The organism is Streptomyces sp. NK15101, from assembly GCF_020400725.1.
Classification (GTDB): Bacteria; Actinomycetota; Actinomycetes; order Streptomycetales; family Streptomycetaceae; genus Streptomyces.
Window position 1 is genome coordinate 1 of the sequence record NZ_JAINVG010000018.1, and the last position, 105,081, is coordinate 105,081.

The window sequence follows — 105,081 nt, forward strand, 5'->3', positions numbered from 1 at the left end:
ACACCGCCCGTGGCGACACCGACGGTCCCGGACTCCTCCGGGGCCGACGCGGGCCCCCCGCGTCACCCCGTGCCGGACCGGCCGACGGCCCCGCCGGTCGTCGTGCCCCCGGACGGACAGCGGCGCACGCTCGGCGCGACGGCTCGATCAGAGCAGGAAGACGGGGCGCCCGCAGGAGGGCGGGGCCTCACCCGGCGCTCCGCGGTCCTGGGTACGGCACTCGCCGTACTCGCCACGGGATCCCTCCTGACCTGGTCCCTCACCCGTGACGACGACGCGCGGAGCGGCGGCGGGGCGGGGGGCAGCGGGTCGGCGGCGTCCTCCGTCACGGTGAGGATCGGGGTGGACGCGCCCCTCAGCGGCGGACTCTCCTCGATGGGCGCCGGTATCAGGAACTCCGCCGAACTGGCGGTCAGGACCGCCAACGAAACCGGACACGTCCCCGGTGTGACCTTCGAGATCACGGCCGTGGACGACGAAGCCGACCCCGCCAAGGGCGCGGCCAACGCCGCCCGGTTCGTGTCCGACGACGAACTGGTGGGGGTGGTCGGCCCGCTCAACTCCGCCGTCGCCCGCACGCTGGTGCCGACGCTGTCACGCGCGGGCATCGTCAACGTGTCACCGGGCAACACCGACCCGGCCCTGACGCTGGGCCCCGACTGGGCGTCGGGCACCCGCGTCCGCCCGTACTCCACCTATTTCCGGACGATCGGCACGGATGTCGACCAGGGGCCTTTCGCCGCCCGGTACCTGCACGGGGCCGGGAAGACCAAGCTCTACGTCGTCGACGACGCGAGCAGCCACGGCACCGCCCTCACCTCCGGCCTCACGGCAGAGTGGAAGAAGCTCGGGGGGACCGTCGTCGGGACCGAACAGGTGGATCCCGCGGAACGTTCCTTCGCGGGCCTCGCCGTCAGGGTGCGGTCCTCGGGCGCCGAAGCCGTCTACTTCGGCGGCTACTACGACACCGCGGCACCGTTGTCCCAGCAGCTCAAGCAGGCGGGAGTGACCATCCCCCTGATGGGTGGCGACGGCATCTTCGACCAGCAGTACCTCACAGGGAACCCTCAGGCCGACGGCGACCTCGCGACCCAGATCGGCGCACCCGCAACGGAGTCGACGGCGGGACGCGACTTCCTGACCCGGTACGGCGCAGCGGGCTACTCCCAGCCGCCCGGCTGGTACGGCCCCTACGCCTACGACGCGACCTGGGCCCTCATCGAAGCGGTGAAGGCCGTGGTGAAGGCGGAGGGCGGCACACCGGCCGACGGCATCCGGGCGGAACTGCCGCGAGCCGTCGAGCAGCTGGCCTTCGACGGCGTCACCGGCCGCGTCGCCTTCGACGGCGGCGACCCCGTCAACCGCCGACTGACGGTGTACCGGGTGGACGGCGGGAGCTGGCAGGCCAGGACGACCGGACCTTCCGCCCCCTGACGGGGCGCCCCCGGCTACTGCCACCGAACCGCCGCAGGCGGCCGAGGAACGTCCTGGTGCCCCGACTGCCGCTCATGACGCCCAGCACGGCGGGGCTGTCGGCCTCCTCGCGTCCCGCTGGACGTCGCGGTGATCCCCGCGGGCCGGGGCGAAAGGCCACCTCGGGTCCCCTGGGGGCGCCTGTACGGATGGTCGAGCACTGTGTTCACAAGGGCTGAGCAGTGGCACGGCCTCACCACCCCCGCGACGACGTCACCCTCCGCCTCTCCGCTCTCCTCGTCCCAGGGGGTGTTCCTCCCGGTCTCACGAAGGCCTGTTCGCCACGGACCGAGTTGTCGGTAAAGGCGAGCAGAACCGCTCGCAACCGCGCCCCAGTCGGCCGACAGGTGGTCAGGGCGCCAGCCGGGTGAGCGCGGCAAGCACCGGCGCGACGCCGTCCTCCACGGCCAGGCGGTCCGCCATTGCGCGGGCCCGCGCACGGTGGAGGCCGTCCTCCGTCGCCCTGCGCAGGGCCTCGCCGAGGGCGTCGGAGGTGAGGCGGCGCAGCGGCAGCACCCCTGGGGCGGTGCCCAGCGCGGTCAGCCGGGAGGCCCAGAACGCCGCGTCGAACTGGACCGGTACCGGAACGGTGGGCACCCCGGCCCGCAGGACGGCGCCGGTCGTGCCCGCTCCCGCGTGATGGACGACGGCGGCCGTCCGGGGGAACAGCAGGGCGTGCGGCACCTCGTCGACGGTCAGGATGTCGTCGCCCCCGGCATCCAGTCCCGCCCAACCCCGCTGGACGATCCCGCGCACTCCCGCCGCGCGCAGCGCGGTGACGATCTCGCGGCTCACCCGCTCGGGATCGGGGACGGTGGCACTGCCCAGACCGACGAAGACCGGCCGGGGCCCGGCAGCGAGGAAGTCCTCCACTTCCTGGGACAACCGCCCGGTCTCGTGCGGCCACCAGTACCCGGCCACCTCCAACTCGGCGGGCCAGTCCCGGGGCCGGGGGACGACGAGTTCGCTGTAGCCGTGCAGCACCGGTCGCGGCCGCCGCCGGGACCGGCCCGTCGTCACGAGCCCGTGCCGTCGCAGTGACCGTACGGCGTCGGAGAACAGCAGCTCCACCATCGTCATGACGGCCCGTCCGCTCAGCCGGTTCCCCACCGTGCCCAGGGGCCGCGCCCCCAGGACGGGTGCGGGAAACTCCCCGGTCGGGTGCAGCGGCTGGAGATGCAGCCCCAGGGCGGGCACCGACAGGCTGTCGGCGATGGCGTACCCGAGCGGTCCCAGCGCCCCGCCGACCAGCAGGACCTCGCCCTCCCGCGCCGTCTCCACCAGGGCCGCCGTCATCTCGTCGACCGCTCCCCGGGCCATGGACGCCAGCCGTACGAGCTTTCCCGCACCGGTCCGCGCGTCATGCAGCCGCCGGCCCCGCGCGGAATGCAGTTCGGCACGGGGGTCCACCGGCAGCGGACGGAACCGCACCCCCGAACCCGCCACCAGCGGCTCGAACACCCCGTGGGCGGCCAGCGTCACCTCGTGCCCGGCCCGCACGAGACCGGCGCCCAGACCCGTGTACGGTGCGACGTCCCCCCGCGATCCCGCCGTCATCATCACGATGCGCACGCCGCCAGTGTGCCCCACCCGGACGTGACACCGCAGCAGACCCGCCCGTGTCGCAGCGCGGGTCAGCGGAGAAAAGCCGGGTCAGCGCGGGTTGCGCCGGGTCGAGTGGGGTCATGGGGAGTTCCGGGGCGGGCAGCGGAGCGCGGGGACAGCCCTTCATCGCGCCGAAGCGGTCGCCGGTCACCAGTCCTCGCGCGCCTGGCGGATCTCCTCGTCCGTGCGGCCCACGAAGTTCCATCACGACTCACGTGCGCACCGCGTTCAGCGCGCCGACCTCACAGCCGCAAGGGGGAACTCACGCCCTCCGAGGCGCCACCGAGCTTCGGCGGGAAGAAGCTTCCGCAGCCGAAAGGGACACGACTCCTGCGGGCATCGGCTTCGGAGACGGGCCGCGGAACGAAGACCCGCTCGTCCCCCTCCGCGTTTTCACGTTCGTACAAGTGAGCCGGCCTCCGGGTCCGACATGACTGTGCCCCTCGCGAACGGGCGAGCCTGGAGATGGCGTCACCCGGCCCCGGGGATGCCGTCTGAGAAGCCGACGAGAGGCCCTACCACCGCTGGTCCAGCGCCACACGCAGGACAGCTCGCGGGCGGCAAGCCCGCATGACGTGGATGCGCGAGAACGGGCCCCGACGTCCAGGCAGCGACGGTCGCAGGAAGCGGCCCACAGGCAGAGGCCCCGGGGCGGAGCCCGTTGCCGACGTGGAGCCGGCGGAGAGGTCGGCGATGCCGTCGGGGGCCGTTCGGCCCCAGCGGGCCTCCCGTCCCGGGGGCCAGACTGGTGGCGTCGGATCCGGGAGGCCTTCATGGATGCCCAGCCGGGTGTCGCCGCGACAGCCGAGCCCTTCTTGTCGTTCACCACTGTTCGACGCCGTCGTGTGGGCGCGTGGAGTGCCGGACCGCGTGCGTCGTCGACCCGTGGTCCCACCCCCTTCGACGCGCTGTCCGGCCTGTTCGAAACCGCCGCAGGCGGTGATCAGAGGGACCTGGAGATCCGGCCCTGGGGGGAGCCCCCGGGTCATCGGCATCGTGCTGCTCGGGGCGCTGCGGGCGATCGGAGCGGCTGCGGAAGCAGGAGAACGAAGCACATGAGGAGATGAGGCGTGATGCGTGCCGTGATCGTGTACGAGAGCCTGTTCGGCAACACGCGCGAGATCGCCGACGCGATCGGAGAAGGTCTGAAGGAAGCGCACCCGGACGCCGAGGTCGAGTGCGTGGCGGTGGTCGACGCACTGCCGGAGCGCATCGGCCCCACCGACCTGCTGGTCGTCGGCGGACCGACCCATATGCGGGGCATGACCACCGGGATGAGCCGGAAGATGGGGCTGAAGGCCGAGCAGCAAGAGGCCGAGAAGGAGGAGCGTCCCTTCACCCCCGAGGAGGGCGCCGAGGGTCCTGGGGTCCGCAACTGGTTCCACGACACGCTTCCGAAGGCCCACACCGGCACCCATGCCGCCGCGGCCTTCGACACCAGGGCGGACATGCGCCTGGCCGGCGCCGCCGCCGGCGGCATCGCCCGTCGACTGCGCGGCCATGGCTACGAGCTCGTCGCGGAACCGGAGGGATTCATCATCGAGGACACCGAGGGCCCGCTGCGCGAGGGCGAACTGGATCGCGCGAGGGCGTGGGGGGCGGCTCTCCAGGTCGCCTGACCGATCCGCGCAGGGACACCGCCGGCAAGGACGGGCGCTCGTCGAGCAGACCTCCCTCCCGTAGCAGAGACCGCCGTGCGAAGGCGGTGCGGCCTCGTTCCCGTGGAGGTTTCGGCCAAGCGCCCGGAGTCGAGGATCGGCTGGACGTGAGCTTCGAGCCCCACAGGCGACAGCAGCCGGGGAGGCGAAGCTCAGTCCGCGCACATCCTGGTCGGCGCGCCTGCCCGCTCCGCCGGGACGAGACGGGGCGGACACGCCTCGCGTGGGCCGAACAGGATTCCGAGGGGGGCCATCCGGCCCTCCTCTCCCCCATGGAGCGCGGCCAGACTGGGAGTGGAGACCGTAGATCTTCGCCCCTCTGGGAGAACGTGATGACCGCCTCGCACTACACCGTCAGCGACGTCATGACCCACACCGCCATCGCCATAGGGCATGACGCGTCCTACAAGGAGATCGTCGCGCTGATGGACCAGTGGAAGGTGAGCGCCCTGCCCGTCCTGGAGGGCGATGGACGGGTGATCGGGATCGTCTCGGAGGCCGATCTGCTTCCGAAGGAGGAGTTCCGCACCGACGAGCCCCGCCCGGACGAGTTCGCCGCTGCGTCCAAGGCCGGAGCCGTACGGGCCGGGGAACTCATGTCCAGCCCGGCCGTGACCGTCCATCCTGACGCGACGCTCGCCGAAGCGGCGCGGATCATGGCCACGCGGAGGGTGAAGCGCCTGCCCGTGGTCAACGGCGTCGGCATGCTGGAGGGTGTGGTCAGCCGGAGCGATCTGCTGAAGGTGTTCCTCCGTACGGACGCAGAGATCGAGGAGGACATCCGCCGCTCCGTGCTCGGCGAGCCGGGCGCCCCCGTGGGGCTCGATGTGACGGTCGCGGACGGTGTGGCCACGATCCGTGGGGCGCTCTCCGACAGATCGCTGGTGCCGCTGGTCGTCCGCGCCGTGCGGGCCGTGGAGGGCGTCGTCGACGTCCGGATGGATCTCGGCACCCGTGAAACCGCCTCATGACGGACAATCCTTGTGGGGGCGGCTGGACAACCACCGATCACAGGGGTCGCCATGAACGATCTGCCGGCATCCGACACGACGATCACACGGGTGTTCCTCGTGGACGACCACGAGGTCGTCCGCCGGGGCCTTCATGACCTGATCGACGACGAGCCGGACATGGAGGTGGTCGGGGAGGCGTCGACGGCCGAGCAGGCGCTGGCCAGGGGGCCCGCGCTGCGGCCGGACGTGGCCGTCCTCGACGTCCGGCTGCCCGACGGCGACGGCATCTCCGTGTGCCGGGAGCTGCGCTCCCGGATGCCCGAGCTCGCCTGTCTGATGCTGACCTCGTTCGACGACGAGGACGCCCTGCTCGACGCGATCATGGCCGGGGCGGCCGGATACGTCCTCAAACAGATCAAGGGGGCCGATCTGGTGTCGGCGGTACGGACCGTGGCCACCGGACAGTCCATGCTCGATCCGGCCACCACCGCCCGGCTGATGCACTCGCTTCGGGACCCCGAAGCGGCCCGGCCGCCGGAGGACGAGCGGCTCGCGGTGCTCTCCGAGCGGGAGCGGTCCGTACTCGAACTGATCGGCGAGGGGCTCACCAACCGGCAGATCGCCAAACGGTTGTACCTGTCCGAGAAGACCGTCAAGAACCACATCTCCCGGCTGCTCGGCAAGCTCGGCGTGGAACGCCGCGTCCAGGCCGCCGTCATCGCCGCGCAGGTCCACGAGCACGACGCCGAGGAGAAGTAGCTTCCTCACCCCTGGTCGGACGCCAGGGGGATCCGCCACTCGAGCACCGTGCCGCTACCGGGATCGGTCCGCGCGCGGACCGACAGGGTGCCACCCAGCCGCTCGGCCCGTTCGGACATGTTCCGCAGTCCGCTGCGCCTGCCGCCCTGCGGCATGCCCACGCCGTCGTCGCTCACCGTCACCGCCAGGACGCCGTCGTCGGCGACGACCGCCACCTCGGCCCGGCGGGCCCGCGCGTGTCGGGCCACGTTGGTGAGCGCCTCGCCGAGGACCACGACGACCTGTTCGGCCGCCTCGGGGGGAACGTCCGTGTCGAGGAGGCCCTCCATGCGCAGGGCGGGGGCGAATCCGAGCGTCGTCGCGGCCTCGTCCACCACCTTGACCACCCGGTTCCTCAGCTTCGGTGCGGTGCCCGGGGTGTCGTGTTCCCGGAGCCCGAAGATGGTCGACCTGATGATCTTGATGGTGGCGTCCAGGTCGTCGATCGCACGTCCCAGCCGCTCCACGGCCTCCGGGTGCTCGACGAACCGGCGGGCGCTCTGCAGGGTCATGCCGGTGGCGAAGAGGCGCTGGATCGCCAGGTCGTGCAGGTCGCGGGCGATCCGGTCACGGTCCTCCAGAAGGCTCACTTGCTCGGCGTCACGGCGCCGGTCCGCCAGTTCGAGGGCGAGTGCGGCCTGTCCCGCGAATCCGGGCAGGGCCATGATCTCCGATCCCGCGAACGGAGACCGCCCGCGCCGCCGTGCGAGGATGAGCACCCCGCTCAGCCGCTCCTTGGTGCCGACCGTGACGGCCACCGCCGGCCCGAACCCCCGCCACCGTTCGGGCTGCACCGTGATGCGCGGGTCGTTCTCGACGTCGGCCACCGTGACCAGGCCCTCTTGTGCGAGGGCGGCCTCGGCCAGGGTTCCTTCGCTGGTCGGCAGGACGACGCCGCGATGCGCTTCGGCCCCCTCACCGCGGGCGAGCGAGCCCCGCAGTTCACCGCCGATGCCCACCAGGTAGAAGACCCCCATGTCGGCGCCTGCGATGTCGACCGCCTGCTCCAGCATCCCGCCGAGGACCTCGGTCTCCTCCGCACCGGACAGGAGGGCGCTGGTGAGCTCGGAGCTCGCCGCCAGCCACCGCTGCCTGAGCCGGCCCTCCTCGTACAGGCGGGCGTTCTCGATGGCGATGCCGGCCGCGACGGCCAGCGTCGTCACGACGGCCTCGTCCTCGGCGTCGAAGTCGGCCCCTTCCCGTTTCTCGGTGAGGTAGAGGTTGCCGAACACCTCTTCGCGAACCCGGATGGGCACGCCGAGGAACGAGTGCATCGGCGGGTGGTGGAGCGGGAAGCCGTACGAGGCCGGATGCTCGGACAGCTCGGGCAGTCGCAGCGGTTCGGGGTTGCGGATCAACTCACCGAGCAGTCCGTGCCCGGAGGGCAGGTTGCCGATCCGCGCCCTCAGGTCGTCTCCGATGCCGACGGTGAGGAACTCCGAGAGCTTCTTGTCGTCCCCGATGACGCCCAGGGCTCCGTACTCGGCGTCCACGAGGGTGACGGCCGCCTCCACGATGCCTCTCAGCACCTGGGGCAGGTCGAGTTCCCTGCCGACGGACATGACGGCTTCGAGGAGCCCGTTGAGCCGGTCCCTGGTGCCCCTCACCTCGTCGATGCGCGCCTGGAGCTCGTCGAGCAGTTCGTCGAGTCGCAGCCGTGGCAGCCTGCCGTCCGTCGGCACCGACCCCTCGTCCTCCATCACCACCTCCGGCCACGTCGAGCGCACGGTCCTCGCCCGACGGGCACACGTTCACGGTAGTTCCCGTGTTCCCGATGCTCCAGCCGGACGCGTTCCACGGAAGGCGGTACGGACGAGGCGCGCGGCGAGGAATCCCGCGGGCACACAGGCGACGGCGATGCCGATGCCCGCCCAGCCGAGCGGTTCCGTCTCCAGGACCGAGCTCAGGAAGGGCACGTACAGCGCTGCCGCGGCCAGCAGGGTGGAGGCGAGGACGGACAGGGGGAGGAACGGGTTCTTCCTGGTCAGCAGCCGGGCCCTCAGTCCCAGGACGACGCCGAGCTGCGCAGCGAGAAGGGCGAGGAAGAGGACGCTCTGCCACGCCAGGTCCAGCGTCCGGGCGGCGAGCCCCGCGCCGAGGGAGGCCGCCGTGACGACGGCGGCGAGGACGAGCAGACGCTGCCAGGCGCCTCCGCCGAGGATGTGCTGGTCCGGCGGACGCGGCGGTCGTCGCATCGCGCCCGGGGAGGCCGGCTCCGCGCCCATGGCGACGCCGGTGAGGCCGTGCGTGAGGAGGTTGATCCACAGGATCTGCCCTGCTCGAAGGGGCAGTGGCAGCCCGAGCAGCGGGCCGGTCAGCATGACGAGGATCTCGGCCGCGCCGCCGGCCATCCCGTAGACGAGGAAGCGGCGGATGTTGTCGTAGACGCGCCGTCCCTCGTCGACGGCCGCCACGACCGTCGAGAGCTCGTCGTCGGTGAGGACGAGGTCGGCGGCCTGGCGCGCGACCTCCGTGCCGCGCGCGCCCATGGCGACGCCGATGTCGGCCCGGTGCAGGGCGGGGCCGTCGTTGACCCCGTCGCCGGTCATCGCGGTCACCTCTCCCCTGGCGCGCCACGCCTCGACGATGTCCAGCTTCTGCTGGGGGTCCGTACGGGCGAAGACCCGCACCGAGGTGAGGTCGGCGACCCGTCCCGCGGCCACGTCCGCCCCCGTGGCGACGTGGCCTTCCGTCTCACCGCCGTCGCCCAGGAGTGCGACGTGGGACGCGACCGCCCGAGCCGTCGCCGGATGGTCCCCGGTGATGAGGACGGGGGTGATGCCGGCCGCGCGGCAGGAGGCGAGGGTCGCGGCGGCATCCGGCTTGGGCGGGTCGTCGAGCGCGACGAGTCCGAGGAGCGCGAGTCCCGACTCCGCCTCGGTGACCGGGCTCGGGACGTCGTTCCGCACGCCCGATGCCACGGCGAGCACGCGGTACCCCCGGGCGGCCAGGTGCGCGGCCTCCTGGCGGGCCGCCGCGAGCGCCTCCGGAGGGTCGAGCAGGACGGCCGGGTCGAGTACGGCCTCGGGGGCGCCCTTCAGACAGACCAGCACCCTTCCCTCCCCGGTCGCGTGCAGCGTGGTCATGCGTCTGCGGAGGCTGTCGAAGGGCGCTTCTCCGAGCCTGGGACGGGTCGTCGCCAGCTCTGCGGAATCCGGGCAGCCCGCCTTGGCCGCGGCCGTGAGCAGAGCGGCCTCCATGGGGTCGCCCAGGGCCGTCCAGCGGCCGTCGGGGGCCCCGTCGTCCGCCGGGCGCAGCGTGGCGTCGTTGCACAGGGCGGTCGCGGTCAGGAGCTCCGTCAGGGATTCGAGCTCGTCCGCCTCCGCCGGCCGTCCGTCGACCAGGACCTCGCCCACGGGTTCGTACCCCACGCCCGAGAGCTCGGCGCTCGCCCGCGGTGTCCAGACGTGCTGGACGACCATGCGGCCCTCGGTCAGGGTGCCGGTCTTGTCGGTGGCGAGGACGGACACGGAGCCGAGCGTCTCCACCGCGGGAAGCCGCCGCACCAGTGCGTGCCGGGCGACCATGCGCCGGGCCCCGAGCGCGAGTGCCAGGGTGACGACGGCGGGGAGGGACTCGGGGACCGCCGCCACGGCAAGGCTGATGGCGGTGACCGCCATCGTGCCGAGCGGGAGCCCCCGCACCAGGCCGAGGGCGAAGACCAGGACGCACAGGGCGAGCGTCACGGCCGCGAGGACGCGCCCGAGGGAGGCGAGGCGGCGCTGCAACGGGGTCGGCTCGCGACGTTCGTCGAGAAGGGCCGCGATGCGGCCGAGGGCGCTGTCGGCACCGGTCGCCGTGACCACGGCCACGCCCCGGCCGCGCACGACGACCGTGCCCGCGCTCAGCGTCGCACCGGCGTCCTTGTCGACGGGCACGGACTCCCCGGTGAGCATGGACTCGTCCACCAGCACGGCGGACGCCTCGGCGAGTTCGGCGTCGGCGGCGACGATGTCGCCCTCACCGACCAGGAGGACGTCGTCCGGGACGACCGCCGCCGCCGGGAGGTCACGGACGGCACCGTCGCGCCGCACGCGCGCGTGCGGCGCGGTGAGGGCGGAGAGGGCGGCGACGGCGTTGTCGGCCCGGATCTCCTGTGCCACGCCGACGGTCGTGTTCACGAGGACGACCAGCCCGATGACGATCGCGTCGGGGTGGTCGCCGATCGCGAGGGTCAGCACGACGGCCCCGAGGAGCACCATGATCAGCGGGTCGGTCAGTTGGGCCAGGACCCGCGTGTGGAGCCGTACGGGCTTTCTCGCGGTCACCTCGTTGGGACCCGTGTCGGCGAACCGCCGGGCGGCCTCCTCCTGGGTGAGTCCCACCGTCTCCCGCACCGGCGCGGAGGCCCGGTCCGGTGCCGACGCCGTCATGACCCGCTCACCCGGCGGGGACGGTGATCACCGGGCAGTGGGCCCGGTGCAGCAGCCCGTGGACGACGGAGCCGACGCGCATGCCGGTGTATCCGCCCCGGCCTCGACGGCCGACGACGACGGCGAGGGCGTGCTCGGCCGCGTCCGCGAGCGCCTCGACGGGGGAACCGGTGGGGACCTCGTGGGTGAGCCGGACGTCGGGGTACTTCTCCGCCCAGCCCGCGGTGGTCTCCGAGAGCAGACGGCGCTCGGCGTGGAACAGCGTGTCGGCGCTGTGCGGGGAGAAGACGGGGGGCTGCCGGACGGCGATGGCGCGCAGTGCGCAGCGCCGGAGGTCGGCTTCCTCGAAGGCCCAGGCCAGGGCTGCTCGTGAGGACTCGCTGCCGTCGACGCCGACCACGAGGTAGGGCGTCTCCTGCGTGACGTGTTCCGCGTCGCCCACGACGACCACCGGGCAGTGCGCCTTCGCGGTGACCGGGACGACCAGGGAACCGGCGCTCAGGAACTCCGCCGTACGACTGAGGTGCCGGGAGCCCAGCACGATCATGTCGGCCTCGTGCGACAGACCGGCCAGGGCTCCCGCCGGGAACCCGTCGAGCAGGGAGGAGGTGGCCTTGACGGCCGGCTGCCGGGCGTGCGCCCAGGCGAGCGCGGTACGCAGGGCTTCCGTGCCGGCCTGTCGCTCTGCCTGGTGACGGGGGGCGTCGTCGACGTGCTGGGTGTCGTGCCGCGGTGGTACCGCGACCACCAGGCGCAGTCCCCGTCCTCTCAGGTGAGCCTCGTCCGCGGCCCAGGCGAGGGCCATGTGCCGGTTCTCGACCGGGTCGATGCCGACGACGATGCCGCTGCGGTCCGTGGTGCCGGTCATGACGTGCTCCTGTGTCCGGGTCCTTGCCGAGGGATGAGCTGCACGGGGCAGTGGGCGTGCCGCAGCAGGGTCAGCGTGATCCGGCCGGGCGCCGGTCCGAGGTGGCCGGGCGATCGCCGACCGCCGAGTACCAGCAGGTCGGCGTGGTGCGACGCGGCCCGTGGGCCGGGGGTCAGCCCCGCGTTCCAGAGGTGCGGGAGCCGGAGAGGCGCCTTTCGCAACAGGGCTTCGCGGGCCGCCGCACGGGCGCGGCCCACGTCGGCCTCGTCCCGGACCGCCGCAAGAACCGCGCCGGCCCCGACGGGCTCCGCGGCCCCTCGCCCCACGACGACGGGTGTCGGGGCGGCGGCCGCGGCCTCGAGACCGACCGAACCGACCGAACCGAGCGACAGCGGGGAGAACCCGCCGAGACCCCGGTGTCCGACGACGATCGTGCCGGTCATGGCGGCGGCCCGCCGCGGACTGCCGGGAGCCGGGTCGTCGGCGAGTTCCCGGACGACCGCCGGCTCGGGATGTCGCGCTGTGATCGCCTCGGCGGTCCGGTCGAGCGACTCACGTCCTGCCTGCCGGCTCCCGACGACCCCCGCCTCGGACGGGAACGGGACCGGTGCGTCCCTGTCCGCCGCATGAACGGGGCAAAGGGTGCTGCCCCGCAGAGCCGCCTCCTCCACCGCCCGCACCACCGCCGTGTGCGCGGACGGTGATCCGTCGACGCCGACGACGACCCTGCCCAGGCCGGAACGGGCCGTGGTTCCGTCCATGGCTCCTCCTCCCGGGGTCCGAGGGAGCTCCTTCCACCCTGGCAGCCGGCCCCGGGCGGCCGGAGGGCCGCTGGGGGCAATCGCGGGACCAAAGGTCCCACCCCCGGCCGGGCAGGGTGCGGCCCCGGCATGAGGAGCCCGTTCGGTCCTGAAGGTGGACCATTCGGCCCTCGTGGGCGCCCTCGCGCGCGTCGGAGGGTGGGGACGCAGGGATCACCGTCCCCACCCTCGAACAGGAGGCGCGGCGATGAAGCACATGAAGGTCGGCGGCCTGATGACCGACGACGTGGTCTCCGCCGTACCTGCGACGTCGTTCAGGGAGGTGGCGAAGCTGCTCGCCGAGCACGAGATCAGCGGGGTCCCCGTCGTGGACGACGACGAGCACGTCGTCGGAGTCGTCTCCGAGAGCGATCTCCTGGCCCACCACGAGTTGGTCGCGCGGGACCTGATGACCACGCCGGCCGTCACGGTGCACGCGGAGGAGACGGTGGCGGACGCGGCACGGCTGATGGTCCGCCGCGGAGTCGAGCGCCTTCCCGTCGTCGACGAGGAGGAACGGCTGGTCGGCATCGTGACCCGCCGCGATCTGCTCGGTGTCTACCTCCGCCCGGACGCGGAGATACGGCGCCGCATCCATGAGGACGTCCTCTCGGACGTCATGGACCTGCCCGGGTACGCGGTGGACGTACACGTCCTCGACGGCGTGGTGACGCTGGGGGGCCGCGTCCGGCAGCGGAGCCAGGCGCGGATGCTCGTCGGACTCGCCGAACGCGTGGACGGCGTCGTCGCCGTCGTGGACCGGCTGTCCTTCACCGAGGACGACACACGTCCCGCATCCCCCGCCCGGACTCCCCATGACATCTCCTGGTGACCCACCGCAGACAGGACGAACCGTGTCCACCACCGCTCTGACCCGACCGCTCGTGACGTCGCTGGTCGAAGACGCCGTCACCGCACCGTCGATGCACAACGCACAGCCCTGGAAGTTCGTCCACAGGACGGGCGCCGGAGTCATCGAACTGCACGGGGATCCGCTGCGCGCCATGCCGCGCGAGGACCCGGACCACCGTGCCCTCCACCTCGGCTGCGGCGCCGCCCTGTTCGGCCTGCGCGTCGCCGCCGCGCACCGGGGCCTGCGTCCCGTGGTCCGGCTGCTGCCCGACCCGGAAGACCCCTGGCATCTCGCCGACGCGCGCCTCGGCGACGCCGACGGCCCCGGCGACGCCGACGACGAACTGGCCGCGCTCCACGACGCCTTGTCGCGCCGGCACACCAGCCGCTTCCCCTTCACCGAGGAGCCGGTCCCCTCCGAGATCCTCGACGGACTCCGCGCCGCGGCCCTCCTGGAAGGCTGCCGGCTCGTCGTACCGGGAGCCTGGCACACCGACACCGTCATGAGCCTCGTCCACGCCTCCGAACTGTTCGAGGCCGCGGACCAGGCCGTACGCACGGAGATCGCCGCCTGGACCCGCACCGGCGCGGCCGGAGAAGGCCCCGCCACCGAGGGCATCCCCTCCTACGCCCTCGGCCCCAGACAGTACGACGTCACCTCCCCCGTCAGGGACTTCGACGCCCCCCGCCAGGTGCCCGGACGCCCCTCGGCACGCTTCGAGAAGACACCGCAGATCGCTCTGCTCGGCACCATCGACGACACCTCAGAGGACTGGCTGAGAGCCGGCCAGGCCATGCACCGGGTCCTGCTGCAGGCCACCCTCGACGGCCTCGCCACCTCCGTCATGTCCCAGCCGCTGGAATGGCCCGAACTCCGCGCCCACGCACGCGACCCGGAATCTTCCACCGGCTACGTCCACATGGTCTTCCGCTTGGGCTACGGCCCCGGGGGCCGGGCCACACCGCGCCGTCCGGTCTCCGAGGTGCTCGCCTTCGAGTGAACGGCCACCCACGAAGGACGGACCGCACCTCTGCGGAACCGCTCCGGCCGTAGGCCGGAACGGGGTGCAGGCGCATGAGCCGGTCGGCCCCCGAAACGGACCCGCTCGGACCCTCCGGACGGGCCGGTCCGGATGCCAGGGTGAAGGCCGGTCCACTCCGAAGGAGGGCTGACCATGCCCGAGGCAGCCCCGAGCGCCACTCCCGCCGTTCCGCGGCCCGCACTGCTCAGTTTCCTGGGCGGCGTGGGAACGGTCACCGGGAGCAAGTTCCTGGTCGAGAGCGACCATGCGCGGATCCTCCTCGACTGCGGCCTCTTCCAGGGTTTCGCGACCTTGCGGCGCCGCAACTGGGAACGGTTCGCCCGCGACGCCGCGGACGTCGACGCCGTGGTCGTCACCCATGCCCACCTGGACCACTGCGGCTATCTGCCCCGCCTGGTCCGGCAGGGCTTCCGGGGACCGATCCTCACCAGCGCCCACACGGCCCGGCTCGCTGAGATCGTGTTGCGCGACAGCGCCCGGCTCCAGATGGAGGCCGCCCGGCACGCCGACGAACACGGCTGGTCCAAGCACCGGCCGGCCAAGCCGCTGTACGACGACTCCGACGTGGAGAAGACGCTGGCGTTCCTCGACCCGGTCCCGGTCGGCGAGGACGTGGAGATCATGGCAGGCACCCGGCTGACGTTGCACCACGGCGGGCACATCCTGGGGTCGGCCTGGGCCCACCTGACGCTGGAGGACGGCCACGCCCTGGCCGTGTCCGGGGATCTGGGGCGGCCCGGACACCCGCTGCTGCTGCCGCCCGAGCCGTTCTCCGGCGCCGACGTGCTGCTGATGGAGTCCACGTACGGCGACCGCCGCCACGACCAGGAGTCCGCACGGTCGGAGTTCGCCGCCGTGATCACCCGGACCCTCGCCCGGAGCGGCACCGTCGTCATCCCCGCCTTCGCCATCGACCGCACCGAGGTCGTCCTGCACGAACTGACCCGGCTGCGGGACACGGGCCTCCTGCCGCGATCGGTCCCCGTGTACGTGGACAGCCCCATGGCCCTGGCCGCCCTGGACGTCTACCGGGACGCGGTACGCGAGCGCTCCCCCGAGCTGCGGCCGGAGATCCTCGCCGAAGGAGTCGCCGCGCTGAGCCCCGAGCCGTTCCTCGCCGCGCGCACGGTCCAGGAGTCCATCGAGATCAACGAGGTCGGCGGCCCCGCCGTCATCGTCTCCTCGGCGGGCATGGCCACCGGCGGCCGTGTCCTGCACCACCTGCGCCGGCTGCTCCCGGACCCGCGCAACGCGGTCGTCGTGGTCGGCTTCGCCGCGGCCGGCACCCGGGCGCGGGACCTGGTGGACGGTGCCCGCGTGCTGAAGATGTTCGGCGAGTACGTGCCCGTACGTGCCGAGGTCGCCGACGTGCCCCACTTCTCGGCGCACGCCGACGCCGACCAGATCCTCGGCTGGCTGCGCGGGGCCCCTCCGCCGCACACCACCTACCTCGTCCACGGCGAACCGGCCGCGTCCGAGGCGTTGCGCGACCGCATCGACCGCGCATTGGGCTGGACGGCCGTGGTTCCCCGCTCCGGGGAGGCCGTCCTGGTCCGCTGACCGGGGTCCTTCGGCCCCTTGGGTGTGACCTGCGCGGCCCTCCCGGACGACACCCGCCCCGGGCGAGTCTGTGGGAAAGGGCTGGAGGACATCATGACCACCACGAGGACGCTGCTGAACGAACTCGCTCCCGAGGCGCGTGACCGGCTGCTGGAGCACGCTCGCCCGGTGCGCTTCCCCGCCGGAACGCGTGTCTTCCGCGAGCGGCAGCACGCCGACCGCTTCTGGATCATCGAGACCGGCCGGGTCGAGCTCGACATGCACGTCCCCGGGCGCCGCAACGCCGTCGTGGACACCCTCGCGTCCGGCGCGCTCCTCGGCTGTTCCTGGATCATGCCCCCGCACCTCTGGCACCTCGGCGCCACGGCGACGACCGAGGTCCACGCCCTCGAGTTCGACGCCCGGGCCGTCAGGGAGCTGTGCGCGAAGGACGCGGCCGTCGGCGAGGCGGTCTTCGCGTGCGTCGCCGCGGTGATGGCGCGTCGGCTCCTGTCCGCCCGCGACCGCCTGCTGGACGACCTCATGCCGCGTCTCGGCGCGGAACCCCTGGCCTACGCCCGATGAGGAGACAGAGTCATGGCCACCCAGCCGTTCACCGTCGCCGACGTGATGACCAAGAAGGTCGTCGCCGTCCGGCCCGGCGCGGAGTTCAAGGAGATCGTCGACGCCATGGAGCGGTGGAAGGTGACCGCCGTCCCCGTCGTCGAGGGCGAGGGCCGCGTCGTCGGCGTGGTCTCCGAGGCCGATCTGCTCCTCAAGGAGGAGTTCCACGACCACCGCCTGGGTCTCGTCGAACAGATGCGGCGTCTCGATGCCACGGCCAAGGCGGGTTCTCGCCGGGCGGGGGACCTGATGACCTCCCCCGCCGTCACCGTCGCGCCCGAGGCGTCCCTGCCCCAGGCCGCGCGCCTCATGACCGCCCACCGCGTGAAGCGGCTGCCCGTCGTCGACGCGAGCGGTGTCATCCAGGGGATCGTCAGCCGGTCCGACCTCCTCAAGGTCTTCCTCCGCCCGGACGAGGAACTGGCCGCCGAGGTGCGCCGCGACGTCGTCGAGCACCTCTTCCCGCTCTCTCATCGTCGGATCGAGGTCCGCGTCGACGCCGGAGTCGTGACGCTGTCCGGCGAGGTCCGCGACAGCGCGCTCATCCCGCTCGCAGCCCGCCTTGCCCGTGCCGTCGAGGGCGTGGTGGACGTGCGGTGCGCCCTCACGGCCGAGGGTGACAGGCGATGAGGCACCGCAGCGTCGCGGATCTGATGACACCCACGGCGGTCAGCGTCGTTCCGGGCACGACGTTCAAGGAGATCGCACGGCTCCTGGACGAGTTCGACATCACCGCGGTGTGCGTGGTGGACGAGTCGAACCGGCCTCTGGGCGTGGTGTCGGAGGCGGACCTGGTACGCCGCCGTGCCGCCGGGGCCGGACTCGACACGGCAGGCGCGCTCATGTCGAGCCCTGCCGTCGTCGCCCGGCCCGAGTGGAGCGTGGTGCGGGCCGCCCGTGTGATGGACCGGGCCGGGGTCAAGCGGCTGCCCGTGGTCGACGCCGAAGGGCAGCTCGTGGGCGTCCTCAGCCGCAGCGACCTCGTACAGCTGTTCCTGCGCAGGGACCGGGCGATCCAGGAGGAGATCGTCGAGGACGTGGTCACCCACACCCTGGGGCTGAGCCCGTCCGCCCTGTCGGTCGAGGTGGTGGACGGCCGGGTCACGCTCAGCGGCACGGTACGGCGCCGGAGCCTCGTGCCGGTGCTCCTCAGGCTCTGCAACAGCGTCGACGGTGTCGTGGGGGTCGTCGACCGGCTCGCGTACGAGGACGACGACCTGCCGAAGGAGGGACGAGCATGAACACCCCCAGCACCCCGCATGCTCCCGTGGTGGTGACGGCCGAACTCGACGGCCGGTTGTCCCGCTGGCTGTGGCTGGTCAAATGGATCCTGGTGATCCCCCACTGGATCGTGCTGTTCTTCCTCTGGATCGCCTTCCTCGTCGTGGCGGTGATCGCCTTCTTCGCCGTCCTGTTCACCGAGCGCTACCCGCGAGCCCTGTTCGACTTCAACCTGGGCGTGCTCCGCTGGTCCTGGCGCGTGTCGTACTACTCGTACGGCGCCCTCGGCACCGACCGCTATCCGCCCTTCAGCCTGGGCCCCGAACCCGGCTACCCCGCCCGGCTCGACATCGTCTATCCGGAGCGGCTCTCCCGCTCACTGGTCCTGGTCAAGTGGTGGCTGCTCGCCATCCCCCACTACCTGGTGATCGCCTTCTTCACCGGCGGGATGGAGGTGCACTGGTGGAGCGGCGGCCTGATCACGCTGCTCACGCTCGTCGCGGGTTTCGCCGTGGCCTTCACCGACCGCTATCCGCGCGATCTGTTCGCCCTGATCGTCGGGCTGAACCGCTGGGTCCTGCGCGTCGCCGCCTACGCGAGCCTCATGACGGACGCCTATCCGCCGTTCCGTCTCGACCAGGGTGGTCACGAGCCGGCCGTGGGTTCCGTGCGCTGACACGGCGCCGCCTGGCACGCCGCAGCTCGTCCGTGCCCCACACCAGGACCGGGAAGGCCGCGATGAGCAGGACGACGTCCATGGGGAGGGCGGCCGTGCCGAAGAGACGCTGGAGCGGCGGCAGGTAGACGAGGGCGGCCGTGAAGGCCAGCTCGAAGGCGACGCCGGCGAGCAGCAGCGGATTCGAGAACACCCCGATGTCGCGGAGTGCCGCGTGGTCGGTGCGGGCCGCGAAGGCCGTGCCGACCTGGCAGGTGACGATGCCGGCGAAGGTGGCCGTGGTGGCCGTCACGTAGGCGTGGTGCAGGGGGCTGCCCGTGCCCGTGGGATCGCCCGGCTGCCAGCCCGCGCGCCAGAGCACGTAGAAGAATCCGGCCATGACGAGGGCCGCCGACACCAGGCCCAGGTAGCCCCAGCTGCGGACGAGCATGTCGCGGGAGATGACGCCCTGGTGCCGTGGCCGGGGCGGCCGCTGCATGATGCCGGGCTCGGAGCGTTCCCGGCCGAGGGCGAGCGCCGGCAGGGTCTCGGTGCCGAGGTCGATGGCGAGGATCTGCAGGACGGTGAGGGGAAGCGGGACGGCGCCGGCGGAGAGCGCGAAGACGAGGAAGGGCACGATCTCCGGGGTGGCGTGGGCGAAGATGTAGACGATGAACTTGCGGACGTTGTCGTAGACGCGGCGCCCGGACTCGACGGCGGTCACGATGGTGGCGAAGTCGTCGTCGGTGAGCACCATGGTGGCGGCCTCGCGGGCCACGTCGGTGCCGGAGCGTCCCATGGCCACCCCGATGTGGGCGCGGTGCAGTGCGGGGGCGTCGTTGACGCCGTCGCCCGTCATGGCGACGATCCGGCCGTGGGCCCGCAGGGTGTCCGCCACCTTGAGCTTCGTCTCGGGCGAGGAGCGGGCGAAGACGATCTCGGCGTCGTCTTCCACGAGGAGCCGGTCGAGTTCGTCGTCGCCCAGCGACTCGGAGGCCGCGACCACCTGCAGACCGGGCACTCCGATGCCCACCTCGCGGGCGACCGCGGCGGCGGTGGCTCCGCTGTCCCCCGTCACGACGTGCACGCGCATCCCGGCCTCGTGGCAGCGGTGGACGGCCTCCGCCACCTCGGAGCGCGGCGGGTCGTACAGCCCGACCAGGCCGAGCAGCGTCAGTCCCGATTCGGCGTCCTGACGGCGCGGCGGCGGCTCCGCGCCCGGCGGCAGGTCGCGCACTGCGACGGCGAGGACCCGCATGCCGCCCCGGGCCAGCTCCTCCGCCGCGGAGCGGGCCGCGTCCGTGGCGGAGTCGGGAAGGACGCGGGCGAGGACCGCTTCGGGCGCTCCCTTGGCGACGATCCGCAGGCGTCCCGTCGCCTCGTCGTCCTGCACGACCGACATCAGCCGCAGCCGCGGATCGAAGCGGAACAGTCGGCGCCGTCCCGCGTCGCGCCGGGTGAGGTCCACGGGAGCCCCGTGGTCGGCGGCCCCGGTGACGAGGGCGGCCTCGGTCGGATCACCGTGCAGTTCGCCCTCCTCCTCGCCGGTGACGGTGGTGCACAGCGCGCTCGTCCGCACCAGCTCCTGCGCCCAGGGGCCGGGCTCCGCTCCGTGCTCCGCGGTCCAGAGGGCTCTCAGGCGCATGCGGTTGCGGGTCAGCGTGCCGGTCTTGTCCGTGCAGATGACGTTCGTGGAGCCGAGCGTCTCCACCGCGCTGAGTCGTTTCACCAGGGCGCCCTCGCGGGCCAGCGCGCGGACCCCGACGGCGAGGGCCAGCGTGATGGTCGGAAGCAGTCCCTCGGGGACGTTGGCGACGAGGAGCCCTATGGCGAACATGAGGGAGTCGGTCACCGGCAGTCCGACGGCCACCCCCAGGACCAGGAACACGGCCCCCATGCCCGTGGCGACGCCGGCGATGAGCCAGGCGACCTTCTTGACCTGTCGTTCCAGCGGGCTCGCCTCGCGCCGGGTCCGTTGGCTGAGGGCGGCGATCCGGCCGATCTCGGTGTGGTCGCCGGTGGCGAACACGGTGGCCCGGGCCTGTCCCTCGACGCAGGTCGTCCCGCTGAAGACGAGGTTCGGCTCCTCCAGCAACGGGGCTCCGAGGAGTCCGGCCGCGGCCATGCGTTCGGCGGGAACGGACTCCCCCGTGAGCATCGACAGATCGACTTCCACCCCGCCTTCGGTGACGCGCGCGTCGGCCGGCACCTTGTCGCCCTCTTCCAGGAGGATCACGTCGCCCGGCACCAGGTCGCGGGCTTCCACGGTGAGGGGCCGGCCGTCGCGTACGGCGAGGGCGTGCTCGGGCAGATACCGGGCGAGGGTCTCCACCGCCCGCTCGGCCTGCCGCTCCTGGAGCAGCGCGAAGGCCGCGTTGACGGCGATGACCGCCAGGATCGCCCAGCCGAGCACCCCGAGATCCGCGACGAAGGCCAGTGCGGCGGCGGCCCAGAGCAGCAGGGCGAGGGGGTGGACCAGCTGCCCGACGAGCTCTCGCGCGAAAGAGGAGCGGGCCTTGCGCCGGACCTCGTTGGGCCCGTGAACGGCGAGCCGGCGGGCGGCCTCGCGGGCGGACAGCCCGTCCGGCCCGGTGGCGAGTTCCCGGCGCAGCCTGGGCAGGGGCTCGCTGGGGTCGAAGGGCAGCACCTCGGTGGGCGTGGCGGCCCGGTCCGTGGCGGCGCGGTCAGTCATCGTCGGTACCCGGAGCGCTCCCCCGGCGGAGCCGGCCGGACCACACGGGTTCGACCTGTTCCCATTCCTGTTCCCAGACCGCGAGCCGGCGGGCCTCGGTCCGCCGTCGTACGAGGACGAGGACGCCGGCCCCGATCGCTCCCGCGCAGGCCGTGGCGACGCTCCCGCCCGCCCCCGCGGTCAGCGCGCGGTCGGCGGCACTGCCCGGAGGGCGGGCGGGGGCACCGGTGTCGTCCACCCAGATCGTCACCGTGCGGCCTTGGGGCGTCCGGGGAGGGACGGGGACGGTGCCGGACCGGCGGACGTGGTCGGGCTGTTCCCAGACCGCGGGTGCGACCGCCCGCGGTGTCGATCCGTACCGGGCGGCGGCGGACGGTTCCTTGGCGGGCCCGGTGGTGGTCGCCCGCACCTGGTGGCGATGGGCGGCGAGTTCGCGGTCGGCCTCGACTCCGGTGCTCCACAGCATCCCGGCGGCGACGGCCCCGCAGATCAGGGAGATCATCAGCACGAGGATCAGAGCGGCGCGCTCGCCCGCTCCCCGCCCGGGCGGCGTGAGTCGCGGGTCCGACCGCTTGTGGTGGTCCATGTCGCACCTCCGGGCGGAGTCACTCCTTGCCGTTCCGGTGCCCGACGCGGAGGGTCCCGCCGAGGACGGCTCCGTCGTGGCCACTGGCATCGGAGACGGTGTCGGCCGGCCGGGCCGACGGCCTCGAAGCCGTCGGCCCCGAGCGTCCGGCCGGCCTCGTCGGCGACCCTCCGGTCGCGCCGTGCTTGCTGCCGCGTGCGACCGGGACGGGCTGGGGATTCACGACGTGGATCCTTCGGGCGGGGTGCCTCCTCGCTTCACCGGGACGGTGCGCGCGGCGCTGCTCTTCTCCTCGGGCATCGGGACGCGGACGGTGAGGATGCCGTCCTCGTACGAGGCGTCGACCTCGTCGGCCGGGATCGTGGCCGGGAGACGCACGGTCCGGCGGAAGGATCCGTAGCGGAACTCGGAGTGCTCCTTGTCCTCCTCGCTCTCGCTGTGCTCCGCCTTCACCGTGATCAGGTTGTCCTCGACGGTGACGGTGAGGTCGTCCGGGTCCATTCCGGGCAGTTCGGCCCGCAGCACGTACCCGTCGGCGTCGCTGGAGACCTCCACCGGGATGGAGTGCGCGGCGGTGCCGGGTCGCCATCCGGGCAGTCCCGGGAACTCCCGGTTGAACCAGTCGTTGAAGTCGGGGAAGAGGCTGTGCCTGCGTTCCACCTTGCCTCCGGCCATTGTTCTGCTCCTCGTTCCGGGGCCCAGGACGGTCGCCGTGGGCCCGAGTCGGTGCGGACGGGCGGTGGACCGGGTCGCGGGGCCGGTCCGACCCCGTGACCCCATCGTCCGCCCGCGGGTCACGTGGCGCAGCGTCCAAGGGGGTCGTCCGACGGGGCCGAACGGGCCGCGCCCGGACCGACCGGCCCATGGCGCCACGGCTCCGGTGCCGTCAGCGGCAGATCTCCTCGACGAAGTGGCCCACCCGTTCCTCCGGCAGGTGCCTGGCGAGGTCCGCCTCGCTGATCATGCCGACAAGGCGGTGGTCGTCGATCACGGGCACACGGCGGACGCGGTGCTCCTGCATGGTGCGGAGCACCTGCTCGCTGTCGGCGTCCGCGTCGACCGTGACGGGCTTGCCCTGGGCGAGGAGTCCGGCCGTCATGTGGTGGGGGTCCTTGCCCTTGGCGAGGCACTTCACCACGATGTCCCGGTCGGTGACGATGCCGTGGAGCCGGTTGTCCGGCCCGCAGATGGGCAGCGCGCCGACGTCGAGTTCGCTCATGCGTCGTGCCGCGTCCATCAGGGTCTCGTTCTCCTGCACGCAGCTCGCACCGGTGTGCATGATCTCCCTTGCGGTCGTCATGGCCGCGTCCTCCTTTCAGGCCCCCTGCTCGCGATCCGGCCGCTTCGCCGTCGGTTCAGAGGAAGAGCGGCGACACCCTGACGGTGTGCACCGGGCGCCGGGGACGCCCGTTCGCCTCCACCGCGGACGGCTGGTGATTCCTGGGGCGACCACGCCGCGCGTCCATGGCCGCCTGTCGGCCGGGCTCGGCCGACGGCCCGGTGTCCCGGGCGTCTCGGTGCCGGTTCTTCCTGGGCACGTCACTCCTCCCTTCGTCCGGCGCCGCTCTCGAACGCCGCCTCCGCGCGGGCCACGTGCCGCTTGACGGTGGCGAAGCTGTCCGGCGCGACGGAGACGGAGTCGAGGCCCGCGTCGACCAGGATCGCGGTGAACGCCGGATCGTCGCTGGGTCGCTGCCCGCACAGCCCGACGGGGCGGCCGACCGCGTGCGCGCGGGCGGCGAGGGCCCGGACACTGCGGACGACGGCGGGGTCGCGCTCGTCGAAGACGTGGGCGAGGGCCTCCGAGTCCCGGTCGACGCCGAGGGTGAGCTGGGTGAGGTCGTTGCTGCCGATCGAGAACCCGTCGAAGCGTTCCGCGAAGTCCTCGGCGAGGATGACGTTGGCCGGTATCTCCGCCATGACGTAGACGCGCAAGCCGTTCTCACCCCGTACGAGCCCCTCCTCCGCCATCACCGTGAGCACCTGGTCCGCCTCGCCGAGGGTCCGGCAGAAGGGGATCATGACGACCACGTTCGTCAGCCCCATCTCCTCGCGGACCCGGCGCAGCGCCCTGCATTCGAGGGCGAACCCCTCCCGGTAGCCGTCGCTGTAGTACCGGCTGGCGCCGCGCCAGCCGATCATGGGGTTGGCCTCGTCGGGTTCGAAGGGGCGGCCGCCGAGGAGCTTGGCGTACTCGTTGGTCTTGAAGTCGCTGGTCCGTACGACGACGGGGGCGGGCCAGCGGGAAGCGGCGATCCGGGCGATGCCATGGGCCAGACGCTCGACGAAGTACTGTCCGCGGTCGAGGTACCCCTCGGTGAGCCGGTCGATCACATGGCGGTCATGTGGATCAAGCCGCTCCGGATGCAGCAACGCCATCGGGTGGACCTTCACCTGGTGGGCGACGATGAACTCGAGACGGGCGAGACCCACTCCATCGGCGGGGAGCCGCCACCAGCGGAACGCGGCCGAAGGATCGGCCAGGTTGAGCATCACCCGGGTGTGCGTGGAGGGCAGCTCCGCGAGGTCGGTCAGGATCTCCTCGTACGCGAGCAGGCCGTCGTGAACCCTTCCTCGCTCGCCCTCGGCGCACGAGACGGTCACCAGGCCGCCGTCCCGCAGGACCCGGGTGCCGTTGCCGGTTCCGACGACGGCGGGGACGCCTAGTTCGCGGCTGACGATGGCCGCGTGCGAGGTGCGTCCGCCGTGGTCGGTGACGATCGCAGACGCCCTCTTCATGACCGGTTCCCAGTCGGGGTCGGTGATGCGGGTGACGAGGACCCCGCCCTGCGGGAAGCGGTCGAGGTCGACGGGGGTGTCGAGGGCGACGACGGGGCCCTGGCCGATCGCCTCGCCGACCGCGATGCCCTCCACCAGGGGTTCACCGGGGGCGACGGTCAGCCGGCAGCGGCGCAGGGTCGTGGACCGTCGGCGGGACTGCACGGTCTCAGGGCGTGCCTGGACGATCCAGAGTTCGCCGGTGAGTCCGTCCTTGGCCCATTCGAGGTCCATGGGACAGCCGTAGTGTTCCTCGACGGCGGCCGCCCAGCCGGCGAGCTCGCGGACCTCCGCGTCGGTGAGGACCCGTCGGTGCCGCTCGGCGTCGGGCGTGTCGAGGGTGCGGGTCAGGCCGGTGTCCGCGTACACGGTCTTCAGCCGCTTGCTGCCGATCCGCACATCGATCACGGGGTTCAGGGCGGGATCCTTCGTGCTCGGTTTGAACACCGTGTACTCGTCGGGGTCGACCTGGCCGCTGACGACGGTCTCGCCCAGGCCCCAGGCGGCGCTCACCACGATCACCTCGGGGAAGCCGCTCTCCGGGTCGAGGGTGAAGGCGACCCCGGCCCCGGCGAGGTCGGAGCGGACCATGAGCTGGACGCCGACGGAGAGGGCGACGGTCAGGTGGTCGAAGCCCATCCGCTCCCGGTAGTCGATCGCCCGGTCGGTGAACAGGGACGCGTAGCAGCGCGTGCACGCCTCCAGGAGCGCATCGGTGCCGCGGACGTTCAGGAACGTCTCCTGCTGCCCGGCGAAGCTCGCCTCGGGCAGGTCCTCGGCCGTCGCGCTGCTGCGCACGGCCACCTCGGGCGCTTCCCGGCCGCTCTCCTCGGCCAGTCGCTCGTACGCGGTCAGGACGGCGTCCCGCAGGGGAGGGGGCAGTGGCTGCGCGAGGAAGAACGAACGGATGGCCGCCCCCACCTCGTCGAGCGGGGCCCCTTGGCGCAGGCGGTCGATCTGCTCCTCGACGGAGTCGCGCAGTCCGCGGCCCGCGAGGAGTTCCTCGTACGCCTCGGCGGTGGTGGCGAAGCCCGGTGGTACGCGTAGGCCCGCGGCGCCGAGCCGGTTGGTCATCTCTCCCAGCGAGGCGTTCTTGCCTCCCACCCGGCCGACGTCCGAGCGGCCCAGCTCCGTGAACGGTACGACGCGTCGCGTCGGTCCCATGACATCCTCCGTGGTCTCGGGCGTCCTCAGTACGGGAGCGGTCGGCCGGACGGAGTGCGCAGGTCGAGGGGGATCGGCCTGCGGGGCTGCCGGGGCCGGGGGCTGATCCGGATGCGCTGCATGGTGCTCACCTCTCGGGAAGACCGGCGGACGGGCCGGGGCCGTCCTCTCGTCCCACCGTCCCGCGCGGAGGCCGTGGCGCTCCAGTGCCGAGCGGGCCGACGGTCCGGGGCCGCCCGGTCCTACGGGAACGGGACCGATCGGCCCATGCCGGGTCGCCGGTCCGCCCCTCGCGTTCCCGCAGTCACGCCCCACGCAGGCTCGCCTCCCCCGCGATCCGCAGACCGCCGTGGAGTTGCCGTACGAGGTCCGCCGCATGGGCGGTCGCCGACTCCGCGCGGATGCGCAGGGCGTTCCGGTGGGCGAGCGCGTCGTACCGGAACCCCTCGTGGGCGGGCGGTACGGCGACGACCGGGCGGAGCGCCGACCCTCTTCGTATGGCCTCGTCGGCGGCCCGGACGAGGGCGGGGCCGACTGCTCCCGGGGGTCGACCCCGAGCAGTGTCTCGTTCACGTCTCCTCGACCCTGGTGGCGAAGGCGGGCGGAACGATCTCCACCGGGCAGTCCGCGTGGTGGATCAGGACGTGGGCTACGCGCCCCAGGGACGGGCCCGCGCCCAGGACGCGGTGCTCTCTGCCCATCACGAGCAGATCGGTGTGGGCGGTCGCCTCCACCAGGATCCCCGGCGTGCTCGTGCCCGTCTCGACGTGATGGCTGACGTTGAGCCCGGGATAGAAGTCGCGCACGCGGTCGGCGAGCGCCTTGATCTCGCGCACGCGCTGCCGCGCGATCTCGTCGAGGTCGTCCAGCATGGTCGCGACGCTGCCGATGTGGGTGAGCACGTTCCAGACGCTCACCAGTCGCAACGTCGCCTTGCGGGCGTCCGCCTCGGCAGCCGCGACGAGCAGCCAGCCGACGTCCGAGGCGCCGTGCACGGCCGCCGTCACCGAGCCCGACTCGGGGCGGTCGCTGTCACCGCGGACGACGATCACGGGCGCCTCGGCGCGGGCTGCCACCCCCAGACCGACGGAGCCGAGCATGAGGGTCGAGAAACCGCCGAGTCCCCGGTTGCCCACCACGATCGTGCCCCTGTGGCCGGCGGCCGCCCGAAGACCGGCGACGGGCTCCTGGCGGCTCAGTTCCTTCGTGACGGCAAGGTCCGGAAAGCGCTCCTGCACCGTGTTCGCGGTCTCGATCAGCAGGTCGCGGCCCCTTTCGCGTACCGCCTGGATCGTCTCGGCATCGGCGAAGAGGGCCCGGCGGTCGGTGTCGGCGGCGTGGACGAGGTGCAGGGGCCGCCCCCGTCGGTCCGCCTCGGCGGCGGCCCAGAGCACGGCCGCGCGCGCGGAGGGGGACCCGTCGACTCCCACGACGACGACGCCGAGCTCCGGTCGGGCGGGGATCTCGCTGGTCATGGCTCCTCCTCCGGGGTACGCCCGGCGCTCGGGAGCACGTCCCGAGGGGTGACACCTCCCACGCTGACACCGTGGCGACCCTCCCGGGGATGGGCCGTTCGGCCCCGATCGAGACCTGCCCGGCCCTGCTGCCGGGAAGCCGGGACCACCAGCCTGGGATTCGGGATGTCCTCTCCCGTTCGGACCACGCACGGGACAGGGCGGACACGACTGAGGAGGCATGTCATGACGGCCCGGGTCACCGTCGGTCTCGACGGTTCGAAGGAAAGCCTCGCTGCCGTGAACTGGGCGGCAACGGCGGCGGTGTTGCGCGAGATGCCCCTCCGGCTGGTGCACGTGGAGGAGTGGCCGAACACCCCTGAGGTGCCCCTGGCGTACGCCCGGACCTCGGCCGATCGGGCCGAGGGTCTCCTGCGCGACGAGGCGGACCGCGTGCGGAAGGAACATCCCGGCCTCGAGGTGCTCACGGAGCGTGCGCGAGGCCGGGCGGCCGAGGAACTGAGGGCCGCCGCGAACGAGGCGGACCTGACCGTGCTCGGTTCGCGTGGGCTCGGCGGGGTCCGGGGCTTCATCGTCGGTTCGGTCTCCCTCTCCGTCGTCGGCGCGGCGCGCCGGCCGGTCGTCCTCGTGCGCGCAGAGGGCGCCCCGATGGCTCCCGGAGGCGGGATCGTGGTGGGCGTCGACATCCGTCACCCGTGCGAAGCCCTGCTCGCGTTCTCGTTCAATGAAGCCGCCCGCTGGGGAACGCCACTGAGGTTCCTGCACGGCTGGACGCTTCCCGCCTCGTACGGCCAGGCGGCCGTCATCGACCCGGGGATCGGCGAGGAGCTGGGCGGCCGCCTCCTCGAGGAGCTGGACGGCCTGCTGGAACCGTGGCGGAAGCGGTACGCGGGCGTGGCCGCGACGGCCACGGCGGTGGCGGGCTCCCCCGCGTACCGACTGGTCGAGGCGTCACGGAACGCGCAGCTCGTCGTCGTCGGGCGCCGGAGCCGGAAAGTCCCCCTCGGCGCGCATCTCGGCCATGTCGCCCACGCGGTGATCCACCACAGCCCGGCGCCGGTCGCCGTGGTCCCCCTGGCGTGAACGGACGGTGGCGGCTCTGCCGCCGGCCGCGCGGGGTGCGTCGTCCGCGAGCCTCGCGGACGACGCGGACGCGGTCGGGGGACGGCCGGGACCGGCCTATGCGGACCGCGACTCACGGACCCGGGCACGGAAGACGCGCCGGCCTCGTTCGTTTCGGCCGTACCGGCAGTGCGCACCAGGTCGGATGCCTACGGGCCTCCGGGCGCGCCCGGCACCCGGATGCGGCGGCCGGTCACCCGGCGCGGCGAGAGCGTCACCACGGTGTCCCGCCCGCCTCCGGCCCACGGCTCCGAGTGGAGCGCGTCCCTGATCCTCCGTACCGAGGTCTCGTCCGACACCGTTCGTACCGGCCCGACGAGGAGCACGCTCCAGCCCTGGCTGAAGGCCTCGTCCAAGCGGTCCTCCTCGAAGGCGACCTCCGCGCCGGACGCCGCACCGCGCGCGAGGGACGAGTCCGCGGCGGTCAGGAAGACGATCTCCCGGCCGACGACCTGGTAGTTCACGGGAATCACCATGAGCCCGTCCCGTCCTTCGAGGGCGACCCTGCCGACGCCGTGCCCGTCGAGCAGTTCCCAGCATTCCGCCTCACCGATCTCCTCCGTCCGTGCCCGGTACCCGGCGCGGGATCCGCCCGGCGCGAGGTCCGCCGTGGATCCGGTGAGGTCCTGGACGGTGGTCTCCAGGGCGTTCGCGAGCCGGACCAGGAACTCGATGCCCGGCGTGGGCACCCGCTCCTCCACGTAGGCGATGTAGCCGGGCGTGGAGCCGATCCTTTCGGCCACGTCCTCCTGGGACAGACCGAGTTGCGCGCGCCTGGCCACGACGCGGCGGCCCAGGTCGCTCCGCATGGGCGGGGCGTGCCGGTCGTCGGCTGTGTTCATCACTGCTCTCCTTCCGTGCCCTCGAGACGCCGCTGCGGTACGACGGCGACCGGGCACGTGGCGTGGTGCAGGGCACGGTGGGCGACCCTGCCGAGCTCCAGACCGACGAGCCCGTCCCGGCGCCGGGCCCCGAGGACCAGCAGGTCGGCGGCGGCGGAGCGCTCGGTCAGCACCCTGTGGGCGGGACCCTCCACCGTGGTCCTGCGCAGGCGCACCCGGGGGTGTTCGGACGCTGCGGCCTCCAGGGCCTTGTCGAGAAGTTCGGAGGACCGCTCCGCGACGTGGACTCTCCCGTCGCCGCTCAGCAGCGGGTGGTCGACCGGTTCATGGGACGGTCGTCGCCACGTGCGGACGACGTCGAGTTCCGCGTCCCGGGCCGCCGCCTCGCGGAAGGCGAAGCGTACGGCGGGCGAGTCCACGTCGTGCTCTCCGACGCCGAGCAGCACGCGTTCGTGGCGTGCCTCCAGGGCGTGCCGGTCCCCTCTCACGACGACGACCGGACAGCGGGCCCGGGCGGCCACGACGAGGCCGACGGAGCCGAGCAGGAGGTCGGCGAACTCGCCGCGCCCGCGGGATCCGACGACGAGGACCGCTCCCTCCTGCCCCTCCCTGAGCAGCGCGGTGGACGCGTCCTCGGCCAGGACGGCCGAGGTGAGGGGGAGGTCGGGTGCACGGCGCCGGGCGCGTTCGGCCGCGGTGCCGACGATGTTCTCGGCGAGGATCTGGCCCGACGGCCGTTCCGTGGCCCAGGTCGGCACGACTCCTTCGTACCGTTCCCACAGCGAGGCATGGACGACCCGCAGGGGAAGCCCGTGCCGTACGGCTTCGTCGACCGCCCAGTCCAGGGCCGTGAGACTGGCGTCGGACCCGTCGACGCCCACCACCAGAGACGATTCCATCGCGCCCACCCGCCTTTCCGCGTCGTGTGTGGGGTCTGCTGCCACGCTCGCACCGGGCCGGAGGAGCCGGGTAGGGCCGGTCGGTCCCCGTCGTGGCCTGCCCGGGACACATACGGAGGCGACCGGGCGGCATCACGGGAGGAGGGGCCCATCCGCTTCTCGCGGATCCTGATCGCGCGGTGCGCGGCTCGAAGCCGCTTCCCCGCGTCCCTGGGGCGGGTCCCTCCTCACTTTCACGAAAGCACCGGTCGACGGTCCGGGCCAGGGCCGTCCGGGTCCCGACGTGCCCCTTTCGGCCCTTGTCGTACGCAGCCCGGCGGCGACACCCTCGCAGCAGCAGGACTCGGGGCGCGGAAGTACCGGAGGGCGGTCATGAAGCACCCACGTACCGTCGACGACGTGATGACCCACGTGGTGGTCTCCGCCAGGCTCGACGCACCGGTCAAGGAGATCGTCCGGTCCATGCGGCGCTGGGGTGTGAGCGCGGTTCCCGTGCTGTCGGCCGAGGGACGGGTGGTCGGCGTGGTGTCCGAGGCGGACATACTCGGCAAGGTTCCGGGAGAGGACCACGACGACTCGGGTTCGGCGACGGCGGGCGGCTTGATGTCGGCACCGGCCGTCACCGTACCGCGCGGCGCCACGATCGCGGGGGCGGCGCGGCTGATGGGGCGCGGTCGTCTCAAGCGTCTTCCCGTGGTGGACGAGGACGGCCGCCCGGTCGGTGTCGTCAGCCGGGGCGACCTGCTCAAGGTCTACCTGCGCTCCGACGCGGAACTCGCCGAGGACGTGAGGCACGAACTCCTCACGCACCTGATCGCCGAGGGCGACGCCGCACTCACCGTGCGGGTCACGGACGGTGCGGTGACGCTCTCCGGGCGCCTGCCGCGGTCCGTACCCGCGGACCTGGCCCTGCGGCTCACCCGGGCGGTGCCCGGCGTGGTGGACGCGGCGGCGGAGTTCACGACCGCATAGGGGCCTTCGTGTCGTGCGGCGCGTCGTGCGGGGGAAAGTGCTGGACCCGCGCGTCCGGACCGGGAAACACCAGAGTGACCCGGCCCGTGTCCGACCATCGGACGTCGAAGGGGGGAGTGCCGTCCGCGTGGTGCAGCCCGACGATCTCGCCGTCACGCCCCTCGTCCCCGACCGTGGAGCCGCCCACGATCAGCCGGTCGCCGACGCGGGCCCACAACCCGGGGCGGGGCTTCTCCTGGCCTTGCCGTGTTCCAGTCGGAGTCATGGTCCTCGCCTCCCGGCCGGAGCGATCGGCCGCGGCCTTCCGGGACCGGCGCTCCCGCCTTCCACCCTGCGCCCCAGCCGGCCGGCCGCCATAGGGCCGACCGTCCCGGAAGGGGACCGTTCGGCACTGCCCGAGACCCGGCTCCGCGCAGCAGGGTGAGTTCTACGAGGGCCGCCGTGTCCCGTGAAGGAGGACCGTCATGCAGCACCGTACGGTTTTCGAGGTGATGACCCACCATGTGGTCACCGCCGCCCCTCATACCCCGTTCAAGCGGATCGCCCGGCTCTTCGCCGAGAACGACGTCTCCGCGGTCCCGGTCGTGGACCCCGACCGACGCCTGCTCGGCGTGGTGTCGGAGGCCGACCTGCTGCGGTCCACGGCCGAGCTTCCCGACCTGGAGGGGCGTCGGACAGGTGTCCGGCTGCTGTCGCAGGAGCGAGGACTGCCCGACGCGGAGACGGCCGCCCAGCTGATGACCTCGCCGGCCATCACGGCACGGCCGAACTGGAATCTCGCCGAGACGGCCCGGACGATGCACCGCAAGGGAGTGAAGCGGCTTCCCGTCATCGACGAGACCGGCCGGCTCGTCGGGATCATCAGCCGAAGCGACCTGCTGCGGCCCTTCCTGCGCGGTGACACGGCGATCCGTGAGGAGATCGAACACGACGTCCTGACCGACACCCTGCGCCTCGCTCCCGGCCTCATCCGGGTGACCGTCGACGACGGAGTCGTCGGGCTCACGGGCCGCGTCGACGAGCGCGCCGACATCCCCGTGATCGTACGGCTCTGCCGCTCGGTCGACGGAGTGGTCGCCCTGCACGAATCGATCGAGTACGCCTACGACAACCTGGCGCTCGACGTGGAGCCACCGCGATGAGCGCCCTGTGGGTGGCGCCGGTCATGCCCGACTACGACAGTGCCCGGGCCACGTTCTCCTGGCGACGCGAACGGTCCCGGCTCGCCGGGCTGCCGGACGGCGGCGTCAACATCGGATACGAGACGGTCGACCGACACCTGCGCGAGGGCCACGGCGAACACATCGCGCTGCGCTGCGTCGGCCGCGACGGATCCGTGTCGACGGTGACCTTCGCCCGGCTCGCGGCCGCCAGCTCCCGCTTCGCGAACGTACTGGAGACGCTCGGCCTGGAACGCGGCGAGCGGGTGTTCACCCTGCTCGGCCGCCGGTTCGAGCTGTACAGCACCGTCCTCGGAACGCTGCGTGCCGGGCGGGTCCTGTGTCCCCTGTTCACCGCCTTCGGTCCCGAGCCGGTCGCCCTGCGCATGGAGCTGGGCAACGCCCGGGTGCTGGTCACGACCCGGGAGCTGTACGAGCGCAAGGTGGCCCCGGTACGGTCCCGGCTTCCGCACCTGCGACACGTCCTGCTCCTCGACCCCGGTGCCGACCCTCCCCCGGACACCCTCTCCTTCCCCGCGCTCACGGACGCCGCACCGGACGATTACACGGTGGGACCGACCGACCCGGCGGAGCCGGCGCTGCTGCACTTCACCAGCGGCACGACGGGCACCCCCAAGGGCGCGATACACGTGCACGAGGCCGTCCTCGCCCATCACGTCACCGCCGCCTACGCCCTGGACCTGCACGAGGGCGACGTCTTCTGGTGCACCGCCGATCCCGGCTGGGTCACCGGCGTGTCGTACGGCGTCATCGCCCCGCTCGCCCACGGCGTGACGACCGTCGTCGACGAAGGGGACTTCGCCCCCGCTCGCTGGTACGGGATCCTCGCCGACCAGCACGTCACCGTCTGGTACACGGCCCCCACCGCTCTGCGCATGCTCATGCGGGCCGCACCGCGCGGCGGCGATCCGACACCCGCCACGCGCCGCGACCTCTCGTCGCTCCGGTTCGTCGCGAGCGTCGGCGAGCCCCTCAATCCCGAGGCCGTGCACTGGGGACGGGAAGCGCTCGGGCTTCCCGTCCACGACACCTGGTGGCAGACCGAGACCGGTGCCATCATGATCGCCAATTTCGCGGCCGATCCGGTGCGGCCGGGTTCGATGGGCCGGCCGCTTCCGGGTGTCGAGGCCGCCGTCCTGGCGTGCGGCGAGGACGGCCGGGCCTCGGTCACCGGCGGGCACGTCCGGATCCTCCGGGAGCCGGGCGCCCAGGGCGAGCTCGCCCTGCGGGCGGGCTGGCCGTCGATGTTCCGCGGCTACCTCAACGAACCGAGCCGCTACGAGGCGTGCTTCGCGGACGGGTGGTACCTCACCGGCGACCTGGTCAGCCGCGACGCCGACGGCTGGTACTGGTTCGTGGGCCGCGCCGACGACGTCATCAAGTCCGCGGGGCACCTCATCGGGCCGTTCGAGGTGGAGAGCGCGCTCATGGAGCATCCGGCCGTCGCCGAGGCCGGTGTCATCGGCCGCCCCGACCCGCTGGCCGGCGCGATCGTCAAGGCGTTCGTGCTGCCGCGCCCCGAGTATCCGCCCGACACCGAACTGCGGCGGGACGTCCTGGCGTTCGCCCGCCGGCGCCTCGGCCCCGCTGTCGCCCCCCGCGAGATCGAGTTCGTCGAGGACCTGCCCCACACCCGCAGTGGAAAAGTGATGCGCCGCCTGCTGCGGGCCCGCGAACTGGGCCTGCCCGAGGGCGATGTGTCGACGCTGGAGACGCCCGGACCGGCCGGGACGACCGGACTCCCCGGGAAGGAGCCGTGATGACCACCGCACAGGGCGGCACGTCCGCCAGGACATCGCAGACGAAGCGCCCCCGTCGCGCTCGGGCACCCGAGACGGCCGCCCGCCCCCCTGCGGCGGCCCACGACCTCGACCTGCTGCGGCGGATGCTGCTCATCCGGCGGTTCGAGGAACGGTGCGTCGAGCTGTACAGCACGGCGGCGATCCGCGGCTTCGTCCACCTCTACATCGGCGAGGAGGCGGTGGCGGTCGGCGTCCACCAGGCGCTCGACGAGGCGGACGCGGTCGTCTCCACGTACCGCGAGCACGGCCACGCGCTGGCCCGCGGAGTGCCGCCCGAGGCCGTGATGGCGGAGATGTACGGGAAGGCCACCGGGTGCAGCCACGGCCGCGGCGGCTCCATGCACCTCTTCGACGCCGCCCGCCGCTTCTACGGCGGCAACGCGATCGTCGGCGGCGGACTGCCGCTCGCGGCCGGTCTGGCGCTCGCCGACCGGATGCGCGGCGAGTCCAGGGTGACCTGCTGCTTCTTCGGCGACGGGGCCTTCGCCGAGGGCGAGTTCCACGAGACCGCCAACCTGGCCGCGCTCTGGGGACTGCCCGTGCTCTTCGTCTGCGAGAACAACCTGTACGCGATGGGGACGGCCCTCGCCCGGGAACACGCCCAGACGGACCTGGCGATGCGGGCGGCGTCGTACGGCATGGCGGCCTGGGCCGTCGACGGCATGGACGTGCACGCCGTGGAGAGGGCGGCGCGCGGAGCGGCCGAGTCCGTCCGGGCCGGCAACGGACCGCACTTCCTGGAGATGCGGACGTATCGGTTCCGCGCACACTCGATGTACGACCCGGACCGGTACCGGCCCAAGGGCGAGATCGAGGAGTGGAAGCGGCACGACCCCGTCACGGGACTCGCCGAAGGCATGCGTGCGGCCGGTTTCCTCGACGCGGACACCCAGGCGGCCCTGGACCACGAGGTCATGGAGGCGATCGACCGGGCTGTCCGCGCGGCGGAAGAGGCTCCCGAGGAGCCGGCCGAGGACCTGCTGCTCCATGTCACCGGCCGACACGAGGAGGTTCTGTCATGAGCACGCGCACGCGACCGCGGGCGCATCCCGACGACGGCACCACCACCTTCAGGGAAGCCCTGCGGGAGGGCCTGCGTGAGGCGCTGGCGTCGGACGACCGGGTCTTCCTGATGGGCGAGGACGTGGGCCGCTACGGCGGATGCTTCGGCGTGAGCCTCGGTCTCCTGGAGGAGTTCGGTCCCGATCGTGTCCGCGACACCCCCCTTTCGGAGTCCGCGTTCGTCGGAGCCGGGATCGGTGCCGCGCTGGCCGGTATGAGGCCGGTCGTGGAGATCATGACGGTCAACTTCAGCCTGCTGGCGCTCGACCAGATCCTCAACAACGCCGCCACCCTGCGGCACATGTCCGGCGGACAGCTCGGTGTGCCACTGGTGATCCGCATGACCACGGGCGCGGGACGGCAACTGGCCGCCCAGCACTCCCACAGCCTCGAGGGCTGGTACGCCCACATCCCCGGCCTCCGTGTCCTGGCGCCGGCCACGGTCGACGACGCCCGCCATCTGCTGTCCGCCGCGCTGGCCGATCCCGACCCGGTGCTGCTCTTCGAGCACGGCAGCCTCTACAACGCGGCCGGCACGCTCGATCCGGCGGTCCACGAGGTCGACATGGACCGTGCGGCCGTCCGCCGCGAGGGCGACGACGTCACCGTCGTGGCGTACGGCGGTTGTGTGCCCAAGGCCCTCGAAGCCGCGGAGGAACTGGCGGGCGCGGGGATCAGCGCGGAAGTCGTCGACCTGCGGTCGCTGCGGCCTCTGGACGACGCCACGATCGTCGGCTCGGTCCGGCGGACCCACCGGGCCGTCGTGGTCGACGAGGGCTGGCGCAGCGGCAGTCTGTCCGCCGAGATCGAGTCGCGCATCTGCGAGCAGGCGTTCTTCGACCTCGACGCACCCGTCGAGAGGGTGTGCAGCGCGGAGGTCCCCATCCCCTACGCCCGGCGGCTGGAGGAGGCCGCGCTCCCCCAGCCGGCCGGGATCGTGGCGGCGGCGCGCCGGGTGGTGAGCTGAGATGGCCGAGTTCACGATGCCCTCGCTCGGCGCCGACATGGACGAGGGCACGCTCTCCGAGTGGCTGGTGCGCCCGGGTGACCGCGTGACGCGCGGCGACGTCATCGCGGTGGTGGAGACCGCCAAGTCCGCGATCGAGGTGGAGTGCTTCCAGAGCGGGACGGTCGACGCCCTCCTCGTCGACGAGGGCACCACCGTGCCGGTGGGCACCCCGCTGGCACGCATCGGCACGGCCCCCGAAGGCCGCCCGACCGAGGTCACGCCGGCCGAGATCACGCCGACCGGAATCCGGCCGGTCGAAAGTCCCCCCGCCGAAAGCCCGCCGACGTCGACGCCCTTGGTCCGCCGACTCGCCCAGGACCGGCATGTCGACCTCGCCGACGTCCATGGTTCGGGCCCAGGAGGCAGGATCACCCGCGCGGACGTGGAGCACGCGGAACCGGTACCGGTTCCGGCGCCCGCACCCGCGCCCCCACCGGAGCGCGACAAGACCGCGCCGACGGCACGGCCGGCCAAGCCGGCGCGCGGAGACGACTCGGCCGAGGGGCGTCCCACTCGGCTGCGCGTGAAGTCCTCACCGCTCGCGCGGCGGCTGGCCACGGAACTCGGCGTCGACCTCGCCGACGTGACCGGCACGGGCCGGGACGGCACCGTCCGCGCGGAGGACGTCCGTTCCGCCGCGGCCGCCGAGGGCGCACCGCGGACGGCCGCCCCGGACATGGCGCGAGCGGCCACCGCCCGGCTCATGAGCCGTTCCAAGCGGGAGATCCCGCACTTCTACCTCTCCACGACCGTGGACATGGCAGCGGCGCTGGAATGGATGCACGCCCGCAACCGCGAACTGCCGCTGCCCGCCCGGCTCGTGCCCGCGGCGCTCACGCTCAAGGCCGTGGCGCTGGCGGCGCGCAAGGTGCCCGAGCTCAACGGGCACTGGGTCGACGACGGCTTCGTCCCGGCGGATGAGGTACGGCTGGGCGTCGCGGTCTCCCTGCGGGGCGGCGGCCTCGTCGCTCCGGCCCTCGCCCACGCCGACGCGCTCTCCGTGGCCGAGGTGATGGCCGCGCTCAAGGACCTGGTGGCACGAGCACGGGGCGGCCGGCTCCGGGCGTCCGAGACGGCCGACCCCAGTCTCACCGTCACGAACCTCGGCGACCAGGGCGTCGAGGCCGTGTTCGGCGTCGTCTATCCGCCCCAGGTCGCGCTCGTCGGACTCGGCAGGATCGTCGAGCGGCCCGTGGCCGTGACCGGCCTGCTGGGAGTACGTCCCGTGCTGACGGCGACGCTGTCCGCCGATCACCGAGCCGCCGACGGTGCCACCGGCGCGCGTCTCCTGACCGCCCTGGACCGGCTCCTGCAACACCCGGAGGAACTGTGAACCACGACCAGGCAAAGGCGTTCGTCCGACAAGCCGTGCAGCGTGTCGTCCCCGGCGCGGACTTCGCGGGGCTCGACCCCGGCGTGTCCCTGCGCGACACCTTCGAGATGGATTCGCTGGACTTCCTCGAGTTCGTGGAGGCGCTCGCCGAACTCAGCGGAACGGAACTCACCGAGGACGACTATCCGGCCCTCGACACCTGGGACGGCTGCGCCGCTCGCCTGGTGGGCGAGGCACGTGCGTCCGCACGGGGAAGGAGAGGATGATGCGGCACCGGAGGATCGACAAGCTGATGACCCGCGAGGTGGTGAGCGTCCACGGCGACGCGCCGTTCAAGGAGATCGTGCGGGTGCTGTCGCAGCACCGGGTCACCGCGCTGCCGGTGGTGGACGGGGAGAACCGGGTGATCGGAGTCGTGTCGGAGGGCGATCTGATGCGGAAGACGGCCGACCAGGCCGCCTCCCTGGAAGACATGCCCGGCGTGCCGGGGCTGGAGGCGTGGGAGCGCGCGAAGGCCGAGGGAACGCGTGCGGAGGAGCTGATGTCCGCGCCCGCCGTGTGCGCCCGCCCCGACTGGACCGTGGCGGAGGCGGCACGGCTGATGGAGGTCCAGGGGATCAAGCGGCTCGTCGTCGTCGACGACGAGGACCGGCCGGTGGGCATCGTGAGCCGCCGTGACCTGCTGGGCGTCTTCCTGCGCCGGGACGACGACATCCGCCGGGAGATCGTCGAGGACGTGCTCGGTGACACCCTGCGTCTCGACCCGGCCTCGATCACGGTCGACGTGCGTGACGGGCGGGTCGACCTCACCGGGAAGCTGCCGTTCCGCGGAATGATCCCGGCCGTCGAGCGCATGTGCGCGACGGTCGACGGAGTGGTCTCGGTCTCCTCGACCCGTCTCGCCTACGACGTCGACGACACCGAACGAGGAGGTGGGCGATCATGACGCAGGGCATCGTGGTCGGTCTGGACGGCACGGATCAGGCGAACGCCGCCGCGCGGTGGGCCGCGGAGGAGGCGGTGCTGCGCGGTACCGGAGTGCGCCTGGTGCACGTGCAGGAGACGTCGCCGGACGCCCTGCTGCCGTTCGCGGCACGGGAGCCCGACGAGCCGTGGGCGGAGGACCTGCTCGCCCGCACGGCGACCGGGCTGCGCGAACGTCATCCGGATCTGTCGGTGACCACCAGACTGTTGCCGTCGGAGCCCGTGGCGAGCCTGGTCGCCGCGGCCGAGGAGGGCGACCTGCTCGTCCTCGGCTCGCGCGCCCTGGGCGGCATGGCCGGATACCTCGTCGGCTCGGTCGGGATGACGGTCGCGGGTCTCGTCGACCGGCCCGTCGTCCTCGTACGGGCTCTCGACACATCGCCTTCGCGGGGACCCGTCGTGGTCGGCGTGGACCTGCGGCAGCCCGTGGACACGGTCCTGGGATTCGCCTTCGAGGAGGCGGCACGGCGTCTCGCCCGGGTGCAGGTCGTCTACGCGCAGCGGCTGCCCGCTTACGGGACGCTCGGCCCTTCCATGGTCCCGGACGTCCGGGTCACCGTCGCCCCCGAGATCCAGCGTTCGCTCGACGATCTCCTCGAACCCTGGCGAGCGAAGTTCCCCGACCTGTCGGCGACCGGGCGGGTGGCGATCGGCTCGGCCGGCCAGGAGCTGGTGCACGCTGCGGGGGGCGCGGCTCTCGTGGTGGTCGGTCGTCGCGCCCGGGGGTCGGTGTTGGGCACGCACATCGGCAGCGTGGCCCACGCGGTGCTGCACCACAGTCACTCGCCGGTCGCCCTCGTCCCCCACGACTGACCTCGGAGCCGGTCAGTCGTCGGACGCCGTGGGCCGCAGCCGTACCGCCGTGACCTTGTACTCCGGACACGAGGTCACGGTGTCGGCGTGCTCCGAGGTGAGGGAGTTGACGCCGCTGGCCGGGAAATGGAACGCGCAGAAGACCTGTCCCGGAGCGAGTTCCATTCCGACGCGGGCGACGAGTCGCGCCTGTCCGTGGCGGCTCTCGACGGTGACGGGAACGCCGTCCCGCAGTCCGTGGCGTGCGGCGTCCTCGGGATGCAGGTCCAAGCGGTCGTGCGCGTCCAGAAGAAGGTTGCCGCCGCGCCGGGTCATGCTCCCGGAGTTGTAGTGGGCCCATCGGCGCCCCGTGACGAGCACCAGCGGATAGTCCTCGTCCGGCTCCTCGCCGGGCGGCAGATAGGGAACCGCCGCCAGGTGGGCGCGCCCGTCGGGAGTGGCGAACCCGTCGGCGTACAGAGTGCGTTCGCCCGGCTGGTCCGGCGCGGGACAGGGCCAGGGGACGGCCCCCTCCCGGTCGATCCGTTCGTGCGAGAGGCCGGCGAAGAGAGGTGTCACGCGTCCGCACTCGACGAGGGCCTGCGCCGGGGTGGAGCAGCCCAGATCGGCACCGAGGGCATCGGCGACGGCGTGCACGACCTCGAAGTCGGCGCGTGCCGTTCCGGGCGGAGTGACCGCCTGCCGCACGCGCTGGAAGCGGCGGTCGAAATTGACGAAGGTCCCGTCCTTCTCCAGCCACGAGGCCACGGGCAGGACGACGTCCGCGTGCCGGGCGGTCTCGCTGAGGAAGAGCTCGTCGACGACGACCAGCGGACAGGCGTCGAGGGCCTCCGCGACCCGTCGGCTGTCGGGATCGGTCGCGCACACGTCCTCGCCGATGACCCACAGCGCCCGCAGCCGGCCCTCCCGGGCCGCCGCGAACATCTCGGGGATGCGCATGCCCGGCCGCTCGGGGACGGGCCGGCCCCACACCGCCTCGGCACGGGCGCGGGCCTCCGGGTCGGTGACACGGCCGTAGCCCGGCAGCAGATCGGGCAGGGCGCCCATGTCGGAGGCGCCTTGCACGTTGTTCTGGCCGCGCAGGGGGTTGATGCCGAACCCGCGGCCGGTGCCTCCGACGGCGCCGCGCAGGATGGGGAGGTTGGCCAGGGTCCGGACGCCGTCGGTGCCGTGCAGGTGCTCGGTGACCCCGAGGCCGTACAGGACGGCGGGCCGCTCCGCACGGCCGTAGAGCCGGGCGGCCTTCCTGATGTCGTCGGCGGGGACTCCGGTGATCTCGGCGACCCGCTCGGGCGGGTGGTCGGCCAGCAGGTCGGTGAGTTCGTCCAGTCCGGTGGCACGTTCGCGGAGGAAGCCCGGATCGGTCATGCCTTCGTCGACGAGGACGTGGGCGAGACCGTGGAAGAGGGCGACGTTCGTACCGGGGCGCGGACGCAGGTGCACGTCGGCATGACGGGCGAGACCCACGGCACGGGGGTCGGCCACGATCAGGGAAGCGCCCGCGAGTGCCCTCTGCTGGAGGCGGGCGCCGACGACGGGGTGGGCTTCGACGGGGTTGGCGCCGACGACCAGGAGGCAGTCGGCGGTCTCGACGTCGTCGAAGGGGTCGGTGCCGCCGGCGCGTCCGAAGGACGCGGTGAGTCCCGCGGCGGAAGGGGCGTGGCAGAGGCGGGAGCAGTTGTCGACGTTGTTGGTGCCGATGACGGTCCGCAGGAACTTCTGGACGAGGTAGTTCTCCTCGTTGGTGGCGCGGGCGGAGGAGATCGCGGCCACCGCGTCGGGGCCGCCGTCCTGTACCGCGGCACGCAGCCCGTCGGCGACCAGGGCGATCGCCTCGGCCCAACTGGCGGGTCTGAGAACACCGTTCTCGCGGACCATGGGCTCGGTGAGGCGTTCGGCCGAGCCGAGGTACCCGTATGCGAAACGGCCCTTGACGCAGGCGTGGCCCTGGTTGACGGGGCCGTCCCGGGCGGGAAGCACGGCGGCGACCCGGTCCTCGCGGACGACGACGTCGAGGGTGCAGCCGACTCCGCAGTAGCCGCAGGTGGTGCGCACGTGGTCTGTGGGCGTCCGCCGGGAGGTGAGGCCCTGACCGGGTCCGGGCTGGGTGATCGCCCCCGTCGGGCAGGTGTCGACGCAGCCGCCGCAGGCGACGCAGTCGGATGCGGCCCAGGGGCCGCCGGTTCCCGGGGCGACGACCGTGTCGGCGCCGCGCCCGGTGAGGGTGAGCGCGAAGGTGCCCTGGACGTCGGAGCACATCCGGACGCAGCGCCCGCAGGCGATGCACAGGTCGCGGTCGAGACGGACGTACGGGTGGCTCTCGTCGCGACCACGGGTGGGGTCACCGGCCGCCGTGTCCGCCGGGATCCCCAAGGACCGGCAGGTGTCGGCCAGTTCGCTGTGCGCGCTGTCGGCGAGCGCGTACGGCGGGAGCGCCGAGGCGATCAGGGCGACCGCGTCCCGGCGCAGGTTCCGTACGCCGTCGTCGGCGGTGTCGACGGTGAGGCCCGACGTCGCGGGCGTGACGCATGCGGCGACGGTCCGGCCGTCGGCGCGGACCAGGCAGGTCCGGCAGGAGCCGGCCGGGCGGAGGCGGTCGTCGTGGCAGAGGGCGGGCAGGTCGGTTCCGGCCGCGCGTACCGCGTCGAGCAGGGAGGCCCCGGCGGGCAGTTCGACCGGAACGCCGTCGACCCGGAGCCGTGTCATCGGTCCCACCCCTCCAGGGCCGGCCCGTAGGCGCGGGCCAGGCTGCGGACGGCCGCGGGGACACGGCGCCCGAAGGCGCAGAGACTCGCCCCGCCCATCAGCCGTGCCAGTCGCCGATAGGTCTCCCCCGGGCCGCCCCGGCCCCGCGCGAGTTCGAGCCCCCGCCGGGTGCCGACCCGGCAGGGCGAGCAGGCTCCGCAGCTCTCGTCGGCGGCGAACTCCCAGATGTGTTCGAGGAGTTCGTACGGATCGGTGGCGGCGTCGAACGCGACCATGCCCCCGTGCCCGAGGGCGGCACCCTGCTCGGCGAGCGCCGCCGTGGTGAGCGGGAGGTGGAGCGCGGTCCCGGCGAGGAAGCCGCCGAGGGGCCCGCCGATCTGGAGGGCGACCGGCTCGGCGCCGTCCTTGAGGCCACCGCCGAGCCGGGTGACGATCTCGTCCACGGGAGTACCGAGTTCGACCTCGTACGCCCCGGGCCGGGCGAAGCGCTCGGACAGGCAGACCAGTTTGGTGCCGGTCTCGTCCGGTGCGCCACGCCGGGCGTAGGCCCTTCCGCCATGGGCGACGATCCAGGGCAGGGACGCCAGGGTCTCCACGTTGTTGACCACGGTCGGCTCGTCCCACAGCCCGTGATCCGTGGGGTAGGGAGGTCGGGGACGCGCACAGCCGCGGGCGCCTTCCAGGCGGGCGATGAGGGCGGTCTCCTCGCCGGCGACGTAGGAACCGGCTCCTTCGACGATCTCGACGAACGGCCGCGGACCCGCCGCCTCGACCGAAGGGGCCAGGTCCCCCGTCCGCGTCGCGCGCTCCACCGCCCGGCGCAGCCGGGCCATGGCCCTCGGGTACTCGGAGCGGACCAGGACGGTCCCGCGCCGGGCGCCGCAGGCGAAGCAGGCCAGGGCGAGTCCCGCGAGGACGCGCTCGGGGTCCTCCTCCATGAGCAACCGGTCGGCGTACGAGCCGGGGTCGCCCTCGTCCCCGTTGGCGACGACGGCGGTGTCCGGCCTTCCCGCCGCCGCGGCCCACTTGGCGGCCACGGGGAATCCGGCGCCGCCGCGCCCGCGCAGCCCTGAGACGGCGGTCTCCTCCCGTACGTCCTCGGGCCGCAGCCCGGCCACCGCCTCGCGCCACACGTCCCAGGCGGAGTGTCCTCCCACGATGCCGGCGAGGAGAACGGGCGTCCCGGTGGTGTCGGTCGCGGGGATGCCCGGTGCGCGCGGTTCGGCCCGCCCACCGAGTTGGTCGGCCAGGTCCGGCCCCGCGCGGGGCAAGGTGCCGTCGAGTGCGGCGGGGCCCGCGTAGCAGTAGCCGAGGCAGTGGACGGTCTGCAGCGAGGTCGAGCCCGTCTCGTCGACCGCGCCCGCCGCCACGCCGAGAGCGCGTTCGACCTCCGTCAGATGCTCCCCGCCCCGCGCGGCGAAGCACGCCGTCGCGGTGCACACCCGCACGTGCCGCTCGCCGCGCGGGGCGGCGAGATCCGCGAAGAAGGTGGCGGGACCGAGACCCGCGGCGGCCGGGAGTCCGGCCGCCTCCGCGACCTGGGGCGCCCACGCCTCGGGCCCTTCGGCGGTACCCGCCCTGGCACGCTCCAGCGCGGCCGGCAACAGCCCGCCGCGCCCTCCGTGCCGAGCGGTCAGCTCACGGAGCGCGTCGGAGCGTCGGCCCGGTTCCCCGGGCGTCCGACCGGTCATGCTCCCAGCGTCGCCGGACGCGCCCCCGCCCGCATCCCGGCCGGCCACGGGCTTCACGGTTCCGCGTCGCGCAGGACGGTCAGGCGTCGGCGGTACTCCTCCTCGTCGATCTCACCACGGGCCAGTCGCTCGCCGAGGATCCGCTCGGCCGACGTGGCCGTGCCGGAACCCCGAGGCCGTTCCGCGGCACGGTCCAGCGTACGGAAGATCAACACGACAGCGGTGATGAGCAGGCTCCAGAACAGGATCATCCCTGCCGACATGGCGAACCAGCCCCATCCGTTCATGCCGTTGCCGTACCAGAACATCATCGCCACTCACACTCCCGACGGCGGACCGCCAGGAGCCGGACACCCCTGCCCGCGGCCCGTCCGTCACTCCCACCGTGCACGGCACGGGACGGCCCCGCACAGGGCCGACCGGCCCATGGAGGGGGGCCGGACGGTCACGGAAGGGAACGAGTGGCCCCTGGAACCGGGATCCGGGCGGCCGGAGGGTGGGAGCGGCAGGGCTCACGCCGCCCACGCGGACCGCTGCCGGGAGGTCGCCATGGTCAGGAACACGGGGAGCCGGCCGGTCACGGACGCTCCGCAGCCGTGGCAGATGCTGCTCCTCGCCACCATCGGGTTCGCGCTCTGCTTCTGGGCGTGGGCGCTGCTGGCCCCGCTCGGCCCACGCCTCCGGGACGACCTCGCTCTCAGCTCCTTCGAGCAGTCACTGGTGGTCGCCGTGCCCGTGGTGGTCGGCGCGCTCGGCCGGATCCCGGCGGGGGCGCTGACGGACCGCTGGGGAGCACGCCGGGTCTTCCCCCTCGTCGCGGCCCTGACGGTCCTGCCCGTGCTGTACCTGGGACACCTGGCCGACTCCCTGGCCGAGGTGCTCGCAGGCGGCTTCCTCCTGGGGCTCGGGGGAACGGCCTTCGCCGTCGGCGTGCCGTTCGTCAATGCCTGGTACCCACCCGCACGGCGGGGCGTCGCCCTCGGGATCTTCGGCATCGGCACCGGCGGTACGGCCCTGTCGGCGTTCACCACCGTCCAGCTCTCCGACGCCGTCGGACGCGCCTTCCCCTTCGATCTCGTGGCCGGCTGCCTCGCCGTGTACGCCGGAGTGGCCTGGTTCCTGCTCCGCGACAGGCCGGGGCGCGCGACGGCGGCGGGGTCGCTGCTCTCGCGGACGGCACTGGCCATGCGGACACCGGCCACCTGGCAGCTGGCGTTCCTGTACGCCGTGTCATTCGGCGGGTTCGTCGCCTTCAGCGTCTACCTGCCGACCTATCTCACCCGGGCTTACGAGCTCGGCCGCTCCGACGCGGCACTGAGGACCGCGGGTTTCGTCGTCCTCGCCGTGGCGATGCGGCCCGTGGGCGGCTGGCTGTCGGACCGCACCCATCCCGTCCCCGTCCTGACGGTCTCGTACGGGCTCGTTTCGGTGTGCGCCCTGGTCGCGGCGTTCGAAGCGGGCCTGGTCCCCGTGGGAACGGCGGCCTTCCTCGGCATGGCCGCCGGCCTGGGCGCCGGGTCCGGAGCGGTCTTCGCGCTCGTCGCACGTCTGGTGCCGGCAGAACGGGTCGGTTCGGTGACGGGAGTGGTCGGGGCGGCGGGAGGTCTCGGGGGCTTCTTCCCGCCCCTCGTGATGGGAGCGGTCGACAGCGTCGCGCACGACTACACGTGGGGGTTCGTCCTCCTCGCCGTCACCGCGACGGCCGCCGGCGTCCTGGCCAACACCGCTGTCCGGAGACGCGCCCGGGCGACCGCGGACGCCTGACCGCGCTCGCGAAGCCGTTCGCGCGGACCGGGCGGTCACCCGGCGATTGGGCCGTTCGGCCCCTTCACCGGGCCTGGGTGGCCGTAGCCGCGCCTTCCTCCCGAAGGCTGGTATGGAAAGCATGAACACCGACCAGGCGCTCCTTGTCGCCACCGGGGTACGCAAGATCTACCGGACGGGCTCCGTGGAGGTCACGGCCCTGCTGGACCTGGATCTGCTCGTGCGACGTGGGGAGATGGTGGGGGTCATGGGACCGTCCGGTTCCGGAAAGACCACGCTGCTGAACTGTCTGTCGGGGCTCGACGACATCGACGGCGGCCGGGTGGAGGTCGACGGTCACGATCTGTTCGCCATGTCGGACGCCGCTCGCACGGAGCACCGGGCCCACACCATGGGCTTCGTCTTCCAGGCGTTCAATCTCATACCGGTGTTCTCCGCGGCGGAGAACGTGGAACTGCCCCTGCTGCTCGTGGGCACCCGGCCGCGCGAGGCGCGGCGCAGGGCCCTGGACATGCTCGACCGGGTCGGCCTCGGTCATCGGGTCGAGCACAGGCCCAGCGAGCTGTCCGGCGGCGAGCAGCAGCGGGTGACCATCGCCCGCGCCCTGGCCGGACGGCCCGCCATCGTGTGGGCGGACGAACCGACCGGCAACCTCGACAGCGCGATGGCCGACCAGGTCATGGACCTGCTGTGCGACCTCAACCGGGACGAGGGCCAGACGATCGTCCTGGTCACCCACGACAGCGCCATCGGCGCGCGCGTCCCCCGACTGATCCGTATGCGCGACGGGCAACTGGTCGACGACGTCCACCAGACCGTCACCGCCCCGGCCTCGATCCGTGACTTCCCCATGGGCTGACCATGTACCCGAACCTCCTCGTCCCGCTGCTCAGCGCCCTCGCGCTCGCCCTCGCGGCCCTGGTGCTGGTCGCCGTCCGGCAACCGGTGTCACGGCGGCTGGCCTTCCGGCAGGTCGCCCGCCGACGCACCGAGGCGGCGCTGGTGATCGGCGGATCGATGCTCGGCACGGCCATCGTCATCGGGGCCCTGGTCGTCGGCGACACCCTGAACTTCTCGGTACGCCAGGAGGCGTACCGCACCCTGGGGCCGGTGGACGAACGCGTCGTCGCACCCCCCGGCCCGGCGGGACGCGCCGTCACCGAACGGCTGTCCGCCCTGGCCGGCGATCCGGACGTGGACGGAGTTCTGAACGCCCGGGCCACCCAGGCATCGGCCGTCAGCGGTGCCGGCGACCGCCTGGTCGCCGAACCGCGCGTCCTCGCCTGGCAGATGGACTTCGCCGAGGCGTCCCGCTTCGGCGCGGCGGGTGGCGACTCCGGTCTCGGCGGGCCTGACCCGAAGCCCGGCCGGGTCGTGGTCAACGAGCCGCTGGCACGGTCGCTGAGCGTGGGAGCCGGGGATCCGATCACGGTGTACCTGTTCGGGGCACCGCAGACGTACCGGGTCGAGCGTGTGGTGCCGGAGCGGGGACTGGCCGGTGTGGGCCTGGGCGGCAGGCTGAACCGCGACGTGTTCCTGCCGCCGGAGGCCCTGGATTCCGCCGCCCGGGCCGCCGGTGCGGAGCCGCGCTCGGTCACCTTCGTGTCCAACCGCGGCGGCGTCGAGAGCGGCGAAGCCCTGACGGACCGGGTGACCACCGACATCCGGCAGGCTCTGGGCCCGCTCGCCGGGCAGACGGCGATCGACACCCCGAAGCACACCGTCCTGCGGGACGCCGAACAGGCCGGAGACTCCCTCGGAGCACTGTTCCTCATGATCGGCAGCTTCAGCATCATCGCGGGCGCCCTGCTCCTGGTGAACATCTTCGTGATGCTCGGCGAGGAGCGGAAGTCCCAGATGGGCATGGTGCGGGCCGTCGGGATGAAGCGCTCGCGGCTGGTCGGGTCCTTCACCCTCGAAGGGGCGACGTACGCGCTGCTCTCCGCGCTGCCGGGCGTGGCCATCGGGGTCGCCGTCGGCTGGGGCGTCGCCGTGGTGGCGGCACAGATCTTCCAGGGCTGGTCGGTCGGCGGCAGCAGCATCCGCATCGCGTTCGACGTGACCCCCACCAGCGTCCTCAACGGGCTGGCCATGGGCCTGCTCATCGCCTTCGCGGCGATCCTCGCGACCAGTGTGCGCATCAGCAGGTTCAACATCATCGCCGCGATCCGCGACCTCCCCGCCACACCCGGGCAGGGTCCACGCCGCCGTCTGCTCGCGGTCTCCACCGCCCTGGCCGTCCTGTGCGCGTTCGTGGCGGTCCCGGCCGTGGCGCGCAGCCAGCCCGACGCGACGTACCTCATGCCGGCGCTCGCCCTCGCCTTCGCGACTCCGGCGCTGCTGCGCGTCCTCCCCCGTCACACGGTCACCACCCTGGTCGCCGGGGCCGTACTCGCCTGGACGCTCCTGGCACCCGTCATACGCCCCCGGATCTTCGACACGCCCTCCATGTCCGTGTACGTCATCCAGGGAGCCCTGGCCGCCTTCTCGGCCGTGGTGCTCGTCAGCGACAACCAGCAGACGCTGCTCCGCCCCGTACGCCGGCTCCTCCAGCGTCCGACGGAAGGCGGTCTCGCGGCGCGGCTCGCGGTCGCGTACCCCTTGGCCAAACGGTTCAGGACCGGCGCGACGCTGGTGATGTACACCCTGATCGTGTTCGTCCTGGTCCTCCTGACCGAGATCTCGGGCATCCTCCGCGCCGGCGTCGACGGCGTCGTCGCCGACGCCACCGCCGGATACTCCCTGCGACTGGACTACAACCCCGAGGTCGCGGGCGACCGGCTCGTCTCCGATCTGCGCGGCGGCCCGTCGGCCGCCGGGATCTCCGCCGTGACGCCGCTGCTCAACGCCACCGGGCGGGCCACCGATCCGGGTGGCCGCAGCCCCCAACCGCTGGACACCGCCGTCGTCGGCGTACCCGACGGGGCGATCACCGGCATCACGTTCCGCGAGCGGCTGCCCGGCCTGGCCGACGACCCCGCGGTGTGGCGGGCTCTCGCCTCCGACCCCCGCTACGTCGTCCTCGACGGCTTCTTCGGCAGCACCGGCGGCCCGGCCGGCGACTACTACGACCCCGGCGACACCCTCACCCTGACAAATCCCCGGACGGGCCGCGGCGAGCAGAAGGTCATCGCCGGCGTGCTCAGCAACGGGATGGTCTTCTACCCGGGCACCGGCGCCAGTTCGACCACCTACCCCGTGGTGATGGGCGAACAGGCGACGCGCGAGCTGTTCGGCACCCAGGCGCAGAACGCCTCCGCGCTGGTGAGAACCGGCCCCGGCACCGCACCCGACGCCCTGGCGACCCGACTGCAGGGCGAGCAGCTCTCGTCCAGCCTGGTCGCCACGCCCATCGAGTCGGACATCCGGCGCCAGTTCGACTCCAGCACCGCCTTCTTCCGCCTCATGCAGGGCTTCCTCGTCCTGGGCCTCGGCGTCGGCATCACCGGCCTCGGCGTGGTCATGGTCCGTGCCGTACGCGAACGCCGCCGCACCATCGGCATCCTGCGGGCCCTCGGCTTCCGGGCGCGGACCGTCCAGCGGTCCTTCCTCTGGGAGAGCACCTTCGTCGCCGTGGAGGGAATCGTGCTCGGCTCGCTCCTCGGCGTGCTGACCACCTGGCTCATGTACAGCAACAGCGCCGCGTTCGAGGGCCTCGAAGGAGGGTTCCCGGTCGAATGGGCAAGTATGTGCGGCCTGGCCGCGGCCACTTTCGTCGCCTCGCTCCTGGCCACGGTCGGGCCGGCTCGGCGCGCGGCCGCCATCCGCCCGGCCCTCGCGGTCCGCGTCACCGAATGACGAGCACCCCAGGACGGCTCGTCCGACCGACCCCGGTGGCAAGGCGCCGTCGTCACGAGTTCCGCTTCCCCGCGCACGGCCTCCTCGTCACGCGTCGAGGTCCCGGGCGATGCCGTCCGCCCAGGCGTCGATCGCCGCCCAGTCCCGGTGGTCGCCGTAGCGGCAGCCGAGCAGCCGGAACAACAAGGCGCCCTTCCGGTCGAGGTGTTCGCGCCGGATCACGCCCGAGAAGCGCCCGTGGTCCCGAGGACGGACGAGCTCGACGAGAGCAGCGACACGCGGCTGCACCGTGCGTTCGGCGAGCCGCCGCAGCGGCCCGGGCAGGGCGGCGGCCATGCCGACGCTGAACATCCACGTCGGCCGATCGCCCATGCGATCGGCGTTGTCCCTGACGAAGCCTTCCGCCGCCGGCAGCCAGGCGCCGTCATGGACCGCGCTGCCCAGCACGAGCGCGTCGCCCGGCAAGGGCCGCTGTCCCTCGGAGGACGCGCGCAGCGCCCGGGTCTCCACGTGGTGTCCGTTCAGGCGCAGTCGCTCACCGATCCGGTCGGCGATCTCCTGCGTGGAGTGGTGCTCGGACGCGTAGAGGACCCGAACGGAGACCACGGGAACTCACCGCTCCGCACCGGGGGGCCGGTACCGGACTTGTCCGGCTCCGCGCAGGGCGTCCAAGGTGTCGTCGACGGTCAGGAGGACGGTCGTCTCGAAAGAGCTGAGCGCGCCGCCTCCACTGATCGCCAACGCCACCGCGGCCATGGACACGTTGTCCGGAGCTTCCCACAGGTTGTAGCCGTCGTGCGTGCCGAAGGCGTACCAGAAGCCGTGGAGCTTCCCGCCGACGGACTCGATGTACGACCGAGCGGCCTCTGATCGGTCCTCGGGGTTCCCGATCAGCCTCGCCCAGGTCTCCGGCGTGTAGCTGAACCTCGACAGATAGAGCGGCATCGGGTCTCTCCTTCGTTTCCCCCACGGGTGCCCCCGCCGGGACGGAGGGGCACCGGACACGGCCCGCAGATCCCCCGAACAGCCGGGCACGATGACCGGTACAGCCCACCGTCGACGGTGCCTCCAAGGCCTGGACCGTACGCGGGGGGACTGGGCTCCGGGCCGTGCCGACTTCGCCTGCAACCAGCACCACCCAGACCACACCATCTACCCGCGCTTGCACTTATGGAGCGCATGCAACTATTGTTGAGGCACGCAAAGAGCTCAATCAATCAATTACGAAAGGGCTACGCCATGCCCCTCGCGCTCCTCGCCCTGGCTGTCGGAGCCTTCGGCATCGGCACGACCGAGTTCGTGATCATGGGCCTGTTGCCCCAGATCGCCGCCGACTACGGCGTCACCATCCCCACCGCCGGCCTCCTGGTCACCGGCTACGCCCTCGGCGTCGTCCTCGGCGCGCCGGTGCTGACCGTCCTCGGCAACAAGGTCAGCCGCAAGCGAATGCTCATGCTGCTCATGGGCCTGTTCGTGCTCGGCAACCTGCTCTCCGCCGTCGCCCCGAGCTTCGGGCTGATGCTGACCGGCCGCATCGTCGCCTCGCTCGCCCACGGATCGTTCTTCGGCATCGGATCGGTCGTGGCCGCCGAGCTGGTCGCGCCGGACAAGAAGGCCGGCGCCATCGCCACCATGTTCACCGGGCTGACCGTCGCCAACATCGTCGGCGTGCCGCTCGGCACCTTCGTCGGGCAGGCCGTGGGCTGGCGCACCACCTTCGCCGTCGTCGCCGCGCTCGGTGTGATCGGGTTCCTCGGCATCGCCAGGCTCGTGCCCGCCATGCCCCGCCCCGAAGGCGCCCGGCTGCGCGGCGAGCTCAAGGCCTTCCGCAACCCGCAGGTGCTGCTCGCGATGGCCATGACCGTGCTCGGCTTCGGCGGCGTCTTCGCCGCGATCACCTACGTCGCGCCGATGATGACCGAGGTCGCCGGCTACTCCGAGGGCGCCGTCACCTGGCTGCTCGTGCTCTTCGGCGTCGGCATGTTCCTCGGCAACCTGCTCGGCGGCCGCTTCGCCGACCGCGCGCTGATGCCCATGCTGTACGCGGCCCTCGGCGGCCTGGCGGTCGTGCTCGCGCTGTTCACCGTGACCGCGCACGACAAGGTCCTCGCCGCGATCACCATCCTGCTCGTCGGAGCACTCGGCTTCGCCACCGTGCCCCCGCTGCAGAAGCGCGTCCTCGACCAGGCCCACGGCGCGCCCACCCTGGCCTCCGCCGTCAACATCGGCGCCTTCAACCTCGGCAACGCCCTCTCCGCCTGGCTCGGCGGCCTCGTCATCGCCGCCGGACTCGGCTACACCGCCCCGGACTGGGTCGGTGCCGCCCTCGCCGCCGCCGCCCTCGGCCTCGCCTTCTGGTCCGCCGCGCTTGAGCGCCGTGCCCCCGCCGTCGAGACCGACGTCGATGCCGCCGGCGCCACTGTCCGTACCCCCCTCCCCGTACATCACTGAACCCCCCGAGGAGAAGCACCATGAGCACCACCGCCGTCACCCCACTGAGCACCGCCGACGCCGAGACCCTGGTCACCGCGGCCCGTCGTGCCGCCGACGCCGCCGGGGTCACCGTCAGCGTCACCGTCCTGGACGCGGGCGGGCACCTCCTGGCCTTCCGCCGGGACGACCGGGCGGTGCTGATCTCGGGCGAGACCAGCACGCGCAAGGCGTACACCGCCCTCCAGCTGAACACCCCGACCGCCGATCTGGTCGACCTCGTGAAGCCCGACGGCCCGTTCCACTCGCTGCCCACCGCGCTCGACCGGCCGCTGCTGTTCATCGCCGGCGGCATCCCCGTCCACCGCGACGGCCGCCTGATCGGCGCGATCGGCGTGGGCGGCGGCGCCCCCGAGCAGGACCACGGCTTCGCCGCCGCCGCGCTCGAGGAGCTCTCCCGGTGACCGACCCCCGCACCCGTACCCCGCGAGAGGTCTTCGCAGACCACGGCACCCGCCTCGGCACCGGCGACCTCGACCTGATCAGCCGGAACTACACGGCGGACGCGGTCTTCGTCACCCCCGACGGCGTCCTCACCGGACGCGAGGGCGTGCGGGAGGGCATCGGCCGGCTCCTGTCCGACCTGCCCGACGCCGACTGGCGGCTCGTCCCGCAGTTCGCGGGCGACGTCCTGTTCCTGGAGTGGACCGCCACCGGCTCCGCCCACGAGGTCCTCGACGGCGTCGACACCTTCGTCTTCCGCGACGGGCTCATCAGCGCCCAGACCGTCCGCTACACCCTCACCGAACGCACCAAGTGAAGGAACAGCCCCTCACCATGGCCCCCTCCGCCACCCCCGCCGTTCCCACCGTCACCCTGAACAACGGCGTCGAGATCCCCCAGCTCGGCTTCGGCGTCTTCCAGGTCCCCGACGACGAGACCACCGCCGCCGTCACCACCGCCCTCGAGGCCGGTTACCGCAGCATCGACACCGCCGCGATCTACGGCAACGAGACCGGCGTCGGGCGTGCGCTGGCCGCCTCCGGGCTGCCCCGTGAGGAGCTCTTCGTCACCACCAAGCTGTGGAACGCCGACCAGGGTCACGACTCCACCCTCCGCGCCTTCGACGACAGCCTCGCCAAGCTCGGCCTCGACCACGTCGACCTCTACCTGATCCACTGGCCGGCGCCCGCCCGCGACCTGTACCGGGACTCCTGGCGCGCCCTGGAGCGACTCGCCGGGGAAGGACGCGTCCGCGCCGTCGGCGTCTCCAACTTCCAGCCCGGTCACCTCCGGCGGCTCATGGCCGGTACGACGCTGACCCCGGCCGTCAACCAGATCGAGCTCCACCCCGGTCTGCAGCAGACCGAGTTGCGCGCCTTCCACGCCGGGCACGGCATCGCCACCGAGGCGTGGAGCCCGCTCGCCCAGGGTGCCGTCCTCGACGACCCGGCCATCGCGGCCATCGCCGCCCGGTACGACAAGTCCCCCGCGCAGGTCGTCATCCGCTGGCACCTGCAGCTCGGCAACATCGTCATACCCAAGTCGGTCACCCCCGCCCGGATCCGCGAGAACTCCGACGTCTTCGACTTCGCCCTCACGGACGAGGAGATGCGGTCCGTGGCCGCGCTCGACCGCGACCTGCGGACCGGCCCGCACCCCGACGACCTCGACTGAGCCGGCTCCCCCTCCCCACGGGCTCCGTCCCCGGCAGGCCCCGGGCCGCCGGGGACGGAGCCCCGCCCGCCCGGAAGGACGAACACCGTCGTGGCACCCCTCTCTCCCGCCCTCGCCCGCCTGGCCCCCGGCGACGGGCGACTCACCCTCGGCCTCGAACTCCCCCTCGACAACGACTGGGCCCGGGCGCGCGTACCCGCCGACCGCGAGGCCGGGCGCCCGTTCGGAGTCCCCGACCTGAGCGAGCACACCCGGCTCGCCCGGCTCGCCGACCGGCTCGGCTTCGCCGCCCTGTGGCTGCGGGACGTGCCGCTGTACGACCCCGTCCGGTTCGGCGACGCCGGCTCGGTCTTCGAGACCTTCACCCACCTCGGTCACCTGGCCGCCGTCACCGAGAACGCCGTCCTCGGCACCGGCGCGATCGTGCTGCCCCTGCGCGACCCGCTGCTGGTCGCCAAGGCCGCGGCCACCGTCGACGTCCTGTCGGGCGGCCGCATGCTGCTCGGCCTCGCGAGCGGCGACCGTCCCGTGGAGTACCCGCTGTTCGGGCGGGACTTCGAGGCGCGCGGCACGGCCTTCCGCGAGGGCGTCGAGGTCCTGCGGGCCGCCTGGCGCGCGGGCCCGCTGGAGCTGCCCCGGGCCGGGCTCGGTGCGGACCGGCGACTGGAGGTCCTGCCCAGGCCCGTCCACACGGCCGGCATCCCCCTCGCCGTCGCAGGCGGCGCGCAGCAGACGCCCGAGTGGATCGCGGCGCACGCCGACGCCTCCCTCAACTACCCGCGCGACCTGGGCGCGCTGCGCCTGAAGACGCGCGAGTGGCGGAAGCTCACGGGTGGCGGGAAGCCGTACCTCACGCCGATGGTCCTGGACCTTCAGGAGGATCCGGGCGCCCCGGCGAGGCCCGTCCGCCTGGGTCTCAGCACGGGCGGCAAGGCGCTGCGCGGCCACCTGGAGCAGATGGCCGCGCTCGGCGTCGCCCATGTCTCCTTCAACCTCCGGCCGAACGACCGGCCCGTCGACGAGGTGCTGCGGGAACTCGCCGAGGACGTCCTGCCCCACTTCCCCACGCCCGTGGAAGTTCCTCGCGAGAAGCCCCGGCCGGATTCCCCTACCGGGGAGCCCGCGCCGTGAGCAGTGGCTGGAAGAAGCCCGTCTCCTCGGGGAGCCGCCATTCCAGGTCCATGAGGCCGGCCTCGGCCGCGAGGGCGGTCAGTCGGTCCTTTCCGATCGCCCAGTAGGTGGTCCGGCGGACCTGAACGCGCCATTCTCCCCCCTGCCGGGACGAGCTGGAAGTGCTCCAGGTCGTAGTGCTCGCCGTCGTCGTGCCAGTGCCAGAGCTGGAAGGTGACCGTCCTCTCCTCGGCACCGGCCCCGTCGGTGCTCCGGTGGACTTGGGGCGGCGTCGAAGCGGGGTGGTCGCGGAGCAGATCGTCGTACGGGCGTGTGCTGACCAGGAGTCGGCCCGCGGGGCGCAGCACGCGGCGCATCTCGGTGAGGGCGGCGAGCACGTCCCGCTCCGTCAGCAGGTGGGGCAGCGAGTTGTCGGCGCAGACGACGACGTCGAAGCGACCGTCCGGGAACGGAAGGCGCCTCATGTCGGCGGCGGCCGCGCTCAGGCTCAGGCTCCGGCGGCCGGCCTCGCGGGCCGAACGGGCGGCGGCGCGGGGGCTGAGGTCGGTGCCTGTGACGAGGTGCCCGCGCAGCGCGAGGCCGATGGCCTGCGTTCCGATGCCACAGGAGCAGTCGAGCACCGTTGCCCGGTCCAGGCCGATCAGGGCGTCCAGGGCCTCCCCCTGCCGGCGGACGCTCGCGTCCCAGTCCGGGTAGATCAGGTGGTAGTCGTCGGCCAGTCGGTCGTAGAACCGCGCCACGGGCGTCAGAGGCATGGACAGAGACTACCGACACCCCGTCACTTCGCTCAGGTGGCGGTCCGCGTCCGCGGGCCGAGGCCGTGCAGCAGGGTGTCGACGACGCGTGTGGCGAGGGCGTCCATGGCGGCGTCGGTGTCCGGGGCCTGGGTGGCGGCTTCGTGGATGAGGGCGTAGTAGACGCGGCGCGCCCAGTCCAGATCGGTGTCGGGCGGGAGCACGCCGGCGTCGCGGAGGCGGACGAACAGCCGCTCGCACCGAGCCAGGACGTCGGCGTGCACGCTCGCGACCTCGGGGGCGTCGGTGGGCAGGGCGCCCATGGCGAAGCCCCAGCCGATCTTCACGCGGAGCACGTTCGCGGTGACCTGGTAGAGCGCGACGTCGGGCGGGGTGGTTTCGGGCCGGGCGGTTTCGACGGCTTCGTGGAACCGCTGCGCCGCCCAGGCGGACAGCGCCCCGATGAGCGCCTCCCGCGAGGCGAACCTCCGGTGCACGGTGGTCCGCGCGACCCCGGCGGCCTCGGCGATCTGTTCCATGGTGGCGGCGGGGTTCGCGGACAGCACCCGCTCCGCGGCTTCGAGGATCGCGCGCACGGTCCGCTCGGTGTCGGCGCGCAACGGCTTCGTGGAGGCGGGCAGGGCCATGGGCGGGTCCTTCCGGTGGGGCGGTGACCCCATGAGGTTACGACGGCGCAGCAACTCATCCATAACTTGCAACACTAATGACGCATGTTTTAGATTCCATGCATCGGAGATGTCGCGCCTACTTGCGGAGGAATCCATGGACCTGCAGTTGAACGGCAAGACCGCCCTCGTCACGGGGGCCAGCAGGGGTATCGGACTGGCCGTCACCCGCGCCCTGACCGCCGAAGGGGTGCGCGTCGCGGCCGCCGCCCGCACGCCCACGCCGGAGCTGGCGGCGATCGGTGCGATACCGGTGGCGGTCGACCTCTCCGCCCCCGCCGCGGCGGAGCGCCTGGTCTCGGAGGCCGCGGCCGAGCTGGGCGGCATCGACATCCTGGTCAACAACGTCGGCGGCGGCGACGGCGGCGTGAACGGCGGTTTCGTCGACGTCACCGACGCGCAGTGGGCGCAGATCATGGACCTGAACTTCCTGGCCACCGTCCGCGTCACCCGCGCCGCCCTGCCCGCCCTGCTGACCGCCCGGGGCGCGATCGTCAACGTGTCGTCGATCGGCGCGCGCGTCCCGCACTCCGGCCCCATCGCGTACACCACCGCCAAAGCGGCGCTCACCGCGTTCGGCAAGGCGCTGGCGGAGGATGTGGGCCGGCAGGGCGTACGGGTGAACACCGTCTCGCCGGGTCCGGTCCGCACCGACATGTGGGAGAGCCCGACCGGTTACGGTGCCGGGCTCGCCGCGGCCATGGGGGTCCCCCACGACCGGCTGCTGGCCGGATTGCCCACGGCGACGGGCATGCTCATCGACCGGCTGGTCGAACCCGACGAGGTCGCGGCCCTGGTCGCCTATCTGGCCTCACCCCTCGCCTCCGCGACCACCGGAACCGACCACATCATCGACGGCGGAGCGGTCAAGACCGCCTAGGACCCGCCCGTGCGAGCCTTCGGCCAGGGCGCCCTCCTCGACGCCGCCGTGGCCGGGCTGCTCGCTCGCGGCGGCGTCGTGCGCCAGGGCCACGGCGGGCCGTGACGATCGTCATGGCCGGAAGGGTCTGGAGACAGGTGCCCAAGGGCAGCACGCCGTCCCGCGAGCGGATCGTGACCGGCGCCGCCGACGTGATCAGCCGGCGCGGGCCGGGCGCCACGAGCATCCGGGAGACGGCCGAGCACGCCGGACAGGGGGCTGCCCTCGCCCGGCCGACCACGGCGCTTGTTCGGCTCACCCCCGGTGGCCCGGGGGAGCGTCCGGCCGGAGGGTGGAGTGAGGACGCCTGTCGCCCGAGCCCATGAGGACGCCGCCGATGCATCGCTACCCGCCGATCGCCGACCACGGTCTCGTCGGAGATCTGCAGACGTGCGCGCTGGTGTCCGCCGAGGGCGTCGTGGACTGGTTCTGCTCGCCCCGCTTCGACTCCCCGAGCGTCTTCGGCCGGCTCCTCGACCACCGGCGCGGCGGCCACTTCTCGATCACCGTGGACGCGCCCGGCACGACGGTGCGACAGCTGTACCTGGCCGACAGCGCGGTGCTGCTCACCCGCTTCCTCACGCCCGACGGAGTCGGCGAGGTCGCCGACTTCATGCCGCTCCCCGCGGACCCGACCGTGCCCACCGACCGGCACGCCCTGATCCGGGTGCTGCGGGTGGTCCGCGGCACCGTCCGCTTCGCGGTCGAGTGCCGGCCGCGCTTCGACTACGGGCGGGAGCCGCACGAGCTGGCCCTGGACGGCGCCACCGCGCGTTTCACCGGGGCCACGGCCGTCGCCCACCTCCAGGTGCTCGGGGCCGTCACGCCGGAGCGCGACGGCCAGGACGTGCGCGCCGAGGTGGAGCTGACCGCCGGTCAGCGCGCCGCCGCCGTGCTCACCCTGGACGCCCCCGGCGCGGAGCCTCCGGAGCCGGCCGACGAAACGAGCCTGCGGGCCGCTTTCGACGGCGTCCGCTTCTTCTGGCACGACTGGATCAGCCGATGCCGCTACCGCGGCCGCTGGCAGGAGCAGGTCAACCGCTCGGCGATCACGCTGAAGCTGCTCACGTACGCCCCGTCCGGCGCGCCGGTGGCCGCCGCCACCATGGGGCTGCCCGAGCAGGTCGGCGGCGAACGCAACTGGGACTACCGCTACACCTGGATCCGGGACGCCTCACTGTCCGTGCGCGCGATGGTCGACCTGGGCTTCACCGAGGAGGCGGACGCCTTCCGCCACTGGCTGGGCGCCCGGATGCAGGCCGGCGGCACGGTCAGCGGCGAGCCGCTGCAGATCATGTACCGGGTGGACGGCGACCCGCACCTGCGGGAGGAGGTGCTGGACCATCTGGAGGGCTGGCGCGGCTCGGCCCCGGTCCGGGCCGGCAACGGCGCCGCCGACCAGCTCCAGCTGGACATCTACGGCGAGGCCGTCCACGCCTTCTCACAGGCCCGCGACCTCGCGCAGCTGGCCGGCTACGACGGCTGGCAGCGCTTCGCCGCCACGGTGGACTGGCTGTGCGAGCACTGGGACCGCCCCGACGAGGGGATCTGGGAGACCCGTGGCGGCCGCCAGGACTTCACGTACAGCCGGCTGATGTGCTGGGTCGCCTTCGACCGCGCGGTGCGGATGGCCAACGAGTTCGGCCGCCCCGCCGACCTGCCGCGCTGGACCGCCGCCCGGGACGCGGTGCTGCACCAGGTGATGGAGCGCGGCTGGTCGACCGAGCGGCAGGCCTTCGTGCAGCACTACGGCAGCGAGGTCCTGGACGCCTCGCTGCTGATGATGCCGATCACCCGGTTCATCGCGCCGCGCGACCCGCGCTGGCTCTCCACCCTGGACGCGATGGACCGCGACCTGGTCTCCGACAGCCTGGTCTACCGCTACGACCCGGCCGCCTCCCCCGACGGCCTGCGCGGCTCCGAGGGCACCTTCTCGCTGTGCAGCTTCCTGTACGTGGACGCGCTCGCCCGGACCGGCCGGCTCGAACAGGCCCGGTACGCCTTCGACAAGATGCTCACGTACGCCAACCACGTCGGGCTGTTCGCCGAGGAGATCGGCCCGACCGGCGAACAACTCGGCAACTTCCCGCAGGCCTTCACCCACCTCGCGCTGATCACCGCCGCGCTGACCCTCGACGAGGCACTCAACCGCTGACACCGCCGGGGCGGCGTCGCTCCACGCCGCCGTCCCGGTGTGCCGAGGGCGTTTCGATCATGCGAACTACGCGCGTCAACCTGCCCTTACGCCGTTGACGCCCCGGGCCGGCCCGGCGAGACTCCTGCCTCATGCAGCCCCCGCGTGACCGCTCGGTCACCCTCGTCCAGCGCCGGCACGTGGACCTCGTCCGTGTCGCGAGCGCGGCCTGTCGCCGCCCCTGACGGCCCCTTCCGCTCACCCGGCCGTACCCCCACGCTCCTCCGTCCGCCCCGCCCGCGGCGCCGTCCCCCGCCCGCCGGGCCCCGGAGGCATGCCCGCACGTCCGCACGCCCTTCTGGAGACCCGCATGTCCACGCCCCTGTCCCGTCGCGCCCTCGGCGGGGCCGCCGCCGGTGCCGCCGCCGCGGCCGCCCTCGGCGCCACCGCGACCGCCGCGCAGGCCGCTCCCGCGCCCGCTCCGCAGGAGCGTCCCTTCCGGGCCGCGCACCCGCGCCGCCACTCCCGGCGACCCAACATCCTCTTCATCCTGGGCGACGACCTCGGCTGGGCCGACCTCTCCTCGTACGGCTCCCCGCACATCCGCACGCCGCACCTGGACCGCCTCGCCCGCGAGGGCGTCCGCTTCACCGACGCCTACTCCGGCTCCGCGACCTGCTCCCCCACCCGCTTCAGCCTCTACACCGGCCGCTACCCCGGCCGAACGAAGGGCGGGCTCGCCGAGCCGATAGCCGACAAGACCGTCGGCCTGGAACCCACCCACCCCACGCTCGCCTCGCTGCTCCGGGACTCCGGATACGCCACCGCGCTCATCGGCAAGTGGCACTGCGGCTACCTGCCCGACTACTCCCCCACCCGCTCCGGCTGGGACGAGTTCTTCGGCAACTTCGGCGGGGCCCTGGAGTACTACTCCAAGCTCGGTCTCGGCGGCGAGTACGACCTCTACGAGGGCGACGCCGAGTACAAGGACCTGCGGTACTACACCCGGATCCTCACCGAGCGGGCGAGCGAGTACGTCGGCCGCGACCACGAGAAGCCCTGGCTGCTGAACCTGAACTTCACCACCCCGCACTGGCCCTGGATCGCCGACGGCGACACGGAGGCGAGCGAGGAGATCGTCCGCCGCATCAAGGCCGGCGACCGCTCCGCCCTCTGGCACCAGGACGGCGGCTCCGTCGAGAAGTACAAGGAGATGGTCGAGGACCTCGACCGCTCGATCGGGCAGGTCCTCAACGCGCTGAAGCGCTCCGGCCAGGAGCAGGACACCCTCGTCTTCTTCGCCAGCGACAACGGCGGCGAGCGCTTCTCCTACAACTGGCCGCTCGCCGGGAACAAGGGCTCGCTCCAGGAGGGCGGCATCCGCGTCCCCACGATCCTGCGCTGGCCCGCCCGCATCGACGGCGGGCAGGTCAGCGACCTGCCGGTGTTCACGCCCGACTGGACGGCGACCCTGCTGGACCTGGCCGGTGCCCGCCCCCACCCGGCGTACCCCCTCGACGGCACCAGCCTCGCCGGACACCTGCTGCGCGGCGCGGAGGTGCCGGAACGCGACCTGTTCTGGCGGGTGCGGGGCGAGCGGGCGCTGCGCCGCGGCGACTGGAAGTACTACCGGGGCAAGTCCGGTCGCGACCAGCTCTTCCACCTGTCCGAGGATTCCCGCGAGCAGGCGGACCGGGCGCCGTTCGAGCAGGCGCGGCTGGCCGAGCTGCGGGCCGTGTGGGAGCGGATCGACGCGGGGCTCCTCCGCTACTGAGCCCCGCGGGCCCGGACCGGTTCGGTTCGGATCCCTCGTGGGCGAACCGGGGCCCGAACGGGCCTTGCCGTCAAGGGATTTCGGCCGGACAGGTGCTCGTGACGGCCTCGGTGGGCCCGGTGCCGGTGCCGGATCCCCGGCACCGGGCGCGGTCGGGCCGACGGGTCCCCCGGTGGCCGCCCCGGCGGCTCAGCGCTCCTCGCGGAGCCCCCACGGGGATCCGTACGCGCCGAGCAGGTCGAGGAACGGGCGGGGCGGCAGCGCCTCGGGGCCGAGGACGCCGCTCGCCTTCCACGTGCCCTCGGCGATCAGCTCCAGGGCGACCACCGGGTTGAGGGCGGTCTGCCAGACCACGGCCTGGGAACCGTACTCGCGCATCGTCCACTCGTTGTCGACGACGTGGTACAGGTACACCTCGCGCGCCGCGCCGTCCTTGGTCCCCTTGACCCAGGTGCCCGCGCAGGTCTTGCCCTTCATGTGGTCGCCCAGTGTGGCCGGGTCGGGCAGACAGGCGGCGACCACGTCGCGCGGGGAGACCTCGACCGGGCCGTCCGCGCCGGGGACGGTGACCTTCGCCGTGGAGTCGAGACCGAGGTCGCGGAGGGTCTTGAGCTTGGCGATGAAGTCGTCGCCGAGGCCGTACTTGAACGTGACCCGGCGCGCGTCCACCCAGCGGGGCACGAGGAGGACCTCCTCGTGCTCGACGTTCACGCACTCCACCGGGCCGATGCCCTCGGGGAAGTCGAAGACCTCCGGCTCGCTGAAGGGTGCGGTGGTGAACCAGCCACGGTCCCTCTCGTAGACGACGGGCGGGTTGAGGCATTCCTCGATGGTGGTCCAGATGTTGAAGGAGGGGGCGAAGTCGTACCCCTCGACGGTGAGGTTCGCGCCGTCGCGGATGCCGACCTCCTCGATCTCGTCGAAGAGTTCGTCCGCCGCGTAACGGGCGAACACGTCCGAGAGACCCGGTTCCACGCCCATGCCGACCAGGGCGAGGCGGCCGGCCCTCTCCCAGTCCTCGGCCAGGGCGAACTGCTCGTCGCCGAGCTTGACCCCGCACTCCTCGTGGGGGGCGGTCGGGTGCGGCACGGACAGCGACATCGCCATGTCGACGTAGTGCGCGCCGGCGGCGAGCGCCGCGCGGAACAGCGGCATCACGAACCTGGGGTCGGTCGCGTTCAGCAGCACGTCGCAGCGCTCCTCGTCGAGGAGGGCGCGGACCGCGGCCTCGTCGGAGGCGTCCAGACGGCGCGCGGCGAACCGGCCCTCCCGGTCGTCGAGCGCGGCGACGGCGGCCTGCGCGCGGGCCGGATCGTAGTCGGCGACGACCATGTGGGTCAGGAAGTCACGGCGGGCCGCGATGCGGGTGACGGCGGTTCCGACGCCGCCCGCACCCACGAGAAGTACACGCATGTCACACACCATTTCGTCGAGTCCGTCCCGGCGAACGCCCGGGGACGCCCCGATGGAACACGACCCCGGCGGTTAAGGTCTACGGCGTTGGCATAAGGAACGACAGGAGGGTGGCGCGGTGCCGAAGAAGGTGGTTCCGGAGGCGGAGCGGCGCAGGCGGCGGCCCACCCGGCAGGGCACCGTGCTGTCGGAGAAGCTCATCGTGGAGACGGCTCTGCGGATGCTGCGCGAGCACGGGGTCGCCGGACTGACGGCGCGCCGCCTGGGTGCCGCCCTCGGCGCCGACCCGAGCACCGTGTACCGGTACTTCGCCGGACTGGACGGCCTGACCCGGGCCATCGGCGAGGAGCTGATGGGGCGGGCCCTGGACAGCTGGACGGCCACCGGGGAATGGCGTGCCGATCTGCGCGCCCTGGGTCTGGCCGTCCACGCGTCCTACCTCGCCCACCCCCAGGCGGCGCTGCTGACCGCGAGCCGTGTCACCGGCCGCCCCCGGGAGATCGAGGTGGACGAGACGATCCTCGGGATCCTGCGCGGCGCGGGCTTCGGGGACGCGGACGCCGTCGGCGTGTACCACGCCTTCATCGACCTGGCGCTGGCCTTCGCCGCTCTGGACGCGGGCGCGCTGGCCATCAAGGACGAGGTCAGAGAGGCGGACGAGGAGATGTGGACCTCCACCTACGCCCGGCTGCCGGCCGAGACGCATCCCCACATCGCCGCCACCGCGCGCCTGCTGGCGGACCGGATGAACCACAGCGCCTATCCCGTCCTCCTGGACACGCTCCTGGGCAGGGCGGAGGCGAGGCTGGCCGCGACGACGCGCGCTTCCCGTGCGTGAGGCTTCCCGTACGGGAAGCTCCCCTGCACGAGGCTTCCCGTACGGGGGAGGGGCCCCTCCCCCGTACGGGAAGGGCCCCTCCTGTTCTGCCGGTGCCGTGCCGGTCAGCTTCCGGTGTTCGCCCTGCGGCGGCGCCACCGGACGAGTGCGGCGCCCGCGGCGATCGCGGCGGCGGCGATGCCGGTGATCAGGGCCACGGGGGTGCCGCTGCCGGTGTCGGCGAGATCGCCGTCGGGGTCCGTCGGACCGGGCGGGGTGGTGACCTCAGGTCCGTCGGGGGACCGGCTGCCCGTCGGAGACGGGGTGGGCTTTCCCGTACCGGTCGGGCTCGGGGTCGGCTTCCCGGTGCCGGTCGCCGTGGGGGTGGGAGTGGGGGTGGGGGTGCCGGCCTCGGAGTGTCCGGCGCTGTTGCCGCCGAACATCAGGTAGCCCTCCTTGTTCGGGTCGTCCGCGACGGTGTCGACCGCGAAGCCGACGGTGCGGGGCTTGTAGCGCTGCTCGGTGCGGAAACGCACCGGGTTCATGTTCCGCTTGGGCTGCTTGGAGAAGTCGACCCCGCCGACGGTGTAGACGTAGACGTCCTCGCCGTTGTCCCACTTGTACTTGAAGGTGCCTTCGGTGAAGGCCTTGTAGTAGCGGTCCCAGACCTGCTTGCCGTTCCAGTCCTGGTGCGGGGCGCGCAGCGGCCAGCGCTTCACGTCGTCGCTGTCGATGATCCCGCGGTACTCGGCGGGCATGTCGGCGGCGTTCTGCCGGACCCATTCGGCGGCGACGCGCGCGGTGTAGACGCGACGCAGGTCGGCGTAGTAGTCGCCGTTGTTGACCTTCTCCGCGACCAGGGGCGTGATGTAGCGGTCGAGCACCCGGTCGGACTGCTGCGTCTCGGCCTCGGTGAGGTCGCAGCCCTTTCCGCCGGGCGGCTGCGTGTGGGTCTCCTGCGGGACCGTGGACAGCTTCAGCGGGGTGTCGAGGATGTGGATGCCGCCGTCCTGCTCGCGCACGACGGCGGTCTCGGGCTCGATCCAGTAGCGGAAGCCCGCCCAGCAGGGGAAGCCGTTGCGCTGGGGCAGGGCGTTCATGAAGTTCCGGCCCGCCTCCGTCTCGGGGTCCATGGCCTTGAAGATGTCGTGCTTCAGCTCCAGGTCCGCTTCCAGCAGCACCCGGCCGGCGTCGGTCCTGCCGAAGTCGGCGTCGATGACGCGGTTCGGCTCGTCCGGGTTGAGGTTCACCCAGAACGTGGACGGGTCCAGGGCGAGCCAGGTGAAGAACGCGTCGGAGATGAGGTTGCCCTTCTCCTGGCCGCCCCACCCGGCCGCGTACTCGTCCTCCACCGACTTGGCCGAGAAGGCGTAGTCCAGGCCCTTGCCGCTCTTGCCCTTGCCGATGTAGCGCAGGTCGAGGGTGGTGAAGTCGATGCCTCCGAGCCCGCGGTTCATCAGGGACCGCTGCCCGGTCCTGCCGAGCCGGTCGAGCTGTTCCTTGAGGGTCTGCGGGTTGGGCGGGGACTGCTTGACGACCTGGTTGCCGGAGCCGCGGGACCCGGTGGAGGTGCCGTTGCCCGGAGACATCGTCGTGCCGTTCGCGCGGTACGGGCCGTTCTCTGTGCCCTTGGGGGGCAGGCCCTTGTGGTGGGACTGGTAGTCGTACGTGCGTACCCGGTCGCGGCCGAGGGCGTCCTTGCCCGCGGTGTCCTTCAGCTCCTTCATGAAGTTCTTGGCGTCACGGGTCTGGTTCTCGGCGAAGACGTACGTGTACTTGTACGAGCGCCAGCCCTGGTTCTTGGCCCAGGCACGGTCCGCGGGCTTCTCGCGGCCGTCGGGGCTGCCGTTGGACTTGGCCTCCACGATCTCCCGGGTGCGCTTGTTGTACGCGTCGAGCCGCCGTTTGTAGCGGTCGCCGGTGTCGGGGTCCTTGAACCAGAACTCCTTCTCGCAGATCCAGTCCGGGCCGGTCAGCCCCATCTCGCGCACGACCTTGCCCATGAAGGCCTTGCCGCGGGCGTCGAAGCCCTGGTTCGGGATGTAGACCTTCGACAGGTAGTCGCCGAAGTCCTTCCACCGCTTCTGCGCGTTGAACCGGGCGTAGATGCGCCTCGGGTCGCTGTGGTCGAACTTCTTGTAGTCGGTGCCCGCGGCGTCGAGTTCGGCCCGGGTGGGACTGAGGCCGTCGAACTGGAGGCCGGGGTTGGTGTACTCGTACGTGTCCCAGCGGTCCACCGCGCGCGAGGCGTCCCCCTGGGGCAGACCGCCGATGGGTACGTCCTTCACCCCGTACATCTCGTCGCACCGCTTGCCGGGCTTCAGCTTCGGCGCCGGTGCGGCTTCGGCGACGCCGGTGACGGGTTGTCCGGTGACGGTGACGACGGTGGCGCAGGCGAGCGCGAGCAGGCTGTTCCTGAGCGCACGCCAGCGGCTTGCTATTCGTGCTGGCTTCACAGTGTTTCCCCCGGGAGCCCCCACGGGTCAGAGTCCGGCCGTGTGGCGCCAGGGCCCCCGATGCTCATGTGGGCGCCGCACGAGCGCTCCGATCCTAGAGCGCCGCTTTGCCCACGCAACGTCTTTTCCGTGTCGTGGAGTGTGTTAAATCCGTGCAGATTCAAGGCTCTTACGGCCACACAAAGAGCTAGGGTTAACTGCCGTGAGCAATGAAATCTGGGACGACGAGGACGGCGACGAGGACGAGCGGGCCGTCGCCGAGCGCATCGACGGGGAACACGCCGACAATCCCCGCCTCGCGGCGTGGCTGGGCGAGCAGGAGGGCCGCTTCGAGGACTGGAGCCGCGACCACGGCGGCGGCTGGGACTTCGGCGAGCGCTCGCTCGACCGCCTGGAAGCCGTCATCCGTGAGCACATCACGTCCGTCGACGACCTGTTCGCGCACGAGCACACCCCGCTGGTCCAGGTCGCCTGCTGGTACGTCGGGGAAGTGCACCGCCGCGCCGCCGGCACCGAGTGGCGCATGGACCCCGACCCGGCCGACAGCCACCCCTGGTCCGGGCGCCCCTACGTGACCGTCCCCTTCACGCGCCTGGACGAGTACCGGGACCCCGAGGGCATCGACTACGACGCCCGCCCCCGGCACCACCCCCTCAGCAGCTTCCTCGCCCTCCTCCGAGAGGGCCCCGGGAGCGGGCCGGGCTCGCTCCGGAGCGAGCTGCGCGACTACGGGCCCGACGCGGAGTGAGGACGCCCACCCTCACCCTCGTACGTTCGCCCAAGCACCCTCTCATCCGCCATGGAGGGTCCTCCGTGTTTGTTGCAGATGAGAGCCTGAGCGTCCTACGGTGTCGCACATGCAGTCCTACACCATCGGGCAGGCCGCGCGCCTTCTGGGCGTGAGCCCGGACACCGCGCGGCGCTGGGCCGACGCCGGCCGGGTCGCGACCCACCGCGACGAGAGCGGCCGGCGCGTCATCGACGGCACGTCGCTCGCCGCCTTCTCGGTGGAGATCGCGGAGGGCGATGACGACGGGGTGCCGTACACGACGGCGCGCAACGCGTTCCCCGGCATCGTCACGGCGATCAAGCTCGACGACATCGCGGCCCAGGTCACCATCCAGGCCGGACCGCACCGCCTGGTCTCCCTCCTCACCCGCGAGGCCGTGGAGGAGCTGGGACTGGAAGTCGGCATGCAGGCCACCGCCCGCGTGAAGTCGACCAGCGTGCACATCGACCGCACCTGACCCCTCACGCACCACCGATACGTCTCGGCCGTCGGCACGGCCGGCCTCCCAGCGCCCCTTCCGTTCGTCCCCAGGAGATCCGGACCCCATGTCCCTCACCGTCACCAGACGTCGTACCGCCGCCGTCCTGACCGCGGCCCTGCTCCTCTCCCTCGCGGCCTGCTCGTCGAGCGACGACACCGCGAAGGACGCCGACGGCTCCACCGCCTCCGGTACCGCGGGCTCCGCGCCGCGGGCGAACCTGACCGTCCTCGCCGCCGCGTCCCTGACGGACGTGTTCAAGACGGCCGGCGCCGCCTACGAGAAGTCCCACCCGGGCACGAAGCTCACCTTCTCGTTCGCCGGCTCGCAGGAACTCGTCGCGCAGGTCGCCCAGGGCTCGCCCGCCGACGTCCTGGTCACCGCCGACACCAAGAGCATGGACAAGGTGAAGGCCGACACGGACACCCCGGCGGTCATCGCGAAGAACCGGCTCGTCATCGCCACCGGGAAGGGCAACCCCTTCAAGGTCGACGAGCTGAAGGACCTCGCGGACAGCAGGCTCAAGGTCGTCCTCGCGGCGCCCGAGGTGCCGGCCGGCAAGTACAGCAAGAAGATCCTGGACGCCCAGGAGATCTCGGTGACGCCGGTCTCCCAGGAGCCCAACGTCCGCGCGGTGCTCAGCAAGGTCGAGCTCGGCGAGGCCGACGCCGGACTCGTCTACAGGACCGACGCCGAAAGCGCGAAGGACAAGGTCGACGCCGTCGAGATCCCCGACGCGCAGAACGCCGTCGCGCAGTATCCGGCCGCTACGCTGAAGGACTCCAAGAACCCCGAGGCCGCGGCCGCGTTCGTCGCCTGGCTCTCCTCCCCGGAGGGCCGGAAGATCCTCCAGGACGCCGGCTTCCAGAAGCCGTAACCGTCCGGGATCGCACAGATCGCGAGGTGCTGTCCGTACCCGGGGGGACGGACAGCCCCTCGTCCTCACGTCTTGCTCGCTGCGGGGTCGATCGATGAAACGAGAACACACGCGCAGGTCCGGTGCGCGACCGCCGCTGACGCTGGTCCTGCCGGCGCTGCTGGCCGTGGCGTTCCTTACGCTGCCCCTGCTCGGGATCCTCGCACGGACCGAGTGGAGCGAACTCGCCGGCCATCTGGGCTCACCGGGCACCGTCCAGGCGCTGAAGCTCTCGCTCCTCGTGTCCTTCTGGGCGCTCGGGCTTTCGCTGCTGCTCGGCGTCCCGCTGGCCTGGCTCCTCGCCCGCGTGTCCTTCCCCGGCAAGGCCCTCGTCCGCTCGCTCGTGCTGCTGCCGATGGTCCTGCCGCCCACCGTCGGCGGCGTCGCGCTGCTCCTCGCCTTCGGGCGCCGCGGCCTCCTCGGGCCGTGGCTGGAGTCGGCGTTCGGGATCACCCTCCCCTTCCACACCTCGGGTGCCGTCCTCGCGGCCACCTTCGTGGCCATGCCCTTCCTCGTCATCAGCCTGGAGGGGGCGCTCGGCGGTCTCCGGCCGCGGTACGAGGAGACGGCGGCCTCCCTCGGCGCCTCACCGGTCCGCGTCTTCTTCACCGTCACCCTGCCCATGGTCGCGCCGGGCGTCGTCGCGGGCGCGGCCCTCACCTGGGCGCGGGCGCTGGGCGAGTTCGGTGCCACCATCACCTTCGCCGGCAACCTGCCCGGCACCACCCAGACCCTCCCCCTCCAGGTCTATCTGCTCCTCCAGGAGGAGCCCGAGGCGGCGACCTCCGTCTCCCTGCTGCTGCTCGCCATCGCCATGGGCGTACTCGTCGCCCTGCGCGGGCGGTGGACCGGCGCCCCGGCCGACCGCGTCCGCCGGGCCGCCGTCCCCGAGGCCGGCGCGGAGCCGATCGAGGAAGCCCCTTCGGCACAGGGCGAGCCGTCCGTCCCCTCCGGGGAACGCTGCTCCCTGCACGCCGAGGTCACCGGTTTCACCCGCCTCACCCTCGACGCCGGACCCGGCACCACCATCGCCGTCGTCGGCCCCAACGGCGCCGGCAAGACCACCCTCCTCCGCGCCCTCCTCGGCCTCACCCCGCGTGCCCACGCCGACCTCACCCTCGGCGGCACCGACGTCACCGCCCAGCCCCCGCACCGGCGCCGGGTCGCCTGGGTCCCGCAGGACGGCGCCCTCTTCCCGCACCTGACGGCCCTCGCCAACACCGCCTACGGCCTGCGCGCCCAGGGCGTCCCGCGCGCCGAGGCGCGGCGCGCGGCCCAGGCCTGGCTCGACCGCCTCGGCGTCGGTCACCTGGGGCACAGGAAGCCCGCGCAGCTCTCCGGCGGCCAGGCCCAGCGGGTCGCCCTGGCCCGCGCGCTGGCCGCCCGCCCCCGGCTCCTCGTCCTCGACGAGCCGCTCGCCGCCCTCGACCAGACCACCCGCGCCCACGTACGCCACACCCTGCGCACCCACCTCGCGGGCTTCGGCGGCGTCTGCCTCATCGTCACCCACGACCCCGTCGAGGCCGTCTCCCTCGCCGACCGCGTCCTCGTCCTCGACGACGGCCGCGCGATCCAGGACGACAGCCCCGCCGAGGTCACCCGCCACCCCCGCTCCCCCTGGGTCGCCCGCATGCTCGGCCGCAACGCCTGGCCGGGCACCGCCACCGCCGAAGGCCTCGACCTGCAGGACGGCGGCGTCCTGGTCGCGGCCGATCCGCCGCCGGCCGGCACCCCCGCGCTCGCGATCGTCGCGCCCGAGGCCGTGTCCCTGCACCGTGAGAAGCCCGTCGGCAGCCCCCGCAACGTCTGGCCCGGCACCGTACGCGAGATCACCGGCAGCGGCAGCCGGCTGCGGGTCCTCGTGGCCTCCGACCTCGCGCCCGACCTCGTCGCCGAGATCACCCCGCAGGCCGCCGCCGAACTCGGCCTCGCCGACGGGGTGTCCGTCTGGACCAGCGTCAAGGCGACCGAGGCGACCGTCGTGCCGCTCTGACGCGGGCCTGCCGCGGGCCGGTGGGGCTCCACGTCCTCCGCCGCTCCCCGTGAGGACGGCTCAGCGGCCGAAGGTGTCGATGTTCTCGACGAGCCAGCGGCCGTCGCGGCGCACGACGTCCACGGCGAACATCGCGCCGGCGTAGACGCCCCGGTCCTGGGCCTTCGGCCGCTGCTTCCCGCCGGCCTTGCCGGTACCGGCCGTGCTCACGCTGCTCTGGTCGGCGTAGACCAGGACCCGGGCGCGGTCGCCGTCGATCCGCTCGACCGCGCTGTCGGTGACCGTCGTGGTGATCACCGTCTTCTGCCGGGCCGCCTGGGCGAGCACTCCGCCGAACAGCGTCCGGTGCTGGTCCACGGCCTTGCCGGTGAGGAGGGTCCTTCCCGCCCGTTCGAAGGGGCCCGTGTCGGCGTGGTCGTAGGAGAAGAGCGCGGCGACGGCCTCGGCGGTCTGTCCCTTGATCTCGCTGGTACGGGCGAGGTCGGTGAGGGCCGTGTTGCCGCGGGCGGGGTCGTCCCGCAGCTCTCCCGCCCTGCTGTGCGCCCATCCGGCGAAGCCTCCGAGGAGGAGGGTCAGGACGCACAGGACGACGAGGGGAGCGAGGCCGCGCGCCCTGTCCTTCGTGGTCCTCGCGGCGGCCGGACGGTCGGCGGCCGCTTCCTCCCCCGCTGCCTCCGTCGTTCCTCGTACGGGCTTCGCCGCCGGTGGCCGCCCGGGCCGGGAGCCGGGTGCGGGCAGGAGACCGACGGGCGCGTGGGCCCTGGCCGCGGCGGTCGGCCGGTCGGCGAGGGCCTGGCGGCGGCGCCGGCGGTTGAGGTGGTGACGGGGCGTCGGCATCGTGCGTGTCCTTTCGGGTGCTGGCGGCTCTCGCGTACGGGACGGCTCGGTCAGCCGGTCGCCGTGCCGCCCACGGGGGCCTGCCCCAGACCGCTGAGCTTCCACTGGCCGCCGGTGCGGGTGAGCTCGCCCAGCATGCGGCTGTCCTTCTCCGTGCTCTTGCTGTCGGGCGTCGTGACGGTGACGCGCAGCGCGACGAGCAGCCGGGCCCGCCCGGCCCGGTCGTCGAGTTCGGTGACGGCTCCGGACAGCACCCGGGCCGTGGTCACCGTCTTCGCCGCCTTCACCTGGCTGGTGAACTCCTCCCGTCCGTCCACCAGTTGCCGGTGCAGTTCGCCGGTCGTCGAGGTCTCCCAGAGGTCGAGTCCCTGGTCCACGCGCCGGTGGTCGAGCGTGTTGAGGTTCTGCACGGCCTGCTCCCCCGCCGCGAGCGCCCGGTCGCGCTGCGCGGCGTACGCCGCGGAGTCGTCGTGGGCCGCCGCGTACCAGCCACGGCCTTCCCAGGCGGCGAAGCCGCCCGCGACCAGAGTGAGCACGAGGGCCACGGCCAGGGCCGGCCGGTTGCCCGCCGAGGCGCGGACCTGGCGTGTCATGGGGGTCTCCCGTCTCCCGCTCATCGTCAGCGGGCCTTGATGTCGACGATCAGCCACCGGTCTCCCCGGTACTTCGCGGTGACGGTGAGCTGGGCCGCGGCGGTCGTGGCTGCGGCCCCGTCGCGTCGTGAGGTCTGGTCGAGGAAGACGAGGAGGCGCGCGCCGTCCCCGTCGAGTTCGATCACCCCGGTGCGGACGGCCTGGGTGGAGAGGGTGATGCGCTGCTCGACCAGGTGGGCGCGGACTTGGGCGAGCAGGTCGCCGTACTGGCGGGCCGCCCGTCCGGCCAGCACGGTGCGCGAGGACCGTTCCGCCGCGTCGGTGTCGGCGGGCGTGTAGGAGAAGACCCGGGCGAGGCCTTCGGCCACGTCGCCGCTGACGCGGGTGGTGGTCTCGGTGTCGGTGAGCGCGTGGTTGCGCGCCGAGGGGGTCGAGCGGAGCTGGTGGGCGGCGTAGTGGAACCCGCTCCCGCCGAGGAGGAGGACGGCGAGGGCGGCGGCGAGGGCGGTCTTCCGCCACGTGCCGGGGGGCCGGCGGCCGCCGGCCTCGTCCGCCGTCCCGTCCTCGGCCGCGGCCTCGGCCTCGGCCGCGCCAGGAGCTTCCGGCGCGTCCGTCTCCGGTCCCTCTCCGGTCTCGGCGTCCCCGTCGGCCGTCGTGCGCAGCAGTCGTGTCACTCGTCCCCGCCCTCCTCGCCCTTCTCCGCCCCCGCGACGGGGACCGCGCTCAGTGCCGCGACCCTCCACGTGTTCTCGCCCGTGCGGGTCAGGACGGCCTCCAGGCGCTTGCGGTCGGTGGTCGCGCCGGCCGCTCCGCGCGGGGTGACGTCGACGCGTACGGTCGCGATGAGTTTCGCCGTACCGGCCCTGGCGTCCAGGGCGGTGAGGGCGGCCTCGGTGACCGTGGCGCGGGCCGAGGCGCCCACCGTGGGCCGGGTGCGGCCCAGTTCGGTGCGGAGCGGGCCGGTGGAGGCGTCGCGCCAGGCCCGGATGCCCGCTTCGGCGCGTTCGGGGGTCGAGGCGTCGAGCGTGTTCAGGACGGTGAGGCGGCTGCGGCCTTCGGCGAGCGCGGTGTCGCGTTCCCGGCCGAAGGCGAGCTCCTCGTCGGTGCGGGCCTGGGCGTAGGTCCAGGCGCCGGTCCCGCAGAAGCCGAGGGCGACGACGAGGGCGCCGGTACCGATGGCCCTCCCCCGCTTCATCGCGTGCTCCCGGTGTCCAGGCCGAGGAGGCCGGCCATGTCCGTGGGGCCGCCGGTCCGGCCGGGCAGCGCGAGCGCGCCGGGCAGGTCCGGCTGTGTGCCGGCCGGGGTGCGCGCGCTGCCGGAGGGCAGGGAGCCGGGCCGGGCCGGGGTGGGCACTCCGCCGCCCCCGGGGGCGTGGGCCGAGCCGCGGACGTTGATCCCGGTGGAGGCCGGGGAGGTGCAGGAGGCGCCGGTGTTGAGGGCGGGCGCGGTCCCCAGGTCGAGTCCGTTGCGGTAGCGCGTCCCGCCGTACCCGGAGGTGCAGGGCAGTGGTTTGAAGAAGGTGACGGCCATGCCGAAGTTCACGTGTCCTCCGTCGACGGTGGTGGCTCCCGCCGAGACGGCCGCCGGGAACTTCACGAGGAGTTCCTCGGTGCCGCGCTGTCGGGTGACGGCGATCTCCGAGGTGGTGAGGAGGTTGGCGAGGACGACGCCGAGGCTGGGGTCGAGGTCGCGCAGGAGGCCGCTGACCTGGCCGGTGGCGTCGGGCGTGACGGCGAGGAGGCGTCGCAGGTCGGCGTCCGAGCCCTTGAGGGTGGCGGCGAGGTCGCGGGCGCCGGTGGCGAAGTCCCGGATGGCGCGGCTCTCGTCGGCCTGGGTGCGCAGGACGACCTCGCCGTCGTCGATGAGCCGTGTCGTGGCCGGCAGGGAGCGGTCGGCGGCCTGCACGAACCTGCTGCCGCTGTCGAGGAGGACCTGGAGGTCGTCGCCGTGTCCCTCGAAGGCCTTGCCGAGTTCGTCGACGACCGTGCGCAGGGAGTCCAGGGGTACGGAGCGGGTGAGGTCGTTCATGCTCGCCAGCACGTCGGTGACGGGTGCCGGCACCTCGGTGTCGGACTGTTCGATGCGGGCGCCGTCGGCGAGGAAGGGGCCGCCGTCGCTCTCGGGCCGCAGGTCGACGTACTGCTCGCCGACGGCGGAGAGTTCGGCGACCACGGCACGGGCGTCGGCGGGGATCCGGGGCGCCGACTTCTTGATGCGCAGTTCGGCGACGACTCCGTCGGCGGTGAGGTCGATGGCTCCGACGCGGCCGACGGAGACGCCGCGGTAGGTGACGTCGGAGTGGGTGAACAGCCCTCCCGTACGGGCGAGGTGGACGCGGACGGTGTAGTGGTCGGCGACGCCGGCGTAGCGGCCGAGGTCGGCGTAGCGGACGCCGACGAAGCCCAGGACGAGTACGGCGATGACGAGGAACGCGAGGTTCTTCAGCCGTACGGTGCGGGTGATCACGGCTTCTCGCCTCCGTCCTGGGGTGTGGTGGCGGGCGCCGGGGGGCTGCCCGTGGAGACCGGGGGCAGCGGCAGCGCCGGGTGCGGGCCGCTGGTGACGCCGTTCGTTCCCGCTCGGCCGCGCGAGGCCGGGTCCGGGGTCGGAGGGGTGGGGGCCGGGGTGGGTTCGGCCCTGGGGATGAGGGGCGGGATCACCTCGGTCCCCGGGACGGCGGCGATGTGCAGATAGGTGTTGAGGTAGTCGCCCTTGATGCCGCGCATGACCTCGTCGGTGAAGGGATACGTGAGGAGCACCTGCAGCGATTCGGGCAGGTCGGCACCGGCGTCCGCGAGTGCGGTCAGGGTCGGGGCGAGGGCCTTGAGGTCGGCGACCATGTCCTCCTTGCTCGCGTCGACGGTGCTGACGGCGACTCCGGACAGGGTGTCCAGGGCGCGCAGCATGGTCAGCAGGGAACCCCGCTGGTTCTCCAGGGTCTTGAGGCCGGGCGAGAGTCCGGTGAGGACGGTGTCGACGTCCTTCTTGCGGCCGGCGAGGGTGGCGGAGAGCCGGTTGACTCCGTCGAGGGCGCGGGTGATGTCGCCGCGGTGCGCGTCCAGGTTCGTGACCAGGGTGTTCACGCGGTCGAGCATGGAGCGGACCTCGGGTTCGCGTCCGCCGAGCGCCGCGTCGAGTTCCCGGGTGATGGTCTTGAGCTGGTTGACGCCGCCGCCGTTGAGCAGCAGGGACAGCGCGCCGAACACCTCCTCGACCTCCGTGTTGCGGTTGGTGCGCGCGAGCGGGATGACGCTGCCGTCGGTGAGGCGTCCGCCGCCGTCCTTCCGGGGGGCGACGAGCTGGATGTACTTCTCGCCCAGGAGGCTGGACTGTTCCAGGCGTGCGCCGGCGTCGGCGGGGAGCCGGACGTCACCGTTGATCTTCAGGGTGACGCGGGCGGTCCAGTTGCCGGTGCCCAGCTCGATGGCGGTGACGCGGCCGACGGCGACGTCGTTGACCTTGACCGCGGACTGCGGCACGAGGCTGAGCACGTCGTCGAGTTCGGCGGTGACCGTGTAGGGGTGGGGGCCGAGGTCGGCGCCGCCGGGCAGCGGGAGGTCCTCGATGCCGTCGAACCGGACGGGGTTCGCGGGGACCGCGCCGAGGACGACGGCGAGCCCGAGGCCGAGCGCGACCGCTCCGACGGCTCCGGCCCCGAGGGCCTTGCGGGACGGCGGGGCGTTCACCGCTCCCCCTCTCGGGCGCCGGCCGAGGAGGCGCCGCCGGTCATCGGCAGCGGGAGCAGTGGTCCGCCCATGCTGACCTCGTTGATGTCGGCGCGGCCGTCGAGGGTGCGGGTGGCCGGGTTGTACGCGTTGACGACGTTGCCGGCGGCGAGCGGGGCGACGTCGAGCGCCTCCGCGAGGGAGGCCCGCTGGTCGACGAGGGTCTGGGTGAGGGGCACGAGCCGGTCGACGTTCTTCTTCAGCTCGCCGCGGTTGTCCTTGATGAAGGTCTTGACCCGGGCGAGGGCCTTGCCGAGTTCCTCGAGTGCGCCGGCGAGGTCGTCCTTGTTCTCGGCGAAGTAGCCGACGACCTCGTCCAGGCGCTCCTGTGCGGTGCGGACGTCGCCGTCCTTCTTCTTCAGCATGGTGGTGAAGGTCTGGAGCTGTCCGAGGGTGGTGAACAGGTTCTCGCTGCTTCCGTCGAGGGTCTTGGCGGCCTTGCCGAACTGTTCGATGGAGGTGCCGATGGCCGTGCCGTTGCCCTTGAGGTTCTTCGCTCCGGTGTCCAGGAGTTCGGAGAGGGCTCCGGCGGAGTTGGCTCCGTCGGGGCCGAGTGCCTCGCTCAGTTCGGTGATCGAGTCGTAGAGCTGGTCGATCTCGACGGGGGTGCGGTTGCGGGAGGCGGGCAGCTGGGCGCCGTCGGCGAGGGCGGGGCCGGTGCTGTAGGCGGGGGCGAGCTGGACGTACCGGTCGGCGACGATGCTCGGGGCGACGACGAGGGCCCGCGCGTCGGCGGGGACGCGTACGCCTTCGTCGAGGCGGAGTGCGACGCGTACCCGGGTGCCCCGCGGCTCCACGGATTCCACCTCGCCCACCCGGACGCCGAGGACGCGCAGGTCGGATCCGGCGTAGATGCCGACCGCCCGGTCGAACCAGGCGGTGACGCGGATGCCGTCGTCGTCGAGGGCTCTGACGGCGACGAGGCCGCAGGCGGCGAGGACCGCGAGGGCGAGCCCGGCGACGAGGGGCTTTCTGGGCTTGGTCATCGTTCACCGCTTCCCTTGGCCGTCGCCGTCTGTTTCGGCGGGAGGCATCCGGTCTCGGGGTGCGAGGCCTCGGGCAGATAGGTGCGGGGCACCAGGCCGCACAGGTAGCTGTCGAACCAGCGGCCGCTGCCGAGGGTGTTGCCGACGAGGCGGTAGTACGGGCCGATGAGCGCGAGCGTCCTGTCGAGCCGGCCGCTGTTCTTCTCCAGGACTCCGGTGACGCGGCTGAGGGCCTTCAGGGTGGGGCCGAGCTGCCGGTTGTTGTCGCCGACGATGCCGCTGAGTTCGGTGCCCAGGTCCCGGCTTCCCTTGAGCAGGGCGCGGATGGCCTCGCGGCGCTTCCTGAGTTCGCCCAGGAGCGAGCCGCCGTCCTCCAGGAGGATCTCGAAGCTGGACTTCCTGTCCTGGAGGGTCTTGGTGAACTTCTTGCTGTTCTCCAGGAGCCGGGCGAGCTGGGTGTCGCGCTTGGAGACGGACTTCGACAGCTCGGAGAGGCCGGTGGCGGCGTTGCGCACGTGCGGCGGGGAGTCCTTGAAGGTCTCGGAGATCGTCTCGAAGCTCTCGGCGAGCTTCTCGGTGTCGATGGCGTCGACGGTGCCGCTGAGGTCCTGGAAGGCCTGGGTCACGTCGTACGGGGAGGTGGTGCGGGACCGCGGGATGCGGGTTCCCGGGTCCTGGGGTGCGGAGCCCAGCGGGTCGAGCGCCAGGTACTTCTCGCCGAGGAGGGTCTTGATGGCGATGGCGGCGGTCGACCGGTCGCCGATCCAGGCGTCGCCGACCTCGAAGGTCACCTTGACCTTGGGGCCGTCGAGGGAGACCCCGGTGACCTCGCCGACCTTGACCCCCGCGATGCGGACCTCGTCGCCGGCGTCGAGTCCGGCGGCCTCGGTGAAGTCGGCGCTGTAGGCGGTGTCGCCGCCGACGAGGGGGAGCCGTTCCACGTTGTACGCGAGGACGGCCATGAGGGCGAGGACCAGCAGTCCGACGACGGCGACGGCGACGGGGCTGCGCTCCTCGACCGGCTTCGGCCGGGGGCGGGGGCTCATCCGCGGCACCTCGCCTCGGTCACGGCGATGCCGGTCGGCGGCTCGGAGCCGTCGGAGGTTCTCACGCCGCTCACGCGCGCCTCGCAGAGGTAGAGGTTGAACCACGATCCGTACGAGGACAGCCGGGCCAGGGCCGACATCTTGCCGGGGGTGTTGGCGAGGAAGGACTCGATGGCGGGGGTGTGGTCGCCGAGCGTGCCCGAGAGCCGGCCCAGTTCGCGGATGTCCTTCTTGAGGGGCGCGCGCCCCTCCTGGAGGAGGCCGGCGGTCGTCGTGGTGAGGTCCCCGATGGCCTTGACCGCCTCGCCGAGGGGCTTGCGGTCGGTGTTGAAGCCGGTGACGAGCTTCTGGAGGGTGACGACGAGGTCCCCGAAGGCGGCCTCGCGGTTGTTGAGGGTGGTCAGGACGGTGTCGAGGTGGGTGACGACCTCGCCGATGACCTTGTCCTTGGCGGCGACGGTCCTGGTGAGGGAGCCGATGTGCCTCAGGAGGCTGTCGACGGTGCCGCTCTCGCCCTGGAGGACCTGGACGAGGGAGCCGGCGAGGTCGTTGACGTCCGCGGGCGAGAGTCCCTCGAACAGCGGCTTGAATCCGTTGAACAGCAGGGTCAGGTCGAGTGCGGGCGTGGTGCGGTCGAGCGGGATGGTCTCTCCGGCGCCCAGGGTGCCGGTCAGGTCGCCGGTGCCCCGGCCGAGGGAGACGTACCGCTGCCCGACCATGTTGAGGTACTTCACGGCGGCCGTCGCCGACCGGGGCAGGGAGCGGTCCTCGCGGACCGTGAAGGTGACCTGGGCGGTGCGCCGCTCGACGACGCGCACGTCGGTCACCTCGCCCACCTTCACCCCGGCGATGCGCACGGAGTCGCCCTCGACGAGCCCGGTGACGTCGGTGAACAGCGCCTTGTAGGAGCGGGTTTCGGCGCCGACCCCGGTGTCGGCGATGCTGAAGCCGAGGACGGTGGTGGCGAGGGCGGTGACCAGGACGAACGCGAGGGACTTCAGCACGGTCCCGGTCAGGCCGCGCCGTCGCGTGCGGCCGGCTCGTGTCGTCATCGGAGGGTCACCTCCGCGCCGCGGAACGCGGGACCGGCCAGCAGGCTGCTCCAGTCCGGCAGGTCGCCGGGCCGTTTCTTCGCCGCGGGAGCGAGCAGTTCGTTGACGAGGTCGTTCTCCTGCGGGGAGTTGGCGGGGCCGAGTTCCTGGTCGGCCGCGGCGGACGCCCGTGCGGCGGGTGCGGCCGGGACGCCGAGGTAGGGCACGGGGTAGCAGTGCGGGCCGCCGCCGGAGCCGTACGAGGGCGTGTCACGGCCGGGGACGTAGGCGCCGCGGGAGGGGACGGTGGTCACCTCGACGTGCAGTCCGGGCCGGTCGGTGCCCTTGCCGAGCGCCTTGTCCATGGCGGGCACGAACTGGGCGAGGGTGCGCAGGGTGCAGGGGAAGGACGGGGAGTACTCGGCGAGCAGTTCCAGGGTGGGCCGGGCGGTGGCGCTGAGCCGGATGATGTTGTCCTTGTTCTGCCGGAGGAAGGTGGTCAGGTCCTGGGCCGTCCGGGTGGTGGCGCCGAAGGCGCCTGCCAGCGCGCCCTCCTTCTCGGCGAGGGTGCCGCTGGTGGTGGTGAAGTCGGTGAGCGCGGTGACGATGTCCGGTGCCGCGTCCGCGTAGAGGTGGCTGACCTTCACGAGTTCTTTCAGGTCGCGGGTGAGGGCGGGCAGGTGGGGGTTGAACTCGCGCAGGTGGGCGTCGAGGCGGGCGAGGGTCTCGCCGAGCTCGTCGCCGCGTCCCTCCAGGGCGCGGGAGACGGCGGACAGGGTGGCCGACAGTTTCTGCGGCTGGACGGCGGTGAGCAGGGGCAGGACGTCGTCGAGGACCTGCTGGAGTTCCACGGCGTTGCCGGAGCGGTCCTCCGGGATGACGTCGCCGGGACCGAGCGGCCGCGCGGAGGGGTTCACGGGCGGTACGAGGGCGACGAACCGCTCGCCGAAGAGGGTCGTGGGCAGCATCTGGGCGCGGACGTCGGAGGGGACGTGGCGCAGGGTTCCGGGCCGCATGGCGAGGGTGAGCCGGGCCCCGCCGTCGGTGGCGTCGATGGCGCGGACCTCGCCGACGACGACGCCGCGCAGTTTCACCTCGGCCCCGAGGTGCATCTCGTTGCCGACGCTGCCGGTCTCGACGACGATCGGGTCGGAGTCGGTGAAGCGTTTGTCGTAGACGGCGACCGCCAGCGAGGCGAGCAGGACGGGTACAAGGAGGAAGACGACGCCGGCGAACCGGCGGCGCAGGATCTCGGCCGTTGAGTCGCTCATCTCACCCCGCCACCTTCACGGTCGTGGTCGCGCCCCAGAGGGCCAGCGACAGGAAGAAGTCGGTGACGCTGATCAGCACGATGGCGTTGCGGACGGAGCGGCCGACGGCGATGCCGACGCCGGCGGGTCCACCGGAGGCGCGGAAGCCGTAGTAGCAGTGGGCGATGATCACCATCACGCTGAAGATCAGCACTTTCAGCACCGACAGGAGGACGTCCGTCGGTGACAGGAAGAGGTTGAAGTAGTGGTCGTAGGTGCCCTGTGACTGGCCGTTGAAGAGGACCGTGACGTAGCGGGAGGCCAGGTAGGAGGAGAGCAGTCCGATCGCGTAGAGCGGGACGATGGCGACGACGCCCGCGATGATGCGGGTGGTGACGAGGTACGGCATGGAGCGGATGCCCATGCCTTCGAGGGCGTCGACCTCTTCGTTGATGCGCATGGCGCCGAGCTGGGCGGTGAAGCCGGCGCCGACGGTCGCGGAGAGGGCGAGGCCGGCGACGAGCGGGGCGATCTCACGGGTGTTGAAGTAGGCGGACACGAATCCGGTGAAGGCGGCGGTGCCGATCTGTTCGAGGGCCGCGTAGCCCTGGAGTCCGACGACGGTGCCGGTGAACAGCGTCATCGCGATCATGACGCCGATGGTGCCGCCGATGACGCCGAGGCCGCCGGAGCCGAAGGCGACCTCGGCGAGCAGCCGTTGCACCTCTTTGAGGTAGCGGCGCAGCGTGCGCGGGATCCAGAGGAGGGCTCTGACGTAGAAGAGGAGCTGGTCACCGGAGCGGTCGAGCCAGACGAACGGGGAGGCCATCCGTCTCAGCCTCCCTTCGGCGGGACGATCTGCAGGTAGATGCCCGTCAGCACCATGTTCACGAAGAACAGCAGCATGAAGGTGATGACGACGGACTGGTTCACGGCGTCGCCGACGCCTTTGGGTCCGCCGCGGGGGTTGAGTCCGCGGTAGGCGGCGACGATGCCGGCGATGAACCCGAAGATCAGGGCCTTGAGTTCGCTGATGTAGAGGTCGGGCAGCTGGGCGAGGGCGGAGAAGCTGGAGAGGTACGCGCCGGGGGTGCCGCCCTGGAGGACGATGTTGAAGAAGTAGCCGCCGAGCGTGCCGACGACGGAGACCATGCCGTTGAGGAGCACTGCGACCGCCATGGTGGCGAGGACGCGCGGGACGACCAGTCGCTGGACGGGCGAGACGCCCATGACCTCCATGGCGTCGAGCTCCTCCCTGATCTTGCGGGAGCCGAGGTCGGCGCAGATGGCGGAGCCGCCGGCGCCCGCGATCAGGAGGGCCACGATGAGGGGGCTGGCCTGCTGGATGACGGCGAGGACGCTCGCGCCGCCGGTGAAGGACTGGGCTCCCAGCTGCTGGGTGAGCGAGCCGACCTGGAGGGCGATGACGGCGCCGAACGGGATGGAGACGAGCGCGGCCGGCAGGATGGTGACACTGGCGACGAACCAGAACTGCTCGACGAACTCCCGTAACTGGAAGGGCCGCCGGAAGACGGCCCGGCTCACCTCGGCGGCGAGGGCGAAGAGGCGGCCGGTCTGCCGCAGCGCGCCGGCGATCACGAGCCGCTCCCGGTGGCCGGCGCGGTCAGGGTGGGCGCCGCGGCGCCGCGCGCGTAGGTGTCGCGGATGGCGGCGCGGGCTGCGGGCGGCAGCTGGTCGAGCATGCCGAGGACGCGTTCGCGCCGTCGGGTGACGGCCGCGCGGGGCGGCAGGCCGGGTGAGGGTTCCAGCTGCGGGACGATGTCGCGGGGTGTCGTCGGGCGGCTCGCGGGGCCGGCCGCCTCCGCGGCGAGGAGCGCGGCGTCCTTCTCCTCGGACATGCCGATGGGGCCTTCGCGGCGGCCGGCGAGGAACTGGGTGACGACCGGTTCGTCGCTGGTGAGGAGGACCTCTCGGGGGCCGAAGGTGACGAGCCTGCGCCGGAAGAACATCCCCATGTTGTCGGGTACGGTGGCGGCGATGTCGAGGTTGTGGGTGACGATCAGCATCGTCGCGTCGATCCGGGCGTTGAGGTCGATCAGCAGTTGGGACAGGTAGGCGGTGCGGACGGGGTCGAGACCGGAGTCCGGCTCGTCGCACAGGACGATCTGCGGGTCGAGCACGAGCGCTCGGGCCAGCCCGGCGCGTTTGCGCATGCCGCCGCTGATCTCGCCCGGCAGCTTGTCCTCCGCGCCGAGCAGGCCGACGAGTTCGATCCGTTCCATGACGATGCGCCGGATCTCGGACTCCCGTTTGCGGGTGTGCTCGCGCAGGGGGAAGGCGATGTTGTCGAAGAGGCTCATGGAGCCGAAGAGGGCGCCGTCCTGGAACATGAGGCCGAAGAGTTTCCGGGTCTCGTAGATGTCCCGTTCGGGGCTGCTGACCATGTCGACGCCGTTGATGAGGACACGGCCCTGCTGGGGTTTGAGCAGACCGATGAGCGATTTCAGGAAGACGGTCTTCCCGGTGCCGGAAGGGCCGAGCATCACGCTGACCTCTCCGGCCGGCAGGGTGAGCGACACGTCCTGCCAGATGTTCTGCTTGCCGAAGGACATGGTCAGCCCCTCGACGACTACTTCGATTCCCATCCCACCTCCAGCAGGCGTGCGCCGCGGGCGCACGGTAAACCGGTGCGGATCACCCGGACAATAGGCGTGGCGGAAAATCCTTGATCCGCTCCGGCAGTTGTCACCGGGAAGACAAAGTCGGTGTCGACTCTTGTCTCCCCGGAGACAGAGTGCCGCGCCGACCTGCGATCGAGCGTCGGCCCGGGGAACGTTACGGCCGAGTAACCTCTCACGGCAATACCGGAATCGGAGTTTTCGCGGGCCGAAATCAAACGTCGTCTCATTTATCAGCCGGGAGACAGTTCCGCCTGCCGATCTATCACCGGAGAGAGCAGAGCGCCGATCCGTCGGGTCCGCAAGGAGGCGTCGCGCGACAATCCGTCGCCCACGCCCGCCTGATCGATCATAAATGTCGACATTACGCACCCCGGAACCAAGGGTATTCACGCCACCGCTCACCCGCCTGACAGGCAATTAGGCGTCTTCAAAGAATCATGGACTGCGCCATTGTTCAGCTAAGTTTCCCGCAAGTAACGTCTGGTTTCGCGGCCGGTGAAACGTCGGGCCGCCGGCCGCTCGACCCCCACCGCGGCCACCCTCTGCCGGTCAATCCCCAAGGAGAGTCCCAGAGCCATGAAGAAGCCGATCAGAAACCTCGCCGTCGTCGCCGGAGCCGCCTCGGCCGCGTTCGCCCTGGCCGTGAGCCCCGCGTCGGCGGTGGCGTCCACGGTCTGGACCGTCAGCCCGTCCCCGGCCAGCATCACCGCGGTCAACAGCGGGAACATCGTCCTCAGCGTCAACGGCATCGCCATGACGTGTACGAAGTCGAACGGTGCGGGCACGGGGCAGAGCACCACCGGCAACCCGGCGACCGTCGGCACCATCAACTCCATCGCCTTCGGTGCCAGCGGGACGCCCTGCACCAGCGTGCTGGGTCCCGTGACCGCCGTCCCGACCACCCCCTGGACGATCGTGGCGCAGGACTACACCGCCTCGACCGGCGTCACCAAGGGCTACGTCGGCAACGTCGACGCCAAGGTGACCGTCGGCGCCTGTGTCTTCCGCGTGACGGGCAAGGCGTCCAGCACGTACACCAACTCGACGGGCGCGCTCGCCGTCAACAGCCTCGCGGGCGAGCTCACCGTCGTCTCGTCGAGCGGCTGCGGTTCGGCCGTCCCGGTCGGCGCCAAGCCCACCTTCAAGGGCACGTACCTCTTCAAGGTGGCGGGCACCACCACCATCCCGACGATCGTCGGTTCCAACCCGTAAGGACGCAGGAACCCGCGTCCGTCCGGCCGGCGACCCCGGCCGGGCGGACGCGGCCCTGTGCGCGCCCTTCGCCGGCCCCCTTCCCCCGTCGGCACACGAACGATCCGAGCGGAGCAGCAGATGACAGGCCCCGGGCCCACTCCTCGACCTTCCCGCATCCGCGCGCGCGGGGCGGCGGTCGCCGCGTTCGTGGCGCTCGCCCCCCTGCTCCCGGCCGCAGCCGTCGCCGTCGGGACGCTGAAGGTCGACACCGCTCTGCCCTACGTCTGCACCCTCCCCTCGGGACAGCAGCCCGCGACGGTACGGATCACCGCGGCCTTCCCCGACCGGGCGGCCCCCGGCGAGGAGATCAGGCCCACCGACGTCACCACGACGGTGGAGCTTCCGGCCGCGGCCGGCCTCACCGCGTCCCTGGGCCCCACCGTACGGGCGGAGACCCGGCTCACGGTCGGTGTGGCCCAGAACGATCAGCGTGCCGAGGCCACGTGGAGCGGTACGGCGCAATCCCTCGACGTCCCCGCCGAAGGGCCGCTCGTGCTCACCACGACCGGCGACGTGCCGGCCCTGACGACGGACACCGCCGGCGATCTGACCCTCACCGCCGCGGGCCTCGCCCTCGATCTCGCCGCGGGCACGGCCGACAGCGCTCCCACCGCCCCCGCCTCCCTCTCCGTCGCCTGCGTCCCCGCTCAGGACGCGGAGGGCCGGACGCTGCTCGCCACGGTCCCGGTCGTCACCGGCACCGGGGAACCGGGCACCCCTTCCGCGTCGCCGTCCGCCCCTTCGGGCTCCCCTTCCTCCGCCCCCTCCTCCGGGCCGTCCTCCCCCTCGGGACGGACGGTCCCGGTGAGGCCGGGAACGGCGGAGGGGACGGGCCGCACCCCGGAGGACCCGCGGACCGGGCAGCGGACGGGCGGGGACGGAGGCCTGACGGTCACGGACGAGGAGGCGCCCGGCACCCCGGCGGGCCGGCCGGCCGCACCGCCCTGCGTCACCGAGAAACCGACCCCCACGTCGCTGTCGGCGTACATCACCGGCTACTCCAACGTGCGGAAGCTGAACGGCGCCACCGTCATACCGGTGTCCTGCGTCCTGATCGAGCAGGGCCAGCCGGAGTTCGTCGTCCGGCCGGACGGAAGCATGCACCTCCTCACTCCGTCGGTGGGAAACCTCTCCTACCAGGGGCGCAAGCAGACCCCGCCGTTCAGGGCCACCTTCCTGACGTTCGGCTTCGCGCCGGTCACGGCCACCATGGTCCTGGAGCAGACGGGGCCCCTGACCGTCGACTCGGACGTCCTCCTGGTCTTCCCCGACAACCTCTCGGAGACGTACATCCGCGCCCGCCTCGTCCTGCGCGTCCTCGACGTCCGGGTGAACGGCACCCGGCTGGACGTCGGCCCCTCGTGCCGCACCGAGCAGCCGCTCGCCTCTCCCGAGCCCGATCCCGCCAAGTACCCCGGGAACCACCTCGTGCTCCTGGGCAAGGGGCAGCTCATCAACGGCACGGACGCGACCGGCTACCTCCTCACCGGCGGCGGCCCGCTCACCGGCGAGGTGTCCATCCCCGCCTTCAAGGGCTGCGGCGCCGGCGGCGAGAACCTCGACCGGCTCCTCACCGCCTCCATCTCCGGCCCCGGCAACCACATCAAGCAGATCCAGGGTCAGACCTGCGCCGTGGGCGTCGACGTGCCCACCGACGGCCAGTGCACCGAGGACCGCCAGCCGTACGTGGTCCCCAAGCCCGAACGCTGAACCGACCCGTCCCCCTCTCCCCCACGGAAGGCAGCCGCCATGTCCCTCGCCTCCTCCCGCACGAGACTCGCCACCCTCTCCGCGCTGACCGCGCTCGGTGCCTTCGCCTCCATCGGCACGGCGACCGCGGCCGTTCCGCAGTTGAACGGCGCCTGGGGCCCGTTCGACCGCTGCCCCGTCGACGCCCCCGCGATACTCGCCGCCGACGGCCTCGACAAGGCGCCGCAGTGCGTGTCGTCCTCCTCAGCCGGCGGCTCCATCAAGCTCGGCAACACGACCGTCGTCACCGGGAGGACGAACCTCCAGATCGGCGTGATCCAGAACGCCGACGGCACCAACACCGTCGTCCCCCCGCCCGCCGGCTCGCTCATCGCCGACTCCGCCACCGTCCCCGGCGGTCTGCTCGGCCTGATGTGTCCGAGCGACATCCCGTTCATCACCGACATCTGCCGACAGCTGTCGGACGCCAACCTGAACAAGATCACCGCCACCGTGGAATCGGTCGGCACGCCCTCGGAGTTCGACCAGATCGCGGGCGTCCTCACCGACATGCCGATCGTGCGGATCCCGGTCCGCATCCACCTCCAGAACCCCTTCCTCGGCAGCAACTGCTACATCGGCACGAAGTCCAACCCGATCGTGCTGCGTCCGAGCAACCTCACCTCCCCCGACTTCTCCGTCGAGCGCTACGACGGCGACGGCACCCCGAACGAGGAGGGCGACATGAGCCGCCTGAACATCCTCGGCTCCACCCAGGTCGACAGGACCTTCGCCGTCCCCGGCGCCAGTGGCTGCGGCTTCGGCCTCGGCCTCGTCGACGGCGCGGTCAACCTCAAGACCGGGCTGCCCGCCGCCTCCGGCAGGAACAGCATCACCCTCAACGACACCCGGACCTACCTGACCGGTCTCTACGCCCCCGGGGTCATCGCCCCCGACGCCGGAAAGGTCTTCTCGCAGAACTGGCACTCGGCAGTCAGGTAACGGCCACCCAGGGGCGATTCCCGGCCTACTCGGGCGGCACACGGGCCACCGGGGCGCCAACTCTTGCGCAAGTTGTGTACAGCACACAGCAGTTGATTTAGCTTCAGCAGTCCCCGTTGGTACGCACCTGACGGCCAAGGCGGCGCCCGCCCACCACGGCGGGCGCCGCCCCCCCGCCCCCCCCCGGTCGCGCAGGAGAGCAAGGGATCGGTCATGCCCGCAACCGCACAGTCCCCGAACATCGGCGAGCCGCTCGATCCGCTTCCCAGGGAGTTCGCCGCCCTGATGAGACCGGAGATCCCGGGCCTCATCAAGGAGATCGGTGTGGAGGTCCAGCGGGCCTATCCCGTGTACGCCCACCTCTTCAAGGGACCCCACTCGGACGCGATCCGCCTGGGGGTGGAACAGGCGCTCGCGGCCTTCGTGGAGCGGGTCGCGGACCCCGGGCGGAACTCGGCCCTGCGGGACGAGCTGCTCCGCAAGTTCGGCCGGGTGGAGGCCTACGAGGGCCGGGACCTCGACACCCTGCAGGGCGCCTATCGCCTCGGCGCGCGCATCGCGTTACGCCGGGCCAAGAGCATCGGGCGCACGTACAACCTCTCCCCCACCCTGATCCTGGCCTTCGCGGACGCCCTCTTCGCCTACGTCGACGAGCTGGAGGCCCTCTCCCGCGAGGGCTATCTCATGGTCCAGGAGCGCGCCGTGGCCGATGTGGCGGCGCTGCGGAGACAGCTGCTCCACCTGGTCGTCGCCGGCCCGCCGCTGCCCCGGGCGACCATCGCCGAACTGTGCCAGGAGGCCTCCTGGCAGCTCCCCGCCGAGTGCACCCTGGTGGCCCTCCGCCCGCCGGTCGCCGAACTCGTCCAGGCGGGCCTCGACCGCGACGTCCTGGCCGACCTCGGCCTTCCCGAGCCGCATCTGCTCATCCCCGGCCCGCTCACCGCGCAGCGCCTCGCGATGCTCGACTCCGCACTGGCCGGCACCCCCGCCGTCATCGGTCTGACCGTGCCGCCGGCGCAGGCGGCGCACTCCATCCGCTGGGCGCGGCGCGTCCTGCAGCTCATCGACGACGGCATCGTGGCGGACGCTCCCCTCGTGCGCTGCGAGGAGCACCTGACAACGTTGTGGCTGTTGTCCGATCCGGCCCTCACGGCCCATCTCGCCGCGCGCGAACTGGCCCCGCTCGACGGGCTGTCCGGCACCCGGCGCGAGCGGCTGGTCGAGACCCTGCGCGTGCACGTCTCCACGCGGGCCCCCGCCGAACAGGTCGGCGAGATGCTGGGCGTGCACGCCCAGACGGTGCGCTACCGCCTGCGGAACCTGGACAACCACTTCGGCGACCGGCTCCTCGACCCCGACCACCGGTTCGCCCTGGAGGCGGCCCTGCGCTCGCTCCACCTCCAGGGCAGGAAGCGCGCGAACTGAGCCGCGCACGCCTCCTCTCCCCGCCTGCCGCCCCAGGAGCGGCGGGCCGGCGCGGGGGCGTCAGTCGCGGCGCCAGTCGGGGTGCACGCGGACCTCGATGTCGTCGGAGGACGGATCCGGTGCCGGGTCGGCCGTCACCCGCACGCTCAACGGGCGGCCGCTCTCGGCCTCGACGAAGGCCAGCGGCGGACGGCCGTCCTGCAGATACGCGTCGCCCCACCGGACCAGTGACAGGAAGACCGGCAGGAGGTCCTCGCCGGCCGCGGTCAGCCGGTACTCGTCGCGCGCCCGCTTCCCCGGCTCCTGGTAGGGGGTGCGCGCCACGACCCCGGCGGCCTCCAGCTGCTTGAGCGCGCGGGACACCGAGGGCGCGGAGGTGCCGATCCTCGTCACGAAGTCCTCGAACCTGGTCGTGCCGTAGAAGCACTCCCGCACGACCATGAAGACCGTCCGGGTGCTGAGCAGGTCGAGCACCCGGCCGGCCGAGCACCCGTCGCCGATCGACCACGCGTCCCGGTCGCTCAACCGCTTCTCGAACCTCATCGCCACCCACCCATTGTAACTAATGCTTGCGTTACTCAGCCCTGACGTGCTTGCATCTGACTAACGAAGTCGTTATCCAGATGGGGAGCATGCTGTGGTCGCGGTGGCGGGCAAGACGGTCGTGGTGACCGGCGGACGGCGAGGGCTGGGCGCCGCGCTGGTGGACGAGGTGCTGGCACGCGGGGCGGACAAGGTGTACTCCACCGCCCGCTCGGCGTACGTCGACGAGCGCCCCCGGGTGGTGACCGTCCCGCTCGAGGTCCGCTCGGCCAAGTCGGTCGCCGCCCTGGCCGAGCTCGCCGCGGACGCCGAGATCGTGTTCAACAACGCCGGGGTCCTGCTCCCCGCCCCGCTGCTCACGGGTGACGTCGAGCAGGTGGCCGAGACGTTCGACGTCAACGTCTTCGGCCCGCTGCGGGTGGCGCGGGCGTTCGCGCCTGTCCTCGCCGCGAACGGCGGCGGAGCGCTGGTGAACATGCACTCCGTGCTGTCGTGGCTGGCGGGCGCCGGAGCGTACGGCGCCTCCAAGGCGGCGGCGTGGTCCCTCACGAACTCGCTCCGGCTCGAACTCGCGCCGCAGCACACGCACGTCGTCGGCGTGCACGCCGGATTCATCGACACGGACATGGTCTCCGCCCTGGAGCGGACCAAGGCGAAGCCCGCCGACGTGGCCGCGCGGATCGTCGACGGGCTGGAGGCCGGGGAGGTGGAGGTGCTCGCCGACGACGTCAGCGTCGCCGTGAAGTCCGCGCTCTCCGGCCCCGTGGAACACCTGGCCTTCCCGGCCGCCGACTGACCCCCTCACGAAGGAGCGACGAACCGCCATGCCCCTGTGGACCGTTCACCACACGCCCGGGATCTTCTCCGCCGACGAGAAGCACCGGCTCGCCTCGACCGTCGCGGACCACTACGAGAAGGTGGGCCTGCCCCGCTTCTACGTGGTCACGCTCTTCCACGAGCTCCGGCCCGAGGACTTCCACGTCGGCGGGGAGCCCGTCCCGGCCGGGGTCCGCATCACCATCGACCACATCGCCCGGCGCAACCCCGACGAGGACGCCCGGCGCAGGACCGCCCGCTGGATCAGGGAGATGCTGCACCCCCACCTGGAACGCCACGCCGGTCTCCACTGGGAGTTCCACGTCGACGAGACCAGCGAGGAACTCTGGATGATCAACGGGCTCGTGCCCCCGCCGGGCGGTTCTGAGGCCGAACGGCACTGGGCCCGGCAGAACGCGGCGACGCCCTACTGACGCGCGGCCGGCCCGGGACGTCCGGCACGGCGACGCGGTCGTCCGCCGGGGTGCGACGGCGCACCCCGGCGGACGGCCCTCACCCCACGGGTACGGTGATCTCCCGCTTGAGGATCTTGCCGCTCGGTCCCAGCGGCAGCGCGTCCACGAGCCACACCCGACGCGGGTACTTGTAGGCGGCCACGCGCTCCCTGACGTACTCCCGCAGCTCGTCGGGGAGGACCTGCGCACCCGGGCGCAGCACGACCGCCGCCGCGACCTCCTCGCCCAGTTCGGCGTGCGGGACGCCGACCACGGCGGCGAGGGCGACGGCCGGGTGCTCGTGGAGGACCTCCTCGATCTCGCGCGGGTAGACGTTGTAGCCGCCGCGGATGATCATGTCCTTCTTGCGGTCGACGATGTACAGGTAGCCGTCCTCGTCGGCGCGGGCGAGGTCGCCGGTGCGCAGCCAGCCGTCGGGGATCGCCGCCTCGGTCTCCTCCGGGCGGTTCCAGTACCCCTTCATGAGGTTGGGGCCGCGGACGGCCAGTTCGCCGATCGCGCCGGGGGCCACGTCCTGGCCCTTCTCGTCGAGCAGCCGTACCTCGACGTCCCTGATGGGGGTGCCGATGGAGCCGGCCTTGCGCGGCCGGTCGGGGTGGTTGAAGGTGACCACCGGGCTGGTCTCGGACATGCCGAAGCCTTCGAGGACGGGACAGCCGAAGCGCCGCTCGAAGCCGTGCAGGATCTCCACCGGCAGCGAGGCGCCGCCGGAGATGCACGTGCGCAGCGTCGACACGTCCGCCTCGGAGGGATGCTGGAGCAGCGCCGCGTACATGGTCGGCACGCCCTCGAAGACGGTGGCCCGCTCACGGGCGATGGCGTCCAGGACGGCTCCCGGGTCGAAGCGCGGGATCATGACGAGGGAGGCGCCGCTGCGGACGGCCGCGCTCATGGTGCAGATCTGCCCGAAGATGTGGAACAGCGGCAGACAGCCGACCACCACGTCCTCCGGCGTCATCTCCTGGATGTGGACGCTGTTGACCTCGGTGTTGTGCCGGAGCCCGGCATGGGAGAGCACGGCCCCCTTGGGACGGCCTGTGGTGCCGGAGGTGTACAGCAGGACGGCCATGTCCTCGTCGTCCGTGTCGGCGACCTCGGGCAGCGGCTCGTGCCCGGCCAGCGCCGCGGCGAAGGCAGTGGGTTCGACGGCCGTGTGCCGCACTCCCGCGGCGGCCGCTCCCTGCGCGCCCTCGCCCGGCGCCTGGTACCACTCGAAGAGCCGCACGGCGCCGGAGTCGGCGAGGTGGAACTCGGTCTCCCGGGTCTTCAGGAGCGGGTTCATCGGCACGACGACCGCTCCGGCGCGCAGGACGCCGTAGTACAGCACGACGAACTCGGGAACGTTCGGCAGCATCAGGGCGACGCGGTCCCCGGGCCGTACCCCCTCGGACCTGAGCAGGGCGGCGGCGCGGGCGCTGCGCTCGTCCAGCTCCGCGTAGGTGATGACCTGCTCCCCCAGACGCAACGCCGGACGCTCGGGCTGCCGCCCCGCCGTCTCCACGAGGAACCCTGCCAGATTGGCCATGACCCGCCTCCGTTACACGGAATCATCAAATGTTTACATCGCCGACATCTTGCAGGCGCCTGCGGTCACGGCCTATGGCCGGGGGGACAGCGCACGGAGCTCCGGATTGTTCCCGGTCACAAGGAGAGGGCGTTAAGCTGCGGAGATGATCCTTTCGGGTGTGGCGGCGACGCTTCAGGCAGGGCTTCCGGAGCTGGGCGAGCGGATGGCGCTGCGGATCCGCGCGAACGTCGAGGCGTACAAGGACGAGTCGCTGGTCTCCCTGGATTCGCTGCGCGATTCCTGCACCGCCAACGCGGACCTCATCCTCACCCATCTCCGTCTCGGCGGTACTCCGGACGCGAGCTCGGCCCGCGAGACGGGACGGCTCCGCGCGGAGCAGGGGGTCCCGCTGGCGGACACGCTGCACGCGTACCGCATCGGCTCCCAGCTGCTGTGGACGGAGATCCTCGCCGAGGCCCGCACGCGCCCCGAGGTCTCCGGCGACCTCCTGCTGTCGGAGTCGACCGAGTTCTGGGCGTTGTCCGGGCTGTACGCGGAGGCGGTGGCGGTGGCCTACCGGGAGGCGGCCGCGGAGCTCACGGCGCAGGGGCAGGCACGGCGTTCCGCCCTGGTGGAGGCGGTGTTCACCGGCATCGTCACCGACCGCACGCTGTGGGAGGCCGCCCGCGAACTGGAGCTGCCCGAGCACGGGCCCTACGCGGTCGCCGCCGCGAAGGCCGGTGCTCCCGGCGAGGAACCGCTCACCGGTGCGGAGACGGCACTGCGCCAGGCGAACCTGCCCTCCGCGTGGAGGCTCCTGCCGGACGAGCAGCTCGCCCTGATCGCCCTGCCCACGGCGGCGGCGGAGACGACGTGCCTGCGCATCCTCCGCCGGACCCGCGCCCGCGTGGGCTTCAGCCCGTGCTTCCGGTCGCTGCGGGACACACCTCGGGCCCTGCGCTTCGCCCGTCTCGCCCTGGCCGGTCTGGAGGGCACCGGACCCGGCGTGGCCCGCTTCGACGACAATCCGCTGGCCATGGTCGTCGCCGCGGCTCCGGCCGAGGCCGCGCACCTGATGGAGGTGGTCCTCCGGCCGGTGCTCGACCTTCCGGCCGCCGAGCGGTCCCGGCTCCTGCGCACCCTGGAGCACTGGTTCGCCGCCGCGGGCTCGGCCGGCGCCGCCGCACGGAGCCTGTTCGTCCACCCCAACACCGTGCGCTACCGCCTGCGCCGCGTGGAGGAGTTGACGGGCCGTTCCCTCTCGGATCCACGAGCGGCGGCGGACATCGGCGCGGCGCTGCTCGCGGTCCGCAATCCGGGGGCGGGCTGAAATCCGGGGCTGGTTGAAATCTCCGGGGCGGACTGAAATCCGGGGGCGGGCCGAGTCGTTCCCCGCCGGCGTCATCCCCTCGATGCCGTTCCCCGCCGGCGTCATCCCCCACGGCCCCGTTCCCCGCCGGCACACCCCTCGCAGACGTCGCTCTTCGTCGGCGTCGCTCCCCCTCGGCGTCATTCCTCCTCGACGATGTGCATCGCGGCCTCCTCCGCGGAGGCCGCCCCGCCGGCCAGGCCGAGATCCCGGGCGTTCAGTTCCGACCGGACGGGGCCCGTGCCCTCGTCCTCGGACATCAGACGCCCCGCGCGCCGGCCGCCGACCTGGTCGTCCAGGAGTTCCCCGTCGGTGTCCGTCGTGTCACCGAGGCCGTCGCCGTCCAGGAGGGGAAGCTCGGGCTCCTCCTTCGCCAGACGCTCGTCCAGGGATTCCCCACGCTGCCGTTCGGCCGCGGTCTCCCCCGTGTGCTGGGCCCCGCGGGGCCGTTCCGGGGGCGAGTACCCCTCGTCGAACGGGTCGCCGAGCGGCCCCTCGAGGGTGTCCTCGTAGTCCAGGAGGCCGACGTCCTCCCGGATCTCGCTTCCGTCGGGCTGGTAGACGTCATCGCCCCACGCTTCCGCCTCGGTCATGGGGAACTCCGTTCCTTACGGCGGGACGACGGCTCGGCCTGGGTTCACTCCTCCCGTTCGAAGTCGGCCTTCGCCCGCTCCTCGTCGAGGTCGGACTGGGCCTGCGCGTACAGGTCGTGCACGAATCTCCGGGCGTCGTCGGGCGAGATGCCGACGCCGAGCCGGAGCAACCGACCCGTCCAGGAGCCGAGCGGGTCGTCGGGTTCGGTCATGGCGCCTCCTGCGGGGAGTGCGGTCGATGCCGGCCGTTCCGGGCGCGCGGCGGGTCGGGACGGAACGGCCCCGGACCGCTCTGTCGTCGTGGACCGGCCGGGAGGCGACCGCCGTCCTGCGCACGGACCGTGCGGCTTCGGGGCCCGGCCGACCTCGTGCGAGTCCGGGCCGCGCATCCCCGGTGCGGGGCGCCTCCGGCAGGCGTCGAATCCCTGTTGTCCCTTCCATCGTCCCCGCGTCCCGGGCAAACGCAACCCGGTGTGCGCGCGGCGGCGACGGCCGCGGCTCCCGACGGACGGCGTGTCGGCCGGAAGCACGCGCGACCGGCGTCGCTAACCGATCCACTCCCGCAGCAGCTTCTCCCGCTGTGCCGGGCGGGGCGTTCCGCCCTCCCAGGAGCGGCCCCACTCCGACATCGCCGCCAACGTCGTGGCCATCGTCGCGGCGCCCTCCGTGAGGCGGTTCAGGAGGGCGCGGGAGAGGTCGACCTCGGCCGGGGAGTAGCCGGCGGCCGCGGCCACGTAGGCCTTCAGCTCGTGCTCGCCGTCGTGCGACTCCAGGACCGTCGTCATCAGCGGCGGGGCTTCGCCCAGCCCTGTGCCCATGGTCATGGCCAGGTTCATCACCACGTCCAGGGCCACCTCCGTGACCACGCCGACCTGCCGCTTCAGGGACTTCACGGGGACGTCCGCCACCGTCAGGGCGCGCACGTCCTCCCACAGGTGGAGGCCGGACTGTCCGTCGCCGAGGGCCACCACGCCCTCAGGGGTCAGGCGTAGCCCGGGCGCCGAACCGGACGGCTTCGCGCCCACGTACACATCGCCCTCGGCGATCCAGAACAGGCCCACCATGGCCATGGCTTGCTCACTTCCCCCGACGACGGCACACCGCCGCCGTGTCACACGTCAAAAGATCAGGTCGCCCTCCGGAACGCACGGAAGGGCCGGGAAGTTCCCCCCTTCCCGGCCCCGTGCGCGGCCCTCGCCTCCGGGCGGCGGCATCCCCGTCGTCGCCGGTCCGCGACGCGGCCGGCCAGGCACGGTAGCCGCGCAGGGCCACCCGCTGCTTCCGGTGCTCGGAGACGAGGGCGATCGCCGGGTGCGCGTCCGGCCCGGGGTCGTCCCCCGCGGGCGAGGCGGCGCATCCGGTGACGGACCTTCGCCATGGAGGCGGCCGAGGCGAGGGCCTTGTCCGACCAGGTCACGGGCGCCATCCGGCGGTCGGCCTCGCGGCCGGTCCTCCAGCGGTCGGGGAGGTCCGGGGCGACGGCGAGGGCGGTGCCCATCCCGACGACCGCCACGCCGCTGCCGAGGACCCGCTCGGCCGTGGCGCGCCGGGTGATGCCGCCGGTGAGCATCAGCGGGAGGGAGCTGGTCCTGACGAGGTCCCGGGCCAGGTCGAGGAAGTAGGCCTCGCGGACCTGGGTGCGGTCGCCGGGGGCGGCCGGTCATGGCGGGGCTCTCGTAGCTGCCGCCTGAGAGTTCGACCGGGTCGACGCCGAGGGGTTCGAGCATCTCGATGACCTGGCGGGCGTCGTCGGCTTCGAAGCCTCCGCGCTGGAAGTCGGCCGAGTCGAGCTTCACCGCGACCGCGAAGGACGCCGAGACGGCCGCGCGGACGGCACGGACGGCGTCGAGCAGCAGCCGGGCCGGGTTCTCCGGCGACCCGCCCCACCGGTCGGTGCGCCGGTCGACCAGCGGGGACAGGAACTGCGACAGCAGGTAGCCGTGGGCGGCGTGGGCCTCGACGCCGTCGAAGCCCGCCTCTTCGGCGCGGCGGGCCGTGACGGCGAACCGGACCACGGTGTCCTCGATCTGCCGCCGGGTCATGGCGGTCGGGCGGCCGAACCGACCGCTGTGCCGACCCAGGTCGACACCGATGCCGGAGGGGCCCCACACGACGCCGGGCATGCCGGCGGCCACCTGGCGGCCGGGGTGGTTGATCTGCACCCAGACGGCGGCGCCACCGGACTTTCCGGCCTCGGCCCATGCGGCGAACGGCTCCAGGGGCGCGTGCTCGTCCAGTACGACTCCGCCGGGGCCGGTCAGCGCTTCGACGTGCACCATCACGTTGCCGGTGATCAGCAGTCCGGTGCCGCCGGCCGCCCAGCGCCGGTACAGCGACAGCAGCCGTCGGTCGGGAAGCCGGCCGGCGCCGGCCATGTGCTCCTCCATGGCGGCCTTCGCGATGCGGTTGCCCATTGTCCGCCCGGAGCGCAGGGGCAGCGGCGAGAACAGCTCGCTGGCCATTCCGGTTCCCTCTTCCATGCCGTTCCCTTAGAATGTGTGCGCCATAAACATTAAGCCCCGATGTAAGCGGCGCAAACATAAAAGAGTGTGACCCATGCCGCAAACCGGCACGTATCATCACGGCGATCTGCGCGCCGCCTGCCTGAGCGCCGCGCGGGAACTCCTGGAGGAGGACGGCGGCGCCGGGCTGTCGCTGCGCGCGGTCGCCCGACGGGCGGGCGTGTCCGCCACGGCCCCCTACCGCCACTACGCGGACCGAGACGCGCTCGTCTCCGCCGTCGCCGCGGAGGGCTACCGCGAGCTCGCCCAGCACCTGGCGGCGGCCCACCCCGCGCCCTCGACCCCCGAGGACCTGGCCTCCGTCGCCGTCGCCTACGTGCGGTTCGCGCTCGACCACCCCGCCCTGTTCCGGGTGATGTTCGCGGAGCCCTGCGACCCGAGCAGCGAGGAACGGGTCGCGGCGACCGGCGTCATCACGGCGTACGTGCGCGGCATCGTCCGCGACACGTTCCCCGGCGCGGACGAGACGGGTCCCCTCCCGACCACCGTGTGGGCACTCGTCCACGGCCTGGCGTTCCTGCACCTCGACGGCAAGCTCGACGCCTCCTCCCCCGAGGCGGTCTCCACCCAGGTACGGGCCGCCGTGCACGCCCTGTTCACCGCCTCGCCGGCGCCGCCGTCCGCGCCGACGGCATGACGACGACGTCCGGCGGCTCGGCGCGCGGATAACCGCTTGCCCACGGGCGCCGGCCCTGGTTCCAATGACCGGCACGATCACCCGGGCGCGCCCGCCGCGGCGGGACGCGGGGAACACGGACCGCCGTCCCCGGCCGGCGCGGTCCGGGCGGACCGCGACCGCACCGTCCGAGGGAGACGCCACCCCGATGAACACGCCACCACCGCCGTCCGGAGCCCGGTCCACGGACGGGCCGCCCGTCCGCCTGGGCGCCCTCGTCCCACTGACGCCGCCCGGCTGGGTCGAGGCGGGCCGACACCTCCTCGCGGGGCTCGACCTGGCCGTGCGCGAGGTCAACGACGCGGGCGGGATCGACGGCAGACCGCTGGAACTGGCGGTCCGGGACACCGCGGCCGATCCGGAGCGCGCCTCCGCGGCCGTGGCCGAACTGGCGGGCCTGGGCGTGGCCGCCGTCGTGGGCGAGTACCACAGCGTCGTCGCCCGCGCCGCCGCCGCCCGGGCCGACGCCCTCGGCGTGCCGTTCCTCTGCTCGTCGGCCGTGCTCGACGCCCTGACCGAGGAGTCGACGGAGTGGGTCGCGCGGCTGGCCCCCGTCCAGTCCCGCGGCTGGCGGAGCTACGCGGACTTCCTCCTCTCCACGGGCCGGCACCGGATCGCGGTGGCGACCCAGCCGAGCGTCTACTGGGCGACCGGCACCCGCATCCTGCGGGATCGCCTCGCCTCCCGGGGCGGCACCGTCGTGGAACTCGACGCCACCGCACTCGACCCCCGGGCCCTGTGCGACGCGCTCGTCGACCACGGGGCCGCGGCGCTCCTCCTGCTGGTCGGCAGTCCGGAACCGGCGGTGCCGATCGTCAGGGCCGTCCGGGGCGACCGGCGGCTCGCGGACCTGCTGGTCGGGGCTCCCGCCGGGCAGCCGGAGTTCGCCGGATGGGCCGCGGCGCTGGGGGCGGACGGCGCCGGCATCCCGTTCCTGCGCTATCTGCCGGAACAGCTCGGGCCGCTCGGCGACCGCGTCGGGGAGGAGCTCCGCGAGCGGCTGGGCGAGGCTCCGTCGTTCGTCGCCTTCGAAGGCTGGGACACCATCACCGTGCTCGCCGCGGCGCTCCGTTCCCACGGTACGGACCGGGCGGCCGTCGCCGGGGCGTGGCCGCGCGTGACGGTCGAGGGCACGCGCGGACCGATCCGGTTCTCCCGCACGCCGGGCACCGGCGTGTGGCAGTGGGCCTGGGCGCCCGTCCGGGTCGTCGACCGGGACCCGGCGGATCCCGGCCGCTTCCGCGTGCTCCACACCGGCTGAGAGCGGCCCGGCGTCCGGCCGGCCGGACGCCGGGCCGCTCTCACTTCAACGGTCAACTGGACACAAGTCAATCAAATTAAGGGCGATTTATGCGATTGCGCCCGGTTCCTCCTGGCTAGTCGCAGGATGACCACGACCACGCCAGGAGGGTGAACATGATCGCCCAGGAACAGATCCCCACCATGCTGGATCATCCCGTGTACGACACCGAGGGCAAGAAGATCGGCGACGCCAAGCACGTGTTCGTCGACGACGCCACCGGCCGCCCCGCATGGGTCACCGTCAAGACCGGACTGTTCGGCACCAGTGAATCCTTCGTCCCGATCAAGGACGCCTCCATGGTCGACGACCACTTGGAGGTCCCCTACCCCAAGGACCGGGTGAAGGACGCTCCGCACGTCGACGTCGACGGCGGAGGTCATCTCGACGCGAGCGAGGAGCAGCGCCTCTACGAGTACTACGGCATCGCCTGGGACGACGCGTGGCAGCGGGCGAACCAACCCGGCGAGGAGGGCTGGGCGCACGGCACCGCCGGCACGACCGGAACGGCTGGCACGACCGGAACGGCAGGCGCGGCCGGCATGACGGGCACCGCCGGCATGACGGGCACCGCCGGCATGGGCGACCGGGACGAAGACGCCCTCGGGCACAGGGACGCGGGGATGGCGCGTGGCGACGCCTCGGTCGGCGACGACGCCATGACCCAGTCCGAGGAACAGATGCACGTGGGCACCGAGCGGGTCGAGACCGGCCGCGTCCGGCTGCGGAAGTACGTCGTCACCGAAGAGGTACAGCAGACCGTGCCGGTCCGCCACGAGGAAGTACGCGTGGAACGCGAGCCCATCACGGACGCCAACCGCGAACAGGCCCTGTCCGGGCCCGAGATCTCCGAAGCCGAGCACGAGGTGATCCTCCACGAGGAGCGCCCCGTGGTCGAGACCCGGACCGTTCCCGTCGAACGGGTCGGACTGCGCACGGACGAGGTCACCGATGAGGAGACGGTCACCGGCCAGGTGCGCAAGGAACGCATCGAGGTCGAGACCGACGACGACACCGACATGCCCCACGACCGCGACGAGGGACGCGGCCACTGACCCGTACCTTCGGCCCCGCCCGTCCGGCCCGCACCCCGGGCCGGACGCGGCGCGGGAGCGTCAGGAGGTCCCGGCCGCCCGGTCGGACTCGCTGCGCAGAACGCAGAATTCGTTGCCTTCGGGATCGGCGAGGACCGCCCAGCCCGAACCGTCGGGATTCCGGTGGTCGGCGACGAAGGTGGCACCGAGGCCCAGCAGGCGCTCGACCTCCTCGTCGCGTGAGGTCTCGGGGCGCAGGCACAGATGGAGCCGGTTCTTCATCGTCTTGGCCTCGGGCACCTGGTTGAAGTACAGCACCGGGCCCTCCGCGAGCAGCACCTGGGTCTCCCGCGCGCCCGGCCCGTCCTCCGGGTGCAGCGGACGGCCCGTCACCCTGCTCCAGAACCGGGCCAGCTCATAGGCGTCCGCACAGTCGATCGCCACGTTCTGCAATACCGAAACCATGCGCGCGAGCCTTCCCGATCTTCACGCCGAACGCCACCGGATTGTGTCCGGGCGTCGCGGACGCGCTCCGCCGCGGCGGGCGGCTTCGCGGAGCGGGGAGGCCTTGCACGACGCCCCGCAGGGCTGCGTTAAGATCACGCATGGCGTCACGGAAGTCAACGCCTGTGTGACACCGCGTAGTTCGGATCCGGCGCGCCTTGCCACCGATCCGGCCGCGCGTGCGCACCGCCCCGCCGGGCGCGCCCGCTCTCAGGATGTCCAGAGCGCCCACTTCCGACAGTGCGCTCCCGGCCGGCATCGATCCGCACTGCCCGTACGAGCCTCGCCGTTCCCTCGTCGACCGGCGTACAGGCTCCTCGCTGGAGACGATGTGAAAATCCTTCCCGAAATCTCTCGTACGCTGAGTGAGTACCTCCTCATCCCCGGCCTGACCACGGAAGACTGCACACCCGACAACGTGGATCTCGGGGCGCCGCTGGTCCGTCACCGGGTCGGCGAGGAGCCGGGAATCCGGATCGCCACCCCCATGGTGAGCGCCATCATGCAGGCCGTGTCGTCACCGACGCTCGCGGTGGCGCTCGCCCAGGTCGGCGGGCTGTCGTTCATCCATCAGAACCAGCGGATCGAGGACCAGGCCGCGGACGTGCTGGCGGTGAAGCGGCACAAGGCCGGCTTCCGGACCAGCGAGGTCACCGTGGCGCCGACGACGCCCCTCGGCGAGGTCTCCCGGCGGTTGGCGGACACCGAGCAGGGTGTCGCCGTGGTCACGCGGAACGGGGAAGCGGACGGCGAGTTCCTCGGGATCATCAGCCTCGACGACTTCCACCTGGAGCGTCACGGAGCCTCCGAGACCGCCGGCAACCGGATGCGGGGCCGTGACGGCCTGGTCACCGCGCCGGCCACGGTCTCCCTGTCCGAGGCGAACGAGCTGATCTGGCAGCACCACCTGGACGTGCTGCCGGTGCTCGAGGACGGCCGGGCCGTCTCCCTCGTCCTCAAGCGGGACTACCAGGCCCACAAGACGTACCACCGGGCCACGGTGGACGGCGAGAAGCGTCTGCGGGTGGGCGCCGGCATCAATTCCCGGGACTTCAAGGACCGCGTCCCCGCACTGGTGGAGGCCGGTGCGGACGTGCTGTGCCTGGACTCCTCCGACGGCTACTCCGTCTACCAGGCGAGGACCGTCGAGTTCGCCCGGGAGACGTACGGGGACGACGTCTTCGTGGGTGCGGGGAACGTCGTCGACGGGCGGGCCTTCCGCTATCTGGCCGATGCGGGCGCGGCGTTCGTGAAGGTCGGGATCGGCGGCGGCGCCATCTGCACCACCCGGGCGCAGAAGGGCATCGGTCGCGGCCAGGCCTCGGCGCTGCTCGACGTGGTCGAGGCGCGCGACGCGTACGCCGAGGAGACCGGGGTGTACGTGCCGCTGTGCTGCGACGGCGGTCTGCTCAACGACTCGCACATGGCGATGGCGCTGGCCATGGGAGCGGACTTCATCATGCTCGGCCGCTACTTCGCCCGTCTCGACGAAAGCCCGTCGCGGAAGCTGCAGATCGGCGGGCAGTGGTACAAGGAGTACTGGGGCGAGGGCTCGCGGCGCGCGCAGAACGCGGCCCGCTACGGCCAGCGCGGCCGGATGGTCTTCGAGGAGGGCGTCGACGGCTACGTGCCCTACGCGGGCAGCCTGTACGACAACGTGGAGCGGACCCGGGCGAAGCTCACCTCGACGATGATCAGCTGCGGTTCGACGAACCTGCGGGACTTCCACCGCGACGCGGTGCTCGTGCCGGTGTCCGCGGAGTCCTTCAAGCAGACGGGCGCCGAGGTGCAGTTGCGCCGGCCCACCGTCGACGCGGGTGAGTGATCCGGCCGGCCGGGGCCGGGCCGCGGCCTGACCACGGCGGCCCCGCGCCCCGGCTCCCGCGAGGACCGGCGCGGGGCCGCCGTCGTGAGCGGACCCGGTCCCGTGCAGCGGCACGGCGCCACGGGATCGCCTCCGACGGGCCGCCAGGGGCCGTACGGCGGCCCTCAGGTGATCCACGTGACGACGGCGTCCCCGGCCAGGGCCGCTGCGGTCACGAACGCCACCAGGTTCTCGTAGTGCGCCCGCACGTACGCGAGGGCGTCCTCGTCCCGGGTCCATATCACGTCCGGGTAGATCCCGGCCTCGAAGAGCTCCTGCCGGGTCGCCGCCCCGGTGAGGGTCGTCCCGTCGATCCGGGCCAGTCCCTCGGCCGCGGTCCGGACCTGTGCGGGCGAGAGGTAGCGGGGCGGGCCGTACCCCCGGTCCGGAGCACCCGTCACCTCCTGCTCGCCGCACACCACCTCGACCGGGAGCCCGAGACGGCCGAGGAGGAACGACATCGCGTGCCAGGCCTTGTCGACGTCAAGCCGGAGCCCGTCCTCCCCGGCTTCGCCGATCGCGTCGACGAGCTGGCACCCGAGCGCCGGATCGTCGAGGGTCCGCTGCAGTTCCGCCGGAGCCAGGCGCGCGTACTTCCCGATCATTCCCATGGGACCGACCGTACGGGAGGCCACCGACAGCCCGAGGCCGCGAGCCGGCCGCTCATGCGGCGTCGGCCGCGCCGCAGGTCCTGGAGGATGCCCCCATGAGCGCTTTCTCCGATCCTCCCAGGCTCCGTCAGGTCCTGCCCGGCGAGTACCCGTTCTGGGACGCGGCCCTGGCCCTCGTCAACCGGGACCTCGCGGCGACCTTGCCGGGCCGGGGACCTCTGCGCCCGGTGGGGCTTCCCCCGTACCACGGGGACGAGAGCGAGGACGTCCGCATAGCCCTGGCCGACGGGGAGTGGCACGGCAACTCCCTGGATCCAAGCTCGGCCGACGATCCCGTTCTCGCCCTGTGGGCCGTCGCGGACGCCGCGCAGGAGACGGTCGTCGAGTGCCTCTGGCGGGCGTGGCCGCTCTGTGGGGAGCACGACCTCGGCATGCATCCGCGCGAGGCGGACGGGCGGCTGTCCTGGTGGTGTGCGGGCGGGACCGTCCCGCGCGGGCCCGCGCACGTCCGCGCGGCCGTGGGCGGCCTCGACGCTCTGGTGCGCCCGCACCGGCCGGACCGGAAGCGTCGACGGCAAGGCTGATCGCCCGCCCGGTCGTCGGTGACGACGGGCCGGGACCCGGGGCTCCGTCCGGTCCTCGCGACGGCTAGGCTGACGATCATGAAACCGGCCGTGCCCCGTGACGTACCCCCTCGGTTCACCGTCCTCGACGCCGTGGAGCCGGCGTCCGATCCGGCCCTGTGGGAACGGCTCGCGGACTCGGCCCACCGGATCCTGTCGGACCTGGTCGGCGGGGGTGCGGCCCTGGGCTGGGTCGAACCGCCGTCGCGGGAAGAGGTGACGGAGCTTCTGGACCGCGTCCTCTCCGCCGCACGGGCGGGGGACGCCGCCCTCCGGTTCGCCTACGCCGGCCACCGGCTGGTCGGGTTGGGGTACTGGCTCCGCCACGCCCGGCCGACCCATCGGCCGCACGCCGATCTCGAGAAGATCGCGGTGGACTCCGCCGCCCAGGGCCTCGGCATCGGCCGGGCGCTGACCGGCGCCCTGATCGCCGACGCCCGGGAGGCCGGGATCGAGGTCCTCACCCTGGACGCCCGGGGCGACAACGCCGGCGCCCTGCACCTCTACCGGTCGCTGGGCTTCACCGAGTACGGCCGCCTGCCCGACTTCGTCGCCGTCGGCGAGCGCCGCTACGACAAGGTCTTCTGCATGCTGGACCTCCGCCGCCGGGGCTGACCGCGGCCGACGTACTCACCTCGTCCCTGAGTACGGAAGCGGTGCCGCCGCCTCCGGGCCGGCTGCTGGAATGCGCCCATGACGACGACGCCCGCTCCCGCCCCGCACGCCTCCGCCCCCGCTCCGCGCCGCCGGGGCCGTGTCGTGGCACTGGTCGCGGGCGGGGCGGCGCCGGTGCTCCTCCTCGCGGCGCTCGCCCAGGGCTGCGGGTCGTCGGCGGGCGGTGCGGTCCTGTCGGAGACGGCGTACCGCGAGCACCTGCGGCACACCCGGGAGGCGGGCGAGAACGCGGTGCGGAGCCTGGGCGTCGACCCGGACTCCGTGATCAAGCGGAGGGAGACGGCCAACGCCTCCTGCAAGGACGACCTGGGCGTGGACCCGGACGGCGTCACCCGGGACCGGCCGACCGTCGACTGGACACCGGGCTTCGCGAGCGGCGCCGCGTACACGGCAGCGGTCGACACCCTCCGGAAGGAGTGGTCCGCGCGGGGGCTGACGGTGGAGGACCTCCCCGCCCCGGCAGGGGGCGAGCCGGGAGCCGGCCTGCCGGGGGTCCGGACGAAGGACGACCGCGGCATCGAGCTGTCCCTGCGTCCCGACCGGTACGACGGCGAACCGACCCTCACCGCCGACGGAGGGTGCGTACGGCACCAGGGGTACCTGACGGACTGGTAGGAGCGACGGCCCGTCCGGCGCGGCGGGGTCGGGGCCTTCTCCGGCGAGCGGGTCCGGTCAGTCCCCCACCCGCAGCAGGAGCTTGCCCGTGGAGCTGCGTCCGCCCAGGAGCCGGTGGGCCTCGGCCGCGTCGGCGAGGGGGAATTCGGCGGTGACGGGGAGGTTCACCGCCCCTTCGGAGACCGCGCGCAGGGCGCGCTCGGTCAGGGCGCGTGCGGCGGCGGGGGCCGTCTGGGCGAGCGTCAGCACGGAGAAGCCCGCGACGGAGTGGCCCTGGCCGTACAGTTCGGGCGGGCCGACCTGCCACGGGGCGCCGCCGCCGGCGTTGCCGAAGGAGACCAGGCGTCCGAAGGGGGCCAGGGCGCCCAGGCCGCGGCGGAGCGTCTCTCCGCCCACCGGGTCGAGGACGAGGTCGACTCCCCTGCCGCCGGTGGCCCGCCGGACGTCCTCGACGAAGGCGTCGGGACGGAAGACCTCGTCGTAGCCGTACTCCAGGGCGTACGCGGCCTTCGCCCCGGTGGAGGCCACGCCGTACACCGCCCCCGCGCCCGCGGCCCGGGCCAGTTGGCCGACGGCCGTGCCGACGCCGCCCGCCGCTCCGTGCACGAGGACGCTCTCGCCCTTGCGCAGCCTCCCCACCTCGTGGATCAGGGCATGCGCGGTCGGCAGGACCGTGGGGAGCGTGGCCGCGGTCCTCGCGTCCAGTCCCCCGGGGAGCGGGAAGACGGCGTCGGCCCGGGCGAGGACCACTTCGGCGTAGCCCCCTCGGCCGACGAGGGCGGCGACCTCCCGGCCCACCTCGACGCCGTCGACTCCCTCGCCGACGGACCGGACGCGGCCGGAGACCTCCAGGCCGGGCCGGTACGGCAGCCGGTCGACCCGGTACCCCTCGGTGCGCGCCTTGACGTCGGCGAAGTTGACCCCCGCCCAGGCGACGTCGATGGCCACCTGCCCGGGTCCCGGCCGGGGCGCCGTGGCCTCGACGGGTCGCAGCACCTCGGGACCGCCGTACTCGTGGAACTCGATCGCGCGCATGGGGGAACCACCCTTCAGGAGTGCTCGGACGGGGGCCCGAACGGAGTGTTCAACGAGAAGCGAACACTCGGACTGTATGATGGTCATCGAACATTGGGCAAGCGGGTCGGTCGCACGAGGGAGTGAGCGGGATGCCGGAGCAGCCTGGAGCCACGGGTCACCGTGCGGCGCCCGTGCACACGCACCCCGACGAGGTCACCCTCCTCACCGCGCTCTCCGCGCTCGCCGACCCCGTCCGCATCCAGCTGGTCCGCGAGCTGGCCTCCCGGCCCGACTGGACGCTCAGCTGCAGCAACTTCGACGTGCCCGTCGGCAGGGCCGCCAAGAGCCACCACTTCACCGTCCTGCGCGGCGCCGGCCTCGTCGAACAGCGCGATCAGGGGCCGAAGCGGCTCAACCGCCTCCGCCGCGAGGAGTTCGACGCCCGCTTCCCCGGCCTGCTCGAACTCACCCTGCGCGAAGACGACTTGGGCTGAGGTCCGAGGAAACCGCACCCCTCACGCGGTGGTCCGCCGCGCGTACACCTCGATCTCGATCCTCATACGGGGATCCGCGAGTCCGCACACGAGCATCGTGGCAGCCGGCCGGACCCCGCCGAAGGTGCGCCGCAGCACCGGCCGGCGTCGAGCAGTTGGCGGACTGCCCCTTCGTCCTCCTGCCCCGCGCCGTCGGGCCGCCGCTGTACGACCGGATCGCCGGCCTCTGCGCCACGGCGGGCTTCTCGCCCCGGGTGGTCCAGCACGCCGTGGAACGGCAGACCGTCTGCGCCCTGGTGGAGACCGGTCTCGGCGTGTCGCCGGCCCCGGAGAACGTCCGCCGCATCCGGCTCAAAGGCGTCGCCCACCGCAGGATCCAGCCCGGCGCCCCGTGCACCCGGGTCGCCGTCGCCTGGCGCGGGGATGACCGGAACCCCCTGGTCCCACGCCTCCTCGAGGTCCTCGTTCCCGGTGCGGAGGACCGTTCCTGGGAGGACGTCACCATCCGCCTTCGAAGAAGGCCAGGAGCGCCGGCCGCGGGGCGGCCGCCGTGGTCGTGTTCGCCACCGCGACGACGACCACGGCCACCGCCGCGAGTGCCGCGAGGGCACCGAACGATCCGAGCGTGCGCCTCGCTCGCCGCTCGGCCGGCTCCGTCCCCCTGAAGCGCTTCCACGACAGCACGCTCAGCACGGCGAGGACGACCGCCACGGTGGCGGCGATCGCGGCCATCGCCTCGTGGTAGCGGGCGAAGTCGCCGATCATCACGTCGAGGGCGCCCGGGGCACGGTCCCCCGCGCCCGGGGCGACGGCCAGGCGCTCTCCGACCTGGGCGAGCACGGCGCCGAGCTCGCCGTCCGTAGTCCCGGGCGCGCCGGT

General features: G+C 72.7%; 97 protein-coding genes and 4 pseudogenes. 54 read left to right on the forward strand and 47 right to left on the reverse strand.

The window, feature by feature from the left end; all coding sequences use genetic code 11:
- A partial coding sequence (locus K7G60_RS12615) for a branched-chain amino acid ABC transporter substrate-binding protein (RefSeq protein WP_308080898.1) occupies window positions 1-1,434 on the forward strand: 1,434 nt, incomplete at its 5' end.
- Between the two features lie 390 nt (window positions 1,435-1,824).
- Here K7G60_RS12615 and K7G60_RS12620 read toward each other — a convergent pair.
- Window positions 1,825-3,030 carry a glycosyltransferase gene (locus K7G60_RS12620; RefSeq protein WP_225801039.1) on the reverse strand — a complete coding sequence of 402 codons (1,206 nt, stop codon included), beginning with the start codon at window positions 3,028-3,030 and terminating at the stop codon, window positions 1,825-1,827.
- 1,121 nt (window positions 3,031-4,151) lie between these two features.
- On the opposite strand from K7G60_RS12620, the gene K7G60_RS12625 reads away from it, so the two are divergent.
- The 3 genes from K7G60_RS12625 to K7G60_RS12635 all read left to right on the forward strand — a co-directional run bounded on the left by K7G60_RS12625 (window position 4,152) and on the right by K7G60_RS12635 (window position 6,448).
- Window positions 4,152-4,697 carry a flavodoxin domain-containing protein gene (locus K7G60_RS12625; RefSeq protein WP_225801040.1) on the forward strand — a complete coding sequence of 182 codons (546 nt, stop codon included), beginning with the start codon at window positions 4,152-4,154 and terminating at the stop codon, window positions 4,695-4,697.
- Between the two features lie 371 nt (window positions 4,698-5,068).
- Window positions 5,069-5,707, forward strand: coding sequence for a CBS domain-containing protein (locus K7G60_RS12630; protein WP_225800953.1), 639 nt, complete (start codon window positions 5,069-5,071; stop codon window positions 5,705-5,707).
- A 51-nt stretch (window positions 5,708-5,758) separates the two neighbouring features.
- A complete protein-coding gene (locus K7G60_RS12635; RefSeq protein ID WP_263985839.1) occupies window positions 5,759-6,448 on the forward strand; it encodes a response regulator transcription factor in 690 nt (229 codons plus the stop codon).
- Between the two features lie 5 nt (window positions 6,449-6,453).
- Here the strand turns inward: K7G60_RS12635 and K7G60_RS12640 are convergent, their stop codons facing one another.
- From K7G60_RS12640 to K7G60_RS12655, 4 genes are read right to left on the reverse strand one after another with little or no spacing between them, the layout of a single operon-like run.
- On the reverse strand, window positions 6,454-8,187 hold the full coding sequence (locus tag K7G60_RS12640) for a GAF domain-containing protein (protein ID WP_225801042.1): 1,734 nt from the start codon (window positions 8,185-8,187) through the stop codon (window positions 6,454-6,456).
- 51 nt (window positions 8,188-8,238) lie between these two features.
- Window positions 8,239-10,860, reverse strand: coding sequence for a cation-translocating P-type ATPase (locus tag K7G60_RS12645; protein WP_225800954.1), 2,622 nt, complete (start codon window positions 10,858-10,860; stop codon window positions 8,239-8,241).
- Window positions 10,861-10,867: 7 nt separating this feature from the next.
- Window positions 10,868-11,728 (reverse strand): universal stress protein, encoded by an 861-nt coding sequence (locus tag K7G60_RS12650; protein WP_225800955.1) that lies wholly within the window; start codon window positions 11,726-11,728, stop codon window positions 10,868-10,870.
- Window positions 11,725-12,489, reverse strand: coding sequence for a universal stress protein (locus K7G60_RS12655; RefSeq protein WP_225800956.1), 765 nt, complete (start codon window positions 12,487-12,489; stop codon window positions 11,725-11,727). The genes K7G60_RS12650 and K7G60_RS12655 overlap by 4 nt, the downstream gene beginning before the upstream one ends.
- Before the next feature lie 247 nt (window positions 12,490-12,736).
- Between K7G60_RS12655 and K7G60_RS12660 the strand changes: the two genes are divergently transcribed.
- The 7 genes from K7G60_RS12660 (at window position 12,737) to K7G60_RS12690 (ending at window position 18,483) form a co-directional block, all read left to right on the forward strand.
- On the forward strand, window positions 12,737-13,360 hold the full coding sequence (locus tag K7G60_RS12660) for a CBS domain-containing protein (RefSeq protein WP_225800957.1): 624 nt from the start codon (window positions 12,737-12,739) through the stop codon (window positions 13,358-13,360).
- Window positions 13,361-13,382: 22 nt separating this feature from the next.
- Window positions 13,383-14,381 (forward strand): nitroreductase family protein, encoded by a 999-nt coding sequence (locus K7G60_RS12665; RefSeq protein ID WP_225800958.1) that lies wholly within the window; start codon window positions 13,383-13,385, stop codon window positions 14,379-14,381.
- Window positions 14,382-14,555: 174 nt separating this feature from the next.
- Complete coding sequence (locus K7G60_RS12670) at window positions 14,556-15,983, forward strand: MBL fold metallo-hydrolase RNA specificity domain-containing protein (protein WP_225800959.1); 1,428 nt, start codon at window positions 14,556-14,558, stop codon at window positions 15,981-15,983.
- A gap of 93 nt (window positions 15,984-16,076) precedes the next feature.
- Entirely contained in the window at window positions 16,077-16,547 is a 471-nt protein-coding gene (locus K7G60_RS12675; RefSeq protein ID WP_225800960.1) for a cyclic nucleotide-binding domain-containing protein, read from the forward strand.
- A 12-nt stretch (window positions 16,548-16,559) separates the two neighbouring features.
- On the forward strand, window positions 16,560-17,216 hold the full coding sequence (locus K7G60_RS12680; RefSeq protein WP_225800961.1) for a CBS domain-containing protein: 657 nt from the start codon (window positions 16,560-16,562) through the stop codon (window positions 17,214-17,216).
- Window positions 17,213-17,827, forward strand: a complete 615-nt coding sequence (locus tag K7G60_RS12685; protein WP_225800962.1) for a CBS domain-containing protein — start codon at window positions 17,213-17,215, stop codon at window positions 17,825-17,827. The genes K7G60_RS12680 and K7G60_RS12685 overlap by 4 nt, the downstream gene beginning before the upstream one ends.
- Entirely contained in the window at window positions 17,824-18,483 is a 660-nt protein-coding gene (locus tag K7G60_RS12690) for a DUF4389 domain-containing protein (RefSeq protein ID WP_225800963.1), read from the forward strand. The genes K7G60_RS12685 and K7G60_RS12690 overlap by 4 nt, the downstream gene beginning before the upstream one ends.
- Here K7G60_RS12690 and K7G60_RS12695 read toward each other — a convergent pair.
- The 6 genes from K7G60_RS12695 to K7G60_RS12720 form a co-directional block, all read right to left on the reverse strand.
- Window positions 18,410-21,154 (reverse strand): cation-transporting P-type ATPase, encoded by a 2,745-nt coding sequence (locus tag K7G60_RS12695; RefSeq protein WP_225800964.1) that lies wholly within the window; start codon window positions 21,152-21,154, stop codon window positions 18,410-18,412. The genes K7G60_RS12690 and K7G60_RS12695 overlap by 74 nt on opposite strands.
- Entirely contained in the window at window positions 21,147-21,740 is a 594-nt protein-coding gene (locus K7G60_RS12700) for a hypothetical protein (RefSeq protein ID WP_225800965.1), read from the reverse strand. The genes K7G60_RS12695 and K7G60_RS12700 overlap by 8 nt, the downstream gene beginning before the upstream one ends.
- 219 nt (window positions 21,741-21,959) lie before the next feature.
- Window positions 21,960-22,415 carry an Hsp20/alpha crystallin family protein gene (locus K7G60_RS12705; protein ID WP_225800966.1) on the reverse strand — a complete coding sequence of 152 codons (456 nt, stop codon included), beginning with the start codon at window positions 22,413-22,415 and terminating at the stop codon, window positions 21,960-21,962.
- Between the two features lie 211 nt (window positions 22,416-22,626).
- Window positions 22,627-23,040 carry a CBS domain-containing protein gene (locus K7G60_RS12710; RefSeq protein WP_225800967.1) on the reverse strand — a complete coding sequence of 138 codons (414 nt, stop codon included), beginning with the start codon at window positions 23,038-23,040 and terminating at the stop codon, window positions 22,627-22,629.
- Window positions 23,041-23,279: 239 nt separating this feature from the next.
- The gene (ppsA, locus tag K7G60_RS12715; protein ID WP_225800968.1) at window positions 23,280-25,682 is read right to left on the reverse strand and encodes a phosphoenolpyruvate synthase; all 2,403 of its coding nucleotides are present in this window, start codon (window positions 25,680-25,682) and stop codon (window positions 23,280-23,282) included.
- 569 nt (window positions 25,683-26,251) lie between these two features.
- Window positions 26,252-27,157, reverse strand: coding sequence for a universal stress protein (locus K7G60_RS12720; RefSeq protein WP_225800969.1), 906 nt, complete (start codon window positions 27,155-27,157; stop codon window positions 26,252-26,254).
- A gap of 225 nt (window positions 27,158-27,382) precedes the next feature.
- On the opposite strand from K7G60_RS12720, the gene K7G60_RS12725 reads away from it, so the two are divergent.
- Window positions 27,383-28,240 (forward strand): universal stress protein, encoded by an 858-nt coding sequence (locus tag K7G60_RS12725; protein WP_225800970.1) that lies wholly within the window; start codon window positions 27,383-27,385, stop codon window positions 28,238-28,240.
- Window positions 28,241-28,428: 188 nt separating this feature from the next.
- Here the strand turns inward: K7G60_RS12725 and K7G60_RS12730 are convergent, their stop codons facing one another.
- Window positions 28,429-29,121 (reverse strand): pyridoxamine 5'-phosphate oxidase family protein, encoded by a 693-nt coding sequence (locus K7G60_RS12730; RefSeq protein ID WP_225800971.1) that lies wholly within the window; start codon window positions 29,119-29,121, stop codon window positions 28,429-28,431.
- Entirely contained in the window at window positions 29,121-30,020 is a 900-nt protein-coding gene (locus K7G60_RS12735; protein WP_225800972.1) for a universal stress protein, read from the reverse strand. Before K7G60_RS12735 ends, K7G60_RS12730 begins: the two co-directional genes overlap by 1 nt.
- A gap of 372 nt (window positions 30,021-30,392) precedes the next feature.
- Here K7G60_RS12735 and K7G60_RS12740 point away from each other — a divergent pair, with 372 nt between their 5' ends.
- Window positions 30,393-30,992 (forward strand): CBS domain-containing protein, encoded by a 600-nt coding sequence (locus K7G60_RS12740; protein ID WP_225800973.1) that lies wholly within the window; start codon window positions 30,393-30,395, stop codon window positions 30,990-30,992.
- On the opposite strand, the gene K7G60_RS39385 is transcribed toward K7G60_RS12740, so the two are convergent.
- A complete protein-coding gene (locus tag K7G60_RS39385; RefSeq protein WP_374115625.1) occupies window positions 30,979-31,257 on the reverse strand; it encodes a DUF1918 domain-containing protein in 279 nt (92 codons plus the stop codon). The genes K7G60_RS12740 and K7G60_RS39385 overlap by 14 nt on opposite strands.
- Before the next feature lie 199 nt (window positions 31,258-31,456).
- On the opposite strand from K7G60_RS39385, the gene K7G60_RS12750 reads away from it, so the two are divergent.
- The 8 genes from K7G60_RS12750 to K7G60_RS12785 are packed head-to-tail and all read left to right on the forward strand — an operon-like array spanning window position 31,457 to window position 39,176.
- Entirely contained in the window at window positions 31,457-32,134 is a 678-nt protein-coding gene (locus tag K7G60_RS12750) for a CBS domain-containing protein (RefSeq protein ID WP_225800974.1), read from the forward strand.
- Window positions 32,131-33,933 (forward strand): acetate--CoA ligase, encoded by a 1,803-nt coding sequence (acsA, locus tag K7G60_RS12755; protein WP_225800975.1) that lies wholly within the window; start codon window positions 32,131-32,133, stop codon window positions 33,931-33,933. The genes K7G60_RS12750 and acsA overlap by 4 nt, the downstream gene beginning before the upstream one ends.
- A complete protein-coding gene (gene pdhA, locus K7G60_RS12760; RefSeq protein WP_225800976.1) occupies window positions 33,933-34,997 on the forward strand; it encodes a pyruvate dehydrogenase (acetyl-transferring) E1 component subunit alpha in 1,065 nt (354 codons plus the stop codon). The genes acsA and pdhA overlap by 1 nt, the downstream gene beginning before the upstream one ends.
- Complete coding sequence (locus tag K7G60_RS12765) at window positions 34,994-36,004, forward strand: alpha-ketoacid dehydrogenase subunit beta (RefSeq protein ID WP_225800977.1); 1,011 nt, start codon at window positions 34,994-34,996, stop codon at window positions 36,002-36,004. Before pdhA ends, K7G60_RS12765 begins: the two co-directional genes overlap by 4 nt.
- A gap of 1 nt (window position 36,005) precedes the next feature.
- Window positions 36,006-37,379, forward strand: coding sequence for a 2-oxo acid dehydrogenase subunit E2 (locus tag K7G60_RS12770; protein WP_225800978.1), 1,374 nt, complete (start codon window positions 36,006-36,008; stop codon window positions 37,377-37,379).
- On the forward strand, window positions 37,376-37,645 hold the full coding sequence (locus tag K7G60_RS12775; RefSeq protein ID WP_225800979.1) for a phosphopantetheine-binding protein: 270 nt from the start codon (window positions 37,376-37,378) through the stop codon (window positions 37,643-37,645). Before K7G60_RS12770 ends, K7G60_RS12775 begins: the two co-directional genes overlap by 4 nt.
- Window positions 37,645-38,325 carry a CBS domain-containing protein gene (locus tag K7G60_RS12780; protein ID WP_225801043.1) on the forward strand — a complete coding sequence of 227 codons (681 nt, stop codon included), beginning with the start codon at window positions 37,645-37,647 and terminating at the stop codon, window positions 38,323-38,325. Before K7G60_RS12775 ends, K7G60_RS12780 begins: the two co-directional genes overlap by 1 nt.
- The gene (locus K7G60_RS12785) at window positions 38,322-39,176 is read left to right on the forward strand and encodes a universal stress protein (protein WP_225800980.1); all 855 of its coding nucleotides are present in this window, start codon (window positions 38,322-38,324) and stop codon (window positions 39,174-39,176) included. The genes K7G60_RS12780 and K7G60_RS12785 overlap by 4 nt, the downstream gene beginning before the upstream one ends.
- A gap of 12 nt (window positions 39,177-39,188) precedes the next feature.
- Here the strand turns inward: K7G60_RS12785 and fdhF are convergent, their stop codons facing one another.
- The 3 genes from fdhF to K7G60_RS12800 are packed head-to-tail and all read right to left on the reverse strand — an operon-like array spanning window position 39,189 to window position 43,884.
- Window positions 39,189-41,882 (reverse strand): formate dehydrogenase subunit alpha, encoded by a 2,694-nt coding sequence (gene fdhF / locus K7G60_RS12790; protein ID WP_225800981.1) that lies wholly within the window; start codon window positions 41,880-41,882, stop codon window positions 39,189-39,191.
- Entirely contained in the window at window positions 41,879-43,573 is a 1,695-nt protein-coding gene (locus tag K7G60_RS12795) for an NAD(P)H-dependent oxidoreductase subunit E (RefSeq protein ID WP_225800982.1), read from the reverse strand. Before K7G60_RS12795 ends, fdhF begins: the two co-directional genes overlap by 4 nt.
- Window positions 43,574-43,626: 53 nt before the next feature.
- Window positions 43,627-43,884 carry an SHOCT domain-containing protein gene (locus tag K7G60_RS12800; protein ID WP_225801044.1) on the reverse strand — a complete coding sequence of 86 codons (258 nt, stop codon included), beginning with the start codon at window positions 43,882-43,884 and terminating at the stop codon, window positions 43,627-43,629.
- A 238-nt stretch (window positions 43,885-44,122) separates the two neighbouring features.
- Here K7G60_RS12800 and K7G60_RS12805 point away from each other — a divergent pair, with 238 nt between their 5' ends.
- From K7G60_RS12805 to K7G60_RS12815, 3 genes are all read left to right on the forward strand, one after another.
- Window positions 44,123-45,337, forward strand: coding sequence for a nitrate/nitrite transporter (locus tag K7G60_RS12805; protein ID WP_225800983.1), 1,215 nt, complete (start codon window positions 44,123-44,125; stop codon window positions 45,335-45,337).
- Window positions 45,338-45,458: 121 nt separating this feature from the next.
- Window positions 45,459-46,196, forward strand: coding sequence for an ABC transporter ATP-binding protein (locus K7G60_RS12810; protein ID WP_225800984.1), 738 nt, complete (start codon window positions 45,459-45,461; stop codon window positions 46,194-46,196).
- 2 nt (window positions 46,197-46,198) lie between these two features.
- Window positions 46,199-49,135, forward strand: a complete 2,937-nt coding sequence (locus K7G60_RS12815; protein ID WP_225800985.1) for an ABC transporter permease — start codon at window positions 46,199-46,201, stop codon at window positions 49,133-49,135.
- 87 nt (window positions 49,136-49,222) lie between these two features.
- Here K7G60_RS12815 and K7G60_RS12820 read toward each other — a convergent pair whose 3' ends face one another.
- The gene (locus tag K7G60_RS12820) at window positions 49,223-49,741 is read right to left on the reverse strand and encodes a flavodoxin domain-containing protein (RefSeq protein ID WP_225800986.1); all 519 of its coding nucleotides are present in this window, start codon (window positions 49,739-49,741) and stop codon (window positions 49,223-49,225) included.
- 6 nt (window positions 49,742-49,747) lie between these two features.
- Window positions 49,748-50,080: a GYD domain-containing protein gene (locus tag K7G60_RS12825; protein WP_225800987.1), complete on the reverse strand. Its 333-nt coding sequence runs from the start codon at window positions 50,078-50,080 to the stop codon at window positions 49,748-49,750.
- Window positions 50,081-50,374: 294 nt separating this feature from the next.
- Between K7G60_RS12825 and K7G60_RS12830 the strand changes: the two genes are divergently transcribed.
- From K7G60_RS12830 to K7G60_RS12850, 5 genes are all read left to right on the forward strand, one after another.
- Window positions 50,375-51,586: an MFS transporter gene (locus K7G60_RS12830; RefSeq protein ID WP_225800988.1), complete on the forward strand. Its 1,212-nt coding sequence runs from the start codon at window positions 50,375-50,377 to the stop codon at window positions 51,584-51,586.
- A 20-nt stretch (window positions 51,587-51,606) separates the two neighbouring features.
- Entirely contained in the window at window positions 51,607-52,029 is a 423-nt protein-coding gene (locus tag K7G60_RS12835) for a heme-binding protein (RefSeq protein WP_225800989.1), read from the forward strand.
- Window positions 52,026-52,385, forward strand: a complete 360-nt coding sequence (locus K7G60_RS12840; RefSeq protein ID WP_225800990.1) for a nuclear transport factor 2 family protein — start codon at window positions 52,026-52,028, stop codon at window positions 52,383-52,385. Before K7G60_RS12835 ends, K7G60_RS12840 begins: the two co-directional genes overlap by 4 nt.
- 17 nt (window positions 52,386-52,402) lie before the next feature.
- Complete coding sequence (locus tag K7G60_RS12845; RefSeq protein WP_225800991.1) at window positions 52,403-53,242, forward strand: aldo/keto reductase; 840 nt, start codon at window positions 52,403-52,405, stop codon at window positions 53,240-53,242.
- Between the two features lie 90 nt (window positions 53,243-53,332).
- Window positions 53,333-54,373, forward strand: coding sequence for a TIGR03571 family LLM class oxidoreductase (locus tag K7G60_RS12850; RefSeq protein WP_225800992.1), 1,041 nt, complete (start codon window positions 53,333-53,335; stop codon window positions 54,371-54,373).
- Here K7G60_RS12850 and K7G60_RS12855 read toward each other — a convergent pair.
- Window positions 54,351-55,128 (reverse strand): annotated as a pseudogene (locus tag K7G60_RS12855) (class I SAM-dependent methyltransferase). The gene K7G60_RS12850 and the pseudogene K7G60_RS12855 sit on opposite strands and share 23 nt — an antisense overlap.
- Before the next feature lie 32 nt (window positions 55,129-55,160).
- On the reverse strand, window positions 55,161-55,754 hold the full coding sequence (locus K7G60_RS12860; protein WP_225800993.1) for a TetR/AcrR family transcriptional regulator: 594 nt from the start codon (window positions 55,752-55,754) through the stop codon (window positions 55,161-55,163).
- A 136-nt stretch (window positions 55,755-55,890) separates the two neighbouring features.
- Here K7G60_RS12860 and K7G60_RS12865 point away from each other — a divergent pair, with 136 nt between their 5' ends.
- From K7G60_RS12865 to K7G60_RS12875, 4 genes are all read left to right on the forward strand, one after another.
- Complete coding sequence (locus K7G60_RS12865; RefSeq protein ID WP_225800994.1) at window positions 55,891-56,673, forward strand: SDR family NAD(P)-dependent oxidoreductase; 783 nt, start codon at window positions 55,891-55,893, stop codon at window positions 56,671-56,673.
- 376 nt (window positions 56,674-57,049) lie between these two features.
- Complete coding sequence (locus K7G60_RS12870; RefSeq protein ID WP_225800995.1) at window positions 57,050-58,867, forward strand: glycoside hydrolase family 15 protein; 1,818 nt, start codon at window positions 57,050-57,052, stop codon at window positions 58,865-58,867.
- A 131-nt stretch (window positions 58,868-58,998) separates the two neighbouring features.
- A complete protein-coding gene (locus K7G60_RS39390) occupies window positions 58,999-59,091 on the forward strand; it encodes a putative leader peptide (protein ID WP_374115626.1) in 93 nt (30 codons plus the stop codon).
- Between the two features lie 125 nt (window positions 59,092-59,216).
- The gene (locus K7G60_RS12875) at window positions 59,217-60,620 is read left to right on the forward strand and encodes a sulfatase (RefSeq protein ID WP_225800996.1); all 1,404 of its coding nucleotides are present in this window, start codon (window positions 59,217-59,219) and stop codon (window positions 60,618-60,620) included.
- Between the two features lie 189 nt (window positions 60,621-60,809).
- Here the strand turns inward: K7G60_RS12875 and K7G60_RS12880 are convergent, their stop codons facing one another.
- Complete coding sequence (locus K7G60_RS12880; RefSeq protein WP_225800997.1) at window positions 60,810-62,033, reverse strand: saccharopine dehydrogenase family protein; 1,224 nt, start codon at window positions 62,031-62,033, stop codon at window positions 60,810-60,812.
- Between the two features lie 118 nt (window positions 62,034-62,151).
- Here K7G60_RS12880 and K7G60_RS12885 point away from each other — a divergent pair, with 118 nt between their 5' ends.
- Window positions 62,152-62,871, forward strand: coding sequence for a TetR/AcrR family transcriptional regulator (locus K7G60_RS12885; protein ID WP_225800998.1), 720 nt, complete (start codon window positions 62,152-62,154; stop codon window positions 62,869-62,871).
- 104 nt (window positions 62,872-62,975) lie between these two features.
- Here K7G60_RS12885 and K7G60_RS12890 read toward each other — a convergent pair whose 3' ends face one another.
- Entirely contained in the window at window positions 62,976-65,306 is a 2,331-nt protein-coding gene (locus K7G60_RS12890) for an LPXTG cell wall anchor domain-containing protein (protein WP_225800999.1), read from the reverse strand.
- A 202-nt stretch (window positions 65,307-65,508) separates the two neighbouring features.
- Here K7G60_RS12890 and K7G60_RS12895 point away from each other — a divergent pair, with 202 nt between their 5' ends.
- The 4 genes from K7G60_RS12895 to K7G60_RS12910 all read left to right on the forward strand — a co-directional run bounded on the left by K7G60_RS12895 (window position 65,509) and on the right by K7G60_RS12910 (window position 69,483).
- On the forward strand, window positions 65,509-66,054 hold the full coding sequence (locus tag K7G60_RS12895) for a hypothetical protein (protein WP_225801000.1): 546 nt from the start codon (window positions 65,509-65,511) through the stop codon (window positions 66,052-66,054).
- Between the two features lie 109 nt (window positions 66,055-66,163).
- Window positions 66,164-66,553 (forward strand): molybdopterin-binding protein, encoded by a 390-nt coding sequence (locus K7G60_RS12900; RefSeq protein ID WP_225801001.1) that lies wholly within the window; start codon window positions 66,164-66,166, stop codon window positions 66,551-66,553.
- A gap of 88 nt (window positions 66,554-66,641) precedes the next feature.
- The gene (gene modA / locus K7G60_RS12905) at window positions 66,642-67,451 is read left to right on the forward strand and encodes a molybdate ABC transporter substrate-binding protein (RefSeq protein ID WP_225801002.1); all 810 of its coding nucleotides are present in this window, start codon (window positions 66,642-66,644) and stop codon (window positions 67,449-67,451) included.
- A 94-nt stretch (window positions 67,452-67,545) separates the two neighbouring features.
- Complete coding sequence (locus K7G60_RS12910; RefSeq protein WP_225801003.1) at window positions 67,546-69,483, forward strand: ABC transporter permease; 1,938 nt, start codon at window positions 67,546-67,548, stop codon at window positions 69,481-69,483.
- A gap of 60 nt (window positions 69,484-69,543) precedes the next feature.
- On the opposite strand, the gene K7G60_RS12915 is transcribed toward K7G60_RS12910, so the two are convergent.
- From K7G60_RS12915 to K7G60_RS12975, 13 genes are read right to left on the reverse strand one after another with little or no spacing between them, the layout of a single operon-like run.
- On the reverse strand, window positions 69,544-70,320 hold the full coding sequence (locus K7G60_RS12915; RefSeq protein ID WP_225801004.1) for a hypothetical protein: 777 nt from the start codon (window positions 70,318-70,320) through the stop codon (window positions 69,544-69,546).
- Window positions 70,321-70,370: 50 nt separating this feature from the next.
- Entirely contained in the window at window positions 70,371-70,913 is a 543-nt protein-coding gene (locus K7G60_RS12920; RefSeq protein WP_225801005.1) for a hypothetical protein, read from the reverse strand.
- 26 nt (window positions 70,914-70,939) lie between these two features.
- Entirely contained in the window at window positions 70,940-71,587 is a 648-nt protein-coding gene (locus K7G60_RS12925) for a hypothetical protein (RefSeq protein WP_374115627.1), read from the reverse strand.
- Complete coding sequence (locus K7G60_RS12930) at window positions 71,584-72,108, reverse strand: hypothetical protein (RefSeq protein ID WP_225801006.1); 525 nt, start codon at window positions 72,106-72,108, stop codon at window positions 71,584-71,586. Before K7G60_RS12930 ends, K7G60_RS12925 begins: the two co-directional genes overlap by 4 nt.
- Complete coding sequence (locus tag K7G60_RS12935; RefSeq protein ID WP_225801007.1) at window positions 72,105-73,379, reverse strand: MCE family protein; 1,275 nt, start codon at window positions 73,377-73,379, stop codon at window positions 72,105-72,107. The genes K7G60_RS12930 and K7G60_RS12935 overlap by 4 nt, the downstream gene beginning before the upstream one ends.
- Complete coding sequence (locus K7G60_RS12940; RefSeq protein WP_225801008.1) at window positions 73,376-74,599, reverse strand: MCE family protein; 1,224 nt, start codon at window positions 74,597-74,599, stop codon at window positions 73,376-73,378. Before K7G60_RS12940 ends, K7G60_RS12935 begins: the two co-directional genes overlap by 4 nt.
- Window positions 74,596-75,624 (reverse strand): MCE family protein, encoded by a 1,029-nt coding sequence (locus K7G60_RS12945; RefSeq protein ID WP_225801009.1) that lies wholly within the window; start codon window positions 75,622-75,624, stop codon window positions 74,596-74,598. The genes K7G60_RS12940 and K7G60_RS12945 overlap by 4 nt, the downstream gene beginning before the upstream one ends.
- Window positions 75,621-76,670 (reverse strand): MCE family protein, encoded by a 1,050-nt coding sequence (locus tag K7G60_RS12950; RefSeq protein ID WP_225801010.1) that lies wholly within the window; start codon window positions 76,668-76,670, stop codon window positions 75,621-75,623. The genes K7G60_RS12945 and K7G60_RS12950 overlap by 4 nt, the downstream gene beginning before the upstream one ends.
- Window positions 76,667-77,722 (reverse strand): MCE family protein, encoded by a 1,056-nt coding sequence (locus tag K7G60_RS12955; protein ID WP_225801011.1) that lies wholly within the window; start codon window positions 77,720-77,722, stop codon window positions 76,667-76,669. The genes K7G60_RS12950 and K7G60_RS12955 overlap by 4 nt, the downstream gene beginning before the upstream one ends.
- Window positions 77,719-78,972, reverse strand: a complete 1,254-nt coding sequence (locus K7G60_RS12960) for an MCE family protein (RefSeq protein ID WP_225801012.1) — start codon at window positions 78,970-78,972, stop codon at window positions 77,719-77,721. The genes K7G60_RS12955 and K7G60_RS12960 overlap by 4 nt, the downstream gene beginning before the upstream one ends.
- A 1-nt stretch (window position 78,973) precedes the next feature.
- The gene (locus K7G60_RS12965; protein WP_189801008.1) at window positions 78,974-79,780 is read right to left on the reverse strand and encodes an ABC transporter permease; all 807 of its coding nucleotides are present in this window, start codon (window positions 79,778-79,780) and stop codon (window positions 78,974-78,976) included.
- 5 nt (window positions 79,781-79,785) lie between these two features.
- Window positions 79,786-80,550, reverse strand: a complete 765-nt coding sequence (locus tag K7G60_RS12970) for an ABC transporter permease (RefSeq protein WP_225801013.1) — start codon at window positions 80,548-80,550, stop codon at window positions 79,786-79,788.
- On the reverse strand, window positions 80,547-81,557 hold the full coding sequence (locus tag K7G60_RS12975; RefSeq protein ID WP_225801014.1) for an ABC transporter ATP-binding protein: 1,011 nt from the start codon (window positions 81,555-81,557) through the stop codon (window positions 80,547-80,549). Before K7G60_RS12975 ends, K7G60_RS12970 begins: the two co-directional genes overlap by 4 nt.
- A 612-nt stretch (window positions 81,558-82,169) precedes the next feature.
- On the opposite strand from K7G60_RS12975, the gene K7G60_RS12980 reads away from it, so the two are divergent.
- The 4 genes from K7G60_RS12980 to K7G60_RS12995 all read left to right on the forward strand — a co-directional run bounded on the left by K7G60_RS12980 (window position 82,170) and on the right by K7G60_RS12995 (window position 86,963).
- Window positions 82,170-82,805: a hypothetical protein gene (locus K7G60_RS12980; RefSeq protein WP_225801015.1), complete on the forward strand. Its 636-nt coding sequence runs from the start codon at window positions 82,170-82,172 to the stop codon at window positions 82,803-82,805.
- Window positions 82,806-82,925: 120 nt separating this feature from the next.
- The gene (locus K7G60_RS12985) at window positions 82,926-84,557 is read left to right on the forward strand and encodes a DUF6801 domain-containing protein (RefSeq protein ID WP_225801016.1); all 1,632 of its coding nucleotides are present in this window, start codon (window positions 82,926-82,928) and stop codon (window positions 84,555-84,557) included.
- A gap of 39 nt (window positions 84,558-84,596) precedes the next feature.
- The gene (locus K7G60_RS12990; protein WP_225801017.1) at window positions 84,597-85,538 is read left to right on the forward strand and encodes a hypothetical protein; all 942 of its coding nucleotides are present in this window, start codon (window positions 84,597-84,599) and stop codon (window positions 85,536-85,538) included.
- A gap of 213 nt (window positions 85,539-85,751) precedes the next feature.
- On the forward strand, window positions 85,752-86,963 hold the full coding sequence (locus tag K7G60_RS12995; protein ID WP_225801018.1) for a helix-turn-helix domain-containing protein: 1,212 nt from the start codon (window positions 85,752-85,754) through the stop codon (window positions 86,961-86,963).
- Window positions 86,964-87,023: 60 nt separating this feature from the next.
- Here the strand turns inward: K7G60_RS12995 and K7G60_RS13000 are convergent, their stop codons facing one another.
- Window positions 87,024-87,506 carry a helix-turn-helix domain-containing protein gene (locus K7G60_RS13000; protein ID WP_225801046.1) on the reverse strand — a complete coding sequence of 161 codons (483 nt, stop codon included), beginning with the start codon at window positions 87,504-87,506 and terminating at the stop codon, window positions 87,024-87,026.
- Window positions 87,507-87,600: 94 nt separating this feature from the next.
- On the opposite strand from K7G60_RS13000, the gene K7G60_RS13005 reads away from it, so the two are divergent.
- Window positions 87,601-88,302 (forward strand): SDR family oxidoreductase, encoded by a 702-nt coding sequence (locus K7G60_RS13005; RefSeq protein ID WP_225801019.1) that lies wholly within the window; start codon window positions 87,601-87,603, stop codon window positions 88,300-88,302.
- A 28-nt stretch (window positions 88,303-88,330) separates the two neighbouring features.
- A complete protein-coding gene (locus tag K7G60_RS13010) occupies window positions 88,331-88,756 on the forward strand; it encodes a tautomerase family protein (protein ID WP_225801020.1) in 426 nt (141 codons plus the stop codon).
- Window positions 88,757-88,835: 79 nt separating this feature from the next.
- On the opposite strand, the gene K7G60_RS13015 is transcribed toward K7G60_RS13010, so the two are convergent.
- A complete protein-coding gene (locus tag K7G60_RS13015; RefSeq protein ID WP_225801021.1) occupies window positions 88,836-90,323 on the reverse strand; it encodes a long-chain fatty acid--CoA ligase in 1,488 nt (495 codons plus the stop codon).
- 145 nt (window positions 90,324-90,468) lie between these two features.
- Between K7G60_RS13015 and K7G60_RS13020 the strand changes: the two genes are divergently transcribed.
- Window positions 90,469-91,635, forward strand: coding sequence for a CdaR family transcriptional regulator (locus K7G60_RS13020; RefSeq protein WP_225801022.1), 1,167 nt, complete (start codon window positions 90,469-90,471; stop codon window positions 91,633-91,635).
- A gap of 179 nt (window positions 91,636-91,814) precedes the next feature.
- Here the strand turns inward: K7G60_RS13020 and K7G60_RS13025 are convergent, their stop codons facing one another.
- The 4 genes from K7G60_RS13025 to K7G60_RS13040 form a co-directional block, all read right to left on the reverse strand.
- A complete protein-coding gene (locus tag K7G60_RS13025) occupies window positions 91,815-92,267 on the reverse strand; it encodes a DUF5709 domain-containing protein (protein WP_225801023.1) in 453 nt (150 codons plus the stop codon).
- 44 nt (window positions 92,268-92,311) lie between these two features.
- Window positions 92,312-92,479 carry a hypothetical protein gene (locus K7G60_RS13030; RefSeq protein WP_225801024.1) on the reverse strand — a complete coding sequence of 56 codons (168 nt, stop codon included), beginning with the start codon at window positions 92,477-92,479 and terminating at the stop codon, window positions 92,312-92,314.
- Window positions 92,480-92,812: 333 nt separating this feature from the next.
- Window positions 92,813-93,337 (reverse strand): hypothetical protein, encoded by a 525-nt coding sequence (locus K7G60_RS13035; protein WP_225801025.1) that lies wholly within the window; start codon window positions 93,335-93,337, stop codon window positions 92,813-92,815.
- Between the two features lie 48 nt (window positions 93,338-93,385).
- Window positions 93,386-94,729, reverse strand: coding sequence for a hypothetical protein (locus K7G60_RS13040; RefSeq protein WP_225801026.1), 1,344 nt, complete (start codon window positions 94,727-94,729; stop codon window positions 93,386-93,388).
- A gap of 94 nt (window positions 94,730-94,823) precedes the next feature.
- Here K7G60_RS13040 and K7G60_RS13045 point away from each other — a divergent pair, with 94 nt between their 5' ends.
- The 3 genes from K7G60_RS13045 to K7G60_RS13055 all read left to right on the forward strand — a co-directional run bounded on the left by K7G60_RS13045 (window position 94,824) and on the right by K7G60_RS13055 (window position 97,820).
- Window positions 94,824-95,426 carry a TetR/AcrR family transcriptional regulator gene (locus K7G60_RS13045; RefSeq protein WP_225801027.1) on the forward strand — a complete coding sequence of 201 codons (603 nt, stop codon included), beginning with the start codon at window positions 94,824-94,826 and terminating at the stop codon, window positions 95,424-95,426.
- A 187-nt stretch (window positions 95,427-95,613) separates the two neighbouring features.
- Window positions 95,614-96,726 carry an ABC transporter substrate-binding protein gene (locus K7G60_RS13050; RefSeq protein ID WP_225801028.1) on the forward strand — a complete coding sequence of 371 codons (1,113 nt, stop codon included), beginning with the start codon at window positions 95,614-95,616 and terminating at the stop codon, window positions 96,724-96,726.
- A 155-nt stretch (window positions 96,727-96,881) separates the two neighbouring features.
- Window positions 96,882-97,820, forward strand: coding sequence for a DUF2382 domain-containing protein (locus K7G60_RS13055; RefSeq protein WP_225801029.1), 939 nt, complete (start codon window positions 96,882-96,884; stop codon window positions 97,818-97,820).
- A gap of 60 nt (window positions 97,821-97,880) precedes the next feature.
- Here the strand turns inward: K7G60_RS13055 and K7G60_RS13060 are convergent, their stop codons facing one another.
- Window positions 97,881-98,264, reverse strand: a complete 384-nt coding sequence (locus tag K7G60_RS13060) for a VOC family protein (RefSeq protein WP_225801030.1) — start codon at window positions 98,262-98,264, stop codon at window positions 97,881-97,883.
- A gap of 370 nt (window positions 98,265-98,634) precedes the next feature.
- On the opposite strand from K7G60_RS13060, the gene K7G60_RS13065 reads away from it, so the two are divergent.
- On the forward strand, window positions 98,635-100,128 hold the full coding sequence (locus K7G60_RS13065) for an IMP dehydrogenase (protein ID WP_225801031.1): 1,494 nt from the start codon (window positions 98,635-98,637) through the stop codon (window positions 100,126-100,128).
- A 164-nt stretch (window positions 100,129-100,292) separates the two neighbouring features.
- Here K7G60_RS13065 and K7G60_RS13070 read toward each other — a convergent pair whose 3' ends face one another.
- Window positions 100,293-100,778: a YfbM family protein gene (locus K7G60_RS13070; protein WP_225801032.1), complete on the reverse strand. Its 486-nt coding sequence runs from the start codon at window positions 100,776-100,778 to the stop codon at window positions 100,293-100,295.
- Between the two features lie 95 nt (window positions 100,779-100,873).
- Between K7G60_RS13070 and K7G60_RS13075 the strand changes: the two genes are divergently transcribed.
- The 3 genes from K7G60_RS13075 to K7G60_RS13085 all read left to right on the forward strand — a co-directional run bounded on the left by K7G60_RS13075 (window position 100,874) and on the right by K7G60_RS13085 (window position 102,691).
- The gene (locus K7G60_RS13075) at window positions 100,874-101,362 is read left to right on the forward strand and encodes a hypothetical protein (RefSeq protein ID WP_225801033.1); all 489 of its coding nucleotides are present in this window, start codon (window positions 100,874-100,876) and stop codon (window positions 101,360-101,362) included.
- A gap of 78 nt (window positions 101,363-101,440) precedes the next feature.
- Window positions 101,441-102,016, forward strand: coding sequence for a GNAT family N-acetyltransferase (locus K7G60_RS13080; protein ID WP_225801034.1), 576 nt, complete (start codon window positions 101,441-101,443; stop codon window positions 102,014-102,016).
- A gap of 78 nt (window positions 102,017-102,094) precedes the next feature.
- The gene (locus K7G60_RS13085) at window positions 102,095-102,691 is read left to right on the forward strand and encodes a hypothetical protein (RefSeq protein WP_225801035.1); all 597 of its coding nucleotides are present in this window, start codon (window positions 102,095-102,097) and stop codon (window positions 102,689-102,691) included.
- A 57-nt stretch (window positions 102,692-102,748) separates the two neighbouring features.
- On the opposite strand, the gene K7G60_RS13090 is transcribed toward K7G60_RS13085, so the two are convergent.
- On the reverse strand, window positions 102,749-103,726 hold the full coding sequence (locus tag K7G60_RS13090) for a zinc-binding dehydrogenase (protein WP_225801036.1): 978 nt from the start codon (window positions 103,724-103,726) through the stop codon (window positions 102,749-102,751).
- A 131-nt stretch (window positions 103,727-103,857) separates the two neighbouring features.
- On the opposite strand from K7G60_RS13090, the gene K7G60_RS13095 reads away from it, so the two are divergent.
- Window positions 103,858-104,202 carry a helix-turn-helix transcriptional regulator gene (locus tag K7G60_RS13095; protein ID WP_225801037.1) on the forward strand — a complete coding sequence of 115 codons (345 nt, stop codon included), beginning with the start codon at window positions 103,858-103,860 and terminating at the stop codon, window positions 104,200-104,202.
- A gap of 21 nt (window positions 104,203-104,223) precedes the next feature.
- Here K7G60_RS13095 and K7G60_RS13100 read toward each other — a convergent pair.
- Window positions 104,224-104,343: pseudogene (locus tag K7G60_RS13100) on the reverse strand (RidA family protein); the annotation flags it as partial.
- Between the two features lie 14 nt (window positions 104,344-104,357).
- Between K7G60_RS13100 and K7G60_RS13105 the strand changes: the two are divergent.
- Window positions 104,358-104,606 (forward strand): annotated as a pseudogene (locus K7G60_RS13105) (LysR substrate-binding domain-containing protein); the annotation flags it as partial.
- A 94-nt stretch (window positions 104,607-104,700) separates the two neighbouring features.
- Here K7G60_RS13105 and K7G60_RS13110 read toward each other — a convergent pair.
- Window positions 104,701-105,081 (reverse strand): annotated as a pseudogene (locus K7G60_RS13110) (hypothetical protein); the annotation flags it as partial.

Excerpts from the sequence above, each read along its gene's own strand:
- K7G60_RS13095 (WP_225801037.1), top strand. The coding sequence starts at position 103,858 with ATGCCGGAGCAGCCTGGAGCCACGGGTCACCGTGCGGCGCCCGTGCAC.
- K7G60_RS12900 (WP_225801001.1), top strand. The coding sequence starts at position 66,164 with ATGCAGTCCTACACCATCGGGCAGGCCGCGCGCCTTCTGGGCGTGAGC.
- K7G60_RS12975 (WP_225801014.1), bottom strand. The coding sequence starts at position 81,557 with ATGGGAATCGAAGTAGTCGTCGAGGGGCTGACCATGTCCTTCGGCAAG.
- K7G60_RS13055 (WP_225801029.1), top strand. The coding sequence starts at position 96,882 with ATGATCGCCCAGGAACAGATCCCCACCATGCTGGATCATCCCGTGTAC.
- K7G60_RS12995 (WP_225801018.1), top strand. The coding sequence starts at position 85,752 with ATGCCCGCAACCGCACAGTCCCCGAACATCGGCGAGCCGCTCGATCCG.
- K7G60_RS12990 (WP_225801017.1), top strand. The coding sequence starts at position 84,597 with ATGTCCCTCGCCTCCTCCCGCACGAGACTCGCCACCCTCTCCGCGCTG.
- K7G60_RS12725 (WP_225800970.1), top strand. The coding sequence starts at position 27,383 with ATGACGGCCCGGGTCACCGTCGGTCTCGACGGTTCGAAGGAAAGCCTC.
- K7G60_RS13040 (WP_225801026.1), bottom strand. The coding sequence starts at position 94,729 with ATGGCCAGCGAGCTGTTCTCGCCGCTGCCCCTGCGCTCCGGGCGGACA.
- acsA (WP_225800975.1), top strand. The coding sequence starts at position 32,131 with ATGAGCGCCCTGTGGGTGGCGCCGGTCATGCCCGACTACGACAGTGCC.
- K7G60_RS12830 (WP_225800988.1), top strand. The coding sequence starts at position 50,375 with ATGCCCCTCGCGCTCCTCGCCCTGGCTGTCGGAGCCTTCGGCATCGGC.
- K7G60_RS13060 (WP_225801030.1), bottom strand. The coding sequence starts at position 98,264 with ATGGTTTCGGTATTGCAGAACGTGGCGATCGACTGTGCGGACGCCTAT.
- K7G60_RS12645 (WP_225800954.1), bottom strand. The coding sequence starts at position 10,860 with ATGACGGCGTCGGCACCGGACCGGGCCTCCGCGCCGGTGCGGGAGACG.
- K7G60_RS13015 (WP_225801021.1), bottom strand. The coding sequence starts at position 90,323 with ATGGCCAATCTGGCAGGGTTCCTCGTGGAGACGGCGGGGCGGCAGCCC.
- K7G60_RS12870 (WP_225800995.1), top strand. The coding sequence starts at position 57,050 with ATGCATCGCTACCCGCCGATCGCCGACCACGGTCTCGTCGGAGATCTG.
- K7G60_RS12695 (WP_225800964.1), bottom strand. The coding sequence starts at position 21,154 with ATGACTGACCGCGCCGCCACGGACCGGGCCGCCACGCCCACCGAGGTG.
- K7G60_RS12945 (WP_225801009.1), bottom strand. The coding sequence starts at position 75,624 with ATGACCAAGCCCAGAAAGCCCCTCGTCGCCGGGCTCGCCCTCGCGGTC.
- K7G60_RS13045 (WP_225801027.1), top strand. The coding sequence starts at position 94,824 with ATGCCGCAAACCGGCACGTATCATCACGGCGATCTGCGCGCCGCCTGC.
- K7G60_RS12930 (WP_225801006.1), bottom strand. The coding sequence starts at position 72,108 with ATGAAGCGGGGGAGGGCCATCGGTACCGGCGCCCTCGTCGTCGCCCTC.
- K7G60_RS12765 (WP_225800977.1), top strand. The coding sequence starts at position 34,994 with ATGAGCACGCGCACGCGACCGCGGGCGCATCCCGACGACGGCACCACC.
- K7G60_RS12640 (WP_225801042.1), bottom strand. The coding sequence starts at position 8,187 with ATGGAGGACGAGGGGTCGGTGCCGACGGACGGCAGGCTGCCACGGCTG.
- K7G60_RS13025 (WP_225801023.1), bottom strand. The coding sequence starts at position 92,267 with ATGACCGAGGCGGAAGCGTGGGGCGATGACGTCTACCAGCCCGACGGA.
- K7G60_RS12630 (WP_225800953.1), top strand. The coding sequence starts at position 5,069 with ATGACCGCCTCGCACTACACCGTCAGCGACGTCATGACCCACACCGCC.
- K7G60_RS12780 (WP_225801043.1), top strand. The coding sequence starts at position 37,645 with ATGCGGCACCGGAGGATCGACAAGCTGATGACCCGCGAGGTGGTGAGC.
- pdhA (WP_225800976.1), top strand. The coding sequence starts at position 33,933 with ATGACCACCGCACAGGGCGGCACGTCCGCCAGGACATCGCAGACGAAG.
- K7G60_RS12880 (WP_225800997.1), bottom strand. The coding sequence starts at position 62,033 with ATGCGTGTACTTCTCGTGGGTGCGGGCGGCGTCGGAACCGCCGTCACC.
- K7G60_RS12835 (WP_225800989.1), top strand. The coding sequence starts at position 51,607 with ATGAGCACCACCGCCGTCACCCCACTGAGCACCGCCGACGCCGAGACC.
- K7G60_RS12795 (WP_225800982.1), bottom strand. The coding sequence starts at position 43,573 with ATGACCGGTCGGACGCCCGGGGAACCGGGCCGACGCTCCGACGCGCTC.
- K7G60_RS12620 (WP_225801039.1), bottom strand. The coding sequence starts at position 3,030 with ATGACGGCGGGATCGCGGGGGGACGTCGCACCGTACACGGGTCTGGGC.
- K7G60_RS12920 (WP_225801005.1), bottom strand. The coding sequence starts at position 70,913 with ATGACACGCCAGGTCCGCGCCTCGGCGGGCAACCGGCCGGCCCTGGCC.
- K7G60_RS12965 (WP_189801008.1), bottom strand. The coding sequence starts at position 79,780 with ATGGCCTCCCCGTTCGTCTGGCTCGACCGCTCCGGTGACCAGCTCCTC.
- K7G60_RS12875 (WP_225800996.1), top strand. The coding sequence starts at position 59,217 with ATGTCCACGCCCCTGTCCCGTCGCGCCCTCGGCGGGGCCGCCGCCGGT.
- K7G60_RS13010 (WP_225801020.1), top strand. The coding sequence starts at position 88,331 with ATGCCCCTGTGGACCGTTCACCACACGCCCGGGATCTTCTCCGCCGAC.
- K7G60_RS12770 (WP_225800978.1), top strand. The coding sequence starts at position 36,006 with ATGGCCGAGTTCACGATGCCCTCGCTCGGCGCCGACATGGACGAGGGC.
- K7G60_RS13000 (WP_225801046.1), bottom strand. The coding sequence starts at position 87,506 with ATGAGGTTCGAGAAGCGGTTGAGCGACCGGGACGCGTGGTCGATCGGC.
- K7G60_RS12845 (WP_225800991.1), top strand. The coding sequence starts at position 52,403 with ATGGCCCCCTCCGCCACCCCCGCCGTTCCCACCGTCACCCTGAACAAC.
- K7G60_RS12690 (WP_225800963.1), top strand. The coding sequence starts at position 17,824 with ATGAACACCCCCAGCACCCCGCATGCTCCCGTGGTGGTGACGGCCGAA.
- K7G60_RS12705 (WP_225800966.1), bottom strand. The coding sequence starts at position 22,415 with ATGGCCGGAGGCAAGGTGGAACGCAGGCACAGCCTCTTCCCCGACTTC.
- K7G60_RS13035 (WP_225801025.1), bottom strand. The coding sequence starts at position 93,337 with ATGGCCATGGTGGGCCTGTTCTGGATCGCCGAGGGCGATGTGTACGTG.
- fdhF (WP_225800981.1), bottom strand. The coding sequence starts at position 41,882 with ATGACACGGCTCCGGGTCGACGGCGTTCCGGTCGAACTGCCCGCCGGG.
- K7G60_RS12825 (WP_225800987.1), bottom strand. The coding sequence starts at position 50,080 with ATGCCGCTCTATCTGTCGAGGTTCAGCTACACGCCGGAGACCTGGGCG.
- K7G60_RS13080 (WP_225801034.1), top strand. The coding sequence starts at position 101,441 with ATGAAACCGGCCGTGCCCCGTGACGTACCCCCTCGGTTCACCGTCCTC.
- K7G60_RS13090 (WP_225801036.1), bottom strand. The coding sequence starts at position 103,726 with ATGCGCGCGATCGAGTTCCACGAGTACGGCGGTCCCGAGGTGCTGCGA.
- K7G60_RS12910 (WP_225801003.1), top strand. The coding sequence starts at position 67,546 with ATGAAACGAGAACACACGCGCAGGTCCGGTGCGCGACCGCCGCTGACG.
- K7G60_RS12785 (WP_225800980.1), top strand. The coding sequence starts at position 38,322 with ATGACGCAGGGCATCGTGGTCGGTCTGGACGGCACGGATCAGGCGAAC.
- K7G60_RS12950 (WP_225801010.1), bottom strand. The coding sequence starts at position 76,670 with ATGAGCCCCCGCCCCCGGCCGAAGCCGGTCGAGGAGCGCAGCCCCGTC.
- K7G60_RS12685 (WP_225800962.1), top strand. The coding sequence starts at position 17,213 with ATGAGGCACCGCAGCGTCGCGGATCTGATGACACCCACGGCGGTCAGC.
- K7G60_RS13085 (WP_225801035.1), top strand. The coding sequence starts at position 102,095 with ATGACGACGACGCCCGCTCCCGCCCCGCACGCCTCCGCCCCCGCTCCG.
- K7G60_RS12675 (WP_225800960.1), top strand. The coding sequence starts at position 16,077 with ATGACCACCACGAGGACGCTGCTGAACGAACTCGCTCCCGAGGCGCGT.
- K7G60_RS13075 (WP_225801033.1), top strand. The coding sequence starts at position 100,874 with ATGAGCGCTTTCTCCGATCCTCCCAGGCTCCGTCAGGTCCTGCCCGGC.
- K7G60_RS12915 (WP_225801004.1), bottom strand. The coding sequence starts at position 70,320 with ATGCCGACGCCCCGTCACCACCTCAACCGCCGGCGCCGCCGCCAGGCC.
- K7G60_RS12635 (WP_263985839.1), top strand. The coding sequence starts at position 5,759 with ATGAACGATCTGCCGGCATCCGACACGACGATCACACGGGTGTTCCTC.
- K7G60_RS13070 (WP_225801032.1), bottom strand. The coding sequence starts at position 100,778 with ATGGGAATGATCGGGAAGTACGCGCGCCTGGCTCCGGCGGAACTGCAG.
- K7G60_RS12650 (WP_225800955.1), bottom strand. The coding sequence starts at position 11,728 with ATGACCGGCACCACGGACCGCAGCGGCATCGTCGTCGGCATCGACCCG.
- modA (WP_225801002.1), top strand. The coding sequence starts at position 66,642 with ATGTCCCTCACCGTCACCAGACGTCGTACCGCCGCCGTCCTGACCGCG.
- K7G60_RS12660 (WP_225800957.1), top strand. The coding sequence starts at position 12,737 with ATGAAGCACATGAAGGTCGGCGGCCTGATGACCGACGACGTGGTCTCC.
- K7G60_RS12810 (WP_225800984.1), top strand. The coding sequence starts at position 45,459 with ATGAACACCGACCAGGCGCTCCTTGTCGCCACCGGGGTACGCAAGATC.
- K7G60_RS12815 (WP_225800985.1), top strand. The coding sequence starts at position 46,199 with ATGTACCCGAACCTCCTCGTCCCGCTGCTCAGCGCCCTCGCGCTCGCC.
- ppsA (WP_225800968.1), bottom strand. The coding sequence starts at position 25,682 with ATGGGACCGACGCGACGCGTCGTACCGTTCACGGAGCTGGGCCGCTCG.
- K7G60_RS12960 (WP_225801012.1), bottom strand. The coding sequence starts at position 78,972 with ATGAGCGACTCAACGGCCGAGATCCTGCGCCGCCGGTTCGCCGGCGTC.
- K7G60_RS12800 (WP_225801044.1), bottom strand. The coding sequence starts at position 43,884 with ATGATGTTCTGGTACGGCAACGGCATGAACGGATGGGGCTGGTTCGCC.
- K7G60_RS12710 (WP_225800967.1), bottom strand. The coding sequence starts at position 23,040 with ATGACGACCGCAAGGGAGATCATGCACACCGGTGCGAGCTGCGTGCAG.
- K7G60_RS12655 (WP_225800956.1), bottom strand. The coding sequence starts at position 12,489 with ATGGACGGAACCACGGCCCGTTCCGGCCTGGGCAGGGTCGTCGTCGGC.
- K7G60_RS12670 (WP_225800959.1), top strand. The coding sequence starts at position 14,556 with ATGCCCGAGGCAGCCCCGAGCGCCACTCCCGCCGTTCCGCGGCCCGCA.
- K7G60_RS13020 (WP_225801022.1), top strand. The coding sequence starts at position 90,469 with ATGATCCTTTCGGGTGTGGCGGCGACGCTTCAGGCAGGGCTTCCGGAG.
- K7G60_RS12955 (WP_225801011.1), bottom strand. The coding sequence starts at position 77,722 with ATGACGACACGAGCCGGCCGCACGCGACGGCGCGGCCTGACCGGGACC.
- K7G60_RS12625 (WP_225801040.1), top strand. The coding sequence starts at position 4,152 with ATGCGTGCCGTGATCGTGTACGAGAGCCTGTTCGGCAACACGCGCGAG.
- K7G60_RS12860 (WP_225800993.1), bottom strand. The coding sequence starts at position 55,754 with ATGGCCCTGCCCGCCTCCACGAAGCCGTTGCGCGCCGACACCGAGCGG.
- K7G60_RS12700 (WP_225800965.1), bottom strand. The coding sequence starts at position 21,740 with ATGGACCACCACAAGCGGTCGGACCCGCGACTCACGCCGCCCGGGCGG.
- K7G60_RS13030 (WP_225801024.1), bottom strand. The coding sequence starts at position 92,479 with ATGACCGAACCCGACGACCCGCTCGGCTCCTGGACGGGTCGGTTGCTC.
- K7G60_RS12735 (WP_225800972.1), bottom strand. The coding sequence starts at position 30,020 with ATGGAATCGTCTCTGGTGGTGGGCGTCGACGGGTCCGACGCCAGTCTC.
- K7G60_RS12740 (WP_225800973.1), top strand. The coding sequence starts at position 30,393 with ATGAAGCACCCACGTACCGTCGACGACGTGATGACCCACGTGGTGGTC.
- K7G60_RS12985 (WP_225801016.1), top strand. The coding sequence starts at position 82,926 with ATGACAGGCCCCGGGCCCACTCCTCGACCTTCCCGCATCCGCGCGCGC.
- K7G60_RS12805 (WP_225800983.1), top strand. The coding sequence starts at position 44,123 with ATGGTCAGGAACACGGGGAGCCGGCCGGTCACGGACGCTCCGCAGCCG.
- K7G60_RS12750 (WP_225800974.1), top strand. The coding sequence starts at position 31,457 with ATGCAGCACCGTACGGTTTTCGAGGTGATGACCCACCATGTGGTCACC.
- K7G60_RS39385 (WP_374115625.1), bottom strand. The coding sequence starts at position 31,257 with ATGACTCCGACTGGAACACGGCAAGGCCAGGAGAAGCCCCGCCCCGGG.
- K7G60_RS12980 (WP_225801015.1), top strand. The coding sequence starts at position 82,170 with ATGAAGAAGCCGATCAGAAACCTCGCCGTCGTCGCCGGAGCCGCCTCG.
- K7G60_RS12720 (WP_225800969.1), bottom strand. The coding sequence starts at position 27,157 with ATGACCAGCGAGATCCCCGCCCGACCGGAGCTCGGCGTCGTCGTCGTG.
- K7G60_RS12680 (WP_225800961.1), top strand. The coding sequence starts at position 16,560 with ATGGCCACCCAGCCGTTCACCGTCGCCGACGTGATGACCAAGAAGGTC.
- K7G60_RS39390 (WP_374115626.1), top strand. The coding sequence starts at position 58,999 with ATGCAGCCCCCGCGTGACCGCTCGGTCACCCTCGTCCAGCGCCGGCAC.
- K7G60_RS12865 (WP_225800994.1), top strand. The coding sequence starts at position 55,891 with ATGGACCTGCAGTTGAACGGCAAGACCGCCCTCGTCACGGGGGCCAGC.
- K7G60_RS12730 (WP_225800971.1), bottom strand. The coding sequence starts at position 29,121 with ATGAACACAGCCGACGACCGGCACGCCCCGCCCATGCGGAGCGACCTG.
- K7G60_RS13050 (WP_225801028.1), top strand. The coding sequence starts at position 95,614 with ATGAACACGCCACCACCGCCGTCCGGAGCCCGGTCCACGGACGGGCCG.